At 60.1% G+C, this 112,760-nt stretch carries 102 protein-coding genes, 4 tRNA genes, 2 pseudogenes and 1 riboswitch (2 of these 109 only partly in view); of the genes and pseudogenes, 65 read left to right on the top strand and 43 right to left on the bottom strand.

What is annotated here, in order from left to right:
• From ACXX83_RS16605 to phnN, 4 genes are all read left to right on the top strand, one after another.
• Positions 1-242: the 3' portion of a cytochrome c-type biogenesis protein gene (locus ACXX83_RS16605; RefSeq protein WP_458549108.1), read on the top strand. It extends 232 nt beyond the left edge of the window; the window shows 242 of its 474 coding nt (coding positions 233-474); its start codon lies off the left edge, out of view; it ends in the stop codon at positions 240-242.
• Positions 235-1,437 (top strand): c-type cytochrome biogenesis protein CcmI, encoded by a 1,203-nt coding sequence (gene ccmI, locus ACXX83_RS16600; RefSeq protein WP_458549107.1) that lies wholly within the window; start codon positions 235-237, stop codon positions 1,435-1,437. Before ACXX83_RS16605 ends, ccmI begins: the two co-directional genes overlap by 8 nt.
• A gap of 14 nt (positions 1,438-1,451) precedes the next feature.
• Positions 1,452-1,859 (top strand): hypothetical protein, encoded by a 408-nt coding sequence (locus ACXX83_RS16595; RefSeq protein WP_458549106.1) that lies wholly within the window; start codon positions 1,452-1,454, stop codon positions 1,857-1,859.
• 796 nt (positions 1,860-2,655) lie between these two features.
• Positions 2,656-3,207 carry a phosphonate metabolism protein/1,5-bisphosphokinase (PRPP-forming) PhnN gene (phnN, locus tag ACXX83_RS16590; RefSeq protein WP_458550209.1) on the top strand — a complete coding sequence of 184 codons (552 nt, stop codon included), beginning with the start codon at positions 2,656-2,658 and terminating at the stop codon, positions 3,205-3,207.
• Positions 3,208-3,318: 111 nt separating this feature from the next.
• On the opposite strand, the gene ACXX83_RS16585 is transcribed toward phnN, so the two are convergent.
• The 10 genes from ACXX83_RS16585 to gcl form a co-directional block, all read right to left on the bottom strand.
• Positions 3,319-4,206 (bottom strand): LysR family transcriptional regulator, encoded by an 888-nt coding sequence (locus ACXX83_RS16585; RefSeq protein WP_458549105.1) that lies wholly within the window; start codon positions 4,204-4,206, stop codon positions 3,319-3,321.
• A 46-nt stretch (positions 4,207-4,252) separates the two neighbouring features.
• Positions 4,253-5,458 (bottom strand): MFS transporter, encoded by a 1,206-nt coding sequence (locus tag ACXX83_RS16580; protein WP_458549104.1) that lies wholly within the window; start codon positions 5,456-5,458, stop codon positions 4,253-4,255.
• 245 nt (positions 5,459-5,703) lie between these two features.
• Positions 5,704-6,699 carry a sulfate ABC transporter substrate-binding protein gene (locus ACXX83_RS16575; protein ID WP_458549103.1) on the bottom strand — a complete coding sequence of 332 codons (996 nt, stop codon included), beginning with the start codon at positions 6,697-6,699 and terminating at the stop codon, positions 5,704-5,706.
• Between the two features lie 180 nt (positions 6,700-6,879).
• The gene (locus tag ACXX83_RS16570) at positions 6,880-7,704 is read right to left on the bottom strand and encodes an ion transporter (protein ID WP_126046723.1); all 825 of its coding nucleotides are present in this window, start codon (positions 7,702-7,704) and stop codon (positions 6,880-6,882) included.
• 21 nt (positions 7,705-7,725) lie between these two features.
• On the bottom strand, positions 7,726-8,640 hold the full coding sequence (locus ACXX83_RS16565) for an urea transporter (protein ID WP_458549102.1): 915 nt from the start codon (positions 8,638-8,640) through the stop codon (positions 7,726-7,728).
• A gap of 146 nt (positions 8,641-8,786) precedes the next feature.
• Entirely contained in the window at positions 8,787-10,202 is a 1,416-nt protein-coding gene (gene pyk, locus ACXX83_RS16560; RefSeq protein ID WP_007971417.1) for a pyruvate kinase, read from the bottom strand.
• A complete protein-coding gene (locus ACXX83_RS16555) occupies positions 10,192-11,472 on the bottom strand; it encodes a glycerate kinase type-2 family protein (RefSeq protein ID WP_458549101.1) in 1,281 nt (426 codons plus the stop codon). Before ACXX83_RS16555 ends, pyk begins: the two co-directional genes overlap by 11 nt.
• A 153-nt stretch (positions 11,473-11,625) precedes the next feature.
• The gene (locus ACXX83_RS16550) at positions 11,626-12,519 is read right to left on the bottom strand and encodes a 2-hydroxy-3-oxopropionate reductase (protein WP_015096204.1); all 894 of its coding nucleotides are present in this window, start codon (positions 12,517-12,519) and stop codon (positions 11,626-11,628) included.
• A 137-nt stretch (positions 12,520-12,656) separates the two neighbouring features.
• Positions 12,657-13,439 (bottom strand): hydroxypyruvate isomerase, encoded by a 783-nt coding sequence (gene hyi / locus ACXX83_RS16545; protein WP_458549100.1) that lies wholly within the window; start codon positions 13,437-13,439, stop codon positions 12,657-12,659.
• Between the two features lie 137 nt (positions 13,440-13,576).
• Complete coding sequence (gcl, locus tag ACXX83_RS16540) at positions 13,577-15,352, bottom strand: glyoxylate carboligase (protein WP_015096202.1); 1,776 nt, start codon at positions 15,350-15,352, stop codon at positions 13,577-13,579.
• Positions 15,353-15,620: 268 nt separating this feature from the next.
• On the opposite strand from gcl, the gene ACXX83_RS16535 reads away from it, so the two are divergent.
• On the top strand, positions 15,621-16,061 hold the full coding sequence (locus tag ACXX83_RS16535; RefSeq protein WP_015096201.1) for a GlcG/HbpS family heme-binding protein: 441 nt from the start codon (positions 15,621-15,623) through the stop codon (positions 16,059-16,061).
• Between the two features lie 213 nt (positions 16,062-16,274).
• Entirely contained in the window at positions 16,275-16,733 is a 459-nt protein-coding gene (locus tag ACXX83_RS16530; RefSeq protein ID WP_458549099.1) for an REP-associated tyrosine transposase, read from the top strand.
• 109 nt (positions 16,734-16,842) lie between these two features.
• Here the strand turns inward: ACXX83_RS16530 and ACXX83_RS16525 are convergent, their stop codons facing one another.
• On the bottom strand, positions 16,843-17,451 hold the full coding sequence (locus ACXX83_RS16525; RefSeq protein WP_015096199.1) for a TetR/AcrR family transcriptional regulator: 609 nt from the start codon (positions 17,449-17,451) through the stop codon (positions 16,843-16,845).
• A 134-nt stretch (positions 17,452-17,585) separates the two neighbouring features.
• Between ACXX83_RS16525 and ACXX83_RS16520 the strand changes: the two genes are divergently transcribed.
• Positions 17,586-18,500 (top strand): DUF808 domain-containing protein, encoded by a 915-nt coding sequence (locus tag ACXX83_RS16520; protein ID WP_217835961.1) that lies wholly within the window; start codon positions 17,586-17,588, stop codon positions 18,498-18,500.
• A gap of 127 nt (positions 18,501-18,627) precedes the next feature.
• Here the strand turns inward: ACXX83_RS16520 and ACXX83_RS16515 are convergent, their stop codons facing one another.
• Positions 18,628-19,416, bottom strand: coding sequence for an MlaA family lipoprotein (locus ACXX83_RS16515; protein ID WP_458549098.1), 789 nt, complete (start codon positions 19,414-19,416; stop codon positions 18,628-18,630).
• Positions 19,409-20,707: a lipid asymmetry maintenance lipase MlaY gene (locus tag ACXX83_RS16510; protein WP_015096196.1), complete on the bottom strand. Its 1,299-nt coding sequence runs from the start codon at positions 20,705-20,707 to the stop codon at positions 19,409-19,411. Before ACXX83_RS16510 ends, ACXX83_RS16515 begins: the two co-directional genes overlap by 8 nt.
• Before the next feature lie 225 nt (positions 20,708-20,932).
• On the opposite strand from ACXX83_RS16510, the gene ACXX83_RS16505 reads away from it, so the two are divergent.
• A complete protein-coding gene (locus ACXX83_RS16505; RefSeq protein ID WP_015096195.1) occupies positions 20,933-21,301 on the top strand; it encodes a hypothetical protein in 369 nt (122 codons plus the stop codon).
• 126 nt (positions 21,302-21,427) lie between these two features.
• Here ACXX83_RS16505 and ACXX83_RS16500 read toward each other — a convergent pair whose 3' ends face one another.
• Positions 21,428-23,023: a glycoside hydrolase family 17 protein gene (locus ACXX83_RS16500; protein ID WP_458549097.1), complete on the bottom strand. Its 1,596-nt coding sequence runs from the start codon at positions 23,021-23,023 to the stop codon at positions 21,428-21,430.
• Positions 23,024-23,311: 288 nt separating this feature from the next.
• Between ACXX83_RS16500 and ACXX83_RS16495 the strand changes: the two genes are divergently transcribed.
• The 4 genes from ACXX83_RS16495 to ACXX83_RS16480 all read left to right on the top strand — a co-directional run bounded on the left by ACXX83_RS16495 (position 23,312) and on the right by ACXX83_RS16480 (position 28,338).
• Positions 23,312-24,163: a glycine betaine ABC transporter substrate-binding protein gene (locus tag ACXX83_RS16495; RefSeq protein ID WP_015096193.1), complete on the top strand. Its 852-nt coding sequence runs from the start codon at positions 23,312-23,314 to the stop codon at positions 24,161-24,163.
• Between the two features lie 240 nt (positions 24,164-24,403).
• A complete protein-coding gene (locus tag ACXX83_RS16490) occupies positions 24,404-24,715 on the top strand; it encodes a DUF485 domain-containing protein (protein ID WP_007971395.1) in 312 nt (103 codons plus the stop codon).
• The gene (locus ACXX83_RS16485; protein ID WP_015096192.1) at positions 24,712-26,370 is read left to right on the top strand and encodes a cation acetate symporter; all 1,659 of its coding nucleotides are present in this window, start codon (positions 24,712-24,714) and stop codon (positions 26,368-26,370) included. The genes ACXX83_RS16490 and ACXX83_RS16485 overlap by 4 nt, the downstream gene beginning before the upstream one ends.
• Positions 26,371-27,069: 699 nt before the next feature.
• A complete protein-coding gene (locus ACXX83_RS16480) occupies positions 27,070-28,338 on the top strand; it encodes an IS110 family RNA-guided transposase (protein WP_458547629.1) in 1,269 nt (422 codons plus the stop codon).
• 530 nt (positions 28,339-28,868) lie between these two features.
• Here ACXX83_RS16480 and gltA read toward each other — a convergent pair.
• Entirely contained in the window at positions 28,869-30,158 is a 1,290-nt protein-coding gene (gltA, locus tag ACXX83_RS16475) for a citrate synthase (protein ID WP_007977501.1), read from the bottom strand.
• 363 nt (positions 30,159-30,521) lie between these two features.
• Between gltA and sdhC the strand changes: the two genes are divergently transcribed.
• From sdhC to ACXX83_RS16415, 12 genes are all read left to right on the top strand, one after another.
• Positions 30,522-30,896: a succinate dehydrogenase, cytochrome b556 subunit gene (sdhC, locus tag ACXX83_RS16470; protein WP_015096190.1), complete on the top strand. Its 375-nt coding sequence runs from the start codon at positions 30,522-30,524 to the stop codon at positions 30,894-30,896.
• Positions 30,890-31,258 carry a succinate dehydrogenase, hydrophobic membrane anchor protein gene (gene sdhD / locus ACXX83_RS16465; protein WP_007977503.1) on the top strand — a complete coding sequence of 123 codons (369 nt, stop codon included), beginning with the start codon at positions 30,890-30,892 and terminating at the stop codon, positions 31,256-31,258. Before sdhC ends, sdhD begins: the two co-directional genes overlap by 7 nt.
• A gap of 3 nt (positions 31,259-31,261) precedes the next feature.
• Entirely contained in the window at positions 31,262-33,034 is a 1,773-nt protein-coding gene (gene sdhA / locus ACXX83_RS16460) for a succinate dehydrogenase flavoprotein subunit (RefSeq protein WP_015096189.1), read from the top strand.
• A gap of 11 nt (positions 33,035-33,045) precedes the next feature.
• Entirely contained in the window at positions 33,046-33,750 is a 705-nt protein-coding gene (locus ACXX83_RS16455) for a succinate dehydrogenase iron-sulfur subunit (RefSeq protein ID WP_003223007.1), read from the top strand.
• Between the two features lie 253 nt (positions 33,751-34,003).
• Positions 34,004-36,835 carry a 2-oxoglutarate dehydrogenase E1 component gene (locus ACXX83_RS16450; RefSeq protein ID WP_015096188.1) on the top strand — a complete coding sequence of 944 codons (2,832 nt, stop codon included), beginning with the start codon at positions 34,004-34,006 and terminating at the stop codon, positions 36,833-36,835.
• A 42-nt stretch (positions 36,836-36,877) separates the two neighbouring features.
• Positions 36,878-38,098, top strand: coding sequence for a 2-oxoglutarate dehydrogenase complex dihydrolipoyllysine-residue succinyltransferase (gene odhB / locus ACXX83_RS16445; protein ID WP_458549096.1), 1,221 nt, complete (start codon positions 36,878-36,880; stop codon positions 38,096-38,098).
• A 98-nt stretch (positions 38,099-38,196) separates the two neighbouring features.
• Positions 38,197-39,633, top strand: coding sequence for a dihydrolipoyl dehydrogenase (lpdA, locus tag ACXX83_RS16440; protein ID WP_007977515.1), 1,437 nt, complete (start codon positions 38,197-38,199; stop codon positions 39,631-39,633).
• A 181-nt stretch (positions 39,634-39,814) separates the two neighbouring features.
• Positions 39,815-40,981 carry an ADP-forming succinate--CoA ligase subunit beta gene (gene sucC / locus ACXX83_RS16435; protein WP_003223015.1) on the top strand — a complete coding sequence of 389 codons (1,167 nt, stop codon included), beginning with the start codon at positions 39,815-39,817 and terminating at the stop codon, positions 40,979-40,981.
• Positions 40,981-41,862 (top strand): succinate--CoA ligase subunit alpha, encoded by an 882-nt coding sequence (sucD, locus tag ACXX83_RS16430; protein WP_003223019.1) that lies wholly within the window; start codon positions 40,981-40,983, stop codon positions 41,860-41,862. The genes sucC and sucD overlap by 1 nt, the downstream gene beginning before the upstream one ends.
• 401 nt (positions 41,863-42,263) lie before the next feature.
• Positions 42,264-43,577, top strand: coding sequence for a branched-chain amino acid transport system II carrier protein (gene brnQ, locus ACXX83_RS16425; protein WP_407799468.1), 1,314 nt, complete (start codon positions 42,264-42,266; stop codon positions 43,575-43,577).
• A 246-nt stretch (positions 43,578-43,823) separates the two neighbouring features.
• Positions 43,824-44,561, top strand: a complete 738-nt coding sequence (locus tag ACXX83_RS16420; protein WP_015096184.1) for a DUF599 domain-containing protein — start codon at positions 43,824-43,826, stop codon at positions 44,559-44,561.
• Entirely contained in the window at positions 44,561-44,962 is a 402-nt protein-coding gene (locus ACXX83_RS16415; RefSeq protein ID WP_458549095.1) for an MAPEG family protein, read from the top strand. Before ACXX83_RS16420 ends, ACXX83_RS16415 begins: the two co-directional genes overlap by 1 nt.
• A gap of 66 nt (positions 44,963-45,028) precedes the next feature.
• On the opposite strand, the gene ACXX83_RS16410 is transcribed toward ACXX83_RS16415, so the two are convergent.
• Complete coding sequence (locus ACXX83_RS16410) at positions 45,029-45,292, bottom strand: hypothetical protein (RefSeq protein ID WP_104449973.1); 264 nt, start codon at positions 45,290-45,292, stop codon at positions 45,029-45,031.
• A gap of 159 nt (positions 45,293-45,451) precedes the next feature.
• Between ACXX83_RS16410 and ACXX83_RS16405 the strand changes: the two genes are divergently transcribed.
• The 4 genes from ACXX83_RS16405 to ACXX83_RS16390 all read left to right on the top strand — a co-directional run bounded on the left by ACXX83_RS16405 (position 45,452) and on the right by ACXX83_RS16390 (position 49,159).
• Positions 45,452-45,928: a PaaI family thioesterase gene (locus ACXX83_RS16405; protein ID WP_217835956.1), complete on the top strand. Its 477-nt coding sequence runs from the start codon at positions 45,452-45,454 to the stop codon at positions 45,926-45,928.
• Complete coding sequence (locus ACXX83_RS16400; protein WP_217835955.1) at positions 45,925-46,377, top strand: PaaI family thioesterase; 453 nt, start codon at positions 45,925-45,927, stop codon at positions 46,375-46,377. The genes ACXX83_RS16405 and ACXX83_RS16400 overlap by 4 nt, the downstream gene beginning before the upstream one ends.
• A gap of 81 nt (positions 46,378-46,458) precedes the next feature.
• Positions 46,459-48,363, top strand: a complete 1,905-nt coding sequence (htpG, locus tag ACXX83_RS16395; protein WP_458549094.1) for a molecular chaperone HtpG — start codon at positions 46,459-46,461, stop codon at positions 48,361-48,363.
• Positions 48,364-48,430: 67 nt separating this feature from the next.
• The gene (locus tag ACXX83_RS16390) at positions 48,431-49,159 is read left to right on the top strand and encodes a dienelactone hydrolase family protein (RefSeq protein WP_458549093.1); all 729 of its coding nucleotides are present in this window, start codon (positions 48,431-48,433) and stop codon (positions 49,157-49,159) included.
• Between the two features lie 146 nt (positions 49,160-49,305).
• Here ACXX83_RS16390 and ACXX83_RS16385 read toward each other — a convergent pair whose 3' ends face one another.
• Positions 49,306-50,166, bottom strand: coding sequence for a pirin family protein (locus tag ACXX83_RS16385; RefSeq protein ID WP_458549092.1), 861 nt, complete (start codon positions 50,164-50,166; stop codon positions 49,306-49,308).
• A gap of 62 nt (positions 50,167-50,228) precedes the next feature.
• The gene (locus tag ACXX83_RS16380; protein WP_458549091.1) at positions 50,229-50,645 is read right to left on the bottom strand and encodes an OsmC family protein; all 417 of its coding nucleotides are present in this window, start codon (positions 50,643-50,645) and stop codon (positions 50,229-50,231) included.
• Positions 50,646-50,880: 235 nt separating this feature from the next.
• On the opposite strand from ACXX83_RS16380, the gene ACXX83_RS16375 reads away from it, so the two are divergent.
• Positions 50,881-52,506: a methyl-accepting chemotaxis protein gene (locus ACXX83_RS16375; RefSeq protein WP_458549090.1), complete on the top strand. Its 1,626-nt coding sequence runs from the start codon at positions 50,881-50,883 to the stop codon at positions 52,504-52,506.
• A gap of 131 nt (positions 52,507-52,637) precedes the next feature.
• Here ACXX83_RS16375 and ACXX83_RS16370 read toward each other — a convergent pair whose 3' ends face one another.
• The 3 genes from ACXX83_RS16370 to purM are packed head-to-tail and all read right to left on the bottom strand — an operon-like array spanning position 52,638 to position 55,068.
• Positions 52,638-53,351, bottom strand: coding sequence for a DUF3108 domain-containing protein (locus ACXX83_RS16370; protein WP_217835950.1), 714 nt, complete (start codon positions 53,349-53,351; stop codon positions 52,638-52,640).
• 8 nt (positions 53,352-53,359) lie between these two features.
• Complete coding sequence (purN, locus tag ACXX83_RS16365) at positions 53,360-54,010, bottom strand: phosphoribosylglycinamide formyltransferase (protein ID WP_007977542.1); 651 nt, start codon at positions 54,008-54,010, stop codon at positions 53,360-53,362.
• Positions 54,010-55,068 carry a phosphoribosylformylglycinamidine cyclo-ligase gene (purM, locus tag ACXX83_RS16360; protein WP_217835949.1) on the bottom strand — a complete coding sequence of 353 codons (1,059 nt, stop codon included), beginning with the start codon at positions 55,066-55,068 and terminating at the stop codon, positions 54,010-54,012. The genes purN and purM overlap by 1 nt, the downstream gene beginning before the upstream one ends.
• A gap of 386 nt (positions 55,069-55,454) precedes the next feature.
• Between purM and ACXX83_RS16355 the strand changes: the two are divergent.
• The 6 genes and pseudogenes from ACXX83_RS16355 (at position 55,455) to ACXX83_RS16330 (ending at position 60,808) form a co-directional block, all read left to right on the top strand.
• Positions 55,455-56,514 (top strand): annotated as a pseudogene (locus ACXX83_RS16355) (DUF2066 domain-containing protein).
• A 36-nt stretch (positions 56,515-56,550) separates the two neighbouring features.
• On the top strand, positions 56,551-57,624 hold the full coding sequence (locus tag ACXX83_RS16350; protein WP_102701791.1) for an AI-2E family transporter: 1,074 nt from the start codon (positions 56,551-56,553) through the stop codon (positions 57,622-57,624).
• A gap of 230 nt (positions 57,625-57,854) precedes the next feature.
• Positions 57,855-58,559 carry a DnaA regulatory inactivator Hda gene (gene hda / locus ACXX83_RS16345; protein WP_007898944.1) on the top strand — a complete coding sequence of 235 codons (705 nt, stop codon included), beginning with the start codon at positions 57,855-57,857 and terminating at the stop codon, positions 58,557-58,559.
• Between the two features lie 221 nt (positions 58,560-58,780).
• On the top strand, positions 58,781-59,425 hold the full coding sequence (locus ACXX83_RS16340) for a C40 family peptidase (protein ID WP_217835947.1): 645 nt from the start codon (positions 58,781-58,783) through the stop codon (positions 59,423-59,425).
• 165 nt (positions 59,426-59,590) lie between these two features.
• On the top strand, positions 59,591-60,127 hold the full coding sequence (locus ACXX83_RS16335) for a C40 family peptidase (RefSeq protein ID WP_102701790.1): 537 nt from the start codon (positions 59,591-59,593) through the stop codon (positions 60,125-60,127).
• A gap of 18 nt (positions 60,128-60,145) precedes the next feature.
• On the top strand, positions 60,146-60,808 hold the full coding sequence (locus ACXX83_RS16330) for an O-methyltransferase (RefSeq protein WP_458549089.1): 663 nt from the start codon (positions 60,146-60,148) through the stop codon (positions 60,806-60,808).
• A gap of 126 nt (positions 60,809-60,934) precedes the next feature.
• On the opposite strand, the gene ACXX83_RS16325 is transcribed toward ACXX83_RS16330, so the two are convergent.
• Both ACXX83_RS16325 and ACXX83_RS16320 read right to left on the bottom strand, forming a co-directional pair.
• The gene (locus tag ACXX83_RS16325) at positions 60,935-62,248 is read right to left on the bottom strand and encodes a PQQ-dependent sugar dehydrogenase (RefSeq protein WP_458549088.1); all 1,314 of its coding nucleotides are present in this window, start codon (positions 62,246-62,248) and stop codon (positions 60,935-60,937) included.
• Between the two features lie 66 nt (positions 62,249-62,314).
• Positions 62,315-62,899, bottom strand: a complete 585-nt coding sequence (locus ACXX83_RS16320) for a hypothetical protein (protein ID WP_429385871.1) — start codon at positions 62,897-62,899, stop codon at positions 62,315-62,317.
• Positions 62,900-63,052: 153 nt separating this feature from the next.
• Positions 63,053-63,285: riboswitch (cobalamin riboswitch) on the top strand.
• A gap of 82 nt (positions 63,286-63,367) precedes the next feature.
• Between ACXX83_RS16320 and cobO the strand changes: the two genes are divergently transcribed.
• The 14 genes and pseudogenes from cobO (at position 63,368) to ACXX83_RS16250 (ending at position 74,994) form a co-directional block, all read left to right on the top strand.
• Positions 63,368-63,979, top strand: a complete 612-nt coding sequence (gene cobO / locus ACXX83_RS16315) for a cob(I)yrinic acid a,c-diamide adenosyltransferase (protein WP_007984541.1) — start codon at positions 63,368-63,370, stop codon at positions 63,977-63,979.
• Positions 63,976-65,376 (top strand): cobyrinic acid a,c-diamide synthase CobB, encoded by a 1,401-nt coding sequence (locus ACXX83_RS16310; protein WP_458549087.1) that lies wholly within the window; start codon positions 63,976-63,978, stop codon positions 65,374-65,376. The genes cobO and ACXX83_RS16310 overlap by 4 nt, the downstream gene beginning before the upstream one ends.
• Positions 65,373-66,023, top strand: coding sequence for a 5,6-dimethylbenzimidazole synthase (gene bluB, locus ACXX83_RS16305; protein WP_458549086.1), 651 nt, complete (start codon positions 65,373-65,375; stop codon positions 66,021-66,023). The genes ACXX83_RS16310 and bluB overlap by 4 nt, the downstream gene beginning before the upstream one ends.
• Entirely contained in the window at positions 66,020-66,928 is a 909-nt protein-coding gene (gene cbiB / locus ACXX83_RS16300; protein ID WP_458549085.1) for an adenosylcobinamide-phosphate synthase CbiB, read from the top strand. Before bluB ends, cbiB begins: the two co-directional genes overlap by 4 nt.
• Positions 66,921-67,911: pseudogene (cobD, locus tag ACXX83_RS16295) on the top strand (threonine-phosphate decarboxylase CobD). Before cbiB ends, cobD begins: the two are co-directional and overlap by 8 nt.
• Positions 67,908-69,359 (top strand): cobyric acid synthase, encoded by a 1,452-nt coding sequence (locus ACXX83_RS16290; RefSeq protein WP_458549084.1) that lies wholly within the window; start codon positions 67,908-67,910, stop codon positions 69,357-69,359. The pseudogene cobD and the gene ACXX83_RS16290 overlap by 4 nt, the downstream one beginning before the upstream one ends.
• A 149-nt stretch (positions 69,360-69,508) precedes the next feature.
• Positions 69,509-70,030 (top strand): bifunctional adenosylcobinamide kinase/adenosylcobinamide-phosphate guanylyltransferase, encoded by a 522-nt coding sequence (gene cobU / locus ACXX83_RS16285; RefSeq protein ID WP_015096160.1) that lies wholly within the window; start codon positions 69,509-69,511, stop codon positions 70,028-70,030.
• Complete coding sequence (gene cobT / locus ACXX83_RS16280) at positions 70,027-71,082, top strand: nicotinate-nucleotide--dimethylbenzimidazole phosphoribosyltransferase (RefSeq protein ID WP_458549083.1); 1,056 nt, start codon at positions 70,027-70,029, stop codon at positions 71,080-71,082. Before cobU ends, cobT begins: the two co-directional genes overlap by 4 nt.
• Positions 71,079-71,654 (top strand): alpha-ribazole phosphatase family protein, encoded by a 576-nt coding sequence (cobC, locus tag ACXX83_RS16275; RefSeq protein WP_458549082.1) that lies wholly within the window; start codon positions 71,079-71,081, stop codon positions 71,652-71,654. The genes cobT and cobC overlap by 4 nt, the downstream gene beginning before the upstream one ends.
• Before the next feature lie 2 nt (positions 71,655-71,656).
• Positions 71,657-72,388 (top strand): adenosylcobinamide-GDP ribazoletransferase, encoded by a 732-nt coding sequence (locus tag ACXX83_RS16270; RefSeq protein ID WP_458549081.1) that lies wholly within the window; start codon positions 71,657-71,659, stop codon positions 72,386-72,388.
• Between the two features lie 200 nt (positions 72,389-72,588).
• Positions 72,589-72,993: a MarR family winged helix-turn-helix transcriptional regulator gene (locus ACXX83_RS16265; protein WP_007984513.1), complete on the top strand. Its 405-nt coding sequence runs from the start codon at positions 72,589-72,591 to the stop codon at positions 72,991-72,993.
• A 52-nt stretch (positions 72,994-73,045) separates the two neighbouring features.
• Positions 73,046-74,254 carry an MFS transporter gene (locus tag ACXX83_RS16260; protein ID WP_015096156.1) on the top strand — a complete coding sequence of 403 codons (1,209 nt, stop codon included), beginning with the start codon at positions 73,046-73,048 and terminating at the stop codon, positions 74,252-74,254.
• Entirely contained in the window at positions 74,251-74,373 is a 123-nt protein-coding gene (locus ACXX83_RS16255; RefSeq protein ID WP_263288213.1) for a hypothetical protein, read from the top strand. The genes ACXX83_RS16260 and ACXX83_RS16255 overlap by 4 nt, the downstream gene beginning before the upstream one ends.
• 54 nt (positions 74,374-74,427) lie before the next feature.
• Positions 74,428-74,994, top strand: a complete 567-nt coding sequence (locus ACXX83_RS16250; protein ID WP_407799495.1) for a glutathione peroxidase — start codon at positions 74,428-74,430, stop codon at positions 74,992-74,994.
• Between the two features lie 89 nt (positions 74,995-75,083).
• Here ACXX83_RS16250 and ACXX83_RS16245 read toward each other — a convergent pair whose 3' ends face one another.
• The 3 genes from ACXX83_RS16245 to ACXX83_RS16235 all read right to left on the bottom strand — a co-directional run bounded on the left by ACXX83_RS16245 (position 75,084) and on the right by ACXX83_RS16235 (position 77,486).
• Positions 75,084-76,355, bottom strand: coding sequence for an OmpP1/FadL family transporter (locus tag ACXX83_RS16245; RefSeq protein WP_458549080.1), 1,272 nt, complete (start codon positions 76,353-76,355; stop codon positions 75,084-75,086).
• 146 nt (positions 76,356-76,501) lie between these two features.
• The gene (locus tag ACXX83_RS16240) at positions 76,502-76,984 is read right to left on the bottom strand and encodes a hypothetical protein (RefSeq protein WP_217835932.1); all 483 of its coding nucleotides are present in this window, start codon (positions 76,982-76,984) and stop codon (positions 76,502-76,504) included.
• Between the two features lie 277 nt (positions 76,985-77,261).
• Positions 77,262-77,486, bottom strand: coding sequence for a hypothetical protein (locus ACXX83_RS16235; protein ID WP_007898912.1), 225 nt, complete (start codon positions 77,484-77,486; stop codon positions 77,262-77,264).
• A 997-nt stretch (positions 77,487-78,483) separates the two neighbouring features.
• On the opposite strand from ACXX83_RS16235, the gene ACXX83_RS16230 reads away from it, so the two are divergent.
• Positions 78,484-78,807, top strand: coding sequence for an SEL1-like repeat protein (locus ACXX83_RS16230; RefSeq protein ID WP_367617146.1), 324 nt, complete (start codon positions 78,484-78,486; stop codon positions 78,805-78,807).
• A 175-nt stretch (positions 78,808-78,982) separates the two neighbouring features.
• The gene (locus tag ACXX83_RS16225; RefSeq protein ID WP_217838453.1) at positions 78,983-80,347 is read left to right on the top strand and encodes a DNA recombination protein RmuC; all 1,365 of its coding nucleotides are present in this window, start codon (positions 78,983-78,985) and stop codon (positions 80,345-80,347) included.
• A gap of 147 nt (positions 80,348-80,494) precedes the next feature.
• Here the strand turns inward: ACXX83_RS16225 and ACXX83_RS16220 are convergent, their stop codons facing one another.
• Entirely contained in the window at positions 80,495-83,965 is a 3,471-nt protein-coding gene (locus tag ACXX83_RS16220; RefSeq protein WP_458549079.1) for a hybrid sensor histidine kinase/response regulator, read from the bottom strand.
• Positions 83,966-84,172: 207 nt separating this feature from the next.
• Here ACXX83_RS16220 and ACXX83_RS16215 point away from each other — a divergent pair, with 207 nt between their 5' ends.
• The 3 genes from ACXX83_RS16215 to ACXX83_RS16205 all read left to right on the top strand — a co-directional run bounded on the left by ACXX83_RS16215 (position 84,173) and on the right by ACXX83_RS16205 (position 87,712).
• Positions 84,173-84,484, top strand: coding sequence for a cupin domain-containing protein (locus ACXX83_RS16215; protein ID WP_126046640.1), 312 nt, complete (start codon positions 84,173-84,175; stop codon positions 84,482-84,484).
• A 105-nt stretch (positions 84,485-84,589) separates the two neighbouring features.
• The gene (locus tag ACXX83_RS16210; RefSeq protein ID WP_015096147.1) at positions 84,590-85,741 is read left to right on the top strand and encodes a TDT family transporter; all 1,152 of its coding nucleotides are present in this window, start codon (positions 84,590-84,592) and stop codon (positions 85,739-85,741) included.
• A gap of 96 nt (positions 85,742-85,837) precedes the next feature.
• Positions 85,838-87,712 carry an MFS transporter gene (locus tag ACXX83_RS16205; protein WP_458549078.1) on the top strand — a complete coding sequence of 625 codons (1,875 nt, stop codon included), beginning with the start codon at positions 85,838-85,840 and terminating at the stop codon, positions 87,710-87,712.
• A gap of 110 nt (positions 87,713-87,822) precedes the next feature.
• Here ACXX83_RS16205 and sugE read toward each other — a convergent pair whose 3' ends face one another.
• The 3 genes from sugE to rdgC form a co-directional block, all read right to left on the bottom strand.
• Positions 87,823-88,137 carry a quaternary ammonium compound efflux SMR transporter SugE gene (sugE, locus tag ACXX83_RS16200; protein ID WP_007977599.1) on the bottom strand — a complete coding sequence of 105 codons (315 nt, stop codon included), beginning with the start codon at positions 88,135-88,137 and terminating at the stop codon, positions 87,823-87,825.
• A 118-nt stretch (positions 88,138-88,255) separates the two neighbouring features.
• A complete protein-coding gene (locus ACXX83_RS16195; RefSeq protein ID WP_126046634.1) occupies positions 88,256-89,221 on the bottom strand; it encodes a bile acid:sodium symporter family protein in 966 nt (321 codons plus the stop codon).
• Positions 89,222-89,368: 147 nt separating this feature from the next.
• A complete protein-coding gene (rdgC, locus tag ACXX83_RS16190) occupies positions 89,369-90,289 on the bottom strand; it encodes a recombination-associated protein RdgC (protein ID WP_007969735.1) in 921 nt (306 codons plus the stop codon).
• A gap of 159 nt (positions 90,290-90,448) precedes the next feature.
• Here rdgC and ACXX83_RS16185 point away from each other — a divergent pair.
• The 4 genes from ACXX83_RS16185 to ACXX83_RS16170 all read left to right on the top strand — a co-directional run bounded on the left by ACXX83_RS16185 (position 90,449) and on the right by ACXX83_RS16170 (position 90,991).
• A tRNA-Val gene (locus tag ACXX83_RS16185) sits at positions 90,449-90,524 on the top strand.
• 19 nt (positions 90,525-90,543) lie between these two features.
• Positions 90,544-90,620, top strand: a tRNA-Asp gene (locus tag ACXX83_RS16180).
• 199 nt (positions 90,621-90,819) lie between these two features.
• Positions 90,820-90,895, top strand: a tRNA-Val gene (locus ACXX83_RS16175).
• 19 nt (positions 90,896-90,914) lie between these two features.
• Positions 90,915-90,991 (top strand) — tRNA-Asp (locus tag ACXX83_RS16170).
• A 128-nt stretch (positions 90,992-91,119) separates the two neighbouring features.
• Here the strand turns inward: ACXX83_RS16170 and ACXX83_RS16165 are convergent.
• Together ACXX83_RS16165 and ACXX83_RS16160 are read right to left on the bottom strand one after the other, a co-directional pair.
• The gene (locus ACXX83_RS16165; protein WP_458549077.1) at positions 91,120-92,256 is read right to left on the bottom strand and encodes a catalase family protein; all 1,137 of its coding nucleotides are present in this window, start codon (positions 92,254-92,256) and stop codon (positions 91,120-91,122) included.
• Between the two features lie 28 nt (positions 92,257-92,284).
• On the bottom strand, positions 92,285-94,087 hold the full coding sequence (locus tag ACXX83_RS16160) for a di-heme-cytochrome C peroxidase (protein WP_217835924.1): 1,803 nt from the start codon (positions 94,085-94,087) through the stop codon (positions 92,285-92,287).
• 267 nt (positions 94,088-94,354) lie between these two features.
• On the opposite strand from ACXX83_RS16160, the gene bamJ reads away from it, so the two are divergent.
• The 5 genes from bamJ to ACXX83_RS16135 all read left to right on the top strand — a co-directional run bounded on the left by bamJ (position 94,355) and on the right by ACXX83_RS16135 (position 97,051).
• Positions 94,355-95,071, top strand: a complete 717-nt coding sequence (gene bamJ / locus ACXX83_RS16155; protein WP_015096142.1) for a BamJ family beta-barrel-assembly machinery protein — start codon at positions 94,355-94,357, stop codon at positions 95,069-95,071.
• 292 nt (positions 95,072-95,363) lie between these two features.
• Entirely contained in the window at positions 95,364-95,819 is a 456-nt protein-coding gene (locus ACXX83_RS16150) for a YkvA family protein (RefSeq protein ID WP_217835923.1), read from the top strand.
• A 114-nt stretch (positions 95,820-95,933) separates the two neighbouring features.
• The gene (locus ACXX83_RS16145; RefSeq protein WP_015096140.1) at positions 95,934-96,275 is read left to right on the top strand and encodes a helix-turn-helix domain-containing protein; all 342 of its coding nucleotides are present in this window, start codon (positions 95,934-95,936) and stop codon (positions 96,273-96,275) included.
• On the top strand, positions 96,272-96,643 hold the full coding sequence (locus ACXX83_RS16140) for a hypothetical protein (protein ID WP_003223109.1): 372 nt from the start codon (positions 96,272-96,274) through the stop codon (positions 96,641-96,643). The genes ACXX83_RS16145 and ACXX83_RS16140 overlap by 4 nt, the downstream gene beginning before the upstream one ends.
• A complete protein-coding gene (locus ACXX83_RS16135) occupies positions 96,644-97,051 on the top strand; it encodes a sel1 repeat family protein (RefSeq protein WP_217835922.1) in 408 nt (135 codons plus the stop codon).
• A 100-nt stretch (positions 97,052-97,151) separates the two neighbouring features.
• Here ACXX83_RS16135 and ACXX83_RS16130 read toward each other — a convergent pair whose 3' ends face one another.
• Positions 97,152-98,942 carry a bifunctional diguanylate cyclase/phosphodiesterase gene (locus ACXX83_RS16130; RefSeq protein ID WP_458549076.1) on the bottom strand — a complete coding sequence of 597 codons (1,791 nt, stop codon included), beginning with the start codon at positions 98,940-98,942 and terminating at the stop codon, positions 97,152-97,154.
• A 142-nt stretch (positions 98,943-99,084) separates the two neighbouring features.
• Positions 99,085-101,166: a carboxy terminal-processing peptidase gene (locus ACXX83_RS16125; RefSeq protein ID WP_217835920.1), complete on the bottom strand. Its 2,082-nt coding sequence runs from the start codon at positions 101,164-101,166 to the stop codon at positions 99,085-99,087.
• A gap of 138 nt (positions 101,167-101,304) precedes the next feature.
• Between ACXX83_RS16125 and ACXX83_RS16120 the strand changes: the two genes are divergently transcribed.
• Complete coding sequence (locus ACXX83_RS16120) at positions 101,305-102,267, top strand: zinc-binding dehydrogenase (protein ID WP_458549075.1); 963 nt, start codon at positions 101,305-101,307, stop codon at positions 102,265-102,267.
• Positions 102,268-102,380: 113 nt separating this feature from the next.
• On the opposite strand, the gene ACXX83_RS16115 is transcribed toward ACXX83_RS16120, so the two are convergent.
• The 6 genes from ACXX83_RS16115 to ACXX83_RS16090 all read right to left on the bottom strand — a co-directional run bounded on the left by ACXX83_RS16115 (position 102,381) and on the right by ACXX83_RS16090 (position 107,733).
• On the bottom strand, positions 102,381-103,034 hold the full coding sequence (locus ACXX83_RS16115) for an HAD family hydrolase (RefSeq protein WP_217835918.1): 654 nt from the start codon (positions 103,032-103,034) through the stop codon (positions 102,381-102,383).
• Positions 103,035-103,068: 34 nt separating this feature from the next.
• Complete coding sequence (locus ACXX83_RS16110) at positions 103,069-104,058, bottom strand: ABC transporter ATP-binding protein (RefSeq protein WP_095964001.1); 990 nt, start codon at positions 104,056-104,058, stop codon at positions 103,069-103,071.
• Positions 104,055-104,855, bottom strand: a complete 801-nt coding sequence (locus tag ACXX83_RS16105; protein WP_258684992.1) for an ABC transporter permease — start codon at positions 104,853-104,855, stop codon at positions 104,055-104,057. Before ACXX83_RS16105 ends, ACXX83_RS16110 begins: the two co-directional genes overlap by 4 nt.
• Entirely contained in the window at positions 104,842-105,678 is an 837-nt protein-coding gene (locus tag ACXX83_RS16100; protein ID WP_458549074.1) for an ABC transporter permease, read from the bottom strand. Before ACXX83_RS16100 ends, ACXX83_RS16105 begins: the two co-directional genes overlap by 14 nt.
• A gap of 5 nt (positions 105,679-105,683) precedes the next feature.
• A complete protein-coding gene (locus tag ACXX83_RS16095) occupies positions 105,684-106,490 on the bottom strand; it encodes an alkaline phosphatase family protein (RefSeq protein WP_218475196.1) in 807 nt (268 codons plus the stop codon).
• 178 nt (positions 106,491-106,668) lie between these two features.
• Entirely contained in the window at positions 106,669-107,733 is a 1,065-nt protein-coding gene (locus tag ACXX83_RS16090) for an ABC transporter substrate-binding protein (RefSeq protein WP_458549073.1), read from the bottom strand.
• A gap of 363 nt (positions 107,734-108,096) precedes the next feature.
• Between ACXX83_RS16090 and ACXX83_RS16085 the strand changes: the two genes are divergently transcribed.
• Positions 108,097-108,810, top strand: a complete 714-nt coding sequence (locus tag ACXX83_RS16085) for a UTRA domain-containing protein (RefSeq protein ID WP_015096130.1) — start codon at positions 108,097-108,099, stop codon at positions 108,808-108,810.
• A 65-nt stretch (positions 108,811-108,875) separates the two neighbouring features.
• Here ACXX83_RS16085 and ACXX83_RS16080 read toward each other — a convergent pair whose 3' ends face one another.
• The 3 genes from ACXX83_RS16080 to ACXX83_RS16070 form a co-directional block, all read right to left on the bottom strand.
• Positions 108,876-110,978 (bottom strand): mechanosensitive ion channel family protein, encoded by a 2,103-nt coding sequence (locus ACXX83_RS16080; protein WP_458549072.1) that lies wholly within the window; start codon positions 110,976-110,978, stop codon positions 108,876-108,878.
• Between the two features lie 126 nt (positions 110,979-111,104).
• Entirely contained in the window at positions 111,105-111,281 is a 177-nt protein-coding gene (locus ACXX83_RS16075) for a hypothetical protein (protein ID WP_015096128.1), read from the bottom strand.
• A gap of 251 nt (positions 111,282-111,532) precedes the next feature.
• On the bottom strand, positions 111,533-112,760 hold the 3' portion of the coding sequence (locus ACXX83_RS16070; protein WP_007974949.1) for a M18 family aminopeptidase. It continues 62 nt past the right edge of the window; only the last 1,228 of its 1,290 coding nucleotides appear in the window; its start codon lies beyond the right edge, outside the window; it ends in the stop codon at positions 111,533-111,535.

Genomic DNA, 112,760 nt, shown 5'->3' with positions numbered 1-112,760 from the left:
ACCAGCAGATCATCGACTTCATGGTCGACCGCTACGGTGACTTCGTCCGCTACAAACCTGCGTTGAACGCCAAGACTGCCTTGCTCTGGTTCGGCCCCGCCGGCCTGTTGCTGGGTGGTGTCGTGATCATCGCGGTGATCGTCCGCCGTCGTCGCGTGCAACGCGCCGGCACCCCGGGCTCGCTGTCTGCCGAGGAGCGCTCGCGCCTCGACCACCTGTTGGATAAAACCAAGAATGATTGATTTCTGGCTCGCTGCAGGTCTGCTGCTTCTGGTTGCCCTGAGTTTTCTGTTGATCCCGGTTTTGCGCAGCCGTCGTGCCCAGCGTGAAGAGGATCGTACCGCCTTGAACGTCGCGCTTTATCAGGAGCGCGTGGCTGAGTTGCAGACTCAGCAGGAAGAGGGCGTGCTCGATGCGGCGCAAATGGACGCCGGTCGCGCCGAAGCCGCCCGTGAGTTGCTGGCCGATACCGAAGGCGTCGAAGCGCCGCGGGCGTCGCGACTGGGCAAACCCCTGCCGTTGCTGGCGGCCGTTCTGGTGCCGGTGCTGGGCCTGGGGCTTTACATGCATTACGGTGCCAGCGACAAGGTCGAACTGACCCGCGAATTCTCCCAGGCACCCAAGTCGATGGAAGAAATGACCCAACGCTTGGAGCGTGTGGTCGCCGCTCAACCGGATTCCGCCGAAGGCATGTACTTCCTCGGTCGCACCTACATGGCTCAGGATCGCCCGGCGGACGCGGCGAAGATGTTTGAGCGCACGGCGAACCTGGCCGGTCGTCAGCCCGAGCTGCTCGGTCAATGGGCCCAGGCCCAGTACTTCGCCGATGGCAAGAAGTGGTCGGACAAGGTCCAGGCCCTGACCGACGAAGCGCTCAAGGCCGATCCGAAAGAAGTCACCAGCCTCGGCCTGCTCGGCATTGCCGCGTTTGAAGGCGAGCGTTATCAGGACGCCATCGATTACTGGAATCGCCTGTTGGCGCAGTTGCCGCCGAACGACCCGTCCCGGGAGGCGCTGCAAGGCGGGATCACCCGGGCCACGGAGAAACTGGTGGCCAGTGGTGGCAAGGTTGCGCAAGCACCGGCGGCCAAGACCGCGGCGTTGCTCAAGGTCAGCGTCGATCTGGCTGCCGAGCTCAAAACCAAGGTCCAGCCTGGCGACAGCGTGTTCATCTTCGCCCGTGCTGTCTCCGGTCCGCCGGCCCCGCTGGCGGTCAAGCGCATGACCGTGGCCGACCTGCCGGTGACCGTCGAGCTGAGCGATGCCGACGCGATGATGCCGCAATTGAAACTGTCGAACTTCCCTGAAGTCCAACTGGTTGCGCGTATTTCCCGTGCCGGCAAACCGACCGCCGGCGAGTGGATCGGTCGCAGCCAGCCTTTGGCCAGCAGCACCACCGCGCCGCAAACACTGACCATCGACAGTCCGGACAAATAACAGGAAACGCTACCATGACCGCCATCGCTCGTATTGCCCTGCTCAGCGTCGTTTTGGGGTTAAACGCTTGTGCGGTCCAGCGACCACCGGAGCAAACGGCTCCGCCGCCGATTCCGCGGTCGCAGCCCAGCCCCACGCCATCGACGTCGCCGGTACCGAGCAAGCCGTCTGTTCCGGTAAAACCCTCCAAGCCGCTCCCGCGCACGTCCGCCAGCTTTGCGCCACCACCGGGGGGCAATAGTCATTGGGATCCGAAGCTTGGGGTTTATGTGCTTGATGATCAGCCCAATACCTTTTATCGCCAGCGTACCTATTACCGCTGGGATAACGGCTGGAGCCGGTCGATCAGTCCGAAAGGGCCGTGGGAGGAAACTGACATTCACGGTGTTCCGGGTGGGCTTGGGCGGCAATTCGGGCAGTGAGGCACTAAGGCGACTTTCGGGTCGCCTTTTTTGTGCCTGCTGAAATGTGATCGTTGGGCTAGTGCTGAACCCCTGTGGGAGCGGGCTTGCTCGCGAAGGCGGCCTGACAGCCGACCTGTCTTTTGTTGACCGTGTACATATCCGTTTCTTCGGTAACGGCGACTTACGGTTCCGCTCTTACAGCGGGTCACTTTGGCAAACGCCCCAAAGTAACCAAAGGTCTCGCCCCTTACGTACGGCCCCTCGCTGAGGCTCGGGGTTCCTTCGCTCCGGTGTCCATCCGGGGGCATTGCCCTCCGGTCGGCTTCGCTTCGACCTACATGCAATGAGTTCGACTGCGTCGAACGGCGCTGCGCGCCCATCCCCGGATGAACACCTGCGCTCAGCCTGCCGAGGGGGCGGGTGGATCAAGATCAAGAGCGGCAGGCGAGCTAACGCTCGGCCTGTTGAGTGGTGGGGTTGTAGGCATTCCCCCCTGTAGGAGCTGCCGAAGGCTGCGATCTTTTGATCTTGATCTTCCGCCCCTTCGACATTGTCAAAAATCAAATTCAAAAGATCGCAGGGTATGACTCACCCACATAGGTAACAAAACAGTTCAAGCACATAGGTAACAGTTTTTAACCGGCACTGGTCGAACACCCTGGGCCTATACCGTGATCGGGTGGAAAACCTGCTGGTGCAACGGGTGCAGGTGATGGATCATTCGCCGGGCCAGCGGGCTGATCGGGTGCAAGCGCAGTCAGGATGGTTTGCCGGTGGTCCAGCAAGCATGGCGACAAATGAAGAGGGTGTTTTGATGGCGGGCAGGTTGATCTATCTCATCGGGCCTTCAGGTTCGGGCAAGGACAGCCTGCTGGATGCCGCGCGAACGCGGTTGGCCGAACGCGGCTGTCGTATCGTGAGGCGGGTCATTACCCGCTCGGCCGAAGCCGTGGGCGAGGCGGCGCTGGGTGTCAGTGCGCAGCAGTTTGCGGATATGGAAGCTCAGGGCGCGTTTGCCCTGAGCTGGCACGCCAATGGGTTGTCCTATGGCATCCCGCGGGAAATCGACGATTGGCTGGCCGCCGGCCAGGACGTGCTGGTCAATGGCTCTCGGGGGCATTTGCAGAGCACGCGCCTGCGCTATCCAGACGTGTTGGTGCTGTTGTTGACTGTGGATCAAGCGGTACTGCGCCATCGCTTGCTGGAGCGCGGGCGAGAATCGTTGATCGAGATCGATCAGCGTCTGGCGCGCAATGCGCGATTCAGCGAGCAACTTCTGGTGGACGACCCGACCGTACAGGTGCTCGACAACTCCGGGCCGCTTGAGCAAACGGTCGAGCGTTTGTTGGTCTGCATTGACGAGTGACACCGATTTACCTGACATTGCCGGGAACGGACGACGAGCAATTACCTTTGTACGCGGCCAATGCAGGCAATGGCGCAGCCTGTGAATTTTTGATCTTGATTGAGCTGCCTGTCAGGCCTTCCTGCCCAACAACCCCTGCACATACTCCACAAACGCCCGAGCCTTGGCGCTGGCCATCCTGCCTGTAGGGAACACCGCCCACAGGTCCTGGTTCGGCAATGCCCAGTCCTTCATCACTTCCCGGACCGAACCGTCGGCCAGTTCTGGCGCAAACATCCATTGCGAGGCCATGGTCAGTCCTTGATGGGCCAGCACGGCTTCACGCAGGCCTTCGGCGGCGTTGACTCGGATCCGGCCGCTGACGATCACCGATTGCTTCTCGCCGGCCTTGTTGAATTGCCAATTGGCGCCGTCACCGAGGGTGTAGACGATTGCCTGATGCTTGCACAGGTCGGCGGGGCAGGTGGGGGCGCCGTGTTTTTCGAAGTACGCCGGTGTACCCAGTACCATGCGCCGGCATTCGGCGATCTTGCGCGCAGTCAGGCCCGAGTCGCTCAACGCGCCCATGCGCAGGGCGATATCGACGCCTTCTTCCACCAGATTGACATTGCGATCGTCGAGCATCAGGTCGATGTTCAGCTCCGGGTGTTGCTCCAGGAAGGGGCCCAGGTGCGGAACGATGTGCAGCCGGCCGAAGGTGACCGCCGCGCAGATACGCAGTTTGCCACTCAGCCCGCTGGCGCAACCCCGTGCGGCGTTGTCGGCCTCGTCGGCTTCTTCGATGGCACGCTTGGCCCGCTCGAAAAAGGCCAGCCCGGCTTCGGTGGGCGTCAGGCCGCGGGGCGAGCGCAGCAACAATCGCACCGCCAGACGCGATTCGAGTTGCGCGATGGTTTTCGACACGGCCGGCTGGCCGATTTTCAGGCGTCGTGCCGCGGAGGAAAACGAGCCGGTTTCCACCACGTAGACGAAGGTTTCCATTGCGCCGAGGCGGTCCATTGAGGGTCCTTGTGCAAAATCTTGAGGATGTCGCAAGTCAAAGGTTTTAAGCCGTCGCCAACGATGCCTTTGGCGAAACACTCAGGAACCGCAACAACGCCAGCAGCGGAAATGCACTGCCGACGATCACGATCCACAACCAGCCGCCCTGTTCGTACACTGCGCTGGCCACCGAAGAACCGAAGGCGCCGCCGATGAAGATGCTGGTCATGTACAGCGCATTCAGGCGGCTGCGGCTTTTGCCGTCGAGGGCGTACACCGCACGCTGGCCGAGGACCATGTTCATCTGCACGCAGAAGTCCAGCACCACGCCGGTCACGGCCAGGCCGATGACGCTGTAGGCCGGATGGATGAACGCCGGCATAAAACTCAGGCTGGCGAACAGCAGGGCCAGCAACGACGCGATGCGGGTGTGCCCGGCATCGGCCAGGCGTCCGGCGATCGGGGCGGCGATGGCGCCGATGGCCCCGACCAGGGCGAAAATCGCGATCTCGCTTTGCGACAAACCGTGATTGCGCGCCAACTCCAGCGGTACGGCGGTCCAGAACAGGCTGAAAGTGGCAAACATGCAGCCCTGGTAAAACGCCCGCTGACGCAGCACCGGTTGCTTGCGCAGCAGCGTCCACAGCGAGCCCAGTAACTGGCCATAGGAGGCGCTGTGATCAGGCTCACGCTTGGGAATGGTCACGGCCAGCACGATGCTGATGGCCGCCATCAACACGGCGGCAATTACAAACATCGCGCGCCAGCCGAAGTGGTCGGCCACCACGCTGGACACCGGCCGGGCCAGTAGAATGCCGAGCAGCAAACCGCCCATGATCCCGCCCACCACACGGCCACGGGTTTCCTCCGGCGCCAGGTGTGCGGCCAGTGGAATCAGGATCTGCACCGAAACCGAGCTGAACCCCACCAACAGCGAAATCAGCAAGAACACGTTCGGCTGATCGGTGAACGCCGCACCCAGCAGGCTGGCAATCGCCACCAGGGTGGTGATGATCATCAACCGGCGGTTCTCCAGCAGATCCCCCAGCGGCACCAGGAAAAACAGCCCCAGTGCATAGCCGATCTGGGTCAGGGAAACGATCAGGCTGGCCATGGTGTTGCTCAGGCCGATGTCCGGGGCGATCAGGCCGATGATCGGCTGGGCGTAGTAGATGTTGGCGACAATGGCGCCGCAGCAGAAAGCGAACAGCAGCACCATGCCTCGGGTCATTGTCGCGGTGCGGTGGGGCGCCTGGGTCGCTGGGTTCATAACGGGTCTCGCTGTACGGAAAGGAATGCGCGCAGGCTAATGGGCTGACTGAAACGGCGGAAGCGGGATTGGAGTGATAGCTATCATTCCATTGCGGAATGACTGGCGGACGCGTGTGTCGTCCGCCGAATGGCCTTGCCTGTAGGAGCGAGCCTGCTCGCGATGGAGTCACGGTCAACGCGTTCATTTAGAAAAAACGCATTATCGTTGACGTCCATCGCGAGCAAGCTCGCTCCTACAGGTGTTTATTGCGCATAAATCTGGTCGAAAATCCCGCCATCGTTGAAGTGGGTCTTCTGCACGGTACGCCAGTCACCGAAGGTCTTCTCGACGGACAGGAAGTCCACTTTCGGGAAACGGTCGGTGTACTTGGCCAGCACGGCCGGGTCACGCGGACGCAGGTAATTGGCGGCAGCGATCTCCTGGCCTTGCGGCGACCACAGGTACTTCAGGTATTCCTCGGCGGCGGCGCGGGTGCCTTTCTTGTCGACGGTTTTGTCGACCACCGACACCGGTGGCTCGGCTTCGGCGGAAACGCTTGGGTAGATGACTTCGAACTGATCACGGCCGAACTCGCGGGCGATCATTTCCGCTTCGTTCTCGAAGGTCACCAGCACGTCGCCGATCTGGTTGGTCATGAAGGTGGTGGTGGCGGCGCGGCCACCGGTATCGAGTACCGGCGCTTGCTTGAACAGCTTGCCGACGAAGTCTTTGGCCTTGTTCTCGTCACCGCCGTTTTTCAGCACGTAACCCCAGGCCGACAGGTAGGTGTAGCGACCGTTCCCCGAAGTCTTCGGGTTCGGCACGATGACTTGCACGCCATCCTTGAGCAGGTCCGGCCAGTCTTTCAGGGCTTTCGGGTTGCCCTTGCGCACGATGAACACGGTGGCCGAGGTGAACGGCGCACTATTGTTCGGCAGGCGCGTGACCCAGTTGTCCGGGACCAGTTTGCCGTTGTCCGCCAGGGCATTGATGTCGGTGGCCATGTTCATGGTGATGACATCCGCCGGCAGACCGTCGATCACCGAGCGTGCCTGTTTGCTGGAGCCGCCAAAGGACATCTGCAGGGTGATGTTTTCGTTGTGCTCGGCTTGCCAGTGTTTCTGGAACGCAGTGTTGTAGTCCTTGTAGAAGTCGCGCATCACGTCGTAGGAAACGTTGAGCAGCGTCGGTGCAGCCTGGGCGATGTTGCCCAGGGCCAGGCCAGCGGCGAGAAGTGAGGCGCCAAAGAGTTTTTTCACTGCGAATTCCTTGTTCTATGTAGGAGCTGCCGAAGGCTGCGATCTTTTGATCTTGCTTCTAAAAAACGAAAAATCAAAAGATCGCAGCCTGCGGCAGCTCCTACAGGTTATTTGTTGGTTTCAGAGCACGCGACTATAGCCGGGCGCGTTTAGTCCTTTAAAGATTAAAAAGCTCTTTGCTTATTCCAGTTTTTTGAACAGTGCATTACCGCAACGGGAGCAGAATGCAGCACCCTGTTCGTGGCTGTTTTTCTTGCACACCGGGCAGTCGTGTTGAAGTTGATCGCCGCGCATGGCGTTGGCCAGTTCAGCGGTGAAAATCCCGGTTGGCACCGCGATGATCGAATAGCCGGTGATCATCACCAGCGACGAAACAACCTGGCCCAGCGGCGTCTTCGGCACGATGTCGCCGAAGCCCACGGTGGTCAGTGTCACGATAGCCCAATAGATGCCTTTGGGAATGCTGGTGAAGCCATGTTCCGGGCCTTCGATCACATACATCAGCGTGCCGAATACCGTCACCAGCGTGCAGACGCTGACCAGGAACACCACGATTTTCTGCTTGCTGCCGCGCAGCGCCGACATCAGGTAGTTGGCTTGCTTGAGATAAGGGCTGAGCTTGAGCACGCGGAAAATCCGCAGCATGCGGATGATCCGGATAATCAGCAGATACTGCGCATCGGCGTAATACAGCGCGAGGATGCCGGGCACGATGGCCAGCAGGTCCACCAGTCCGTAAAAGCTGAAGGCGTAGCGCAGGGGTTTGGGCGAGCAGTACAGGCGCAGGATGTATTCGCCGAGGAAGATCACCGTGAAGCCCCACTCGATATAGGCGAGTACATCGGCGTAGTTGCGGTGAATGCTGTCGATGCTGTCGAGCATCACGATCACCAGGCTGGCGAGGATGATCAACAGCAGGATGCCGTCGAAGCGCCGGCCCGCCTGGGTGTCGGTCTGGAAAATCATGACGTAAAGGTCTTCACGCCAGTGTTTGTTGCTGTCCATGGATAACGCCTGACTCGATGATCAGCGCAGCCTAGGTTGATTCTCCCCGGTAGCGCAAGGCGCGCTTTCGACTGTGGCTTTGCCGAGCATCTGCACAATCGTGCGGATCAGCCAGCAGGCAAGAATGAACGGCGCGGTCAGCGTGGGCAGACCGATGGCGGCAAACACCGGCGTCAGCAACAGCGCCAGGCCGATGCCGACCAGCGGCAGCCACGGTTGGCGACGTTGCGAGCTGAAGGCGAGGGTGGCGAGTACGGCGTTGTAGCCGCCGAGGCCGAGCAGTGCGGTGTAGAAATCGTGCTGCAGCAGGCTCCAGCCCATGCCCGCGGCAGATGCCAATAATGCCCAGCAGAAGGCGCGGCGATCAGCGATCAGCAAACCGGCGGCAATCATCGCACCGGCCAGCGGATGACCGAGGAACATCACCTGACCGATGCCTTTGAAAGGGGCAGCGAGCATGTTCAGGGTGCTGACTTCGATCAAATGCGCCTCTGTCGAGGGAGTGGCGAAGCACAGCAGCACCCAGCTCAGCAGCACGAATGGTGTGGTGTAGGCGGGGAGGTATTGGCTGAGCCGGACGCGCTTGAGCCACTGCTGGGTGAGCATCGCGCTCAGGCCGCCGGCGGCCAGAATCAGCGGCGGCATCATCGCCGACCAGGGGAAGTACAGGCTCAGCAACAGACCGAGCAGAACGCCGTTGTAGCTGAACAACCCGGCCTGACGGTCAGCCTTGGCGTAGTTGCGACGTTGTGCGGTGAACAACCCGGCGACACCGCCGAGTAAGGCGCCGCCCAGCAAGGCGGGCGCAGTGAACAAAATGGCCAACAGACACAGCAGGCCGCACAGCGGATTACGCTGGAGAAAGATCTGGCTGAAGCCGTTGAGCAAGGCCTCGGCCCAGTCGGGGCAGTGGGTGTTGAAGTGATTGGCAGGCATGGCAGTTCTGAAAGTCAATGAAACCGAGTTGCCTGCATCGCGAGCAAGCTCGCTCCCACATTGAGTCTTTGCTCAGTCATTGTATTTGTGCCGTACACAAATCAATTGTGGGAGCGAGCTTGCTCGCGATGAGGCCGGTATGGGCGCTAGATCAATGTCTCGATACGCAGAGAGTTAGTCGATCCCGGCTGCCCAAAGGGCACACCGGCGGTGATCAATAAGGTGTCGCCACGCTGCGCCATGCCTTGGGCCTGGGCGATCTCCAGCGCTGTGGAGCAGACTTCATCGACCTGGCGCAGGCGATCGTTGACCACCGAGTGCACACCCCAGGCCACGCTCAGGCGACGGGCGGTCTGCAGGTTCGGCGTCAGGTTGAGGATCGGCACGGTCGGCCGCTCCCGCGCCGCACGCAGGCTCGACGCGCCGGATTCGCTGTAATTGACCAGCACCGCCACCGGCAGCACGTTGCTGATACGGCGAATGGCGCAGCTGATCGCGTCGGAAACGGTGGCTTCGGCTTTCGGTCGGCTGACGTCGAGTTGAGTCTGGTAGTCCGGACCGTTTTCCACCTGGCGGATGATCTTGCTCATCATCTGCACGGCTTCGAGCGGGTATTCGCCGGATGCGGTTTCCGCCGACAGCATCACCGCGTCCGCACCTTCGGCCACGGCGTTGGCGACGTCTGTGACTTCGGCGCGGGTGGGCGCCGGCGAGAAGCGCATCGACTCCAGCATCTGCGTGGCCACCACCACCGGTTTGCCGAGCTGGCGGCAGGTGCTGATGATGTTCTTCTGGATCTGCGGGACGCTTTCGGCCGGCACTTCCACACCCAGGTCACCGCGGGCGACCATGATCGCATCGCTCAATTCGGCGATCTCGCGCAGTTGTTCGACAGCCGAGGGCTTCTCGATCTTGGCCATCAGGAAGGCCTTGTCGCCGATCAGGCTGCGGGCTTCGCGGATGTCGTCGGGACGCTGCACGAACGACAGCGCCACCCAGTCCACGCCCAGCTCCAGACCGAAGGTCAAGTCGCGGCGATCCTTGGCGGTCAGCGGGCTCAGGTCGAGCACCGCTTGCGGCACGTTCACACCTTTGCGGTCCGACAGTTCGCCGCCATTGAGTACGGTGGTGTCGATGGCGTCGGCGTATTTGGTCACGACCCGCAGGCGCAACTTGCCGTCGTCCAGCAGCAGGTCCATACCCGGCTCCAGCGCGGCGATGATTTCCGGGTGGGGCAGGTTGACCCGGCGCTCATCGCCCGGCGTGGCATCAAGGTCCAGGCGCAGGGCCTGGCCACGTACCAGTTGCACCTTGCCTTCGGCGAACTTGCCGACCCGCAGTTTCGGGCCTTGCAGATCCATCAGGATGCCCAATGGATAATTCAGTTGGCGCTCGACTTCACGAATCCACTGGAAACGCTGGGCGTGGTCGGCGTGATCGCCATGGCTGAAGTTCAGGCGGAAGATGTTGACCCCGGCCAGCACCAGCTCACGGATGTCGTCGATGCCATCGATGGCCGGGCCGAGCGTAGCGAGGATTTTGACCTTTTTGTCAGGCGTCATGTTTAGTGCTCTCAAGGATCAGAATGGCGCGGAAGTCGTTGACGTTGGTTCGGGTCGGCTCTGTGACGATCAGGGCGTCGAGTGCCTCGAAGTAGCCGTAGCCATTGTTGTTGTCCAACTCGTCGCTGGCGCTCAGGCCCTTCGCGGCGGCGCGGGCGTAGCTGTCCGGGGTCATGATTGCCCCGGCGTTGTCTTCCGAACCGTCGATGCCGTCGGTGTCACCGGCCAGTGCGTAGACGCCGGGCAGGCCTTTGAGGCTGTCGGTCAGGCTCAGCAGGAACTCGGCGTTGCGCCCGCCGCGGCCATTGCCGCGCACGGTGACGGTGGTTTCGCCGCCCGAGAGAATCACGCAGGGCGCCGCCAGCGGCTGACCGTGCAGGACGATCTGTCGCGCGATGCCGGCGTGGACCTTCGCCACCTCGCGGGATTCGCCTTCGAGGTCGCCGAGGATCAGCGGGCTGAACCCGGCCTGACGGCATTTCACTGCTGCCGCTTCAAGGGATTGCTGCGGACGGGCGATCAATTGGAAGTGACTGCGTGCCAGGCTCGGGTCGCCGGGTTTGACGGTTTCCGACTCGGGGCTTTGCAGCCAGGTGCGCACCGAGGCCGGAACCTCGATGGCGTAGCGCTTGAGGATCGCCAGGGCTTCGGCCGAGGTGCTCGGGTCGGCCACGGTAGGGCCAGAGGCGATGACCGTGGCGAGATCGCCCGGTACATCGGAAATCGCATAGGTGTAGACAGTGGCCGGCCAGCAGGCTTTGCCCAGGCGGCCGCCCTTGATCGCCGAGAGGTGCTTGCGCACGCAGTTCATCTCGCCGATGGTCGCGCCGGACTTGAGCAGGGCTTTGTTGATCGACTGCTTGTCGGCCAGGGTGATGTCTTCGGCCGGCAGTGCCAGCAGGGCAGAGCCACCACCGGAGAGCAGGAAGATCACGCGGTCGGATTCGTTGAGGTCGCTGACCAGTTCCAGCACACGCTTGGCCACGGCCAGGCCGGCGGCGTCCGGTACCGGGTGCGCGGCTTCGACCACTTCGATTTTTTCGCAAGGTGCGCCGTGACCGTAACGGGTCACCACCAGGCCTGACACTTCGCCCTGCCAGCAACGCTCGACCACCTGGGCCATGGCAGCTGCGGCTTTGCCGGCGCCGATGACAATGACGCGACCGCTGCGGTCGGCAGGCAGATGGGCTTCGAGGACTTGTTGCGGATGCGCCGCGTCGATGGCTGTGGCAAACAGCTCACGCAGCAATTGTTGCGGATCGACCGACATGGCGGGCTCCCGGAATTCTTGTTATTTGAAGGGCAACTCGGTCCAGTGTGGGAGCGGGCTTGCTCGCGAAGGCGGCTTCACATTCAACAGAGATGTTGACTGACATGGCGCCTTCGCGAGCAAGCCCGCTCCCACATGGGGATGGGGCAGGACTTACTTCTTGTCGCGGATCGAGAAGTTCGCCATGTGTTCCAGGCCCTTGATCAGCGCCGAGTGATCCCAGTTGCTGCCACCGATCGCCGCGCAGGTGCTGAACACTTGCTGGGTGTTGGCGGTGTTCGGCAGGTTGATGTTCAGCTCCTTGGCGCCTTGCAGGGCCAGGTTCAGGTCCTTCTGGTGCAGGCTGATGCGGAAGCCAGGGTCGAAGGTGCCCTTGATCATGCGCTCGCCGTGCACTTCGAGGATCTTCGAGGAAGCGAAACCGCCCATCAGTGCTTCACGCACCTTGGCTGGATCGGCACCGTTTTTCGAAGCGAACAGCAGGGCTTCGGCCACCGCCTGGATGTTCAGGGCCACGATGATCTGGTTGGCCACCTTGGCGGTTTGACCGTCGCCGTTGCCACCGACCAGGGTGATGTTCTTGCCCATGGCCTGGAACAGCGGCAGGGCGCGTTCGAAGGCGTTGGCATCGCCGCCGACCATGATGCTCAGGGTCGCCGCCTTGGCGCCGACTTCACCGCCGGAGACCGGGGCGTCGAGGTATTGCGCGCCTTTTTCGTTGATCTTCGCGGCGAAAGCCTTGGTGGCGGTCGGCGAGATCGAACTCATGTCGATCACTACTTTGCCTTTGCCAACACCGGCGGCAATGCCATCGGCGCGGAACAGCACGTCGTCGACCTGCGGGGTATCCGGCACCATGACGATGATGAATTCAGCTTCCTGGGCGACTTCTTTCGGGTTCGCCAGAGCAACGGCGCCAGCGGCGACCAGGTCGGCAGGGGCGGCGTCGTGGTGCGCCGACAGGAACAGGCTGTGACCGGCTTTCTGCAGGTTCAACGCCATTGGGTGGCCCATGATGCCGGTGCCGATAAATCCGATTTTAGCCATGAGAAAATCCTCTTGTTTTGTGCTTTCTGTAGGAGCGAGCCAGCTCGCGATGAACCCCGAAGCAACGCGGGCATCCAGACAGCCCGCGTAATCGTTGACGACCATCGCGAGCAGGCTCGCTCCTACAGGGATATGTGTCAGATTGCGTTATGGGTTTTCAGCCAGCTCAGGCCTGCTTCGGTGGTGGTCAGCGGCTTGTATTCGCAACCGACCCAGCCCTGGTAACCGATGCGGTCCAGGTGTTCGAACAGGAAGCGGTAGTTGATTTCACCGGTGCCTGGTTCGTTGCGCCCCGGGTTGTCCGCGAGCTGCACGTGGTTGATCTCGCCCAGGTGCGATTGCAGGGTGCGGGCCAGGTCGCCTTCCATTATTTGCATGTGGTAGATGTCGTATTGCAGGAACAGGTTGGCGCTGCCGACCTGCTCGCGAATCGACAGGGCTTGCGCCGTGTTGTTCAGGTAGAAACCTGGAATGTCACGGGTGTTGATCGCTTCCATCACCAGCTTGATGCCCGCCGCTTGCAGCTTGTCGGCTGCGTACTTGAGGTTGGCGACGAAGGTTTTCTCCACGGTGGCATCGTCAAAGCCCTGCGGCCGAATACCGGCCAGGCAGTTGATCTGGGTGTTGCCCAGCACTTGCGCGTAGGCGATGGCCAGATCGACACCGGCACGGAACTCCTCAACCCGGTCCGGCAGGCACGCGATACCGCGCTCGCCCTTGGCCCAGTCACCGGCCGGCAGGTTGAACAGCACTTGGGTCAGACCGTTGGCGTCGAGCTTGGCCTTGATTTCGGCGGAGCTGAAGTCGTACGGGAACAGGTACTCGACACCACTGAAGCCGGCTTTGGCGGCCGCTTCGAAACGGGCAAGAAAGTCCTGTTCGGTGAACAGCATGGACAGGTTGGCTGCGAAACGCGGCATGGTGGTCTCCTGTATATGTATGAAGTCCCTTGTGGGAGCGGGCTTGCTCGCGAAGGCGCAGTGTCAGTCGACATAAATGGTGAATGTCAGACTGCCTTCGCGAGCAAGCCCGCTCCCACAGGGAGAGCGGTCAGCAGTTAGTCCAGCAGCGAAATCGCGGTTGGTGCGTCGTTGCCGACCAGCGCCAGGTCTTCGAATTCGTTGACGGCGTTGATCTCGGTGCCCATGGAAATGTTGGTCACGCGCTCCAGGATGATCTCGACGATCACCGGCACCTTGAACTCTTCGATCAGTTCCTGAGCCTTGCGCAGGGCAGGCTGGATCTGAGCCGGTTCGAACACACGCAGCGCCTTGCAACCCAGGCCTTCGGCCACTGCAACGTGGTCGACACCGTAGCCGTTGAGTTCCGGCGCGTTCAGGTTGTCGAAGGACAACTGCACGCAGTAGTCCATGTCGAAACCGCGTTGCGCCTGGCGGATCAGGCCCAGGTACGAGTTGTTCACCACGACATGGATGTACGGCAGCTTGAACTGCGCGCCCACCGCCAATTCCTCGATCATGAACTGGAAGTCATAGTCCCCCGACAGGGCCACGACTTTACGGTTCGGATCAGCCTTGACCACGCCCAGCGCTGCCGGAATGGTCCAGCCCAGAGGGCCTGCCTGACCGCAGTTGATCCAGTGGCGCGGCTTGTAGACGTGCAGGAACTGCGCGCCGGCAATCTGCGACAGACCGATGGTGCTGACGTAGCAGGTGTCCTTGCCGAACACCTGGTTCATCTCTTCGTAAACGCGCTGCGGCTTGACCGGCACGTTGTCGAAGTGAGTCTTGCGCTGCAGGCTGGCTTTACGCTGCTGGCAGTCTTGCAGCCAGGCGCTGCGGTTTTTCAGCTTGCCGGCGGCTTGCCATTCGCGAGCGACTTCGATGAACACGGTCAGCGCGGCAGCGGCGTCGGACACGATGCCCAGGTCCGGGGTGAACACGCGGCCGATCTGAGTGCCTTCGATGTCGACGTGGATGAACTTGCGGCCTTCGGTGTAGACGTCAACCGAACCGGTGTGACGGTTGGCCCAACGGTTACCGATGCCCAGTACCACGTCCGACTTGAGCATGGTCGCGTTGCCGTAGCGGTGCGAGGTCTGCAAGCCAACCATGCCCACCATCAGTGGGTGATCGTCCGGGATGGTGCCCCAGCCCATCAGGGTCGGGATCACCGGAATACCGGTCAGCTCGGCGAACTCCACCAGCAGGTCGCTGGCGTCGGCGTTGATGATGCCGCCACCGGCCACCAGCAATGGACGCTCGGCCTGATCCAGCAAGGCCAAGGCCTTCTCGACCTGAACCCGGCTAGCGGTCGGCTTGGCCAGTGGCAGTGGCTGGTAAGCGTCGATGTCGAATTCGATTTCCGCCATTTGAACGTCGAACGGCAGGTCGATCAGCACCGGGCCTGGACGGCCGGAGCGCATTTCATAGAAGGCTTTCTGGAACGCGTAAGGCACCTGGCCCGGTTCCAGAACAGTGGTCGCCCACTTGGTGACTGGCTTGACGATGCTGGTGATGTCGACAGCCTGGAAGTCTTCCTTGTGCATACGGGCGCGGGGTGCTTGCCCTGTGATGCAGAGGATTGGAATCGAGTCGGCCGAGGCGCTGTAGAGCCCGGTGACCATGTCGGTGCCGGCAGGGCCGGAAGTACCGATGCACACGCCGATGTTGCCGGCCTTGGTGCGGGTGTAGCCCTCGGCCATGTGCGAGGCGCCTTCAACGTGGCGAGCGAGTACGTGATCGATGCCGCCGACCTTTTGCAGGGCGGAGTACAGCGGGTTGATGGCGGCACCCGGGATGCCAAAAGCGGTATCGACCCCTTCACGGCGCATCACCAGAACGGCGGCTTCGATTGCTCTCATTTTGCTCATGGTTTTGTGCCTCTTTACGTTTTGTAATTGTATACAAGTGGCTTTGCGCAGAGTGTATTCACGGCGGACGGCGCAGGTCAATCCATTTTCTCAAGCGCTTGTTTCATTCGTCGGAAGCCCTTTCCACTGTGGCTTTTCGTCGCATGTGGCGCCTTTCGAGAATTATTGTATACAAAAAAATAATTCATTGTGTTCTATTTGTTGCATCGGGCTGCGGCACAAACGCGCAGCCCCACGACTTTCCCTATAACAAAATGAGGGCGGCACCATGAGCGCTTTAACCTTGAAAGTCGCAGTCAACCTGGTCAACGAGGCCATCACCGCCGGGCGAGCAATCGCCGCGGCACCCTTGACCATTGCGGTACTGGATGCCGGCGGGCATCTGATCACCTTGCAACGCGAAGACGGCGCCAGCCTGCTGCGCCCGCACGTCGCCATCGGCAAAGCCTGGGGCGCCATCGCCCTGGGCAAGGGCTCACGCCTGCTGGCGCTGGACGCCCAGCAACGCCCGGCGTTTATCGCCGCGTTGAATAGCCTGGGGCAGGGCAGCGTCGTGCCGGCACCGGGTGGTGTGCTGGTGCGGGATCAGGACGGGAACGTGCTGGGGGCGGTGGGGATCAGCGGCGATCTGTCGGATGTTGACGAGCAGTGCGCGATCAATGCCATCGAGGCGTTGGGGTTGGTGGCGGATGCGGGGGTGGCGGCTTGATCTGTAGCGCCTGATCAATCGCCTTCGCGAGCAAGCCCGCTCCCACATTGGATTTTTTGCGTACACAAATTTTGTGAACGTCAGCGATCAAGTGTGGGAGCGGGCTTGCTCGCGAAGGCGATCTCCCAGACACATCCAGCTAAGGGTCTACCCCCATAGTCCCGTAGCGGCTGAACTAGCCTTTCATGACTTCAACATGAGAGAGGGCAAGGAATGCCTGAGCTGTCAGCATCACACCGCCTGCGCATCGGCCGCTACGCCGAGCAAAATCGCATTTACCTACTGACTGCCAATACCCTGAAGCGGGAACCTGTTTTCAGGGATTACACCCTTGGCAGACTGGTTGTTCAGCAATTCAGGCAAGCGCAGGATGACGGCTTTGTCGACACACTGGCCTGGGTGGTCATGCCCGATCATTTTCATTGGCTGATTCAGTTGCAAAAGGGGACGTTGGCGCAATTGATGTGTCAGGCGAAATCCCTGAGCACTCGTGCAGTCAATTCGGCGCTCGGCAGAACAGGTAGCCTTTGGCAGCAAGGCTTTCATGATCATGCGCTACGAAAAGAGGAAGACCTGGTAAAGCTGGCTCGATATGTCGTGGCTAACCCATTGCGGGCAGGGCTGGTCGGGAAGCTGGGTGACTATCCGTTGTGGGATGCGATCTGGGTTTGATCTAAAACCGGGTTGCCGCCATTCGCGAGCAAGCCCGCTCCCACATTGGATCTATGGTGTTGCAAATCCCCTGTGGGAGCGGGCTTGCTCGCGAAGGTCGCGACTCGGTCTACCGCTCCGGCTCACACCCCTTGAGCACCAACCGGATAATCGTCTGCGCCGCCGCTTCGTAATCTTCTTCATCCAGCCTGGCCTTGCCGGTGATGGCGGTGATCTGCCAGTCGAAGTCGGCGTAGGTCTGGGTAGCGGCCCAGATGCTGAACATCAGGTGGTTGGGGTCGATGGGGGCGATTTGTCCGCGGTCGATCCAGGTCTGGATGCACTCGATGTTGTGTTTGGCCTGGCCATTGAGTTGTTCGACCAGGTCGCTGCTCAGGTGGGGCGCGCCGTGCATGATTTCGCTGGCGAACACCTTGGAGGCGAAAGGCAGGTCGCGGGAGATGCGGATTTTCGAGCGAATGTAGCCGCTGAGCACTTCACCGGGTTCGCCGTCCGGATTGAACGGTGTCGAAGCCTGCAGGATCGGTTCGATGATGCTTTCCAGGACCTCGCGGTAGAGGTTTTCCTTGGATTTGAAGTAGTAGTAGACGTTGGGCTTGGGCAATCCCGCCTTGGCTGCGATGTCGCTGGTTTTGGTCGCAGCGAAGCCTTTGTCGGCGAACTCCTCACTGGCGGCACGCAGGATCAATTGTTTGTTGCGCTCGCGGATAGTGCTCATAAACCCGGTGATTCCTTGCCTGTTCTGGCGGTTGCGCATGGTATCACCGGCCTCGCGCGGCGCTCAAGAATGCACCGTAGGCTCTTATGTCGCGCTATGCTGCTGCGCATTCATTGCAGAAGGAAACCCGATTCATGGCAGGAAGCAGTTTGCTGTTGCTGATCGACGATATCGCGGCCGTGCTGGACGACGTGTCGGTAATGACCCAAATGGCCGCCAAGAAAACGGCCGGCGTACTCGGTGACGACCTGGCACTCAATGCCCAGCAAGTCAGTGGTGTGCGGGCCGAGCGGGAAATCCCGGTGGTCTGGGCGGTTGCCAAGGGTTCGTTCATCAATAAATTGATCCTGGTGCCGTCGGCATTGGCGATCAGTGCGTTCATTCCGTGGCTGGTCACGCCGTTGTTGATGGTCGGCGGCGCTTATCTGTGCTTCGAAGGCTTTGAAAAGCTCGCCCACAAGTTCCTGCACAGCAAGGCTGAAGACGCCGCCGAGCATGCGCAACTGGTCGAGGCGGTGGCCGATCCTGCCATTGACCTGGTGGCGTTCGAGAAGGACAAGATCAAAGGCGCGATCCGCACCGACTTCATTCTTTCGGCGGAGATCATCGCCATCACCCTCGGCACCGTGGCCGGAGCTCCGTTGACCCAGCAGATCATCGTGCTTTCGGGCATTGCCATTGTCATGACGGTCGGCGTGTACGGATTGGTGGCGGGTATCGTCAAGCTCGACGACCTTGGCCTGTGGTTGACCCAGAAACCCGGGCAGATGGCGAAAAGCATCGGCGGCGCGATTCTGCGTGCGGCACCGTACATGATGAAGAGCCTGTCGGTGATCGGCACCGCGGCGATGTTCCTGGTGGGCGGCGGGATTCTCACGCACGGTGTGCCGGTGGTGCATCACTGGATCGAAAGTGTCGGTGCGGCGGCGGGTGGCGGCGGATTTATCGTGCCGGTGTTGCTCAATGGCGTGGCGGGGATTGTGGCGGGTGCGGTGGTGTTGGTTGGCGTGATGGCCGTCAGCAAAATCTGGAAAGCCCTGAAAGGCTGAAGGCAACACATAACAAATGTGGGAGCGGGCTTGCTCGCGAAGAGGGTGTGTCAGTCACCTAAAAGGTTGTCTGACACACCCTATTCGCGAGCAAGCCCGCTCCCACAGTGTTTTTCGGCTACCGGGTTTACTCGGCAATCTGCAACTTGCGCGCCTCGGTGTACACGTAACGCACTTTTTCGTACTCGAACGGCGAATTCATCTGGCCATAACGGAAGCTGGTCTGGTTGCGCTTGTCGATGCCACGCAGGATCAAGACTTCCGGATGGTTGGAGCTGACCTCGGCCACGTTGAGGTAGTTGATCGCATTCTCGGCCGTGTAATCCACCAGCAGGCCGCCGGTATCACGCAGGTTCGACGGACCGAGGACGGGCAGCACGAAGTAAGCGCCGCCCGGCACGCCGTAGAAGCCCAGCGTCTGGCCGAAGTCCTCGCTCTGGCGCGGCAGGCCCATGGCGGTGGCGGGGTCCCACAGGCCGGCGATGCCGATGGTGGTGTTGAGCAGCAGTCGCCCGGTGGTTTCCAGTGAGCGCTGGCCCTTGAGTTGCAGCAGGCTGTTCAACAGGTTCGGCACGTCGCCGAGGTTGTTGAAGAAGTTGCTGACGCCGGTGCGCAGGAAGCTCGGGGTGACGTAGCGGTAACCATTGACCACCGGCAGGAACACCCATTGGTCAAAGCGGTAGTTGAAGTGATAGACGCGACGGTTCCACTCTTCCAGCGGATCGTAGACGGCCAGTGCACCGAGCGTCGAACGCTCGAACTCGCGCTGATCCAGGCCCGGGTTGAATTTGAGTTTGCTCAATGGTTCCTTGAAGCCGTCACTGTCGACGACTACGGGGGCGTTGGCTTTGCTGTTGTCTGCATGGGCGACGCCTGCACAGAGTAACGCTGCGAAAAGCAGGAGAAATTTAGCCACGGAAGAACTCCAGCATGGCGTCACTGTTGACGCGGTAGTTAATGTTGCCGCAGTGGCCCCCGTACGGATAAACGGTCAGGCGATCACCGAAGGTCTTGCGCAGGAAGCCCAGGTCGCCTGGACCGAGGATCACGTCGTCGGCGTTGTGCATGACGGCGATTTTCGGGCTTTCGTGCAGATAGTCCTTCAGCGCATACAGGCTGACCTGATCAATCAGTTGCAGCAGGCTGCCGCCATCGGTGCGGGCGCGCCACATAGGGATGACTTGTTCGGTGATGTAGCAGTCGAAGTCGCATTGCAACGCACGCTTGAGGAATGGCGTGAGGCTGGTGCCTTCGGTGATCGGGAACTTGGGCGGGGTAATCAGGCCGCGACGGTTGACCAGGTCCGAAGTGAAGGCGATGTCCGCCGCCGAAAAGCGGAACGAGGTGCCGATCAGCATGGCCATCTGTTCGTTGGTCAGGTGCTGTTTGGACTGCTGGAAGTCGTAGAGCAGGGCATCGTTGAGGTCGATGTAGCCCTTCTGCTGGAAGTAGCGGGTCAGTTTGTTCAGAACCAGTTCATAGAACGTGGTGCTGTTGTTGATGCCCTTGACCTCGGTCTGGACCAGCTTGTCGAGGTTGGTGATCGAGGTGTAGAGGTTGACCGGCGGGTTGAGCAGCAGGACTTTCTTGAAGTTGAAGCTGCGGCGGGTTTCGTCCAGGTGCGCGACGAAGGCGGCATCCAGTGCCCCCAGGCTGTACCCGGTCAAGTAGTAGTCGGTGACTGGTACTTTCGGGTTCTGTGCCCGCACGGCCTGCATCACCCGGTACAGATCTTCGGCATCTTCCTTGGAAACGCCCGGCGTGGCGAAGCGCGAGGCGGCGCTCATGAAGTCATAGCTGGTGGGCGATGACAACTGCACCACATGGTAGCCGGCTTTGTAATAGAGCTTCTTCAGGTATTCGTTCAGGGTACTGTCATAGCGCGCACCGGTGCCGGCGATCAGGAAAATCAGCGGCGCGGCGTGATCCTGCGTGGCAATGCGGTAGTCGAGTTTCTTGACCGCCCAGAAATTGTCCGGCAATTCGAACGCCCGTTCCGGACGCAAGGTGACGCTGCGCACTGCCTGATCGATGTCATCGTCCAGGGGGAGCTCCGGACGCAGGTCCGGCGGCGTGGTCGCGATGGTCGCCTCGAACGGGTTGGTCAGGGGGTAGCCATAACTGGCGGCGTCAATGTCGACTGCCAGTGCGGACGCACTCAAAATAAGGCCGCCAAACAGGGCGGCGAAGCGCAAGGAACGGAGCATGACTAAATCCCTTAGAAGAAGGTGTCAAATGAATTTCGCAGGCTATGACCACCGGATATACGCCAAAGTGCCAACCCTCGGCACCAAACAGGCCTGATTTCGAAGTTATAGTAGCTGGACGATACACTTTGCAGCGATTGAATGCCCAGTTAACAGTTGTTATCGCTTGCGAAACGCTTAAGGGCGATTAAGCTGGCCGCCGTTTTTCGCCAATTGGAGTGTTTCATGTCCCGCCACCTGCCCGTGATCCTGCTGCTTGTTTTGTTGCCTGTTTGGCTGGCCGCCAGTTATGGCGCGCGTTATGGCTTCATGGAGGATGCGCAGTGGGTCGGCATTTGCGTGGATGAGGCGAGCCGCTGGGAATGCCAGGTGCGTTCGAACCTGGGTCTGATGATTCACTTCGCAGTCCTGGGATGGGTTGCGTTGGCGGCTGCGATCGTCGGCTTCGTTGTTCCGGGGCGGGCAGGGTGGTGGCTGGCGGTGCTGGCGCTGGTGTTCGGGTTTCCGGCATTGGCGTTGTACAACACGACGCTGGCGGTGTTTGCGGTGGTGATTGCGGGGTTGCGGTTGGTCAGGGCTTCCCGCAGCGCCTGATAGTTCGCTATCGCGAGCAAGCTCGCTCCCACAGTGGATCTTCAGTGAACACAAAATCCGTGTGCGACAAAGATCAATTGTGGGAGCGAGCTTGCTCGCGATGAGGCCAGTCGGGTCAATGCAACATCAAGCTGTGCGAACCCGCAAGCAGCGCCACAACGCCGCCACCATCAACACACTCACCAGCGCCCAGCCCCAGGCCTGCTGGTTCAGTAAACCTTCACGAAACAGCTGCGGTGCGATGCCGGCGCCAATGATGAAGGTCAGCAGGGCGATTTCCCGGCGCGGCACGCTCACCGGACGGCACAGATACACCAGCGCCGGCACGATGAACGCCACGCTCGGGAAGCTGCGATAGCGCGGGTCGAATACCAGTTCCAGCATCATCACGGCCGCCGCGAAACCTGCCGTTGCAACCAGCCAGCCAGCACGGCGCTCCAGTAAATCGAAAGCCTGCCCGCGCCACCCGTCACGTGGACTCAGTGTCAGTGCTGCATGGGTCAGCACCAGCAGATTCAGCACGGTCAGCAGTCCGACCCACAGCCATTCACTGGTGAAGCGAGTGGTGACGCGTGCCAGGTCGCCCCAGGCGCCAATCGAGCAAGCGGCCAATGCGCCGAGCAGTGGCAGTACCAGCGCCGCGCGCGTCGTGCGAACCCGGCCGCCAAGCAGCAGGGTGCCGATAAAGATCAGGCCGCCCACCGCCAGCCATTGCGACCAGTACGGGACGTTTGTCACTGGCCCGGCCAGTACGCCCTTGTCCTGGCGATCGGCATCGAACAGTCCCCAGTAGCCGCCGACCGCGCCTTCACTGGCGCGCTTCCATGGCTGGTCGAAGGCTTCGATCAGGTTGTAATGCCAGCCTTGCTGCTCGGCTATGGCGACAAAACCACGAATGAATTTGGCTTCATTGACCCGGCTCGGCAGGGCGGTTTCGCGCTGGCGGCCTTCGCTCGGCCAGCCGGTTTCGCCGATCAGTACGTCCTTGGGCGCGAATTTGTTGCCGAACACCTGACGCACTTCGGCCACATGTTGCAGGGCGGCGTCGATGTTCGATGGATCGTCCTCCCAGTAAGGCAGCAAATGGATGGTCAGGAAGTCCACGGCAGGGGCAATTTCAGGGTGCTTGAGCCAGAACTCCCAGACGTCGGCATAGGTGACGGGCTGTTTGACCTGGCTCTTGACCTTGTTGATCAGCTTGGCCAATTGCGCACCGGTGACTTCCTTGCGCAGCAGGGTTTCGTTGCCGACGATCACTGCGCTCACCACATCCGGGTTGGCGTTGGCCGAAGCGATCAGCAGGTCGACTTCTTTTTCCGTGTCCACCGGGTTGCTGTTGACCCAGGCGCCGATCATCAACTTCAGACCGTGTTTGCGCGCAAGGTCCGGCAGGGCTTCAAGGCCGGTCATGGAATAGGTGCGGATGCACTCGAAACGGGTCGCCAGCAACGCGAGGTCGGCGTCCATGCGCTCGGGGCGCAGCTTGAAGGGTTGGTCGAACGGCGATTGGTCCTTGTCGAACGGCGTATAGGACGCGCATTGCAGCTTGTGCGTGGCGCTGGTCGCGTCCGGCAGGACCACCGGTTTGCCGAGGCCGTACCAGAAGCCGCCAAGGGCGAACAGCCCGAGCAGGCAAGCGAATAGATAAGCAGCAAGAGGGAAGCGGTATGTCGCGGACATGGTCAGGCCGTGTGGGAGCAAAGCGGCGCATGTTACCTGCATTTACCGCGTGCTTGGTGGCCTGCATGATTTTGACATGCAAAGTTCGGGCGGTTTGGCAGGCGCGTTTTCCGTGGTCAGGATTAATGGCTTTCTGATGTCGTTTCTCGATGCCTTGAGGTCGCTGGCAGAGCAGGTCGCGATGAGCGTCAGGTTGATCATCGAAGGCGTCAGTACTCCGCTGATGTCGGGACGAGTTTGCTGTGAGGCGTGATGGGGGCGCTGTGCACCATAACTATACGTTTAAGCGACTCGGCATCCGTCGAGCGCAGCACTTTCGGGGAAGTAACGATGAAGATGCGACGACTCTTGGGCGCAGGTGCCGCTTTGGTGCTGGCGATCAGCTCTACCGTGGCCAGTGCCGCCGGAAAGGAAGTGACGATCGGTTACGTTGACGGCTGGTCGGACAGCGTTGCCACGACCAACGTGGCCGCCGAAGTGATCAGGCAGAAACTCGGTTATGACGTGAAGTTGCAAGCCGTTGCCACCGGGATCATGTGGCAGGGCGTGGCGACCGGTAAACTCGACGCCATGCTTTCGGCCTGGCTGCCGGTGACCCACGGCGAATACTGGACGAAGAACAAGGATCAGGTCGTCGATTACGGCCCGAACTTCAAGGACGCAAAAATCGGATTGATCGTGCCGGAGTACGTCAAAGCCAAGTCGATCGAGGACCTGAAAACCGACGACACCTTCAAGAATCGCATCGTCGGCATCGACGCCGGTTCAGGCGTGATGCTCAAGACCGACCAGGCAATCAAGGACTACGACCTGACCGGTTATCAACTCAAGGCCAGTTCCGGTGCCGGCATGATTGCCGAGCTGACCCGTGCCGAGAAGAAAAACGAATCCATCGCCGTCACCGGCTGGGTACCGCACTGGATGTTCGCCAAGTGGAAACTGCGCTTCCTCGAAGATCCGAAAGGCGTGTATGGCGCGGCAGAAACCGTGAACAGCATCGGCAGCAAAGGGCTTGAGGCCAAGGCACCGGAAGTGGCCAAGTTCCTGAAGAACTTCCAGTGGGAATCCAAGGATGAAATCGGCCAGGTGATGCTGGCTATTCAGGATGGTGCCAAACCTGAAGCCGCGGCGAAGGACTGGATCGCCAAGCACCCTGAGCGCGTGGCTGACTGGACCAAATAACAGTCGCGTCGCTTTAAATTGTGGGAGCGGGCTTGCTCGCGAAAGCGGTCTGACAGTCAACTTTGATAGTGACTGATACGGCCTCTTCGCGAGCAAGCCCGCTCCCACATTGATTTGTGGTGTGCTGATAATTGGCGAAAACGTCATGTCGTTCTAAGACTAAGGTCGTCTGGAACCTGCCCCGCAGCCGCATAGAGTGGATACCGTTCCAACTCAATCTGTGCTGCGAGGATAAAAACAATGAACGACAGCATTTACCTCTCGATTCAAAACAGCCCGCGCTTCAAGGAGCTGGTTAGCAAGAGGGAACGATTCGCCTGGATTCTTTCGGCGATCATGCTAGGGCTTTACTCCGGATTCATTCTTCTGATTGCCTATGGGCCGCAGGTGCTTGGGGCGAAAATCAACCCTGAGTCCTCGATTACCTGGGGCATACCGATTGGCGTCGGGCTGATTGTTTCGGCGTTCGTCCTGACCGGTATCTACGTACGACGCGCCAATGGCGAGTTTGACGACCTGAACAATGCGATTCTCAAGGAGGCTCAGCAATGATCCGCCGTCTAATGGCTCTTTTGAGCATCGCAGCCTTCGCGCCTGGTGCCTGGGCGGCTGAAGCCCTGACCGGTGCCGTACAGAAGCAACCGCTTAACGTGTCCGCGATCGTGATGTTTGTCGCCTTCGTCGGTGCCACCCTGTGCATCACCTACTGGGCCTCCAAGCGTAACAAGTCGGCTGCCGACTACTACGCCGCTGGCGGCAAGATCACCGGGTTCCAGAACGGCCTGGCGATTGCTGGCGACTACATGTCGGCGGCGTCTTTCCTGGGTATTTCCGCGCTGGTGTTCGCTTCAGGCTACGACGGGCTGATCTATTCGATCGGTTTCCTGGTGGGCTGGCCGATCATTCTGTTCCTGATTGCCGAGCGCCTGCGTAACCTGGGCAAGTACACCTTTGCCGACGTGGCGTCCTACCGCCTGGGGCAAACCCAGATCCGTTCGCTGTCCGCCTGCGGTTCGCTGGTGGTGGTGGCGTTCTACCTGATCGCCCAGATGGTGGGTGCCGGCAAGCTGATCCAGCTGTTGTTCGGCCTCGACTACCACGTCGCGGTGATTCTGGTGGGCGTGCTGATGTGCCTTTATGTGTTGTTCGGCGGCATGCTGGCGACAACCTGGGTGCAAATCATCAAGGCTGTTCTGCTGCTGTCCGGCGCTTCCTTCATGGCGCTGATGGTGATGAAGCACGTCAACTTCGACTTCAATATGCTGTTTTCCGAGGCGATCAAGGTTCACCCTAAAGGTGAAGCGATCATGAGCCCGGGCGGTCTGGTGAAAGATCCGGTATCGGCGTTCTCCCTCGGGCTGGCATTGATGTTCGGTACCGCGGGTCTGCCGCACATCCTGATGCGCTTCTTCACCGTGAGTGATGCAAAGGAAGCTCGCAAGAGTGTGCTGTACGCAACCGGCTTCATTGGCTACTTCTACATCCTGACCTTCATCATCGGTTTCGGCGCGATCCTGCTGGTCAGCACCAATCCGGCCTTCAAAGACGCGGCCGGCGCGTTGCTCGGCGGTAACAACATGGCGGCGGTGCACCTGGCCAATGCGGTTGGTGGCAGTATCTTCCTGGGCTTCATCTCGGCCGTGGCGTTCGCGACCATTCTGGCGGTAGTCGCTGGCCTGACCCTGGCGGGTGCTTCGGCGGTGTCCCACGATCTGTATGCCAGTGTGATCAAGAAGGGCAAGGCCAACGAGAAGGATGAGATTCGCATTTCGAAGATCACCACCGTTGCCTTGGCTGTGCTGGCCATCGTTCTGGGCATTCTGTTCGAAAGCCAGAACATCGCGTTCATGGTGGGCCTGGCGTTCTCCATCGCGGCGAGTTGCAACTTCCCGGTACTGCTGCTTTCCATGTACTGGAAAAAGCTGACCACTCGCGGCGCGATGATCGGCGGCTGGATGGGGCTGATCAGTGCGGTAGGCCTGATGGTCCTTGGTCCGACCATCTGGGTGCAGATCCTGCATCACGAGAAGGCTATCTTCCCGTATGAGTACCCGGCGTTGTTCTCGATGATGATTGCCTTTGTCGGGATCTGGTTCTTCTCGGTCACTGACAAGTCGACTGCGGCTGACAATGAGCGGGCGCTGTTCTTCCCGCAGTTTGTTCGTTCGCAGACTGGCCTTGGGGCGAGCGGGGCGGTATCGCACTAAGTCTTGATGCTTTGATATAGCTGGCGATGCTTTATGAAGTGCTCCGGTCGAGAGATCGGGGCACTTTTTTATTGTGCGTTAATCGACCTGAATTTTGCGGATGTACCAATTTACTGTGGGGGCGGGCTTGCTCGCGAAGGCGGCCTGCCAGCCGACCTGTCTTTCGCTGATCGTGTACATATCCATTGCTGCGGTAACGGCGGCTTATGGTTTCGCCCTTACGGCGACTCCCTTTTTTACAAGCGCCTAAAAAAGGAAGCAAAAAACGCTCGCCCCGAACGTACGGCCCCTCGCTGAGGCTCGGGGTACCTTCGCTCCGGTATTCATCCGGGGGCATTGCCCTCCGGTCGGCTTCGCTTCGACCTACATGCAATGAGTTCGACTGCGTCGAACGGCGCTGCGCGCCCATCCCCGGATGAACACCTGCGCTCAGCCTGCCGATATAGGTTGTCCGTTCCTTTCCTCTTCCATACTTCAACGTCTGGAAGTCAGCTTTGATCCAGGAAGGAACATGCACCTGTGGGCTACGAATATGCCTCTCAAGCACGTGATGATTACCCCCTCACTTTCGAGCCCACAGGTGCGCTTGCGCCCTCTAACGAATACTCAGGGAAAGCCCGACACGGCTCTCTATATCGCTTTCGCTGGACGCAAGCATGCATGTCCCTGCATGTACTTTAGCGCCAGTGGAGGTTGTTGATGCAAACGCTCCTGTCTCAGAGATTCACTGCTTATGTCGGAATAGATTGGGCAGATACCAAGCACGACGTGTGTTTGCAGGTCGCAGGTGAAACCCGGCGGCACTTCTCTATCATCGACCACACGCCCCAATCGATTGATCGATGGGCGAAATCGTTGTTTGAGCGCTATGGCGCGCCGATTGCAATTGCTCTTGAGCTCAACAAGGGCCCGTTGGTGGCGGCCCTGCAAAAGTACGAGTTCTTTTGCCTGTTTCCCATCAATCCGAGCACCTTGGCCAAACACCGCAAAGCCTTTGTCGGCAGCGGTGCCAAGGATGATCCGACCGATGCGCAATGGGCGCTTGAGTTGTTGCTCACCTATCCCCAACGGTTTGCGCAGCTGATGCCGCAAAGCCCGGCGATGCGTATTTTGGCCAGCCTGACAGAACATCGACGGGCACTGGTTGATGAGCGAGTGAAAGTCAGCAACCGCCTGATCTGTACGCTCAAACAGTATTATCCAGCGGCCCTTGAGCTATTTAGCAATCATGACAGCGTGGTGTTCTGTGACTTTTTGATGCGCTGGCCCACACTTGAGCAGCTCAAGCGTTCTCGCCAGAGTACTTTTCTCAAGTTCTTTAACGAGCACAACGCTCGTCACGCTCAACTCAATCAAACACGCTGGGAAATCATCACCCAAGCGATGCCTTTGACGCAGGATCCGGGGGTGATACGTCCTGCGCAGTTGTACACGACAGCCTTGGCGTCACAACTCAAAGGGCTCATTTGCACCCTCAAGGATTTTGATCGCGAGATCGAAGAAACGGCCAACACCTTGAGCGATTACCCGATCTTCAAAGCGCTCCCTGGCGCCGGCCAACATCTTGCACCACGCCTGATGGTGGCTTTTGGTGAACAGCGTGATCGATTTAGCGACGCCAATGCGATGCAGCAATATGCCGGAATCGCACCCGTGACTCAGCGTAGCGGCAAGAAGAAAGTCGTGTATTGGCGCTACCGATGCTCAACCTTCTTGCGTCAGACCTTTGTCGAATGGGCTGCTCACAGCATCACTCAATCAACGTGGGCCGAGGCTTACTATCGGCAGCAACGGGCTAAGGGCTGCTCATACCAAGCGGCCCTGAGAGCGCTGGCTTTCAAGTGGATCAGAATCGTCTATCGGTGCTGGAAAACCAGCACCATCTATGACGAAAAGGCTTACTTGCAGGCTTTGACGCGGCACGGATCAACGTTGGTAGAAGCGCCGATGGAGGTCGTCACAGGTTGACGGACAGGCTCAGGGCGTGAGGGGGCGGGTGGATCAAGAGCTGCAGGCGAGCTAACGCTCGGGCTGATGAGTGGTGAAGAGCGTGGGGGTGCACCGATCGTCCTTTGCTCTTCTGTGGGAGCGAGCCTGCTCGCGAAGGCGGCCTGACAGGCGCAGGTACATCACAGACGAACGGACAACCTATATCGTGAGGCCGAGCGCAGGTTCTGAGCAGTGGGCAACCCGGCATGGATGCCGGGTTAGCCGCCCCCGGCCATGGATGGCCGATGGCGGCGGGCCCACGGAGCAGGACCGGAGCGAGGGCATGCCGAGCCACGGCGAGGCACCGAACGTCAGGGGCAGAGCGCTTTGGTTACTTTCGCGCTTTTCGAAAGTGACCCGCCGTAAGGGCGGAACCATAAGCCGCCGTTACCCAGGCAACGGATATGTACACAACCAAAAGCCGCACAAACAAAAACGGCCTCCTGCTCTTTATATAAAAAGCAGAGGCCGTTCCCGGTACAACTCAACTCGCTACAGCAAGACAGCGCTTACTTGCGGTCTTCCAGCTTGGTGATGTCACGCGACTCGTAGCCGGTGTACAGCTGGCGCGGACGGCCGATCTTGTACGGGCTGGAGAGCATTTCCTTCCAGTGGGAGATCCAGCCGACGGTCCGCGCCAGGGCGAAGATCACGGTGAACATGCTGGTTGGAATGCCGATCGCCTTGAGGATGATCCCCGAGTAGAAGTCGACGTTCGGGTACAGCGAGCGCTCGATGAAGTACGGGTCGGTCAGGGCGATCTCTTCCAGGCGCATGGCCAGTTCGAGTTGCGGATCGTTCTGGATGCCCAGTTCCTTCAATACTTCGTCGCAGGTCTGCTTCATGACGGTGGCGCGCGGGTCGCGGTTTTTGTAAACGCGGTGACCGAAGCCCATCAGTTTGAACGGATCGTTCTTGTCCTTGGCCTTGGCGATGAACTTGTCGATGTTCGAAACATCGCCGATTTCATCGAGCATGGTCAGTACGGCTTCGTTTGCACCGCCGTGGGCAGGGCCCCACAGTGCGGCGATGCCGGCAGCGATACAGGCGAACGGGTTGGCGCCCGAGGAACCCGCCAGGCGCACGGTGGACGTCGAGGCGTTCTGCTCGTGGTCGGCATGGAGGATGAAGATCCGGTCCATGGCCTTGGCGAGTACCGGGCTGATCGGTTTGATCTCGCACGGGGTGTTGAACATCATGTGCAGGAAGTTTTCCGCGTACGACAGGTCGTTGCGCGGGTACATCATGGGTTGGCCCATGGAGTACTTGTAAACCATCGCTGCCAGGGTCGGCATCTTGGCAACCAGGCGGATCGCGGAGATTTCGCGATGCTGCGGGTTATTGATGTCCAGGGAGTCGTGGTAGAAGGCCGAGAGGGCGCCGACTACGCCACACATGACGGCCATCGGGTGGGCGTCGCGACGGAAACCGTTGAAGAAGGTCTTCAACTGCTCGTGAACCATGGTGTGGTTTTTCACGGTGCTGACGAACTGGGCCTTCTGTTCTGCGGTCGGCAGTTCGCCGTTGAGCAGCAGATAGCAGGTTTCCAGGTAGTCCGACTTTTCAGCCAGCTGTTCGATCGGGTAGCCGCGGTGCAGCAGGATGCCGTTGTCGCCGTCGATATAGGTGATCTTCGATTCGCACGAGGCGGTCGACATGAAACCTGGGTCAAAAGTGAAACGGCCCGTGGCCGTCAGGCCCCGAACATCGATAACATCGGGACCAACGGTGCCGGTTAAAATGGGCAGCTCGACGGGGGCTGCGCCCTCGATGATCAACTGCGCTTTTTTGTCAGCCATGTGGCCTCCTATTTATGCTTGAAATCATCAGACAGACCCCCCACGCAGGGCCCGCACCACTATAGTGAGATAAATTCGAATGTCAATTTGCCTAAAGTCTTGCTCCAGAAGGCTTTAACCGGACTTTTTTCTCGAAATTGGCTGCCATTTACGCCTTTTATGTCGGTTGCGCAATCAGCTGTTTGGGTTAGGTCTTTGCGTTGTCATTAGTAGCCTAACTGTCTATACTCGGCCACCGACCGCCAGGGGCTTTTGGGCCTGCTTTATTGGGGGTCGCATCCCTGGGTGGTGGTTACCTGACCAGTGCACTCCCCAACAACTTTGCCCTGATTGTTAGGGGCTCTTCAGTGTGAAAAAAAAGCCGTGAAAAGCCAACGACCTGTAAACCTAGACCTAAGGACCATCAAACTCCCCATCACCGGCGTTACGTCGTTTCTTCACCGTGTTTCCGGCATCATCCTCTTCCTGGGCCTTGGCTTCATGCTTTATGCATTGGGCAAATCCCTGGGTTCCGAGGAAGGTTTTGCCGAGGTGAAGGCATGCTTGACCAGCCCGCTGGCCAAGTTCGTAGCATGGGGCCTCCTGTCCGCTCTTCTGTATCATCTGGTAGCCGGTGTGCGCCACTTGATCATGGATATGGGCATCGGTGAGACGCTGGAAGGCGGCCGCCTGGGCTCGAAAATTATCATCGCCGTTTCCGTGGTGTTGATCGTTCTGGCAGGAGTTTGGATATGGTAACCAGCGTTACGAACCTTTCGCGTTCCGGTCTTTATGACTGGATGGCGCAACGTGTGTCTGCGGTCGTTCTCGCGGCTTATTTCATCTTCCTGATCGGATACCTCGCAGCGAACCCGGGCATTGGCTACGACCAATGGCACGGCCTGTTCGCCCACAACGGGATGCGTATCTTCAGTCTGCTGGCCCTCGTTGCCCTGGGCGCTCACGCCTGGGTCGGCATGTGGACCATCGCGACCGACTACCTGACGCCAATGGCGCTGGGCAAGTCCGCGACTGCAGTACGTTTCCTTTTCCAGGCAGTATGCGGCGTTGCGATGTTCGCTTACTTCGTCTGGGGTGTGCAGATTCTCTGGGGTATCTGATTCATGGCTAACATTCCAACGATTTCTTTCGACGCCATCATTATTGGTGGTGGCGGTGCCGGCATGCGCGCAGCGCTGCAACTGGCACAAGGTGGTCACAAGACTGCCGTGATCACCAAAGTGTTCCCGACCCGTTCGCACACTGTATCCGCCCAGGGCGGCATCACCTGCGCGATCGCGTCTGCGGATCCGAACGATGACTGGCGCTGGCACATGTACGATACCGTCAAGGGTTCCGACTACATCGGTGACCAGGACGCTATCGAATACATGTGTCAGGAAGGTCCGGCCGCCGTTTTCGAACTGGACCACATGGGTCTGCCGTTCTCGCGTACCGAACAAGGTCGTATCTATCAGCGTCCGTTCGGTGGCCAGTCCAAGGACTACGGCAAGGGCGGCCAGGCTGCGCGTACTTGCGCTGCCTCCGACCGTACCGGTCACGCACTGTTGCACACCCTCTATCAGGGCAACCTGAAAGCCGGTACCACGTTCCTGAACGAGTACTACGCTGTCGATCTGGTGAAGAACGGCGAAGGCGAGTTCGTCGGTGTGATCGCGATCTGCATCGAAACCGGTGAAACCACCTACATCCGCGCCAAAGCCACCGTGCTGGCGACCGGCGGTGCAGGCCGTATCTACGCGTCGACCACCAACGCCCTGATCAACACCGGTGACGGCGTTGGCATGGCGCTGCGTGCCGGTGTACCGGTACAAGACATTGAAATGTGGCAGTTCCACCCGACCGGTATCGCCGGCGCCGGTGTACTGGTTACAGAAGGCTGCCGTGGTGAAGGTGGATACCTGATCAACAAGCACGGCGAGCGTTTCATGGAGCGTTACGCTCCGAACGCCAAGGACCTTGCCGGTCGTGACGTTGTTGCCCGTTCGATGGTTAAAGAGATCATCGCCGGCAACGGTTGCGGTCCGAATGGCGACCACGTAATGCTCAAGCTCGACCACCTGGGCGAGGAAGTGCTGCACAGCCGTCTGCCAGGCATCTGCGAACTGTCGAAGACTTTCGCACACGTTGACCCGGTTGTTGCTCCGGTTCCGGTTGTTCCGACCTGCCACTACATGATGGGCGGCGTTGCCACCAACATTCATGGCCAGGCGATCACCCAGAACGCCGAAGGCGTCGACCAGATCATCCCTGGTCTGTTTGCCGTGGGCGAAGTGGCTTGCGTATCGGTTCACGGTGCCAACCGTCTGGGCGGCAATTCGCTGCTCGACCTGGTGGTATTCGGCCGTGCTGCCGGCCTGCACCTGGAAAAGGCGCTGACCGACGGTATCGAGTACGACGACGCTACCGAAGCCGACATCGAAGCTGCCCTGTCGCGCCTGAACGCACTGAACAACCGTACTGATGGTGAAGACGTGGCTACCCTGCGTCGCGAGCTGCAAAGCTGCATGCAGAACTACTTCGGTGTATTCCGTACCGGCGAATACATGCAGAAAGGTATTGCCCAGCTGGCTGAGCTGCGCAAGCGCATTGCCAACGTGAAGATCAACGACAAGTCGCAGGCGTTCAACACTGCCCGTATCGAAGCGCTGGAACTGCAAAACCTGCTGGAAGTGGCCGAAGCTACCGCTATCGCTGCTGAAGTTCGCAAAGAGTCCCGCGGCGCTCACGCCCGTGAAGACTTCGAAGATCGTGACGACGAAAACTGGCTGTGCCACACCCTGTACTTCCCGGGTGACAAGCGCGTCACCAAGCGTGCCGTGAACTTCTCGCCGAAGACTGTTCCGACTTTCGAACCTAAAGTCCGGACTTATTAAGGGTGACCGCCATGTTGCAAGTCAGTGTATATCGTTACAACCCTGATCAGGACGCTGCGCCGTTCATGCAGGAATTCCAGGTCGATACCGGTGGTAAAGACCTGATGGTGCTGGACGTGCTGGCCCTGATCAAAGAGCAGGACGAAGGTTTCTCCTATCGTCGCTCTTGCCGTGAAGGTGTTTGCGGTTCCGACGGCATGAACATCAACGGCAAAAACGGCCTGGCGTGCATCACGCCGCTGTCTGCCGTCGTAAAAGGTAACAAGTTGATCGTTCGTCCTCTGCCAGGTTTGCCGGTTATCCGTGACCTGGTCGTCGATATGAGCATCTTCTACAAGCAATACGAGAAGGTTAAGCCATACCTGCAGAACGACACGCCGGCTCCGGCCATCGAGCGTCTGCAGTCCCCTGAAGAGCGTGAAAAGCTGGACGGTCTGTACGAGTGCATCCTGTGCGCTTGCTGCTCGACTTCATGCCCGTCCTTCTGGTGGAACCCGGACAAGTTCCTGGGCCCGGCTGCCCTGCTGCAAGCGTACCGCTTCCTGGCAGACAGCCGTGATACCAAGACGTCCGAGCGTCTGGCTTCGCTGGATGACCCGTTCAGCGTATTCCGCTGCCGCGGGATCATGAACTGCGTCAACGTATGTCCGAAAGGCCTGAACCCGACTAAGGCCATCGGTCACATCCGTAACATGTTGCTCTCGAGCGGCGTGTGATTCAGCTGCTGTACCCGCTGTACCCGTAGATGCTGCGGCGCAGGCTTCAACCGGCGCCGTAGTTTTAACCTGAGCAGCAGCTTAAAAGGCTGCGGCTCTTATTTTGAAGAAATGAGACAAGCAGGGGCATCCGGGCTGGTACCCGGACTATCAGTGTGATCCTAGTGGCTTGTTTTGGTCGCTGCATTCGGACTTCTGCAAGTTTGCTCGGTGTCGACACCGGTGGTGTTCCCCTAACCGAGGGTGACCAAGCATGCAAGAAAGCGTGATGCAGCGCATGTGGAACAGTGCCTACCTATCCGGTAGTAACGCTGCCTATGTGGAAGAGCTTTATGAGCTCTACCTGCACGACCCTAACGCTGTGCCAGAAGAGTGGCGCACCTACTTCCAGAAGTTGCCTGCTGACGGCAACTCTGCCACCGATGTTTCGCACTCCACAATTCGCGATCATTTCGTCTTGCTGGCAAAGAACCAGCGCCGCGCCCAACCGGTTTCCGCCGGCAGCGTGAGCAGTGAGCACGAGAAGAAGCAAGTTGAAGTGCTGCGATTGATCCAGGCCTACCGTATGCGTGGCCACCAGGCAGCCCAGCTTGACCCGCTGGGACTGTGGCAGCGTCGTGCACCTACAGACCTGTCGATCAATCATTACGGCTTGACCAATGCCGATCTTGATACGACCTTCCGTGCCGGCGACCTGTTCATCGGCAAAGAGGAAGCGAGCCTACGCGAAATTCACGAAGCGTTGCAGCAGACATATTGCCGCACCATCGGCGCCGAGTTCACGCATATCACCGATTCCGAGCAGCGCCAGTGGTTCCAGCAGCGTCTGGAAAGCGTGCGCGGCCGTCCGACGTACTCCGCCGACATCAAGAGCCACCTGCTCGAGCGCGTGACCGCCGGTGAGGGCCTGGAAAAATACCTGGGCACCAAATACCCGGGTACCAAGCGTTTCGGTCTGGAAGGCGGCGAAAGCCTGATTCCGATGCTCGACGAGCTGATCCAGCGTTCCGGTTCCTACGGCACCAAGGAAATCGTCATCGGCATGGCCCACCGTGGCCGTCTGAACGTGCTGGTCAATACCTTCGGCAAGAACCCGCGCGAGCTGTTCGACGAGTTCGAAGGCAAGAAGAAGGTCGAGCTCGGTTCCGGTGACGTGAAATATCACCAGGGCTTCTCGTCCAACGTGATGACCACCGGCGGTGAAGTTCACCTGGCGATGGCGTTCAACCCGTCCCACCTGGAAATCGTTTCCCCGGTGGTCGAAGGTTCGGTTCGCGCCCGTCAGGATCGTCGCAACGACCCGACCGGCGAGAAGGTTCTGCCGATCTCCATCCATGGTGACGCTGCTTTCGCAGGTCAGGGCGTGGTCATGGAAACCTTCCAGATGTCGCAGACCCGCGGTTTCAAGACCGGCGGTACCGTGCACATCGTGATCAACAACCAGGTCGGTTTCACCATCAGCAACCCGCTGGACTCGCGTTCCACCGAGTACGCGACCGACGTTGCGAAAATGATCCAGGCGCCGATCCTCCATGTGAATGGTGATGATCCGGAAGCCGTATTGTTCGTGACCCAGCTGGCCATCGACTACCGCATGCAGTTCAAGCGTGACGTGGTGATCGACCTGGTCTGCTACCGTCGTCGCGGCCACAACGAGGCCGACGAGCCAAGCGGCACCCAGCCTCTGATGTATCAGCAGATCACCAAGCAGCGCACCACCCGTGAGCTGTATGCCGATCGCCTGACTCAGGCCGGTGTGCTGGATGCAGAGCGTGTTCAGGCGAAAGTCGACGAATACCGCAACGCGCTGGACAACGGTCTGCACGTTGTGAAGAGCCTGGTCAAAGAGCCGAACAAGGAACTGTTCGTAGACTGGCGTCCGTACCTGGGTCACACCTGGACCGCACGTCACGACACTCGCTTCGATCTGAAGACCTTGCAGGAACTGTCCGCCAAGCTGCTGGAAATCCCGGAAGGCTTCGTGGTTCAGCGCCAGGTTGCCAAGATCTACGAAGACCGCCAGAAGATGCAAGCCGGTGGCCTGCCGATCAACTGGGGTTACGCCGAAACCATGGCGTACGCGACCCTGGCGTTCGAAGGTCACCCGATTCGCATGACTGGCCAGGACATCGGCCGCGGTACGTTCTCGCACCGTCACGCTGTCCTGCACAACCAGAAAGACGCGGGTACCTACATCCCGCTGCAGAACCTGTACGACGGTCAGCCGCGTTTTGACCTCTACGACTCGTTCCTGTCCGAAGAAGCGGTATTGGCGTTCGAGTACGGTTACTCGACCACCACGCCGAATGCCCTGGTTATCTGGGAAGCCCAGTTCGGCGACTTCGCCAACGGCGCCCAGGTTGTAATCGACCAGTTCATCACCAGTGGCGAGCACAAGTGGGGCCGTCTGTGCGGTCTGACCATGCTGCTGCCGCACGGTTATGAAGGTCAGGGTCCGGAGCACTCCTCGGCTCGTCTGGAGCGTTACCTGCAGCTGTGCGCCGAGCACAACATTCAGGTGTGCATGCCGACGACGCCGGCTCAGATCTACCACTTGCTGCGCCGTCAGGTGATTCGCCCGCTGCGCAAACCACTGGTAGTCCTGACTCCGAAGTCGCTGTTGCGCCACAAGCTGGCCATCTCGACGCTGGAAGATCTGGCCGAAGGTTCGTTCCAGACCGTCATCCCGGAAATCGATGCCCAAGACCCGAAAAAGGTCGAGCGCGTTGTTCTGTGTAGCGGCAAGGTCTACTACGACCTGCTGGAAAAACGCCGTGCCGAAGGTCGTGACGACATCGCCATCGTGCGTATCGAGCAGCTGTACCCATTCCCTGAGGACGACTTGAAAGAAGTCCTGGCTCCTTATACCAACGCCAAACATGCCGTCTGGTGTCAGGAAGAGCCGATGAACCAGGGTGCGTGGTACTGCAGCCAACACCACATGCGTCGCAGCATCAGCAACCTCAACAAGTCTCTCGTACTCGAGTACGCGGGCCGTGAGGCTTCTGCTGCACCAGCATGCGGTTACGCATCGATGCACGCCGAACAGCAGGAAAAACTGCTGCAAGACGCCTTTACTGTTTAACGCCTTCGCGCACCTGAAACCGAATTTAAGGAACCACAGACAATGGCTATCGAGATCAAAGCCCCCACTTTCCCGGAATCGGTTGCCGATGGCACCGTTGCCACCTGGCACAAACAACCGGGCGATGCGGTCAAGCGCGACGAACTGATCGTCGACATCGAAACCGACAAAGTCGTGCTGGAAGTGCTGGCTACTGCTGACGGCGTGCTGGGCGCTATCGTCAAGAACGAAGGCGACACCGTTCTGTCCGACGAAGTCCTGGGCTCCATCGTTGAAGGCGGCGCTGCTGCTGCCGCTCCGGCTGCCGCTGCTGCTCCGGCCGCTGCTGCCGCAGCTCCGGCTGCCGGCGCTGACGAAGACGCTATCGCCGCTCCAGCCGCTCGCAAGCTGGCCGAAGAGAACGGCATCAACCTGGCTTCCGTCAAAGGTACCGGCAAAGATGGCCGTGTCACCAAGGAAGACGTGGTTGCCGCTGTCGAAGCCAAGAAAACCGCTCCTGCTGCCGCACCTGCCAAGGCTGCTGCTCCTGCTGCCGCTGCTCCTGTGTTCGCTGCTGGCGACCGCATCGAGAAGCGCGTGCCGATGACCCGCGTTCGTGCCACCGTGGCCAAGCGTCTGGTTGAAGCCCAGTCGAACATGGCGATGCTGACCACTTTCAACGAAGTCGACATGACCGAAGTCATGGCGCTGCGTTCGAAGTACAAGGACCTGTTCGAGAAGTCCCACAACGGTGTGCGCCTGGGCTTCATGTCCTTCTTCGTGAAAGCGGCTACCGAAGCACTGAAGCGCTTCCCGGCTGTCAACGCCTCGATCGACGGCGGTGACATCGTTTACCACGGCTACGCTGACGTCGGCGTTGCAGTTTCCAGCGATCGCGGCCTGGTTGTACCGGTTCTGCGTAACGCCGAACTGATGAGCCTGGCTGAAATCGAAGGCGGCATCGCCACCTTCGGCAAGAAAGCCCGCGACGGCAAACTGTCGATGGACGAAATGACCGGTGGTACTTTCACCATCACCAACGGCGGTACTTTCGGTTCGATGATGTCGACCCCGATCGTCAACCCGCCACAAGCCGCCATCCTGGGCATGCACAACATCATCCAGCGTCCTATGGCCATCAACGGTCAGGTCGTTATCCGTCCGATGATGTACCTGGCACTGTCCTACGATCACCGCCTGATCGATGGCAAAGAAGCTGTGACCTTCCTGGTGACCATCAAGAACCTGCTGGAAGATCCGGCTCGTCTGTTGCTGGATATCTGATAGAAGCAGCCATGAGCTGCAAGCCCGTGCTGTCGGAAAACCCGCAGCCTGGCTTGCCGCTCGCGGCTTGAAGCTTTTCGCTAAAGAGGATTTTTTGAATGTCGCAGAAATTTGACGTAGTAGTGATCGGCGCTGGCCCTGGCGGCTATGTGGCTGCCATCAAGGCCGCCCAGCTTGGTCTTTCGACGGCCTGCATCGAGAAGTACACCGACAAGGAAGGCAAACTGGCTCTGGGCGGTACTTGCCTGAACGTCGGCTGCATTCCATCCAAGGCCCTGCTGGACAGCTCGTGGAAATTCCACGAAGCCCAGGACGGTTTCGCGATCCACGGTATCAATCACGCTGGCGTGACCATGGACGTGCCAGCGATGGTCGGCCGTAAAGCCAACATCGTCAAAGGCCTGACCTCCGGCGTTGCGACCCTGTTCAAAGCCAACGGTGTGACCTCCATCCAGGGTCACGGCAAGCTGCTGGCCGGCAAGAAAGTCGAAGTCACCAAGCCTGATGGCTCGGTAGAAATCATCGAAGCCGAAAACGTCATCCTGGCACCAGGTTCGCGTCCGATCGACATTCCGCCAGCTCCGGTTGACCAGAATGTGATCGTCGACTCCACCGGCGCCCTGGAATTCCAATCCGTTCCAAAACGTCTGGGCGTGATCGGCGCTGGCGTGATCGGTCTGGAACTGGGTTCGGTCTGGTCGCGTCTTGGTGCAGAAGTGACTGTCCTGGAAGCCCTGGACACCTTCCTGATGGCAGCTGACACCGCTGTTTCCAAGGAAGCGCTGAAAACCCTGACCAAGCAAGGTCTGGACATCAAGCTGGGCGCTCGCGTCACCGGTTCCAAAGTGAACGGCGACGAAGTCGTGGTGAACTACACCGATGCCAACGGCGAACAGAACATCACTTTCGACAAGCTGATCGTAGCCGTTGGTCGCCGTCCGGTGACCACTGATCTGTTGGCTGCCGACTGCGGCGTGACCCTGGACGAGCGTGGTTTCGTGCACGTTGACGATCACTGCGCCACCACCGTACCGGGCGTTTACGCCATCGGCGACGTGGTTCGCGGCATGATGCTGGCGCACAAGGCGTCCGAAGAAGGCATCATGGTTGTCGAGCGCATCAAGGGCCACAAGGCCCAGATGAACTATGATTTGATCCCGTCGGTTATTTATACTCACCCGGAAATCGCGTGGGTTGGTAAAACCGAGCAGGCCTTGAAAGCTGAAGGCGTTGAAGTTAACGTCGGCACCTTCCCGTTCGCAGCCTCCGGCCGTGCCATGGCTGCCAACGACACCGGTGGTTTCGTCAAGGTCATCGCAGATGCCAAGACAGACCGCGTACTGGGCGTCCACGTGATTGGCCCAAGCGCTGCCGAACTGGTTCAGCAGGGCGCGATCGGTATGGAATTCGGCACCAGCGCTGAAGACCTGGGCATGATGGTTTTCTCCCATCCGACCCTGTCTGAAGCCTTGCACGAAGCTGCTTTGGCAGTGAATGGCGGCGCCATCCACATCGCCAACCGCAAGAAGCGTTAAGAGATAATAAGAAACCACGGCGGTTTGGCCCGTCGTGAGCCTTGCATGCAAGACTCACCGCGGAATATCCGCTGGACGCAGTCTTGCATAGCTCAGCTATGCAAGCAGCAGTCACAGGTGGTGCGGCACTTGAATAAGTGCAGCACCGAATGCGCAGTACCTAACGAAGACGGTAATAAGCATGAATCTTCACGAGTATCAGGGTAAGCAGCTGTTCGCTGAGTACGGCCTGCCAGTATCCACCGGTTACGCGGTAGACACCCCGGAAGCAGCAGCAGAAGCTTGCGACAAAATCGGCGGCAGCGAGTGGGTTGTCAAAGCCCAGGTCCACGCCGGTGGTCGCGGTAAAGCGGGCGGCGTCAAGCTGGTTCGCAACAAAGAAGACGCCAAAGCCTTCGCACAGCAGTGGCTGGGCAAGCGTCTGGTGACTTACCAGACTGACGCCAATGGTCAGCCAGTCACCAAGATCCTGGTTGAATCGTGCACTGATATCGCTAAAGAGCTGTACCTGGGCGCTGTCGTTGACCGTTCGAGCCGTCGCATCGTGTTCATGGCTTCCACCGAAGGTGGCGTGGACATCGAGAAAATCGCTCACGACACTCCAGAAAAAATTCTGAAAGCCACTATCGATCCACTGGTTGGCGCTCAGCCATTCCAGGGTCGTGAGCTGGCTTTCCAGCTGGGTCTGGAAGGCAAGCAAGTTGCCCAGTTCGCCAAGATCTTCGTAGGTCTGGCCAAACTGTTCCAGGATCACGATCTGGCCCTGCTGGAAGTGAACCCGCTGGTGATCAAGGCTGACGGCGATCTGCACTGCCTGGACGCCAAGATCAACATCGACGCTAACGCCATGTACCGTCAGCCTAAGCTGAAGACTTTCCACGATCCGTCGCAAGACGATCCGCGCGAAGCGCACGCTGCCAAGTTCGAACTGAACTACGTAGCGCTGGAAGGCAACATCGGTTGCATGGTCAACGGTGCTGGCCTGGCCATGGGTACCATGGACATCGTCAACCTGCATGGCGGCAAGCCAGCCAACTTCCTCGACGTGGGCGGCGGTGCTACCAAGGAACGCGTTACCGAAGCGTTCAAGATCATCCTGTCCGACACTAACGTCGCAGCAGTACTGGTCAACATCTTCGGCGGCATCGTTCGTTGCGACATGATTGCCGAAGGCATCATCGGCGCGGTGAAAGAAGTCGGCGTGAAAATCCCGGTTGTTGTTCGCCTTGAAGGCAACAACGCTGAGCTGGGCGCTAAAGTACTGGCAGAAAGCGGTTTGAACATCATCGCTGCTACCAGCCTGACCGACGCTGCTCAACAAGTCGTTAAAGCTGCGGAGGGCAAATAATGAGCGTCCTGATCAATAAAGACACCAAAGTTATCTGCCAGGGTATTACCGGTTCGCAAGGTAGTTTCCACACCCAGCAAGCCATCGAGTACGGCACCAAGATGGTTGGTGGTGTAACTCCAGGCAAAGGCGGCACCGAGCACCTGGGTCTGCCAGTGTTCAACACCGTTAAAGACGCAGTCGCTGCCACTGGCGCTACCGCCAGCGTGATCTACGTTCCGGCTCCTTTCTGCAAGGACTCGATCCTGGAAGCTGCTTTCGGCGGCATCAAGCTGATCGTCTGCATCACCGAAGGCATTCCTACCCTGGACATGCTGGACGCTAAAGTTAAGTGCGACGAGCTGGGTGTTACCCTGATCGGCCCTAACTGCCCAGGCGTGATCACTCCAGGCGAATGCAAGATCGGCATCATGCCAGGTCACATTCACTTGCCAGGCAAGGTCGGTATCGTTTCCCGTTCCGGCACCCTGACCTACGAAGCTGTGAAGCAGACTACTGACGCCGGTTTCGGTCAGTCGACTTGCGTCGGCATCGGTGGTGACCCGATCCCGGGTTCGAACTTCATCGACATCCTGAAGCTGTTCCAGGAAGACCCGAAGACCGAAGCGATCGTGATGATCGGTGAGATCGGCGGTTCGGCTGAAGAAGAAGCGGCTGCCTACATCAAGGCACACGTGACCAAGCCGGTTGTTTCCTACATCGCTGGTGTGACTGCTCCTCCGGGCAAGCGCATGGGCCATGCTGGCGCAATCATCTCTGGCGGCAAAGGCACTGCAGACGAGAAATTCGCTGCTCTGCAAGACGCAGGCGTTAAAACCGTGCGTTCGCTGGCAGACATCGGCAAGGCCCTGGCCGAGCTGACTGGTTGGGCTGTCAAGTAAGCCTCGCGCTTGGCTGACGCTTTACCAGACAAAGGCCACCTTCGGGTGGCCTTTGTCGTTTCCGGGATATGTGTTGATCGAACTGACGCCTTCGCGAGCAGGCTCGCTCCCACATCGGAATGCGTCCACCTGTGGGAGCGAGCCTGCTCGCGAAGACGGACTTACAGTCGACAATCATTAACATGTAAAAACGCGACACAAAGATGTCGTATATCGGATAGTTCGCCCTCTAACAGTGCGTTTCTGATCCAAATTCGTTAGGCTACGCGCCATTTTTGCGTCTGCGGCCCACAAGGCACCAACGCGCTAAAAGGGTCGGTCTTATACGGACTGACAGCATTTCCCTCACCCATAGGGAAATCCCTCTCTAAATTCCGATTCAGTAGTGTGGTATTTCCTTAATGAAAGTGTTGAAAGGCCAGGACATCCTGGCACTTGGTTTTATGACGTTTGCCCTGTTCGTCGGGGCTGGCAACATCATCTTCCCGCCTATCGTCGGTTTACAGTCCGGGCCTAATGTCTGGATGGCGGCGCTGGGTTTCCTGGTCACGGCCGTTGGTCTGCCGGTGATCACCGTTGTGGCGCTGGCGAAGGTCGGCGGCGCAATGGATGCCTTGAGCAGCCCGATCGGTAAAGTCGCCGGTGGCCTGTTGGCAGCGGCCTGCTACCTCGCTGTTGGCCCGCTGTTCGCGACGCCACGTACCGCGACGGTATCCTTCGAAGTGGGCCTGGCACCGCTGACCGGCGAGAGCCCGCTGGCATTGTTCCTGTACAGCTCGGTTTACTTCCTGCTGGTGTTCTTTATCTCGCTGTACCCAGGCCGTTTGCTGGATACCGTAGGGCGCTTCCTCGCTCCGCTGAAGATCATTGCCCTGGCCGTGCTGGGCATTGCAGCATTCGCCCTGCCGGCCGGAGACATTGGCCAGGCCACGCCTGAATACGTGGCGGCGCCGTTTTCCCAAGGTTTCATCAATGGTTACCTGACCATGGATACCCTGGGCGCCCTGGTGTTCGGCATCGTCATCGTCAACGCCATTCGCTCCCGCGGCGTCGAGTCGCCGGCACTGATCACCCGTTATGCGATCATCGCCGGCCTGATCGCCGGCGTCGGCCTGGCGCTGGTTTACGTCAGCCTGTTCCGTCTTGGTTCGGGCAGCCATGAAGTGGCCGCTGGCGCTACCAATGGCGCGGCGGTGCTGCACGCTTACGTGCAGCACACCTTCGGTTCGCTGGGCAGTGGTTTCCTGGCCGTGCTGATTTCCCTGGCGTGCCTGGTGACCGCGGTCGGCCTGACCTGTGCCTGCGCCGAGTACTTCAGCCGAGTGCTGCCGCTGTCCTACAAGACACTGGTGGTCATCCTCGCGGTGTTCTCGCTGCTGGTGTCCAACCTGGGCCTGACCAAGCTGATTGCGTTCTCGATCCCGGTGCTCACCGCGATCTACCCACCGTGCATCGTTCTGGTGGCGTTGAGCTTCTGCAAGGACTTCTGGCATGAGCAGGGTCGTATCCTCGGCCCGGTCATGCTGGTGTCGTTCCTCTTCGGCCTGATCGACGCCCTCAAGGGTGCAGGCCTGGCGGACTGGATGCCGACGCAAATGGCCCACCTGCCGCTGAGCGAGCAGGGCCTGGCCTGGCTGGTGCCTTCGGTGATGACGCTGGTGGTTGCCGTTGTCTGCGACCGTCTGCTGGGCAAGCGCGAAGAAGCGCTGGCTTAAGCTTTACCGGCTCGTCACAAAACAGAAATGCCCCGTATCAATCGATACGGGGCATTTTTTTTGTGAGGGATGCGGTGTCTTTTGCGTTGAGCTAACGTCGAAGCATTGCAAATCCTGATGTGGGAGCGGGCTTGCTCGCGAAGACGGTGGGTCAGTCAACATCAATGTTGAATGATAAGCCGCCTTCGCTAGCAAGCCCGCTCCCACGGGGATTCGGTACTCCTCTTGCACATCACAAGGACCTGCATGTCGTTCATCCAAGCCAACCTGATCCACATACTTGCCGCCATCTGGTTCGTCATCTGCTGGGGCGGGTACACCCGTTATGCCACCTGGAAAGGCCGTGACACCGCGTGCCTGGCCAGTGTGCTGCACCTCTATCGTGAAGACTGGATGCGCCGCATGCTGCTGCGCGACAACCGCATCGCCGATGCCAGCGTGATCGGCAACCTGGAACGCAACGCTTCGTTCTTCGCTTCCAGTACGTTGATTATCCTGGCCGGTATTCTCACGGTGCTGGGGGCTTCGGAAAGGGCGGTATCGTTGCTGGCGGATATCCCGATGGTGCAACAGGCGTCCCAGGGCATGTCGGAAATCAAGTTACTGTGTCTGGCGCTGGTGTTTGTCTATGCGTTCTTCACGTTCAGCTGGTGCATGCGCCAGTACAACTTTGCGGCGGTACTGGTGGGGTCGGCGCCAATGGTCGGCGAGCGTCTTGTGTCGGAGCAAGAGCGCAAGGCGTTTGCTTCCCGTGCGGCCCGCGTCATCTCCATGGCCGCCAACCAGTTCAACTTCGGGCTGCGTTCCTACTATTTCGGCATGACCATGCTGGCCTGGTTTGTCAGCCCCTGGTTGTTCATGTTGATGAGTGCCGGCGTGGTATTTGTGTTGTACCGTCGCGAGTTTCATTCCGACGTTCTCGACGTGATGGTCTATACCCCTACAGAGGCGCCATCGCCCGAGGTCATCAAAGAGGCTGCTTGATGAGTATTCCGTTCTGGTGCGTGTTTATCAGTGCCGTACTGATTTACGTGGCGCGTATGCCCGTGACCAAGGCCATGAAAGAGCAGGGTGGTTACAACAATCACCTGCCGCGCCAGCAGCAAGGCCAGCTCACCGGTTTCGGTGCCCGTGCGCTGGCGGCGCACCAGAATAGTTTTGAAGCCTTCATATTGTTTGCGGTGGGTGTGTTGATGGCGCATACAACGCAGACGGCAGGCTGGCTCATCGATTTGCTCGCGATCATCTTTGTGATCGCTCGGGTTATTTATCTGGTGTGTTACTGGAAGGACCTGGCCTGGCAACGCAGTCTGGTCTGGCTGGTGGGATTAATCTGCTCGCTGTTGCTTATGATTAGTCCGACTTTTCGAACGATTTTGCTCTAAGAATTTTTTGCAGGCAAAAGAAAACCCGCACTTGGCGGGTTTTCTTTTGTCACGCTAAAAACCGGATTAGTTCTTAGGCGCTTCCGGAGCGGCTGGAGTGGCCGGAGCAGCCTCTTTTGCCGCTTCCGCGTTCGATTCAGCCTGAGCTTTGGCAGCTTCGGCGTTTTCTTTCGCCGCGTCGTTCACTTTATCCTGAGCTTTGCTCATGTCTTGCTGAGCTTGCTCAGCATGTTTGTTAGCTTCTTGAGCTTTGTCCTCGGATTTTTTATCGCAGGCAGCGAGACCGAGGGAAGCGGTCAACATCAAGGCAATAGCTAAAGTCTTACGCATGGGGTGTTTCTCCTGATGAAAAGCATGTACTGGCATTAAGAGCTCACACATCAGGGTTAAGTTCCTTAATTCTTTCAGATATATAAGTTTTGTTCTAATGCGGAACTTTTACCCCGACTGCCACCGCATTGCACGAACGTAAACAAGAGTGTTTATCAAATGGCTGAGAACCCCGTTTTTGAGCAAGCGAAGCGCTTTTTGTCGGCGCTGCGACATTGTCAGGTACTTGGACTAAGCGTTCACAGCGCCAGCAACGAAGGACTGACGATCGTGCTGCCGTACAGCCCACAGATCGTTGGCAATCCCGAAACCGGCGTGATTCATGGCGGGGCACTGACCTCGCTGATGGACACGGCCTGTGGCATGGCGACGCTCTGTGTGCTCCCGGAGTTCGAAGTCTGTCCGACCCTCGACCTGCGCATCGACTACATGCACGCCGCCGAACCGCACAAGGACGTCTACGGCTTCGCCCAGTGCTACCGGGTCACCACCGACGTGATTTTTGCCCGTGGCTTCGCCTATCAGGATGATCCCGGGCAACCCATTGCCCATGTGATGGGCACATTCATGCGCATGGGCAAGAACATTAAAGGCACCAAGGGCTTTGGTGGCGCGGTTGCCGGAGGTGCGCAATGAGCGAGTCGCTGAAGGATCAATTGCAAAAGGCCCATGAGCAGGGTGATTACGCCTCGCTGCTGGGTTTGATTCCCTATGCCCGGCTGATCGGCGTCGAATGTTCACGGGTGGGCGATGAGCTGCTGTTCAAGCTGCCGGCGAGCAAGGACAACATCGGTAACCCATTGCTGCCGGCGATTCATGGCGGTGTGATCGCCGGGTTCATGGAATTGGCAGCGGCGCTGCACCTGCTGGTGTTTACCGGATCGCCCGGGGTGCCGAAGATCATCGACTTCTCCCTGGATTACCTGCGAGCCGGGCAGTTTCGCGACACCTGGGCCCGATGCCAGGTTTGCCGCCAGGGGCGGCGGGTTGCCAACGTGGCGATTACCGCCTGGCAAAGCACTGAGGCCGAACCCATCGCCACGGCCCGTGCACATTTCAAACTCGAGGAGCCCTTGAAATCCTGAACTCAGCCCCAAACTCTGATGACAACCCGCCGCTGACCCTCAAGGTCGCGGCTTATGCCATCTGATTGGAGTTTGATGACCATGAGTGTGGAAACTCAAAAGGAAACCCTGGGCTTCCAGACCGAGGTGAAGCAGCTGCTGCATCTCATGATCCATTCGCTGTATTCCAACAAGGAAATTTTCCTTCGCGAATTGATCTCGAACGCCTCTGACGCTGTCGACAAATTACGTTTCGAAGCCCTGGCCAAGCCAGAGCTGCTGGAAGGCGGCGCCGAACTGAAAATCCGCGTGAGCTTCGACAAGGACGCTAAAACCGTCACCCTCGAAGACAACGGTATCGGCATGAGCCGCGAAGATGCGATCACCCACCTGGGTACCATCGCCAAGTCCGGCACCGCCGATTTCATGAAGCACCTGACCGGCGACCAGAAGAAAGACTCGCACCTGATCGGCCAGTTCGGTGTCGGTTTCTACTCCGCCTTCATCGTCGCCGACAAGGTCGATGTGTACAGCCGTCGTGCCGGCAGCGCTGCCAGCGAAGGCGTGCACTGGTCGTCCAAGGGCGAAGGCGACTTCGAAGTCGCGACAATCGACAAGGCCGAGCGCGGCACTCGCATCGTCCTGCACCTGAAATCCGGTGAAGACGAGTTCGCCGATGGCTGGCGCCTGCGCAACATCATCAAGAAATACTCCGACCACATCGCCTTGCCGATCGAGTTGCCCAAAGAAGTGGCAGCCGCCGAAGGCGAAGAGAAGCCTGCCGTTGAATGGGAAACCGTCAACCGCGCCAGCGCTCTGTGGACCCGTCCGCGTACCGAGATCAAGGACGAGGAATACCAGGAGTTCTACAAGCACATCGCTCACGATTTCGAAAACCCGCTGAGCTGGAGCCACAACAAGGTCGAAGGCAAGCTGGAATACAGCTCGCTGCTGTACGTGCCGACCCGTGCTCCGTTCGACCTGTACCAGCGTGAAGCGCCAAAAGGCCTGAAGCTGTACGTGCAGCGCGTATTTGTCATGGATCAGGCCGAATCCTTCCTGCCGCTGTACCTGCGCTTCATCAAGGGTGTGGTCGACTCCAACGACCTGTCGCTGAACGTGTCGCGGGAAATCCTGCAGAAAGACCCGATCATCGACTCCATGAAGTCGGCGCTGACCAAGCGCGTGCTGGACATGCTGGAGAAACTGGCGAAAAACGAGCCTGAGCAATACAAGGGCTTCTGGAAAAACTTTGGTCAGGTCATGAAGGAAGGCCCGGCAGAAGATTTCGCCAACAAGGAAAAAATCGCCGGTCTGCTGCGTTTCGCATCGACCCAAGGCGACGATGGCGAGCAGGTTGTCGGCCTGGCCGAGTACCTGGCGCGCGCCAAGGAAGGTCAGGACAAGATCTACTACCTGACCGGCGAAACCTACGCGCAGGTCAAGGACAGCCCGCACCTGGAAGTCTTCCGCAAGAAAGGCATCGAAGTGCTGCTGTTGACCGACCGCATCGACGAGTGGCTGATGAGCTACCTCAGCGACTTCGACGGCAAGAGCTTCGTCGACGTGGCGCGCGGTGACCTGGACCTCGGCAACCTGGACTCGGAAGAAGACAAGAAGGCCGCGGAAGAAGTCGCGAAGTCCAAGGAAGGTCTGGTTGAGCGTCTGAAAACTGCACTGGGCGAATCCGTTGCGCAAGTTCGGGTGTCCCATCGCCTGACCGATTCGCCGGCGATCCTGGCCATCGGCGAGCAGGACCTGGGCCTGCAGATGCGCCAGATCCTCGAAGCCAGCGGGCAGAAGGTTCCGGATTCGAAGCCGATCTTCGAGTTCAACCCGGCTCACCCGCTGATCGAGAAGCTCGACAACGAGCAGAGCGATGAGCGCTTCGGCGATCTGTCGCACATCCTCTTCGATCAGGCGGCCCTGGCGGCCGGCGACAGCTTGAAAGATCCGGCGGCCTATGTGCGCCGTCTGAACAAACTGTTGGTCGAGCTATCAGCTTAACTGTGTTGTAGAAAAACCCGCTTCGGCGGGTTTTTTCATTCTGGTGTTCAACAATCAGGAGTCAGAAATGAGCCAAATCACTGTACGTTCCGTTGCCTATCAGATTGATGGCCAGGCCTACGAAAGCCGTCTGGCCTTCGATGCCGACCATAAAGGCCCGCGTCCGGGCTTGTTGATGGCACCGAACTGGATGGGCGTCAGCGCCGGTGCCGAGGAGATCGCCAGGTCCGTGGCGGCCAAGGGCTACGTGGTGCTGATCGCCGACCTTTACGGGCAATCACTTCGTCCGTCGAACAATGACGAGGCCGGGGCGGCAATGATGCCGTTGAAGAATGACCGTGGGTTACTGCGCAAGCGCATGCAGGTGGCGTTTGAACAGTTGCAGAGCCAGGGCGAGGCGGCAGTCGATACGTCGAAGCTGGCGACCTACGGTTTCTGTTTCGGCGGCTGCTGTGCCCTGGAATTTGCCCGTACCGGTGCGCCGGTGAAGGCCGCGGTATCCTTCCACGGCACGCTGGACACACCGAATCCGGCCGACGCGAAAAACATCAAGGGTAAGGTCCTGGTCCTGCACGGTGCCTCCGATCCACTGGTGCCGAAGGAGCAGTTGCCGGCGTTCGAAGATGAAATGAACGCGGCCGGTGTGGACTGGCAGTTGCTGAGCTACGGCGGTGCGTTTCACTCGTTCACCGACCCGCACGCCAAGGTGCCGGGCATGATGATGTATGACGCCAAGGTGGCTGCCCGGGCGTTCACGTCGATGCATAACTTGCTGGATGAAGTGTTCAGGGGCTGACCATGACTTGGTCGGTGTGAGTGCCGGCTCCTTCGCGGGCAAGCCCGCTCCCACAGGGATTTGGTCCATGCGCAATTTTTGCGGACAACATGGAAACTGTGGGAGCGGGCTTGCCCGCGAAGGCGGCCTGACTAACGATAGAAAAACTAAGGCAATTCGATCCTCTCACTTTCTCCCGGCACCGTCGGCCAGTCCCCGACCGCCCAGCGCCGGCGCGCTTCATCAATCGCCGCCGGATCGCTCGCGACAAAATTCCAGTTGATCCGCCGTGGCCCGTCCAGCGGCGCGCCGCCAAACAGCACGGCGTGACTGTCGCTTTCAGCAAACAGGGTCAACTCTTCTCCGGCAGGCAGTACCACCAGCGAAAGCGGTTCTATCAGCTCGCCATCCAGTTGCACCTCGCCGCTCAACACATACAGCGCACGTTCTTCATGCTCGGTGGGAATCAGTAATGTCGTCGCCGTTTGCAGGTGCAGTTCCGCGTACAACGTAGGAGAAAGCACCGGCACCGGTGACTCCAGGCAAAAGCCCGACCCGGCAATCATGCGGATCTTCACCCCCAGGTTTTCGCTGACTGGCAAGGTGGACGCCGGATGGTGGCTGTAATGCCCCGGCCCCTGTTCTTTTTCCTTGGGCGATGCCAGCCATATCTGCAAACCGTGCATCGTGAAGCCGCTCTCCTTGAGAGCCTCGGGCGTGCGTTCGACGTGGGCAATGGCGCTGCCGGCCGTCATCCAGCTGACATCGCCGGTATCAACAACCTGATCGGAACCCAGGCTGTCCTTGTGCTGGATTTGCCCCTGGAACAAATAGGTCAGGGTGGACAGGCCGATGTGTGGGTGCTGGCGGATATTCATGCCTTTTCCCGGCGGATAACGGGTTTCCAGCATGTGATCGAAAAACACGAATGGCCCGACGCTGCGGCACTTGGCGGATGGCAGTGGACGCAGGATCGGCTGACCTTCGACGTCTTCGGTGCGGGGGCGGATCACGAGCGGAGTGTTCATGGTGCGTTCCAGGCTGAGCGGGCGATGCGTTCGAGCATAACCCGCTCGCGCAGCCCTTGCCGCTATTGGCTGAAGGCGCCTTCGGACAAATGCGTTTCGATGCTGACTTCAGACGTGGTCATCAGCTTGTGGATCGGGCAGCGATCGGCCACGCGGTGCAGCTCGTCGCGCTGGGCGTCGGTGAGTACACCCTTGAGGGTCAGTTTGACGTGCAGCGTGTATTGGCCTTTCTGTTCCAGGCTGTTGTCGCGCTTGACCTCGACGCCGACACCGGTCAATGGGATGTCCTTCTTCTTTGCATAGAGCTTGAGGGTCAGGGCTTTGCAGGCGCCGAGTGCGGCATCGAAATAGTCGTGCGGTTCCGGTGCGCTGCCTTCACCGCCCGCTGTGACGGGAACGTCGGCGAAGAGTTCATGGTCATCGATTTGTACGCTGTGGCGAAAGCCTTCGGCAGAAACGGTGTTGACGGTAACGGTCATGGGAAACCTCGCAAGCGACAGATATTTGTTCGATCAAAAAGACCTTGAAGGTATAGAGCATGGTGCCGGATGTGCGTTCCGGTTTTCTTGTACGGGTGAGTCTTTTCGCTGAATCGTTACCGTAGCAGTAATGTTGTTTTGATATCACTTTTTCGTCTTACGCAAATTTTCAACAGTCCGATACCGTCTAAAGAACCAGCTGCCTGACGCAGCGCTTTTGGAAGGAACCAGGGGAATGAGTATCAGAAGTCTCAATATTGCGCCGCGCGCGAGTCTCGGTTTTGGCCTGTTGGCGTTGATGGTTTTTGGCTTGGGCGCGTTCGCTCTGCTGCAAATGTCCAACATGCGGGCACAGTCCGATCAGGTCGATGACAACTGGCTGCCCAGTGTCATGGCGGTCGGTGATATGAGTCAGGACATGTTGCGGCTGCGAGCATTGACCATGCGTCTGTTGATCAATCGCGACCCGCAGGTACAGGCGCAGAACGTCAACAAGATCAACGAACTCAAAAGCGTTCTCGAAGAGGCTCAGCAACGTTATGACAAGTTGATCGTGCTGCCTGAAGAGCGCGTATTGTTCGACCGCTTCAAGGCCGCCGAGGCCAGGTACATGCAGTTTCAGAGTCAGGTGATGGCCGAAGCTACCCAGGGGCAGGTGGAAGAGGCGGCGGCCATTCTCAATGGCGAGATGAATCCTCTGGCCGATGAAATCACGGTTGCGCTCAGGGAACTGGTCGAGCTCAATCGGCACAACGCCAATATGGCAACCGAAGCGGGTCGCCTGGTGTTCAGCCAGTCGCGGGTCTGGGTCGGGGTAATGATCGGTGTGACCGCGTTGATCACCATTGGCCTGGCACTGCTGTTGACGCGCAGCATCGTGTTGCCGCTGTCACAGTCATTGAAAGTGGCCGAGGTGGTCGCCGGCGGCGACCTGACTGCAGCCATCACCATTTCCGGCAAGGATGAACCCGCGCGTCTGCTGCACGCGCTCAAGAGCATGCAACAGAGTTTGCGCGAAACCATCCGGCGTATATCCGATTCATCCAGTCAATTGGCTTCGGCTTCGGAAGAGCTCAGTTGCGTCACGCAAGACGCTACCCGAGGCCTGCATCAGCAGAGCCTGGAGATCGAGCAGGCGGCCACGGCGGTCAACCAGATGACCGCCGCCGTGGAGGAAGTGGCGAGCAATGCCGCAGCAACGTCGCAAGCTTCGCGCGAGTCCGACCGCATTGCCCAACACGGCCGCGAACAAGTGCATCAGACGGTGCTGTCGATCGAGTCGCTGGCTGAAGATGTCACCACCAACGTCGCTCAGGTCGAAGATCTGGCGCAGAAGGTGTATGGCATCACTACCGTGCTGGACGTGATTCGCGCGATTGCCGAACAGACCAACCTGCTGGCCTTGAACGCGGCGATCGAAGCCGCGCGAGCCGGGGAGGCCGGGCGCGGGTTTGCGGTAGTGGCTGATGAGGTGCGGGCCCTGGCGCACCGGACCCAGCAGTCGACCAGGGAAATCGAGCAGATGATCACCGGTATCCAGCAGGGTACCGATCTGGCTGTCAGCTCGATGCAGCAGAGCAACACCCGGGCGCGTTCGACGCTGGAGGCGGCAAAAGCAGCGGGCGTTGCCCTGGAAGACATCGCCTCGGCATTCACCGTGATCAATGAGCGCAACATCGTGATTGCCAGTGCCTCGGAGGAGCAGGCGGCGGTGGCGCGGGAGGTCGATCGCAACTTGATGAACATCCGTGACCTGGCGCAACAGAGCTCGACCGGAGCGAATCAGACGAGTGCGGCGAGTCAGGAGTTGTCGCGGTTGGCGGTGGACCTGAACACGCTGGTGGCGCGGTTTTCGGTCTGATTGAAGATCAACAGATCGCAGCCTTCGGCAGCTCCTACAGGTTTATGCGATCCATGTAGGAGCTGCCGAAGGCTGCGATCTGTTGATTAAAAAAAGCCCCGCGATGGCGGGGCTTTTCGTGTCGATCCGGATCAGCTGCCTTTGACAGTCTTGCCGTTGACCTTACCGTCCAGGAGCATGATGTTGTACTCCTTTCCGTCGGTTTCGACCTGTTGCAGGCGGACCAGCAGGTGATCCCAGTCCTTGGCGAACCACATTACGGTGATGCGTTTGCTCTGCGTCGGGTCGCGCACGCGCTCAACCTTGATCGCATCGATCTGACCGGCCTTGGTGTCGACTTTTTCCGGGCCCAGCACGCGGAAGTCATAGGTGTCGACTTCACCGCCATCGACCACTTGATAGCTCATGGTCTTTTTGCCGGCAGCGACATCATGTTGCAAAGCCAACTGGTAGGTGGACTTGTCGAGCATGCCGCGGTTGAGGGGGAGCTTGACGGCGTCACCGCGGTCGGTGCCGGTGATCATCTTGGTGTTCCAGTCGAAATCCAGGTCCGATTTCTTGGCCTTGCCCAGGCCGCCACGTTCAAAGTGGTAGGACTCCGGAAGAAGCGTGTCCTTGTCCAGGGTCAGGGTGCTTTCCTCGGACAGGCTGGCAATCATCATCGATGCCTTGAAACTCAGTTTCCATTTGCCGTCGCTGGTTTTTTCGAGGCTGCGCTCGGCAGTGCCGCTCATGGGGAGCTGTTTCCAGTCGGCGGTGTAGCTGGCGGAGAAGGGTTGAAGTTCTGCCGCCTGAGCGAAGGGCAAAGCGAGCAGAGCGCAAGCGAAGAGCAGGGCGCGACGCATAAAATCTCCTAGTTACGAATCAAGTGGCCGCTGGCCGCAAGTAGCTGTCCATCCAGTAAAGCACCTTGCTCGCCGAGGGCCAGACGACCTTCGGCAAACCAGCGTACGGCCATCGGGTAGATCAGGTGTTCCTGAACATGGACCCGCTGCGCCAGACTCTGCGGCGAATCCTGTAACTCTACCGGTATTACAGCTTGTACGACCAGTGGTCCGCCATCGAGTTCCTCGGTGACGAAGTGCACGGAGCAGCCGTGCTCGGCGTCGCCAGCCTCCAGCGCGCGCTGATGAGTGTGTAACCCTTTGTATTTGGGTAGCAGCGAGGGATGGATATTGAGCAGGCGACCCTGATAGTGGCGTACGAAACCCGCGCTGAGAATGCGCATGAATCCGGCCAGTACCACGAGTTTGGGATTGAAGGCGTCGATCAGTTCGATCAGCGCGGCATCGAAGGCCTCGCGACCTTCGAAAGCCTTGTGATCCAGGGTGCGGGTGTCGATACCCGCGTCCCTGGCGCGTTGCAGGCCGTAGGCGTCGGCGCGGTTGGAAATCACCGCAGCGATGCGGACCGGGCTGTCGCCGGTCCGCGTGCTGTCGATCAGGGCCTGCAAGTTACTGCCGGTGCCGGACAACAGCACCACCACATCACAGGTCTGAGACATCAATGAGCCTTGAGGTTCTTCAGTTCTACCTGAGCCGCGCCTTCGGCAGCGGTGGAGATCTGGCCGATGACCCAAGGCTGCTCGCCCGCTTCACGCAGAACGTTCAGCGCGGTTTCAACGTGCTCTTGAGCGACGCAGATAACCATGCCGACGCCGCAGTTCAGCACGCGGTGCATTTCGTTCTCTTCGACGTTGCCTTTCTCTTGCAGCCAGTCGAACACGGCCGGACGGGTCCAGCTCGCCACGTCAACCACGGCTTGAGCGCCTTTTGGCAGAACGCGCGGGATGTTGTCCAGCAGGCCGCCACCGGTGATGTGGGCCATGGCTTTGACCGCGCCGGTTTCCTTGATCAGCTTGAGCAGCGGCTTCACGTAGATGCGGGTCGGGGCCATCAGCAGGTCGGTCAGCGGCTTGCCGTCGAGCTGGGTGTTTTCGATGTCGGCGCCGGACACTTCGATGATCTTGCGGATCAGCGAGTAGCCGTTGGAGTGCGGGCCGGAAGACGGGAGGGCGAGCAGGGCGTCGCCGGCAGCAACCTTGGAGCCGTCGATGATTTCGGATTTTTCCACGACGCCGACGCAGAAGCCGGCCAGGTCGTAGTCTTCGCCTTCGTACATGCCCGGCATTTCAGCGGTTTCACCGCCAACCAGCGAGCATCCCGACAGTTCGCAGCCAGCGCCGATGCCGGTAACAACCTGGGCAGCGGTGTCGACGTTCAGTTTGCCGGTGGCGTAGTAGTCGAGGAAGAACAGTGGTTCTGCGCCGCACACCACCAGGTCGTTGACGCACATGGCAACCAGGTCGATGCCGATGCTGTCGTGCTTGTTCAGGTTCAGTGCCAGGCGCAGCTTGGTGCCGACGCCGTCAGTACCGGAAACCAGCACAGGCTGCTTGTAGCCGGCCGGGATTTCGCAGAGGGCGCCGAAACCGCCCAGGCCGCCCATGACTTCCGGGCGCGCAGTGCGCTTGGCGACGCTCTTGATGCGTTCGACCAATGCTTCACCGGCGTCGATGTCTACACCGGCGTCCTTGTAGCTCAGGGAGGGTTGCTTGCTCATGATCCAGGCCTTTAGGGGGGGATTTCTGGGTAACGACCGAGTCCGTCGGGAGCGCCGAAGCTGCGTAGGCGAGAACCATGCGCGCTATTCGGACACTGCCCGGCTGTTGCCGGTCTGCGAAGGCGCGCGATTTTATCAGGCTTGAGCCGCAGCGGCCATCCTCAGGCCGACAGCAGGGCCATATCCGTTAAAAAAAAACCGTTGATGCGCGGTGTCGGTGGCATCCTGCCTGGCTGTATAAGGTGTCGCGATTAACCGTCTATCGTTATGACAGTGCGAAAACTTACCCGGAACGTGTGAATGTTTTGCATCGGGCAATGGTCACAGCCTTGCTCGATCGTCTTCATGCGGTCTGTTCCAGCCGCTCTTGTCGTCAGGAATCTTCCATGCGTTTTTGTAAATTCTTGCTTGTGAGTTGTTTGTCAGTGGTCAGCCTGGTCAGTCAAGCCGAAACCGTCAAAGGCCTTTATCAGGTGCGCGAGCCGGTGAATGGCCAGTCGCCCGAGGAGCGTGAGCAGGCGACTCAACGTGCATTGGACACTTTGGTGCTGCGCCTGACCGGCGACCCCAAGGCCGCTCAAAGTCCGGGGCTGGCGGCCATTCGTAAAGAACCGCAACAGATCATCAGCCAATACGGCTTTGAAGCCGGTCCGCCGGAGGTCCTTAAAGTCGATTTCGACCCGGGTACCACCGAACAGGCCTTGCGCCGCGCCGGCCTGGCCATGTGGGGGGGCCAATCGGCCGTCGATCCTCGGCTGGTGGCTCAACGATTCCACCGAGGGTTCAAGCCTGGTGGGCGACGGCCAGGCCAGCGCGGCTCCGCTGCGTCGGGCTGCCCAGCACCGGGGCTTGCCATTGCGCTTGCCATTGGCGGACCTGAACGAACAGATCGTCGCGACCGCACCGAATCTGGAAGGCGCAGATTCCGGCCCTTTGCTTGCGGCATCGGAACGCTACAACGCCGACGCCCTGCTCGCGGTACACGCCAAAGAGGAGGGCGGGCAGTGGCAAGCCAAGTGGCAATTGTGGCTGGGAGATAAAAAAGAGGCAGGCAGCGTGCAGGGTGCCGATCAGGCCGCCGTGGCCGATGCGGTGATGCTGGCGGTCAATGAGCGGCTGGCGCCGCGGTTTGTCGCCAAGCCCGGTGCTTCAAGCGCGCAATTGCTGGAAGTGCAAGGCATGAATCTTGAACACTACGCGTCCCTTGGGCGCTTGCTGGAGCCATTTGGCGGGCGCGTGCAAAGCGTTGACGGCGACCGGATCGTCTACCGGGTCAATGGCAGCGTCGAGCAGTTGCGTGCTCAACTGTCGCTGGCAAGGTTGCAGGAAGCGCCGGCGGCTCAGGCACCGACTCCGGCAGTGCCGGTTCAGCCTGCCGTCGGTGGTGCGGTGCCTACCCCGGCGCCTGCGCCTGCCCCGACACCGCAACTGCGGTTTCGCTGGTAGTTTTTCTCTCTTTATATAGAAGCAATGGAGTGGTTCATGGCCGATACGCGGCGTTGGTTCTGGCTCGGCGGGGTGGTCCTGCTTTGTGTTTTTGTCTGGTTGTTGCATCCGATCCTGACGCCGTTCCTGGTGGCCCTGCTGTTGGCCTATCTGTTCGACCCGCTGGTGGATCGACTGGAGAAGGCGGGACTGTCTCGCACCTGGGGTGTAGTGGCGGTGTTTGCCCTGTTTACATTGATCCTCACCGCGCTGCTGTTGGTCCTGGTGCCGTTGCTCGCCCGGCAGCTGTTTCGTTTGTATGAGCTGGCCCCGCAGATGCTTGACTGGCTGCAGCACACGGCGCTGCCCTGGGCGCAATCGAAGTTCGGCCTGTCGGAGGGCTTCTGGAAGTTCGACCGGCTCAAGGCAGCCATCGGCGAGCATATGAGTCAGACCTCCGATGTTGTCGGCGTGGTACTGAGTCATGCCACTGCCTCCGGGCTGGCGTTGATTGGCTGGCTGGCGAATCTGGTGTTGATCCCGGTGGTGAGCTTCTATCTGTTGCGCGATTGGGACCTGATGATGGCCAAGGTCCGCAACCTGCTGCCCCGTGATCGTGAGGAGCGCGCGGTATCGCTGGCGGGTGAATGCCATGAAGTACTCGGTGCGTTCATTCGTGGCCAGTTGCTGGTCATGGTGGCCCTGGGGGTGATCTACGCAGCAGGCCTGATGCTGGTCGGGCTGGAGCTGGGCTTGCTGATTGGCCTGATTGCCGGTCTGGCAGCGATCGTGCCGTACATGGGATTTATCATCGGCATCGGTGCGGCGCTGATTGCAGGGCTGTTCCAGTTCGGTGGTGATCTTTACCCGATGCTCGGCATTGTCGCGGTGTTCATGGTCGGTCAGGCGCTGGAGGGTATGGTGCTGACGCCGTTGCTGGTCGGTGACCGGATTGGTCTGCACCCGGTGGCGGTGATTTTCTCGATTCTGGCCGGGGGTGAGCTGTTTGGCTTTACCGGTGTGCTGCTGGCATTGCCGGTCGCCGCGGTGATCATGGTGTTGGTGCGCCATGTGCAAGATTTGTATAAGGATTCGGATATCTACGGGGGCGTCGACGAACCGCAGGGGTAAAAGGTGTCGATGGGCGATGGCGGGCTGCCCGGGTTCGTGCCGGGCCAGCCTGATTACACAGCGCGACTGTTACATGCACCGCCAAAGAAACTGTCATAAAACCGATGCGTTAACGCAAACCTTTGATTTTGCTTGTGGTCTATCGCATTGTGCGGCCCGCTTCACGGGTATAAACTTCGCAAACTTTACACAGAGGCCACTAACGGTTCCTTTGGAACTGTTCAGTCAGCATGAAACCGATTCAGCTGCCCCTAGGTGTGCGTCTGCGTGACGACGCCACCTTTATCAACTACTACCCAGGCGCCAATGCCGCTGCACTCGGCTATGTCGAGCGGCTATGCGAAGCCGACGCCGGCTGGACCGAAAGCCTGATCTATCTTTGGGGCAAGGATGGGGTAGGGCGTACGCACCTGTTGCAGGCGGCCTGCCTGCGCTTCGAGCAATTGGGAGAGCCTGCGGTGTATCTGCCGCTGGCCGAGCTGCTCGATCGCGGTATCGAGATTCTCGATAACCTTGAGCAGTACGAACTGGTTTGCCTCGATGACCTGCAGGCGGTTGCCGGCAAGGCGGACTGGGAAGAGGCGCTGTTCCATCTGTTCAATCGCCTGCGCGACAGTGGCCGGCGCCTGCTGATTGCCGCGTCGACATCCCCGCGCGAATTGCCAGTGAAGCTGGCGGACCTCAAGTCACGCCTGACCCTGGCCTTGATTTTCCAGATGCGCCCACTGTCCGACGAAGACAAATTGCGTGCCCTGCAATTGCGCGCATCCCGTCGCGGACTGCACCTGACCGATGAGGTCGGGCATTTCATCCTGACTCGCGGCACCCGCAGCATGAGTGCACTGTTCGAGCTGCTTGAGCGCCTCGATCAGGCCTCCCTCCAGGCTCAGCGCAAGCTGACAATCCCGTTTTTGAAAGAAACCCTCGGCTGGTAGACCCGCTGAAACCGGGGCTTATAGCCAGTTCGGCATATTTCAGGCGCCAGAAAATCCGCTTTCCTGCAAGGTTGCAGGCCGCGTGTATGTTTAAAATGGGCTTAAGCGCTTAGATGTAAACGAGAAACCAATAAGTCACAAAAAGATTGATTGAATTTGCAAATGAGGTCGATAGCGGGCATAGTCTCGACTTCTTTACAACTTCAGCCACGGTCGTGCCCATGCTAAATCGCTTCGCACCCCTCGTGCCTCTCGCACTCGTCACCCTGTTGTTCGGTTGCGCTGCCCACACTCCAGTGGTCCAGCAGCAGCAACAGCAGGTTCAAAACCCGGCCACTGCCCAGTCTTCCGCTCTCTTTCAGGAAGCTCTTTACCAAGAAGAGAAGGCTACCGAAAAAGAACTCGCAGACTTCGCTGGCGGCAAGTCCTACCAGCTTCCAGTCCTGGCCGACAGCATCCTCGAACGCGGCATGTCCCTGATCGGTACCCGTTACCGTTTCGGCGGCACTTCTGAAGCCGGCTTCGATTGCAGCGGTTTCATCGGCTACCTGTTCCGCGAAGAAGCGGGCATGAACCTGCCGCGCTCCACCCGCGAAATGATCAACGTGGACGCTCCGCTGGTCTCGCGCAGCAAGCTTGAGCCGGGCGATCTGCTGTTCTTCGCAACCAACGGTCGTCGTGGTCGCGTCAGTCACGCCGGGATCTACCTGGGCGACAATCAGTTCATCCACTCCAGCAGCCGCCGCAGCGGTGGTGTGCGCATCGATAGCCTGGGCGACAGCTACTGGAGCAAGACCTTCATCGAGGCCAAGCGCGCCCTGGCGATGGCACCTAACACGTCGCCAATTGTCACTGCACGTAAATAAGCGGACATTTTGTAAGGCGAACTTAAAGTCTTACTTGAAGTTTGTCGTGTAGCCGCTAGAATCTTGATCTACAAATGATGGCAAACCGCCTGCGTCCTACGCAGGCGGTTTTCTTTTCTGCGCTCCCCGCAGAAAAAGCCGCAGCCAGATCAGGATGTTCTGCTTATGACGACGTCGGCCCGCCTCGCAATCATGTTCTTCGCAGCGCTGCTCAGTGCCTGCGCCAGCCGCACACCGCCTCCTGCGCCGGTGGTTCGCGCGCCCATCGTGTTTGGTTCCCCACAAGCGTTTTCGCCCGAAGCGGAGGACGTGCTGTTTCGCGCGCTCGGCCTGGTGGGTACGCCTTATCGCTGGGGTGGCAACACGCCGGATTCCGGATTTGATTGCAGCGGCCTGATCGCGTACGTGTACCGCGATGTAGCCGGTATTGCCTTGCCGCGCACCACGCGCGAGATGATCTCCATGCAAGCGGCGAGTGTTGGCAAGGAAGGCCTGCAGACTGGCGACCTGCTTTTCTTCGCTACCAATGGCGGTTCCCAGGTCAGTCATGCCGGCATCTACGTGGGAGAAGGGCGTTTCGTCCACGCGCCGGCCACTGGCGGCACCGTGAAGCTCGACAGTCTGTCCAAGGCGTATTGGCAAAAGGCTTACCTGAGCGCCAAGCGTGTTCTGCAGCCTGAACATCTGGCGCGCAACCCGTAACGTCCGGAGCTGCTGCTCATGACTGCTCGTACGCTGAATCTCGACGACGCCCTGTATCAATACCTGCTCGATGTTTCCCTGCGCGAAACACCACTGCTCAAGCGCTTGCGCGATGAGACCCAGGCGCTGCCGATGGCGCGCTGGCAGGTGGCGCCGGAGCAGGGACAGTTTCTCGCCTTGCTGGTAAAGCTGACAGGCGCCAGGCGCTTGCTCGAAGTCGGTACTTTCACCGGATACAGCGCGCTGTGCATGGCGGCGGCATTGCCGGCTGAAGGTTCGCTGATTTGCTGTGATATCCCCGGCGACTACAACGCCATCGCACGGCGCTACTGGCAGGAAGCGGGACTCACCGGGCGGATCGACCTGCGCCTGGCCCCCGCACTGGAAACCCTCGGCGATCTTGAGCGGCAAGGTGGGGGCGAGCAGTTCGACCTGGTGTTCATCGATGCCGACAAGGCCTACTATCCGAGTTATCTGGAGCATGCCCTGCGTTTGCTGCGGGTCGGTGGGCTGGTGCTGTTCGACAACACCCTGTGGAGCGGGCGCGTGCTTGAGACCAGCCCCGAGAGCGCGGACACCCGGGCTATCCAGGCGCTCAACCTGGCGTTGAAGGATGATGTGCGGGTGGATCTGTCGTTGTTGCCGTTGGGTGACGGGCTCACACTTTGTCGCAAGCGTTGAGCTGGAAATCATGTGGGAGCGAGCTTGCTCGCGATGGCGGCATGTCAGTCAACCAGGATGTTGAGTGTGTTGGCCTCATCGTGAGCAAGCTCGCTCCCACAGGTTTTTTATGTTTCAGTGATAACGTTATCTAGCAGCCGACACCCGCCACACCTTGTTCCCCACATCATCGGCCACCAGCAGATCGCCCTGCCGGTCGATCACCACGCCCACCGGGCGGCCCATGGCTTCTTCCTTTTCGTTGAGAAAACCGCTGAGCACTTCAATCGGTTGTCCCGCAGGTTTGCCTGCGCTGAACGGCACGAAAATCACTTTGTAGCCACTGTGGGGGTTACGGTTCCAGGAGCCGTGCTGGCCGATGAAGGCCCCTTGGGTGAACGGCGGCGGCAGCTTGCTGTTTTCAGCGAAGGTCAGGCCCAGTGATGCCGTGTGCGGGCCGACGGCATAGTCCGGAGCGATGGCCTTGGCCACCAGACCGGGGTTTTGCGGCTCGACGCGGCTATCGACATGCTGGCCGTAATAGCTGTAAGGCCAGCCATAGAATGCGCCGTCCTTGACCGAGGTGATGTAGTCCGGGACCAGGTCGCTGCCGATTTCATCCCGCTCGTTGACCGCGGTCCACAGCGCGCCACTGCGCGGCTCCCAAGCCATGCCGTTGGGGTTGCGCAGGCCGGAGGCGAAGATCCGCTGCTGGCCGGTGGCACGGTCCACTTCCCAGATCGCTGCGCGACCTTCTTCCTTGTCCATGCCGTTTTCCGCGACGTTGCTGTTGGAGCCCACGGTGACGTAGAGCTTGCGACCGTCCTTGCTGGCGATGACGTTTTTGGTCCAGTGGTGGTTCAGCGGGCCACCCGGCAGGTCGACCACTTTGACCGGTGGCGACTTGATCTGCGTATCGCCACTTTCATAGTGAAAGCGCAGCAGGCGATCAGTGTCGGCCACATACAGGTCCTTGCCGACCAGGGTCATGCCGAAGGGCGAGTTGAGGTTTTGCAGAAACACCGTGCGGGTTTCCGCGACGCCATCGTGGTCCTTGTCGCGCAGCAAGGTGATGCGGTTCGCGCTGGGCACCCTGGCCCCGGCGCGTCCCATGACTTGCTTCATGACCCAGCCGCGAATGCCTTTGCCGTCTTCGGGTTTGGGTGGCGCGTTGGTTTCCGCCACCAGTACGTCGCCGTTGGGCAGTACATAAAGCCAGCGGGGGTGATCCAGGTTTTCGGCAAAAGCGGCCACTTGAGTGCCCGCGGCGGCGACGGGTTTCGCGCCCTGTGGCCAGCCGATGGCCGGGGCGATGTTCACAGTCGGGATCAGGGTTTTGTTGGGGGGCGGCAGTTGGGGTGAAGGGCCGGTGCCGTCGGAGACTTGCAGGCCGGCGGTCTCACTACAACCGGCGAGCCCTCCGCAGATCGCGATAACGAGAACGAGCGGGGGCGTGCGCATACGGGTGTTCCCTATGAATGCCTTGTTCTAATCATAGAGACGCGTTGTCGTCCAATGGTTCAACCCCTAGCCACGAGCTTCCTTGAACAGCACCGCAATGCCGGGGTGATAGTTGCCGGCTTCATTGCGCAACTTGCGGTAGGCATACGGGAAATACCAGGCGACCGCGCAGGTGTGTTCCTTTTGCAGGTCGTCGACCATGTCCTGGAGTTCTTCCGGTGTCGCGCCTTGCTGGGCTTTTTGCGGGGCGACGAACAGGCAGCCGAGTTTCAGGTCGCTGGCGTGGCTCAGGCGCTTTGCATCGCTGGCGATGTCGAGCAGGGCCTGGGTCAGATTGAGGCTGTTGACCCGTGGCCAGCGCTGGCTGGTCTGGATGTAGGCGCGGGTTTCGGGCGAGGCGAGGAACAGGTCGGCGCGGCTGTTGCGTTCGCCTTCTTCGGTCTGCTTGCGGGTAGGCGTCTGTTGCAGTGTGACCATCTCGGCCATCCAGGCGGCGGCAGACAACAGTCCGAGATTGGCTTTTTCGTCGTGCCAGTAGGGTGTGTCGCCATCACCGCGCACGGCGTTATAGCGGTCGATGCATTCGAACCAGCGCTCGAGCACAGGGCGCAGGAATTCCAGCTTTGGATTGCTGATGATCATGCCTTGCATGGGCTCACCCTTGTTATTGTGTTGTGAGGTTGTGGCTCTTTGATATCACTGCTGAGAGTGAGGCACAAGATTGACGTCAGTTTTTTGATTGACGACAGTTATTCGGCAGCTGGCCTCCCGGCTTTAATTGACGCTCCACCCCCAACCCTCTAACCTTCGCGGCTTGTTTCAGGTGCTCTGTGACTTGGGTCGACAGAGTGAAACAGGGAAGCCGGTGAGCGAGTTCTTCTGTTGGTCGAGGAACCGCAATTCCGGCGCTGCCCCCGCAACGGTAAATGAGTGAAAACTGTGTCTGATGCCACTGTGTCGATTCGATGCGGGAAGGCGCACAGTCTGGCTTTGCGCCACTCATGAGCCCGGAGACCGGCCTGATTCATCCAGCGGCATCACGGTGGGCGATGCCAGGCTTGTTGCCTTCTATTGCTGTGCCTGCCCGCCGTTATTCCTGCCTCAACGGAGAGCTCCCCCATGACTGATACCCCCGATCGTGACGAACGCCACCTGGCGCGCATGCAGCGCAAAAAAGCCGTGATCGACGAGCGCATCGCCAATTCCCCGAACGAGTGTGGTCTGTTGCTGGTGCTGACCGGCAACGGTAAAGGCAAGAGCAGTTCGGCCTTCGGCATGCTCGCCCGCGCCATGGGGCACGGCATGCAATGCGGTGTGGTGCAGTTCATCAAGGGCCGCAACAGTACCGGCGAAGAGTTGTTTTTCCGGCGCTTTCCCGAGCAGGTGCGTTTTCATGTGATGGGCGAAGGGTTTACCTGGGAAACCCAGGACCGTCAGCGCGACATCGCTGCCGCCGAAGCGGCGTGGGCGGTGTCCCGGGAACTGCTGCGCGATCCGTCCATCGGCCTGGTGGTGCTCGATGAGCTGAACATCGCCCTCAAGCACGGTTACCTCGATCTGGATCAGGTGCTCAGCGACTTGCAGGCCCGGCCGCCGATGCAACACGTGGTGGTCACCGGGCGTGCCGCCAAGCCGGAAATGATCGAGATGGCCGACACGGTCACCGAAATGGGCATGATCAAACACGCCTTTCAGGCCGGGATCAAAGCGCAGAAAGGCGTCGAGCTGTGAACCAGCCTCGTCATTGCCCGGCGGTTCTGATTGCCGCGCCGGCCTCCGGCCAGGGCAAGACCACCGTTACTGCGGCGCTGGCCCGCTTGCATCGCAATCAGGGGCGCAAAGTTCGCGTGTTCAAGTGCGGCCCCGACTTTCTCGATCCGATGATCCTCGAGCGCGCCAGCGGTGCGCCGGTGTATCAACTGGACATGTGGATGGTCGGCGAGCAGGAGAGTCGCCGGTTGCTGTGGGAAGCCGCCGCTGACGCCGACCTGATCCTGATCGAAGGCGTCATGGGGCTGTTCGACGGTACGCCGTCGAGCGCCGATCTGGCACGGCATTTCGGTGTGCCAGTACTGGGTGTGATCGACGGTACCGCCATGGCCCAGACCTTCGGCGCACTGGCCCTGGGGCTGGCGCGTTATCAGCCGGACTTGCCGTTCGCCGGCGTGCTGGCCAACCGCGTCGGCACGCTGCGCCACGCGCAACTGCTCGAAGGCAGCCTGACTGAAGGCTTGCGCTGGTACGGCGCGCTGTCCCGGGAAACCGGGATTAAACTGCCGAGCCGACACCTGGGGCTGGTTCAAGCCAGTGAACTGAATGATCTCGACCTGCGCCTCGATGCGGCAGCCGATGCCCTGGCCAGCAGTTGCGAGGTCGCGCTGCCACCGGCAGTCGAGTTCGCCGCCCCCGATGTCATCGTCGCCGAACCGCTGTTGGCCGGTGTGCGCATTGCGGTGGCCCGTGATGAAGCCTTTGCGTTCACCTACGGTGCGAGCCTGGATTTGCTGCGGGCGATGGGCGCCGAGCTGTCGTTTTTCTCGCCGATCCGCGACCGTGCGTTGCCGCAAGCGGACAGCCTGTATCTGCCGGGTGGTTACCCGGAACTGCACCATGTTGCGCTGGCACAAAATACCGCGATGCTCGACGCGATCCGCGCGCACCACGCCGCTGGCAAACCCTTGCTCGCCGAGTGTGGTGGCATGCTGTATCTGCTCGACTCCCTGACCGATGTCGAGGGCACTCGTGCCGAACTGGTTGGTTTGCTGACCGGTGATGCGGTCATGCAAAAGCGTCTGGCAGCGTTGGCGTTGCAAGCGGTGGAGTTGCCGGAAGGTTCGCTGCGCGGGCACACCTATCACCATTCACTGACCAGCACTGAATTGGCGCCGATTGCCCGGGGCGTGAGCCCGAACGGCGGGCGCGGTGCGGAAGCGGTTTACCGTGACGGGCGGATGACCGCCTCTTATGTGCACTTTTATTTTCCGTCGAACCCCTCGGCGATTGCCGCGCTGTTTGCGCCGGACCTTGAAGCCGCCTTCGCGAGCAAGCCCGCTCCCACAGAGGAATGCATTTCTTCAGGCAGCTCACTTCTAAATGTGGGAGCGAGCCTGCTCGCGAAGAGGCCATGACAGACAACGCATTCACCGAAGCCGAACGCGCAGCGGTCTATCGCGCCATCGGCGAGCGCCGCGACATGCGCCACTTCAGTGGCGGCACGGTCGAGCCCGAGTTGCTCCAGCGCCTGCTCCAAGCCGCACATCAGGCGCCGAGCGTCGGCCTGATGCAGCCCTGGCGCTTCATCCGCATCAGTGATCGCGCCTTGCGCGGGCAAATCCAGGCCCTGGTGGAAGAGGAGCGCGTGCGCACCGCCGAAGCCCTCGGCGAGCGCAGCGACGAGTTCATGAAGCTCAAGGTGGAAGGCATCAACGATTGCGCCGAGGTACTGGTCGCCGCACTGATGGACGACCGCGAGCAGCATATCTTCGGCCGTCGCACCTTGCCGGAAATGGACATGGCCTCGCTGTCCTGTGCCATCCAGAACCTGTGGCTCGCGTCTCGCGCCGAAGGGCTGGGCATGGGCTGGGTGTCGCTGTTCGAACCCCAGGCACTGGCGGACCTGCTGAGGCTGCCGCCGGGAGCCAAACCGCTGGCGGTGTTGTGCCTGGGGCCGGTAAAGGCGTTCTACCCGGCGCCGATGCTGGTGCTCGAAGGCTGGGCGCAGGCGCGTGCGCTGCATGAATTGCTGTATGAAAATTATTGGGGAGTGAGTCAATGAGTGTGGCGTTGTTGAGTGTCGCCGCGGTTGCGCTGGATGCGCTGCTGGGCGAACCCAAACGCTGGCATCCGCTGGTGGCGTTCGGCCGTTTTGCCGATCGCATCGAGCAACGTTTCAACGGCGGCGGTCGCGGTTGGCGCAGCCATGGCGTCACCGCGTGGGTGATCGCCGTGCTGCCGCTGGTGCTGTTGGTCACGGCATTTTCCTGGGCGCCTTACGTCGGCTGGATCGTCGAGATTCTCGCGCTCTATTGCGCCCTCGGCATGCGCAGCCTCGGTGAGCACGTCACGCCGGTGGCCAAGGCCTTGCGCGGCGATGATCTGGATGAAGCGCGCAAGCGTGTGAGTTATCTGGTCAGCCGTAAAACCAGTGACCTGGATAAAACCGAAGTCGCCCGTGCCGCCACCGAGTCGGTGCTGGAAAACGGTAGCGACGCGGTGTTCGCCGCGTTGTTCTGGTTTGTCGTGGCCGGTGCGCCGGGCGTGGTGCTCTATCGCCTGAGCAATACGCTGGATGCGATGTGGGGCTATCGCAATGAGCGCTTCGAACGGTTCGGCTGGGCGGCGGCGAAGATCGACGACGTGCTCAATTACATTCCTGCGCGTCTGGTGGCACTGACTTACGCGCTGCTGGGCAAAACCCGGCTGGCGTTGAAATGCTGGCGCACCCAGGGCCCGACCTGGGACAGCCCGAACGCCGGCCCGGTAATGGCGGCAGGGGCAGGGGCCCTTGGCGTTGAACTGGGCGGCGCGGCGATTTATCACGGTGAACTGCACCAGCGTCCGCAACTGGGCGAAGGCGTGCCGGCGGACGCCGACTCCATTGACCAAGGCTGGCAACTGGTCCAGCGCGGGGTATGGTTATGGCTGCTGATTCTCTGCCTGGGGGCTGAATTTTATGCTTGAGCACGGTGGCCGATTGCGCAAGGCGGCGCTCGAATACGGCATAGATGAAGCCGACTGGCTGGACCTGTCGACGGGCCTTGCACCCTGGCCGTTCCCGGTGCCGGAGATTCCGCTACGGGCCTGGGCCCGTTTGCCGGAGGCGGACGATGGTCTGGAACAGGCCGCCTGTGATTACTACGGCACCTTGCAGGCATTACCGGTGGCCGGTTCGCAAATGGCGATCCAGCTGCTGCCGCGATTGCGGCGGGCAGGCAAGGTGGGTGTGTTGTCGCCGTGCTACGCCGAGCACGCCGAAGCCTGGCGTCGCAACGGCTACATCGTGCGCGAAGTGCTGGAGCAGGAAGTCGACTTCTTTATCGACAGTTTCGACGTGCTGGTGGTGGTCAATCCGAATAATCCCACGGGCCTGAGCCTCCCCCAGTCGCCTGCTCGACTGGCACACGCGACTGGCCCAGCGCGGTGGCTGGCTGGTGGTGGACGAAGCGTTCATGGATAACACGCCGCAACTGAGCCTGGCGCCGTTTGCCCATCAGGTCGGGCTGATCGTCTTGCGCTCCTTCGGCAAGTTTTTCGGCCTGGCCGGTGTGCGCCTGGGGTTTGTGCTGGCCGAGCGCAAGTTGCTCAAGTTGCTGGCAGAACAAGTGGGACCCTGGGCCGTGAGCGGGGCAACCCGGGTAGTGGGGCAGGCCTGTCTGCGCGATACGCAGGGGCAAACGCGGCAACGGCTGCGCACCGAAGAGGCCAGCGAGCGCCTGGCGTCGTTACTGCAGCAACACGGCTTCGAGCCCAAGGGCGGCTGTGCGCTGTTCCAGTGGCTGATCACCGAGCGCGCCGAAGCACTGCATGAATTCATGGCCCGGCGCGGCATTCTCCTGCGGTTGTTCACGCACAACAGCAGCCTGCGATTCGGCCTGCCCGGTGACGAAGCCGCCTGGGTGCGACTGGCGCAAGCCTTCGAAGATTTCGCCAAGGAAAACCAATGACCACGTTGATGGTGCAGGGCACCACGTCGGATGCCGGGAAAAGCACGCTGGTGACTGCGTTGTGCCGTTGGGCCACGCGTCAGGGCGTCAGGGTGGTGCCGTTCAAGCCGCAGAACATGGCACTCAACAGTGCGGTGACCGCCGACGGCGGCGAGATTGGCCGTGCCCAGGCGGTTCAGGCCCAGGCCGCGCACCTTGAACCGCACACCGACATGAATCCGGTATTGCTCAAGCCCAACAGTGACACCGGTGCCCAGGTGATCATCCATGGCCGCGCCGTCACGACCATGAACGCCGTCGCCTATCACGACTACAAAAGCATCGCCATGCAAGCGGTACTGGCCTCCCACGAGCGCTTGAGCGCGGCGTATCCGCTGGTGATGGTCGAAGGCGCAGGCTCGCCGGCGGAAATTAATTTGCGCGCCGGCGACATCGCCAACATGGGCTTCGCCGAAGCGGTGGATTGTCCGGTGCTGCTGATTGCCGATATCAATCGCGGCGGGGTTTTCGCCCATCTGGTGGGTACCCTCGAACTGCTGTCGCCGAGCGAACAGGCGCGGGTCAAAGGCTTCATCATCAATCGTTTTCGCGGTGACATCGCGTTGCTGCAACCCGGTCTCGACTGGCTTGAAGAACGCACCGGCAAACCGGTGATGGGTGTGCTGCCGTACGTGATGGACCTGCACCTGGAGGCTGAAGACGGCATCGATCAGCGCCAGACCGATAAAGCCGAACGGGTGCTGAAAGTCGTGGTGCCGGTGCTGCCGCGCATCAGCAATCACACCGATTTCGATCCGCTGCGCCTGCATCCGCAGGTAGACCTGCAATTCATCGGGCCCGGCCAGGCGGTTCCACCTGCCGACCTGATCATTCTTCCTGGTTCGAAAAGTGTCCGCAGCGACCTCGCGTACCTGCGGGCCAACGGCTGGGAAACCGCGATTGCCCGGCATCTGCGTTACGGCGGGAAACTGCTGGGGATCTGTGGCGGCCTGCAGATGCTCGGTGAGCAGGTGCATGACCCGCTGGGCCTCGAGGGCGCGCCGGGTTCCAGTGCCGGTTTGGGGCTGCTGGCGTTCCAGACCCGGCTCGAACAAGAGAAACAGCTGCGCAATGTGTGCGGTCGCCTGGCGCTGGAAGATGCGCCGGTATCAGGCTATGAAATCCATGCCGGCGTGACCACCGGACCCGCTCTGGAAAATGCCGCCGTGCATCTGGATGACGGCCGCTGCGATGGTGCGCAAAGTGCTGACGGGCAGATTTTCGGCACCTACCTGCACGGGCTGTTCGAATCGCCGGCGGCGTGCAGTGCGCTGTTGCGCTGGGCCGGTCTGGAGGAGGTGCAGGACGTGGATTATCACGGCTTGCGCGAGCGCGATATCGAGCGGCTGGCGGATCTGGTGGAGAAGCATCTGGATACCGGGCTGTTGCGGCAGCTCTGTGGAATCTGAGGTGAAAGCTCTGGCCTCTTCGCGGGCAAGCCCGCTCCCACAGAGATTTGGGTTGATCGTGAAATTTGAGTACACCTCGTAATCCTGTGGGAGCGGGCTTGCCCGCGATGAGGCCAGTCGCCTCAGCGAAAATTTCAAGGAAAACAACCATGCTCCAACTGATCCTCGGCGGCGCCCGCTCCGGCAAGAGTCGTCTGGCTGAAAAACTCGCCATCGACAGCGCTCTGACCGTGACCTACATCGCCACCAGCCAGCCACTGGATGGCGAAATGAGCGAGCGGGTGGCTCATCACCGCGCCCGTCGTCCTGCCGAATGGGCACTGATTGAAGAACCGCTGGAACTGGCCCGGGTACTGCGTGAAAGCGCCCGTGCCGACCACTGTCTGCTGGTGGATTGCCTGACCCTGTGGCTGACCAACCTGCTGATGCTCGACGATGCCGGGCGCTTGCAAGCCGAGCGTGATGCCCTGCTGGACTGCCTGGCAGCGTTGCCGGGTGAAATCATTTTTGTCAGCAACGAGACCGGAATGGGTGTCGTGCCGCTGGGCGAATTGACTCGCCGCTATGTCGATGAAGCCGGTTGGCTGCATCAAGCTCTGGCTGAGCGCTGTCAGCGTGTCGTCCTGACCGTCGCCGGCCTGCCCCTGACTCTGAAAGGAACTGCGTTATGACTCAATCCTGGTGGCTGAACCCGTGCAGGCCGGTCGATACCCAAGCGCTCGAACAGGCCCAGGCGCGGCAACAGCAACTGACCAAGCCGGCCGGCTCCCTCGGCCAGCTGGAGTCGGTGGCGGTGCAACTGGCGGGATTGCAGGGACGGGTCAAGCCGAGTCTGGAACAGGTGTGGATCGCGATATTTGCCGGCGACCATGGCGTGGTCGCCGAGGGCGTGTCGGCGTTTCCCCAGGAAGTCACCGGGCAGATGCTGCTCAACTTCGTCAGCGGTGGTGCGGCGATCAGCGTCCTGGCGCGACAACTGGGCGCTTCCCTTGAGGTGGTTGACCTTGGCACGGTGAAGTCGTCGCTGAACCTGCCCGGTGTGCGCCACCTGAACGTCGGCCCGGGCACGGCGAATTTTGTACAGGGGCCGGCCATGACCGCAGCCCAGGGACAACTCGCTTTGCAGGCCGGCCGTGACAGCGTGCAGCGGGCGATGGCCAGCGGTGCGCAGTTGTTCATCGGTGGCGAAATGGGCATTGGCAACACCACCGCCGCCAGCGCCCTGGCCTGTGCCTTGCTCGATTGCCCGGTGGGCCATTTGACCGGGCCTGGCACCGGGCTCAACGCCGAAGGTGTCAGCCACAAAGCCCGGGTGATCGAGCGTGCCCTGGTATTGCATGGCCCGCAGCGTGGCGATGCCTTGCAGACCCTGTTCAACCTTGGTGGCTTCGAGATTGCCGCGTTGGTCGGTGCCTATCTCGCCTGTGCTCAAGAAGGTGTCGCGGTGCTGGTGGACGGCTTCATCTGCAGTGTCGCTGCGCTGGTCGCGGTGCGCTTGAATCCTGAATGCCGTCAGTGGCTGTTGTTCGGTCATCGTGGCGCCGAGCCGGGTCACCGTCATGTGCTGGAAACCCTGGATGCGCAACCCTTGCTTGATCTTGGTCTGCGGCTCGGTGAAGGCAGTGGCGCGGCATTGGCTGTGCCGCTGTTGCGTCTGGCGTGCGACCTGCACGGGCAGATGGCGACCTTCGCCGAAGCCGCCGTGGCAGATCGTCCGGCATGACCCTGCGCGTGGATCTGTTGCGTCACGGTGAAACCGAATTCGGCGGTGGCCTGCGCGGCAGCATCGATGATGCCTTGACCGACACGGGCTGGGCGCAGATGCGCGCCGCCGTGGTCGGGCAGGGGCCATGGGATCGGTTGGTCAGTTCGCCGTTGCAGCGTTGTGCGCGGTTTGCCGAGGAGCTCGGTGCACAACTGGGTGTACCGGTGCAGTTGGATAAAGACCTGCAAGAGTTGCATTTCGGCGCCTGGGAAGGGCAGAGCGCGGCGGCGTTGATGGAAACCGACGCGCAGGCGCTCGGCTTGTTCTGGGCCAATCCTTACTCGTTCACGCCGCCTCAGGGTGAGCCGGTTGCAGGCTTTTCGACACGGGTATTGGCAGCGCTGGAGCGTTTGCACGCGACCTGTGCCGGTGAGCGCATTCTGCTGATCAGCCACGGCGGGGTGATGCGCCTGTTGCTGGCACAAGCGCGCGGGCTGCCGCGAGAGCAGCTGCTCAACGTTGAGGTCGGGCATGGCGCACTGTTTTCGCTGACGATGGAGTCCGATGGTTTGTTGAAGGAAGTGCTTTGACCATGTTGCCATTCTGGATCGCCCTGCAATTTCTCAGCAGCCTGCCGATTCGCCTGCCCGGCATGCCTGAGCCTGGGGAACTGGGGCGGTCACTGCTGTTTTATCCGCTGGTGGGATTGCTCTTTGGCGCAATTCTGTGGGCAGTGAGCTGGCTGTTGCAGGGGACGCCGGCGTTGTTGCACGCGGCGTTATTGCTGAGCGTCTGGGTACTGCTCAGCGGCGGGTTGCATCTCGATGGTCTGGCGGACAGCGCCGACGCCTGGCTCGGCGGTTTTGGCGACCGTGAGCGTACGCTGACCATCATGAAAGACCCGCGCAGCGGGCCGATCGCCGTGGTGACGCTGGTGCTGGTGTTGTTGCTCAAGTTCACTGCGCTGCTGGCGTTGATCGGGCAACCGAATTCGCTGGCATTGATCATCGTGCCGTTGATCGGTCGCAGCGCGTTGCTCGGCTTGTTCCTGACCACACCCTATGTGCGTGCCGGTGGCCTGGGGCAGGCATTGGCCGATCATCTTCCGCGCTCGGCGGGCAGGCAGGTGTTGGCGGTCAGTGCACTGGCCTGTGTGCTGATTGCCGGTTTGAGTGGTGTGCTGGCGGTGGTGTTGGCGGTTCTCGGGTTTGTCTGGTTGCGCCAGGTGATGCTGCGGCGGCTCGGTGGAACGACTGGCGATACGGCAGGGGCAATGCTGGAGTTGCTGGAAGTTGCAGTGCTGGTAGGCTTGGCGCTGTTCTGATGGGGTTGTATTGAATGTTCTGGCCCCTTCGCGGGCAAGCCCGCTCCCACAGGGTTTCTGTTTTGTTGGCAAAATAGTGGGCACACCGAAAATCTCTGTGGGAGCGGGCTTGCCCGCGATGGCGATCTAGCAGGCGCCGCTCAGTCACTGAAAAAACCATGTAACTTGATTTAACACGCTCGCGGGTATATACACGCACCATGCTCGATTCCCAATGTTTATGCATCAACCTGCGTCGCGCCGCCCGTGGCGTCAGCAGGCATTACGACGGCGCTCTCGACGGCTTCGGGATCAACGTTGCGCAGTATTCTTTGCTGTGCAATCTGCAGCGTCTGGATCAGCCGAGCATTTCAACCCTGGCCGAGGCCATGGGCCTGGACCGCAGCACCTTGGGGCGCAATTTGCGGGTGCTGGAGGGGGAGGGCCTGGTGACACTGGTCGAGGGCGAAGACATGCGTAACCGTATCGTCCTGCTGACCGAGGCCGGGGCGGAGCGTCTCAAGGCTGCCTTGCCGGCCTGGGAAGCCGCACAGCAGCGCTTGATCGATCGCCTGGGGGCCGAGAAGCGCGAAATCTTATTGAAGCTGCTGGACGAACTGGCGTGACGCCAGTTTTTCCGAACATAAGCGGGTATATACCCGCTACCGGAGAACAACAATGACATCGATGTGGCGTACGTGCGGTTGGGTCCTGTTGGGGAGTGCGCTGATCCTTGCGTTGTCTCTGGGGGTTCGACATGGCTTCGGGCTGTTCCTGGCGCCGATGAGTGCCGAGTTCGGCTGGGGTCGTGAAGTCTTTGCCTTCGCCATCGCCTTGCAGAACCTGATCTGGGGCCTCGCCCAGCCATTCACCGGCGCGCTGGCCGACCGCTTCGGTGCGGCGAAAGTGGTGTTGATCGGTGGCGTCCTTTACGCAGCCGGGCTGATTTGCATGGGGCTCTCCGACTCGGCAGTGACCCTGTCCCTGAGCGCCGGCCTGCTGATCGGTATCGGTCTGTCCGGCACGTCGTTCTCGGTGATTCTGGGTGTGGTCGGCCGCGCAGTACCACCGGAAAAGCGCAGCATGGGCATGGGGATCGCCAGTGCTGCCGGCTCGTTCGGCCAGTTCGCGATGTTGCCCGGCACGCTCGGTTTGATCGGCTGGCTTGGCTGGTCCGCGGCTTTGCTCGCGCTGGGCTTGCTGGTGGCGTTGATCGTACCGCTGGTGAGCATGCTCAAGGACAAGCCATTACCCGTCCTGGGCCATGAACAAACCCTTGGCGAAGCACTGCGCGAAGCCTGCTCGCATTCCGGATTCTGGCTGCTGGCGTTCGGCTTTTTTGTCTGCGGATTCCAGGTGGTGTTCATCGGTGTGCACTTGCCGGCCTACCTGGTGGACCAGCATCTACCGGCCACGGTCGGCACCACGGTGCTGGCGCTGATCGGCCTGTTCAACATTTTCGGCACCTATACCGCCGGGTGGCTCGGCGGGCGCATGTCCAAACCGCGTTTGCTCACCGGTCTGTACTTGTTGCGGGCGGTGGTCATTGCGTTGTTCCTGTGGGCACCGGTGACCACCACCACGGCCTACCTGTTCGGCATGGCCATGGGCTTCCTGTGGCTGTCGACGGTGCCATTGACCAACGGTACGGTGGCGACCTTGTTTGGCGTGCGAAACCTGTCCATGCTCGGCGGGATTGTTTTCCTGTTTCACCAGCTCGGTTCGTTCCTGGGCGGCTGGTTGGGCGGGGTGGTGTATGACCGAACCGGGAGTTATGACTTGATCTGGCAAGTGGCAATTCTCTTGAGCCTGTTGGCCGCGGCCCTCAACTGGCCGGTGCGTGAACGGCCGGTGGCGCGCCTGCAAACACAGATGAGTGCGACATGAACAGACTTTGGCCCCGGATCGCTGTAGCCGCCGTCTGCGCCTTGTTGCTGGCGTTGTCGTGGTGGGGCTGGCATCAGGGCGGGCTGGCGTTGATGCAGTTGGGCATGGGGGCTTGCTAGTGAGCGGCGAGGGCGAGTAACGTCGCTTTTGACGAATTATCAAGGAGGCTCGAGATGCTCAAGCGCTGGTGTGCTGTTCCCGCGTTGCTGATGGCGTTGTCCGGGCCGGCTTGGGCCGCTGACTGTCCGGAGGTGCTGCAGGGCTCGCTGCCGAAGTTGCGGGCCAAGGAGTCCATCGACCTGTGCCAGCGTTACGCCGACAAACCGCTGGTGGTGGTCAATACCGCCAGTTTCTGCGGCTTCGCACCGCAGTTCGAGGGCCTTGAGGCACTCAATCAGCGCTACAAGGGGCAAGGGCTGGAAATACTCGGCGTGCCGTCAAACGACTTCAAGCAGGAGTCCAAAGACAGCGCCGAGACTGCGAAAGTCTGCTATGCCAACTACGGCGTGACCTTCACCATGACTGAGCCACAGAAGGTTCGCGGCGAAGACGCAACGCACTTGTTCAAAGTCCTCGCCAGTCAGGCCAGTGCGCCGAAGTGGAATTTCTACAAGTATGTGGTCGATCGCCAGGGCAAGGTGATCGCCAGTTTCTCCAGCCTGACCAAGCCGGATGATCCCGAGTTCATCGCCGCGGTAGAAAAAGCCCTGGCTTCGCCTCCGCTCGCTTCGACCCCCTGATCGATGCCCACTGAAAAGCCCCGCCTCTATAAAGAGAGCGGGGCTTTTTTTGATTCCGATGGCGAGCGGTTCAGGCTCGCCGGGAATCATCAGAAGCGGTAGGTTGCACCGAGTCCGAAACCGTTCGCGTAGTTTTCATACTTGGCGTTGTAGCTCTGGCCACGGTCGTTGCTGTTGTTGACCTTGACCGATTCTTCGCGCAGGTACGAATACGCCAGGTCGATGGTCAGGTCGTCGGTCGGGCTCCAGCCGGCGCCCACGCTGAAAATCTTGCGATCGCCCGTCGGGATGCGAGGGGAACGGTCAACGTTGTTGGTCGGTGCCTGGTCAACGGACAGGCCGGTACGCAGTACCCATTGCTTGTTCAGCTGGTAGGACGCGCCGATGGCATGAGCCCAGGTGTCGTGCCAGTTCTGTTCTTCGGTGATGGTACCGAACTGGCCATTCAGAGCGGCTGGAACACCTGTGTTTTCAACGGTGATTTCTTTCAGGCGGCTCCAGCGGGTCCAGGTGCTGCCTGCGTACAGAGTCCACTTGTCGTCGAGCTGGTGAGTGACCGAGAAGTCCACCGATTCAGGTGTGGTCAGGTCCAGCGAAGCGTCGTACTTCTGATTCGGGTTCTGGCCGATCAGGCCCAGCAAGCCGTAGTTGACCTTGGTGTTGCCTTCGAGCTTGTACTTCACTTTCGAGTGGTAGGTCAGGCCGACACGCGTGCTGTCGGTGGCTTGAACCAGAACGCCGATGTTGTAGCCCAGCGCAGTGTCGTCACCTTCGATCTTGACCTTGCCGTCTGGCGCGGCCTGGGTGATCGACAGGTTCGATTCCAGGGTGCCGTCGATGCGGTTGATGGTCGGGCCGAAACCGATGGAAACCTTGTCGTTGAAGGCGTAGCTGACAGTCGGTTGCAGGGTGACGATTCTAACTTCGCTCTTGCTGCCGAAGTAGCGGCCGGCAAAGTTGTTTTCGTAGTCGGTGACCAGACCGAATGGTGCGTAGACGCCGATACCGAATGCCCAGTGGTCGTCGATTGGTTTGACGTAGTAACCCATCGGCACGCCCATGAAAGGGACCATGTCACCTTTGTTGGTACCGCCGTTCGGACGGGAGTTGGCGTCACTGATGTCAGTGTGCGCGTCGATGAATGCAACACCGCCGGTCACTTGTTCGCGCTTGATGCGGGACATGCCGGCAGGGTTGCCAGCAATGGTGGATGCGTCGTCGGCAGAGGAAGATCGCCCGGCAAAACCTGTCCCCATCCCGCTGATGCTTTGTTCGTTCAGGGCAAAGCCACTTGCGAAAATCTGGGTGGATGCCATGGCAACGGCGAGACTAATGGTGGTTTTGAGCATTACTTTTTTCATTATTAGGACTCCTGGTGATCAGCGGGGCGAAAATTACCAACATTTTCGTCCCGGCGCCATAGGCTGTATGCCTTGATTTAGAGCGGTTTTGTAGGACAATCCGACCAAAATCACCACATGTTTCGCGATGTTTGGATCCAGAGGTGTCAGCAGGCTACCTGATTCAGGGGTGAAACACAGGTTTGCCAGGCGCTGGTGAAATCACGCAGACGCCCCTGGGGATGAAATGTCTGGCGCCAGATCCTGGCCATGCCCAACAAATCATCAGGGGAGGGGAGGGGGGTATTCTGTTCTTCCACCAGCAGCCAGGCGATGGCTGTGGCGTAACGCAGGTTGACAGTCAACTCGAGGTGCGGCCCGCTCAGAAACGCATGTTGGCTGGCCAGGCCGCGGACCAGGCTTGCACGCTCCGGATCAAGGGCCAGGTAATGGTCCCAAAGGGCCTGGTGGCGGGGTTCGGCGATGCGGTACAGGCCGTGCCCACGGCGGTCATGCAGGGCGGAACCAAGGGCTGACTGGCTGGCGGCAATGCCCAGCAGCAGGGATTCGGCAGTAGCGCTTTGGCGTCCGAGGTAGATCAATGTCGGACGAATCACATAGCGGCACAGTTCGCTGGCAGCGATACCCATAAAACCCTCGAAACCTGAATTGGACGGCGATGCCTGAAGGGGGGGCTTGGCAGCTGTGAATCGGTTCAGGCTCGCCGCAAGCGGGTCAAGCCGCTTGAGTTGAAGTGTAGTGTCATATTCGCGCTGTAAAGGACTGTTTTTAAAATATTTCCAGCGACCAGTTATAACCCTTATATCGGATCGTGCTTAGTCGTGGTTCGAGTGCGGGGAAACATCGGGCAATAAAAAGCCCTGCTTTTCGGGCAGGGCTTTCGGGTTTTTCAGCCTTTCTGGCGTTTCAGGCAACCAGGGCCTGACGGGTACGCTCGATCACGGCCTGCAGCGGCTCGGCGCTGGAGTATTGATCGGGGTACAGGCGTTCGCTGTGACGAGCGATGCCGTGTTCGTTGACCAGGGTGAAGCTGAAGCAGCCTTTGCGAGCGGCCATGATCAGGCAGTTCATTGGTGCAAAAGCGTTGGTTAGGGTGCGAATGGCATCCTGAGTGTGGATTTGAGTAGACATTATTGGGTGTTCCTACAAATGACACGGATAAGAACCGTGCAACGTTAAAACGTTCCAGTAACGTCGATCACCATTGATCGAACGAAGAACCCGACTGGAACAAAGCAGCCAGTTTGAAGCGCTGATAAGTTGGCGCGCTTGGGCTGGCAGGTAGGTACTTAGGAGGGCAGGCAACACATCGAGGGCAAAGGTTCTGGGCCCGGGGTGAAGATCCTGATCAATTTGCAGGTTGGTTCGAGCAGAGTAGGCAGGCGGAGCAACACCCTTTGCTTTCGATTCAAAGGTTGTGTCGGCGCAAGATTTACCTGGAAACCATCGAGGTGGTCGATCCCGCTTGTTCGGTGGAGGCTTCCTTCAGGAAGGCTGACCGGGGGGATTTGTTCGACCAGAATTGACTTTCAGCTTGGTACTAACGCCGCGGATACTAACGGATTGAACTGCCCAAGGGAAGTGTGATAGCAAAAAGAATTTCCGTGCGGGTGCTGTTTTGCCTTGTAGATAAGCGTATGAAGCGGCACTGCCTCCAATTGATACGCCCTGTAGCAGAGCAAAATCCGACCATCGGTCATCGATGTTGCTAGCAACGCAGCTGTCTAAATACTGGGTTTGCCAGGGCTTATCCCCAGGCATGACCAAAAAACGCGCCGAAAAAGTGCATTGATATAACCGTCGCAAAGGCACTTGTGCACATTAGTTGCAGAGTCTGTCACCCCGCTGTCATCTCACGTTCAAGCGCAATCGCTGCCTGTAACCAAAATTTAAGTCAATGAAAAACATCGCCTTTTTTTACTGGTGAAAAAATCGTCAGTTTGACTGCGAACCCCATTCCACAGGGCTTTGAGCGGGTTCAAGGACGGTTGTCCACTGAGTTATCCACAGCTTCTGTGGATTGTCCCGAGCGCTTGCTCTAGGACGGGCGTGCCGGGACATTTTCAGCTTTACCTGTAAGAAAAAGAGAGTAAAGTTGCGCGCCTTCCGATCTGCCCCACAGTGCTTTATGAAGTTTCGCTCAGCCCCTGTTTCCTCTACCTCCACACCACCCTCTGTTGCCCCTACCAAGCGCTTTTCCATGCGCGTGGCAGAGTGGCTGTTGGACAGTCCGCACCTGGGCGAAAACCCTGGCGTCAAACACATTGCCGGACGTCTGCTCAAGCAACCGGCCCGTGAGGGCGTGGTGGCTGCGCAAAGTCGCCTTGGCCAGTTGATGTGCCGCGAATGCGGGAATGCCCGGGACCGCCGTATCGGTCAGGACCTGTTGCGTCAGGCCGCCCGCGCAGGCGATCGCCGCGCTCAACAGGAACTGGGGCTGATCGAAGACTGAGCTGTCCAAGACCGGACGCCTTGGTTAACCTTCAGGCTTTACCCGAATGGCAGGAGTGGCTATGGCAATGGACTTGACCAGCGTATTGCTGGGTCTGGCAGCGGCAGGGTTGCCGTTGCTGGTATTGGCCTGGCAACTTCAGCGGCGGGCCAGCACCACGCAGGCAGACGTTGCACTGCTGCAGGAGCGCCTGGCCATGGCGCAACTGGCACAGGACGGCTTGAATGCACAACTCGAGTCCAGCCGCGATGAAATCGCTGATCTGACCCAAGCCAACTCCGCCAAGCAGGCTGATCTGGCTGCACTGCGTCGTGAAGTCGAACTGCTGCAGATTGAGCGCGACGACGCCCGGGACGCCGCCCATGCGTGGAATATCGAACGCGCTGGCAAGGAAGCCGAACTGCGCCGTCTGGATGCCCAGGCCGCGTCGCTCAACGCCGAATTGCGCGAGCAACAGGACAGCCATCAGCAACGCCTTGACGACCTGCAAGGTTCGCGGGACGAATTGCGCGCGCAGTTTGCCGAGCTGGCGGGGAAGATTTTCGATGAGCGCGAGCAGCGTTTTGCCGAAACCAGCCAGCAGCGCCTGGGACAGTTGCTCGATCCGCTCAAGGAGCGCATCCAGTCCTTCGAAAAGCGCGTCGAGGAAAGCTATCAGAACGAAGCTCGTGAGCGTTTCTCCCTGGCCAAGGAACTGGAGCGCCTGCAACAGCTGAATTTGCGCTTGAGCGACGAAGCCACCAACCTGACCCGCGCCTTGAAAGGGCAGAAGACCCAAGGCAATTGGGGCGAACTGATCCTTGAGCGCGTGCTCGAGCATGCCGGGCTGGAGAAGGGCCGCGAGTACCAGACTCAGGTCAATCTCAAGGGACCGGACGGTGAACGCTTCCAGCCGGACGTGATCATTTACCTGCCGGGCGACAAGCAGGTGGTGGTCGACTCCAAGGTCAGCCTGACGGCCTATCAGCAATACGTGGCGGCTGAGGACGAGGCCATCGGCCAGATCGCCATCAAGCAGCACGTGCTTTCATTGCGCAATCACGTCAAAGGCCTGGCCGGCAAGGATTACAAGCGCCTCGATGGCTTGCACAGCCTGGATTTCGTGCTGCTCTTCGTGCCGATCGAGGCGGCGTTTTCTGCTGCGTTGCAGGCTGAGCCGACGCTGTTTCAGGAGGCATTCGACCGCAACATCGTGATCGTCAGCCCCACCACGTTGTTGGCGACCCTGCGTGTCATCGACAGCCTGTGGAAACAGGAGCGCCAGAGCCAGAACGCCCGGGAAATCGCCGAGCGGGCCGGGTGGCTGTACGACAAGTTCGTGCTGTTCATTCAGGATCTGGACGAGGTCGGCAATCGCCTGCAGCAACTGGACAAGGCTTACAGTTCGGCACGCAACAAGCTGACAGAGGGGCGTGGCAACCTGGTCAGTCGCAGTGAACAACTCAAGCTTCTGGGGGCACGGGCGAGCAAGAGCCTGCCGGCGGATTTGCTGGAGCGGGCGATGACCGATGTCGATGGGTTGGTCGAGTTGCCGGAGTAGCCCTAGGTCGAGCGTGGACCCTGTGGCGAGGGGGCTTGCCCCCGTTGGGCCGCGCAGCGGCCCCCATACCATTTGGATTGTCTGACGACTGCTACGCAGCCGAACGGGGGCAAGCCCCCTCGCCACAGGGTTTTGAGTCAGCCCGGGCTACAACGGCAAATACCGACTCAACAACGCCCGCAACGCCGCCGGTTTCACCGGTTTGGCCAGGTAATCCAGCCCTGCTGCATGGACCTTGTCGACCGTCTCCGGCCGGCCATCGGCGCTGATCACCACACCAGGAACCGGCTCGCCCATTTGCGTGCGCAACCAGGCCATCAGATCGGTTCCGGTTTCGCCATGATCGAGGTGGTAATCCACCAGCGCCAATTGCGGGCGCATGCCTTCGCCCAGCAGCGTTGCGCACTCCTCGCGATTGCGTGCGGTCCAGACCTGGCATCCCCAGCGGCTGAGCAAGCTGTTCATGCCGATCAGGATGCTGTCCTCGTTATCGATGCACAGCACCTGCGCGCCATTGAGCAATTTGCCATTGAGCTCGGCGACTTTGACCGGCGCTGCGGTTTGCGCCCGGGCCAGCGGCACGCTGACGCTGAACACGCTGCCACGTCCCGGCCAGGAGCGCACGCGCAAGGTATGACCGAGCACGCGACATAGCCCGTCGGCAATCGCCAGCCCCAGGCCGAGGCCTTTTTCGGCCCGTGTCTGGTGGCTGTCGAGGCGCTTGAACTCTTCGAAAATCACCTGTTGTTTATCTTCCGGAATACCCGGCCCGCGGTCCCAGACTTCCAGGCTCAATGTTTCCTTGTGCCGGCGAACGCCCAGTAGTACCGGCCCTTTGCCGTAGCGAAACGCATTGGTCAGGAAGTTCTGCAAAATTCGCCGCAGCAGTTTGATGTCGCTGTCGACTCGCAGCGTGCTGCCACGAACGCGGAACTCCAGGTCTTGTTCCTGCGCCAGCACCTTGAACTCTGCACCGAGGGTGTCGAACAGTTCGTTGAGCGCGAACGGCTGGCGATTCGGGTTGATCTTGCCGTTCTCCAGGCGGGAAATGTCCAACAGGTCGCTGATCAGGTCCTCGGCCGAGCGCAGCGAGCTGTCCAGGTGTCCGACCAGTTTCTGCGCTTCGCCGGAGAGTCCATCGTGCTGATGGGAGAGCGCGGCGGAGAACAGGCGTGCCGCATTCAACGGTTGCATCAAGTCATGGCTGACGGCCGCGAGGAAACGGGTCTTGGACTGGTTGGCCGCCTCGGCGGTGCCCTTGGCTTCGGTCAGGGCGACGTTGAGCTGCGACAGTTCGTGGGTCCGTTCGGTGACCCGTTGCTCCAGGCCTTCGTTGGCTTCGGTCAGCGCCTGCTCGGCTTCGCGGAATGCGGTGATGTCGGTGAAACTCATGACGAAGCCACCGCCCGGCATCGGGTTGCCGATCAACTCGATGACCCGGCCGTTGGGGAACAGGCGCTCGGAGGTATGCGCGCGGCCCTGGCGCATCCAGTGCAGGCGACGTGCGACGTGAACTTCGGCTTCGCCAGGGCCGCACAGGCCGCGCTCGGCATTGTGGCGAATGATGTCGGCGATCGGCCGACCGACACTGATCAAGCCGTCCGGGTAGTTGAACAACTCCAGGTAGCGACGGTTCCAGGCCACCAGTTTCAGCGACTGGTCGACCACGCTGATGCCCTGGGTGATGTTTTCGATGGCGCCTTGCAGCAAGGCGCGGTTGAATTGCAGCACCTCAGAGGCTTCGTCGGCGATGCGCACGACGTCTTCCAGTTGCATCTCCCGGCCTTCAATGGCGGCTTTTACCACCGCGCGGGTCGAAGAAGCGCCCAGCACACCGGCCAGCAGGCGCTCAGTGTGGGCGATCCATTCACCGTCGGCGTTCTGGTTCGGGTTGAAGCCTTTGCCCTGGCGATAGGCAAAGCGGATGAAGCTTTGACGGGCGCGTTCTTCGCCGACGAAGCGCGCCGCCAGTTGCAGCAGGTCGTTGATCTGCACCGCCAGCATCGAGCGTGCGCTGGGGCGGGCACTGATTTCCTGGCCGATGAAGCGGCCTGCTTGCCAGTGCTCGGAAACCCGGGTACGCGACAATACCGAGACCCAGGCGAACAGCGTGAAGTTGCCTGCCAGCGACAGCACCACGCCTTGGGTCAGCGGGGTGATCGGCAGGTTCAGTGGATTGCTGTGCAACCAGGCCAGCCCCGGGAATGTGCTCAAGGAAAGGCCGAGGCTGAGGGCGGCAATCGGCAGGATCAGGGTGTAGAACCACAGGAAGGTGCCTGCGGCGAGGCCGGCGAAAACGCCGCGGCGGTTGGCCTGTTTCCAGTACAGCGCACCGAGCATGGCAGGGGCCAGTTGGGTCACGGCAGCGAAGGCGATCTGGCCGATGGTCGCCAGGCTGGCGGTCGAGCCCAGCAGGCGGTAACTGACGTAGGCCAGCAACAGAATGACCACGATGCTGACGCGGCGCACCGACAACATCCACTGGCGGAACACTTCGAACGGGCGCTCGGCGTTGTTGCGACGCAGCAGCCAGGGCAACAGCATGTCATTGGATACCATGGTCGACAGCGCCACGCTGGCCACGATCACCATGCCGGTGGCCGCCGATGCGCCACCGATAAACGCCAGCAGGGCCAGCGCCGGATGCGCCTGCGCCAGGGGCAGGCTGATGACGAACGAGTCCGGCAACACCGAGCTGGGCAGCAGCATCTGGCCGGCCAGGGCGATCGGCACGACAAACAATGCAGCAAGGGCGAGGTAGGCCGGGAATACCCACTTGGCCAGGCGCAGATCCTGGGGATCGATGTTCTCGACAACGGTCACGTGGAACTGCCGCGGCAAGCAAATGATCGCCATCATCGCCACACCGGTCTGCACCACCATCGACGGCCAGTTGATGGTTTCCTTCCAGTACTGTTCGAGACGCGGCGCCAGCATGGCCTGGTCGAACAGGTCGTCGAAACCGTCGTACAGGCCGTAGGTCACGAACGCGCCGACGGCAAGAAACGCGAACAGCTTGACCAGTGATTCGAAGGCAATGGCCAGCACCATGCCCCGGTGGTGCTCCGTGGCGTCGAGGTTGCGGGTACCGAAGACGATGGTGAACAGCGCCAGCACCAGCGACACGATCAGCGCCGTGTCCTGGGCCCGGGTGCCCATGGCATCGGCGCCAGCACCGATCAGCAGGTTCACGCCGAGCACAATGCCTTTGAGCTGCAACGCGATATAGGGCAGCACGCCGACCAGGCAAATCAGTGCCACCACCACCGCCAGCGACTGGGATTTGCCATAGCGCGCGGCGATGAAGTCGGCGATCGAGGTGATGTTCTCCTGTTTGCTGATCATCACCATTTTCTGCAGGACCCACGGCGCGCCGACGAGCAACAGGATCGGCCCGAGGTAGATCGGCAGGAACGACCAGAGCTGTTCGGCGGCCTGGCCCACGGCGCCGAAGAACGTCCAGCTGGTGCAATAGACCGCCAGCGACAGGCTGTACACCCAGGCACGCACACGCGGCGGCAAGGGCGCGCTGCGACGGTCGCCATAGAAGGCGATGGCGAACATGATGGCCATATAGGCCAGGGCGACGACGGCAATCAGCCCGGTGGACAGCGGCATGGGGACTCCAGACAAAGACACCCGGGCCTCTCGCCCGGACAGACAGTCTCGCACGACCGCCAGCGTTAGTCAGTGTCGACCAAGGTCGCGGCGTGGCGGGGTGTCGCAGGTTGATTTTCAGTGTCTGGACTGGCCTTGCCACATTCCACCAGCGCTTGGATCCGGGTTAGCCTTGGCCTCCTCTGAGCTCACTCGAAGGATCGGACCATGAAGATCATCCGCAGCAAATCGTTCACTGGCGAGCGTGCCTGGGCCGCGCTGGACATCGCCAGCATGAACGGCATCACCACGCGGCTGCATTGGACCGATCAACCCTACAAATGGCACGTCAACGACGGCGAGGAAGTGTTCGTGGTGCTCGATGGCCAGGTGCGGATGCGTTATCGCGAAGAGGGGGTGGAGCGGGAAGCGTTGCTGGAAGTCGGTGACATTTTTCATGCCTCGGTCGGTACTGAGCATGTGGCGCATCCGGTAGGGCCGGCTCGGATATTGGTGGTCGAATCGGAGGGGAGTGTCTGACCATATATAAGTAATATCGATAAGATATAGAGATATTACCCGTTATATAGATATTCTATTCGGATCTAACATGGGCTCCACCTCACAAGAGGACAGGAGTTCGCCATGACATGCGCCAATAGCATCAAGCCCGGAATCAAACCTTTCAGTCACTTGCAGCATCCGCGCGAAGTGATCCGCCAGTTCACCCCCAACTGGTTCGCGGCCACCATGGGTACCGGCGTACTGGCGTTGGCACTGGCGCAATTGCCGGTCGCCATGCCCGCCTTGCGCGCCTTTGCCGAAGCCCTGTGGCTGTTCAACATCGCGTTGTTCCTGCTGTTTACAGCGCTGTACGCCGCGCGTTGGCTGCTGTTTTTCGACGAAGCACGACGGATCTTCGGCCATTCCACGGTCTCGATGTTTTTCGGCACCATCCCGATGGGCCTGGCGACCATCATCAACGGCTTCCTGGTGTTCGGCCTGCCGCGCTGGGGCGACGGTGTGATTCACCTCGCCGAGGTGCTGTGGTGGCTGGATGTGGCGATGTCGCTGGCCTGCGGTGTGCTGATTCCCTACATGATGTTCACGCGTCAGGAGCACAGCATCGACCAGATGACCGCCGTCTGGTTGTTGCCGGTGGTCGCTGCAGAAGTGGCGGCCGCCAGTGGTGGCCTGTTGGCGCCGCATTTGGCCGACGCTCACTCACAACTGGTGGTGCTGGTGACCAGCTACGTGCTCTGGGCATTTTCCTTGCCTGTGGCCTTCAGCATCCTGACCATTCTGTTGCTGCGCATGGCCCTGCATAAATTGCCCCATGAAAACATGGCCGCCTCGAGCTGGTTGGCCCTTGGCCCGATCGGCACCGGCGCGTTGGGCATGCTGGTACTGGGCGGCGATGCACCGCTGATTTTCGCGGCCAACGGTTTGCCGGGCGTCGGTGAGATTGCTGCGGGATTGGGCCTGGTGGCCGGCATCACCCTGTGGGGCTTGGGCCTGTGGTGGATGCTGATGGCGTTGCTGATCACTGTGCGCTACCTGCGGGCCGGCATTCCCTTCAATCTGGGCTGGTGGGGCTTCACCTTCCCGTTGGGCGTCTATTCTCTGGCGACGTTGAAGCTGGCCAGTACCTTGAACCTGACCTTTTTCAGTGTGTCTGGCTGTGTGCTGGTGGCGTTGTTGGCGGTGATGTGGCTGATCGTCGGCAAGCGCACGGTGCTGGGCGCCTGGCGTGGTGAACTGTTTGTCTCGCCATGCATTGCCGGATTGAAGAAATAACCGGCAAAGATTAGGTAAGGTGTGGCCTGGATCGAGTTTCGATACTCCAATTACAGTATCCAGGCCACTCTCTACATAATCAGGGACACATGGAAGATGAGTCACCCCTCACAGTTCACCTTGTTGCGTACCCGGCGCTTCCTGCCGTTCTTCATTACCCAGTCCCTTGGGGCATTCAACGACAATGTGTTCAAGCAGTCGTTGATCCTGGCGATTTTGTACAAGCTGACCATCGAGGGTGACCGCTCTGTCTGGGTCAACCTGTGTGCGCTGCTGTTTATCCTGCCGTTTTTCCTGTTCTCGGCCCTGGCCGGGCAATTCGGGGAAAAGTTCGCCAAGGATGCGTTGATCCGCCTGATCAAGCTTGGGGAAATTGCCATCATGGCGGTCGGCGCCGTCGGTTTTCTGTTCGATCACCTGTCGTTGATGCTGCTGGCGCTGTTCGCCATGGGCACCCATTCGGCGCTGTTCGGGCCGGTGAAGTACTCGATCCTGCCGCAGGCCCTGCGTGAGGAAGAACTGGTCGGCGGCAACGGCCTGGTGGAAATGGGCACCTTCCTGGCGATCCTCGCCGGCACCATTGGCGCCGGAATCATGATGTCTTCAGCGCATTACGCACCGGTGGTGTCCACGGCGATCATCGGCATTGCCGTGCTCGGCTACCTGGCCAGCCGCAGCATTCCCCGGGCGGCGGCCGCCACACCGCAAATGCGCCTGAACTGGAACATCTTCAGCCAGTCCTGGGCCACATTGAAACTGGGCCTGGGGCAAACACCGGCGGTGTCACGCTCGATTGTCGGCAACTCATGGTTCTGGTTTGTCGGGGCGATCTATCTGACGCAGATCCCGGCCTATGCCAAGGAATGGATGCACGGCGACGAAACCGTGGTGACGCTGATTCTGACGGTGTTCTCGGTCGGCATCGCATTGGGTTCGATGCTGTGCGAGAAGCTTTCCGGGCGCAAAGTCGAGATTGGCCTGGTGCCGTTCGGATCGTTCGGCCTGACCGTCTTCGGTCTGCTGCTGTGGTGGCATTCCGGTGGAATTCCGGACAGCGCCGCCGGCCATGGCTGGATCGACATCCTCGGTTTCGGCCACACCTGGCTGGTGTTGCTCGACATCCTGGGCCTGGGCGTCTTCGGCGGTTTCTACATTGTCCCGCTGTACGCGCTGATCCAGTCGCGCACGGCGGAGAACGAGCGGGCGCGGGTGATTGCCGCCAACAACATCCTCAACGCGCTGTTCATGGTGGTGTCGGCGATTGTCTCGATCGTCCTGTTGAGCGTGGCCAAGCTGTCGATCCCGCAGTTGTTCCTGGTCGTGTCGTTGCTGAACATCGGGGTCAACGCCTACATCTTCAGGATTGTCCCGGAGTTCACCATGCGTTTCATGATCTGGCTGCTCAGCCATTCCATGTATCGCGTGGAGCACCGCAATCTGGACCTGATCCCCGACGAAGGCGCAGCGCTGCTGGTGTGCAACCACGTGTCGTTCGTCGACGCCTTGCTGATTGGCGGCGCGGTACGTCGGCCGATTCGCTTTGTGATGTATTACAAGATCTACAACCTGCCGGTACTGAACTTCATCTTCCGTACCGCGGGGACGATTCCTATTGCCGGCCGCCAGGAAGACATCCAGATATATGAACAAGCCTTCACGCGCATTGCCCGGTATCTGAAGGACGGTGAGCTGGTGTGCATCTTCCCCGAGGGTAAATTGACCGCCGATGGTGAGATCAACGAGTTCAAGGGCGGGCTGACGCGGATTCTCGAGGAGACACCGGTGCCGGTGATTCCGTTGGCCTTGCAGGGGTTGTGGGGGAGTTTCTTCAGTCGCGATCCGAATAAAGGGCTGTTTCGCCGGTTGTGGTCGCGGGTGACGTTGGTGGCCGGGCCGGCGGTAGCGGTTGAGGTGGCGGAGCCGGTGAAGTTGCAGGCGTTGGTGGGTGAGTTGCGCGGGGCAGTCAGATAGTCGGTGACAGTTCGGCCTCTTCGCGAGCAAGTCGAATCGTCGCACCGCCGCTCCCACATTGGAATGCGATCAATTGTGGGAGCGGGCTTGCTCGCGAAAGCGGTAGTGGCCTAAGCGCTGACCTTAAGCCCAACGAGCCCGCTAATGATCAACGCCACACTCGCCAACCTCACCAGCGCCATCGACTCGCCAAACAGAATGATCCCGGCGATCACTGTGCCAACGGCGCCGACACCGGTCCAGATCGCATAGGCTGTGCCCAGCGGCAATTCCTTCATTGCAAGGCCGAGCAAGCCAAGGCTGATAGCCATGGCCGCAACGGTCAATACGGTGGGGAGCGGGCGGGTGAAACCGTCGGTGTACTTGAGGCCGACGGCCCAGCCCACTTCGAAAAGGCCGGCGAAAAACAGAATGATCCAGGACATGAAGACCTCCATCGTCTGACGGGGTCGTCCCCTGATTAATGACTCGATCGAGCCGCGAGGTCGTCCTCGCGTTGCGCAATATAGTGCCCAGCATTAACCCAGGGATCAAGTTTTCCAGTCAGTCGCTGACCCGTTGCGCCGTTATTTCCCGATCCTGTTTCTCACTCATGCGACGGAAGTACGTCGAGAGCAATGCCCCGGAAATGTTGTGCCAGACACTGAACAATGCGCTGGGCACTGCCGCCAGCGGCGAGAAGTGTGCACTGGCCAACGCGGCTCCCAAGCCGGAGTTCTGCATGCCGACTTCCAGGGCCAGGGACTTGCGCTGGGCCAGAGGCAACTTGAACAGGCGCCCTGTGAAGTAACCCAGGAGGTAGCCAAAGCTGTTGTGCAGCATGACCACGACCATGATCAACAGGCCCGACTCGGCAATCTTCGCCTGGCTGGCGGCCACCACTGCCGTGACAATGATCACTATGCTGACCACCGACACCAGCGGCAATACGTCCACAGCGTGGCGAACCTTGTCGCCGAGCACCCGTTGGGCAACCACGCCCAGCACGATAGGCAACAGCACCACTTGCAGGATCGACCAGAACAACTCCATGAACGACACCGGCAACCATGCCGAGGCCAGCAACCAGATCAGCGCCGGCGTCAGCAGGGGGGCGAGGAGGGTGGTGACGGCGGCGATGGCCACCGACAGCGCCAGGTCGCCACGGGCCAGCCAGGTCATCACGTTCGACGAGGTGCCGCTTGGGCAGCAGCCGACCAGAATCACACCGACGGCGATTTCCGGCGGCAAGTGGAACGCCTGGCAGAGCAACCACGCCACACCCGGCATGATCACGAAATGGGCAACCACGCCCAGGGCCACGCGCCAGGGATGGCGGGCGACTTCGGCGAAGTCTTCGAGCTTGAGGGTCAGGCCCATGCCGAACATCACCAGCCCCAGCAGCGGCACGATGGCGCCTTTGAGACCGAGGAACCATGCCGGCTGCAGGAACGCCACGACAGCGAAAATCAGTACCCAGTAAGCGAAGGTGTTGCCGACAAAACGACTCAATGCAGCCAGTGCGCGCATGGCCATATCCTTTTTATTGAGTAGCACCACAAAACCAAATGTGGGAGCGGGCTTGCTCGCGAAAGCGGAGTGTCAGTCGACATAAGTTCTGACTGATACTCCGCTTTCGCGAGCAAGCCCGCTCCCACAGTTTGAGATCACAAGGCTTTAGATACCCTGAGGCGTCTCTTCTCCACCCAACGCTTCAACCAGCGCCGGCAGGAAGTCGCCGAAGGTCAGCATCATCAGGGTGAAGCTGGCGTCCAGTTGGCCCAGGGCTTCGTCGCCGCCGTCCTGTTCCGCCTGGTCTTGCAGCAGGTCTTCGAACTTCAGGCGCTTGACCACCATCTTGTCGTCGAGGACGAACGACAGCTTGTCCTGCCAGGCCAGGGACAGTTGAGTGACCACTTTGCCGGTGCTCAGGTGCAGCTGGATTTCTTCGCTGGTCAGGTCCTGGCGCTTGCAACGCACAATGCCGCCGTCTTCGTGGGTGTCGCGCAGTTCGCACTCGTCCAGCACAAAGAAATCGTCGGCGGCTTTCTGCGTGGTGACCCACTCGGTCATGGTCGCGGTCGGCGACATTTTCACGGTCAGCGGACGCACCGGCAGGGTGCCGATCACTTCACGCAAGGTCGACAGCAAGTCTTCGGCGCGTTTCGGGCTGGCCGAGTTGACCAGGATCAGGCCCTGTTTCGGCGCGATGGCGGCGAAGGTCGACGAGCGGCGGATAAAGGCGCGGGGCAGGAAGGCCTGGATGATTTCATCCTTGATCTGATCGCGTTCCTTCTTATAGACCTTGCGCATTTGCTCGGCTTCGATCTCTTCGACCTTTTCCTTGACCGCGTCACGCACGACGCTGCCCGGCAAAATACGTTCTTCCTTGCGCGCGGAAACCAGCAGGAAGTCACCGCTGACGTGCACCAGTGGCGCATCTTCGCCTTTGCCGAACGGCGCGACGAAACCGTAGGTGGTCAACTCCTGGCTTGCACATGGGCGCGCCAGTTTGGTGGCCAGTGCAGTTTCCAACGCCTCGGCATCAACAGGCAGATCTTGGGTCAGGCGATAGATAAGCAGGTTTTTGAACCACATGGGGTGAGTCTCTCCTTTATACAAAGGGGGGCATTATTGTCTTCGCCGTGCCATAGGCCAACCTTTCTCTAAGCCTTTGGAAGGCCTGAGAAAATTATTTAAAAAAGTGCTTGCCAGAGGTTGGGTCGCTCCGTAGAATGCGCGCCACACCGAAGCGAAGGGTGATTAGCTCAGCTGGGAGAGCGTCTGCCTTACAAGCAGAATGTCGGCGGTTCGATCCCGTCATCACCCACCATTCGTTTCATGTGTTTAGCGCAGCGGTAGTTCAGTCGGTTAGAATACCGGCCTGTCACGCCGGGGGTCGCGGGTTCGAGTCCCGTCCGCTGCGCCATATTCGGTAACCTGGAACACTGAACGCCAGGTCACCACGGAAAAACCCGCTATAGCGGGTTTTTTTCTGCCTCAAGTTTGTACGTTGTACCCGCGGGATGTGTCGTTTTATTGGTTTTCGGATTTATTTGAAAAAAAACTTCAATTAAATCAACACTTTACGAAAACTTGTGGCATAATGCGTCCCGTAACGAAGCGAAGGGTGATTAGCTCAGCTGGGAGAGCGTCTGCCTTACAAGCAGAATGTCGGCGGTTCGATCCCGTCATCACCCACCATTAGTTTCAAGCGTTTCGCGCAGCGGTAGTTCAGTCGGTTAGAATACCGGCCTGTCACGCCGGGGGTCGCGGGTTCGAGTCCCGTCCGCTGCGCCATATTCGGTAACCTGGAACACTGAACGCCAGGTCACCACAGAAAGCCCGCCTTGTGCGGGCTTTTTGCTGTCTGGCATTTGGCCGGTCTTCAAAGCGATCCCAGGATCGCTTTTTTTGTGTCTGCGCGGTTATTGCTCGGCGTTGCGGCTGTGCCGGTAGTCGCTGACAGCTTCATAGACGGCTTTGCGCAGGCGATTGATTCCGCCGATGGGGCGGTGTGCCTCGATACCGAACCAGGGATTGAATGACTGGTTGTCGCATTGCAGGTTCAGCGCCGGTGTATCGAAGTCCTGCGCCGGCACCTTGATCTGCGCCACCGTCTCGAAGGGCGCATCGCTTTCGCGCCATTCAATGCTGGTGTCTTCAATCGGCATGTACTTGTTGGCGTCCTGTCGCTGGATTTGCAAGACGAAACACGCGGGTACCCGGTCGGTCGACAACTGTTGATTGAGCGCATTGCGCAGGAAGTTCGGCAACTTGCGGTTTTGTTCCGGCAGGTTGTAGGCCGGGTAACTGCCCGGATCGGGCATGACCCGGAACTTCGCATTGGCCTCACCGAATTTGTAGGGTGAAACCGAAAAGTACGTTGTCCGGGTTGGGCTCGATGGAGCAGGGGACAACGTCGCCAGGGCAATAAACAGGTGGCGAACCTGCCACGAACGCGGATCCCACCCCGGAAAGAACGCCATCATTTTTTTACCCTCGGCCTGGGCAGCGACGTTCTGACGGTATTCGGCCACGTCACTTACAAAGAAGTTCGGATGGCTGAACATCACAAAGTCCTGTTCGCTTCGCCCCGGCTGATCGCTCAATAGTTGTTTGCCCGGAACATCGAACAGCTTGATCGCCATGCCCCGGGCATCGCGGATGCTGTCGAACTGCGGGTAGGCATTGCCATTGGACAGGCGCATCGTCGCTTGCCAGATTTTGCCCGGCTCGCTGAACACCCCCTGGCGCAATTCGCTGGCCAGTTCCGGTAACACCTGGACTTCGGCTTTGACGCAACCGTGGGCCTTGGCGTGGGCATCGCGCAGGTAGCGGGTGCTTTCGCGGTGCTGATCGACGACGCGCACGGCGGTCTGGATGATATCCTGGGTCATTGCGGCTTCACCGTCCGCAATCGACTCTTGCGCCGAGACCGGTCCGCGCTGCTGCCAGGCAAACCAGGCGGTGGCCAATGCCCAGCCAAACACGCCGAGAACCAGCAGCCACAGCAACAGCTTGCCGAGGAAGGCGCCCAGGCGCAGCCAGAGTGTAATCAGCATGAGAGCGTCCTTTTGGCCGAGTTCATGGTCATGGCAATTGCGCTTCCAGCGGGCCGCCCAGCACTTTCAGATACTCCAGCAGTGCCCAACGCTCCTGCGGCTGCAACCAGCGGCCGATCACGCCATTGCCGAGTTTGCCGGCACGGAATTCATGACCACTGTTGTGGTTGCCGGTGATTCGCGTGTCGAACAGAAAACCATTGGTAAAGGCTTCGGTGCGGTAACCCAGGTGTCTCGGGTCATATTCGAAAGTGCCTTTGTAGAACGTGGTTGCTCGCTCATCCTGAGGCGACAGCAATTGATAAAGGCTCGGTACCGAGCCGTTGTGCAGAAACGGCGCTGTCGCCCATACACCCGCCAACGGTCTGGCCTTGTACGAACGCAATTCGCGTACGCCGATTGGCAGGCCGAAACCGTCCATTTCCGGGTGCTCGGCGGGGGGGACATTGGCGTCCTGATAGGCACGGTTGCGGACAAATGCAGTGACATAGGCCAGCCCCGAGGCCACGGACATCTTGCTCAGGTCCAGTGGCTCGTCGGGTTTTGGCTCTACATCAAGTTTTTCCAGTTCCGCCTGCTTCCATTGCAGCGCCGTCAGGTCAAAGCGATGGTCGGCGATGTTGTTGGCCGCACCCGGGTCTGTGCCGATGGCATCCACCGGGAGCATTTTCAGGTGCTGAACGTATCGTCCCTCGCCCTGGGTGGTTCGCGGTACATGACAGCCCGCGCAGTTTTCCGCGAACAGGGTACGTCCCTTGGCGGCCAGCGGTTTGTCGATCGCGCCCAGCAGGTCTTCCGGCCAGGCCGGAGGCGAGAGTCGTTGCAGGGTTTCTTCGATCAGGTGCAGGTCGCGCACACGGACACTGGAGGGATAGCGGGCATCGCCCATCAGCGGCTGGCCGTTCTGGTCGAAGAAGTTCAGCGTGGCACCGACGCCCAACGCCTCGCCGATGTTGCGGGCCATCGGTTGTTTCGCCGAGCCGTTCCACTGCACCCATTCGAACGTCCACATGTCCCACAGTTGCGGATAATCGACCGGAGCGTTGGCCACGCGATAGTTGTCGGGGGAAATCGCGTCACCGAAGCTGGCGTTGGCAATGCGCCCGAAGGCATCGGTGCGGCCCGGGCCTTCCTCGGTTGGATAGAGCCCGCGATGGGTGTCGTTCCAGGCCACTTTGAGGAATGTATCGAGTGAAGCCTTGAATTCTTTGCGCAGTTGCTTGTGGTGCGTCTCGTAGTCCTGGCCCAGTACGTTGCGTGCGAAACGTTCGAATTTCCACGGGTTGTAGTAGGTCGAGACCAGGCTGGCGACCAGGGCTTGTCCGAAACTGCCTCCTTTGAGCGTAGGAACACTGGACGGCAGGACATGCTGCGCCGAACCACCGTCTATACGCACGGCTTGCCCCTTGAAGCGCAGTTCACCGGTGTGGCAGGCCGCACAGGTGATATCCAGAAACACATCCGGGCTGCCGGCATTCTGATGCCGGGTAAAGCCTGCGGGGAGGTTGCCGGGGTTGTTCGGTGTCGGTTTCTGGCCGGGGTCCACCAGAAAACCGAAGCGCGCGAGGTACTCGGGGGCGGCGAAGCGTTGCTGCGAGAAGGGCAGTTCGAGGGCGGTGAACCAGTCATAGCGCAAGCCTTTGACCTGGGTGCCCTGGGGTGTGAAGTAATAAGTCTCTCGGTCGACGGCGCTCCATTGCTCCAGGTAATGCACCTGTTGGGCAGGCGACCAGGCCGGCAATTTCGGGTTGGCGACGTAATAGAGAACCACGGCCAGGGCCAGCCCGAGCAGGACTGCGATGAGAACCAGCAAGCGTAGGAAGAGGCGCAAGATAAACATCCTTGTCGAATTATCATGCTGTTATGCCCGAGCGCCCAAGGTGCGGCAAGAGGCCATTACGCCAGATTGCAGGTTCAGCAATCAGCCTCTGTCGGAGCAAGATGAAAGAAGCTTCATCACTCCAATTATGAAAAGCGTTTAAACACCTGAACTTATCAATTGATTCCGGCTCTCATGCCGGTAGCCATTGGTCGTGGCGGCCTGATAAGCTCGCGGCTTTACTCGATTGCCCTTTAGGCGCATGAACAAGGAAATAGCATGAAACAGCATCGGTTGGCGGCGGCGGTGGCCCTGGTTGGCCTGGTACTCGCGGGTTGTGATTCGCAGACCAGCGTAGAGCTGAAAACTCCGGCGCAAAAAGCTTCCTACGGCATTGGCCTGAACATGGGCAAGAGCCTGGCTCAGGAAGGCATGGATGACCTGGATTCCAAGGCTGTAGCCCAGGGCATCGAAGACGCCGTCGGCAAGAAAGAGCAGAAGCTCAAGGACGAAGAACTGGTCGAGGCGTTCGCCGCACTGCAAAAACGTGCCGAAGAACGCATGGCCAAGATGAGCGAAGAGTCGGCCGCTGCCGGCAAGAAATTCCTCGAGGAAAACGGCAAGAAAGCCGGCGTGACAACCACTGCTTCGGGCTTGCAGTACGAAGTCGTGCAGAAAGCCGATGGCCCTCAGCCAAAGCCGACTGACGTAGTGACTGTTCACTACACCGGCAAGCTGACCAACGGCACCGTATTCGACAGCTCCGTCGAGCGCGGCAGCCCGATCGATCTGCCGGTCAGCGGTGTGATTCCGGGTTGGGTCGAAGGCCTGCAGCTGATGCACGTTGGCGAGAAGTACAAGCTGTACATCCCTGCTGACCTGGCTTACGGCGCCCAGAGCCCGAGCCCGGCGATTCCGGCCAACTCGGTGCTGGTGTTCGACCTGGAACTGATGGCCATCAAGGACCCGGCAAAAGAAGACGCCGCTGCCAAGTAAGCAGCGTCTGCTTCGATAACAACGCCTCGCTCATGCGGGGCGTTGTTGCATCTGGCGTTCGGCAGGGGTAAACAAAACGAACAGACGCTCTAGGCTGGAGTCTTAGGCATAGTAGTGTCGGCAGTAGACGCACAAGGCCGCCAAGTCAATGAAATTATGGGTTTTTTTTGATGAGTAAAAAACGCCCGATCTGAACGCAGGCCTTGTAAAACGGGGCTTGCAGCGATGAAAAGCAGCTCTGTTCACAAGGTTATCCACAATTTGTGTGGATAACATTTCAACGGGAGGAATGATGAAAGCACCCTGGAGTTTCGCTCGTTTCCTGCCACTGGCCGGACGTCTGCTGGCACGCGGTCGATTGCCGACCCTGTTGTTCGCGGTCGCCAGTAAAGGCGTAAGCCAGGGCAATCGACTAGGCAAGATCAAGGACGACCTGAAGCTGTTGCAGGCACTCTGCCTGGCCTACTGGCGTGGCGAGTATCGCGCCATCAGCCCCAAGGCGCTGGTTTCGGTTGTCGCGGGCCTGATGTACTTCCTCAGCCCGTTGGATGCGGTCCCGGACTTCATTCCGCTGTTCGGCATGTTCGACGACATCGCAGTCCTGGCGTGGTTGATGAAAGTGCTCGACGACGAGCTCAATGCCTTCCGCGCCTGGCGCAAACGGCAGGTCCCGGAGAAGCTCGCGGTGGTTGAGCGTCTACCCGATACCCCCGAGCAACTTCAACTGCAAGGCCCGAGAAAACGCTGAGTCGATTTCGACGACTTCATAGATTGATGCCCCCCGCGACCTTGGCCGCTGTTAGGATTACACTTCTAGGGAAAAGTGCCGACTCGCTAAGTGTTGTTGTCCTACGGGGTAGTGATGGATATTCAGATAATTACACGCGAAGGCGAGCCCGAGTATGCGGTTCTGCCATGGGCTCAGTATCAGGCGTTATTGAACGCAGCGGGCATCAAGGAGCAAGCGTCGCCTCAAGCCACGAAGCCTCAGGCGGCGACACCAGACGCGATTCTTCCGGGTCTGGATCAACTACGCAGTTTGCGCGAGGGGAAGGGCATCGCCATCGAGGCGCTGGCCCGCACGGTAGGCATCAGCCCGTCTTACCTGGCCATGATCGAAAGTGGCGAGCGTCTGCCCGACGCCGCGATTCGCCGCAGCCTGGCTTGGGAATTGACGGTGCCAGGATGGAGGGATGAATCGTGAGTGTACGCATCAGCCGTCAACACTGGGACGGATTGCTGGGCGAACTGGATCAGGCGCGGCGCCAGCGCCATCTGTTGACGTATCGGGCATTGCTGGAGCGTTTGCAGTTGCCGACCCCGGCCATGCAGACCCTGACGGCGGCCCTTGAGCATCTGGCGGCTCTGGACGCCAAGGCGGAGCAGCCACTGCGCAGTTCACTGGTGATCAGCCAGGGCGCCAGCCGTTTGCCGCGCACCGGATTCTTTGAGTGTGTCGAGCGTCTCGGGCGTTTTTCCGGGCCGTCGGACGGCGTTGCCGCCGCGTCCTGGCACGCTTCGGAAGTGGTGCGGGTGTTCGAGTACGAATACCCGGAATCGGCCGAGGCCTGAATGTTTTTGCAACTCAAGGCGCGAGCCGGGTACTGGCTCGCGCGCCGGTTGTTTCACTGGTCGTGGTTTGTTCGCCAGCCGCAGGGCTGGCGCTGGCTCGAAGGCCAGTTTGCACGCATGGCCAACCTGGGCGACGTCGGCGCCCAGAGCTTCTATGGGCACATCCTGACGTTTCGCGGTGTCGGCCTCGGCGCTCGTGAAGAGGGCCTACGTTTGTTGCGCCTGGCGGCATTGGCGGGCGATGGCAAGGCGGCGTATCAAGTGGGCGTGATCAGTCTGGCCGGGACGGCGAGCAAGGCGCCGGATCCGCTTGAAGCGGCTCGGTTTTGGGAGATCGCGGCGAAGGCCGGGCATCCGTTGGCGCCGATCAAGTTGCAAGAGCTGGCGTCTCGCGAGTCTGAGCTATAACCCTGGGCTGGCGGGGATGAAGGGGGTAGTCGAGGATCAATTCAAGTTTCGGGTTGTTTGATCGGACGCCTTCGACTTGCCCGCGAAAGCGTCCTGTCAATCACCGCTGCCCCATCAGGCAAGCACCTTCACGTCCCTGCACCACCCGGCTATCAATCACATGCACGCTATACCCCTGCACATTCTTCGCATGGTGCTTGGCTTGTGACGCCATTTCCGCCAGCTGGCTCGCATCGAGTTGTCCACAGGCCTGTGGATGAAGATGCACCACGCCGATCGACAGCGACAACAGCGCAAACTCCTGCCGCATGCCCTGGCGGTTCGGTGCGATGAAGCAGCCGGCTTCCAGGTGCTCGCTGCGGTAGAAGCGCCGGCACTGGCTCTGGAAGTCGTCGAGCAACTGGTTCAATCGTTTGCGCCAGTCTTCCGGGCCGAGCACCAGCAGGAAATCATCACCGCCGATGTGGCCGACAAAGTCGCGGGACGGGTCGATGCGGTCGTTCAGGCACTGCGCCAGACACAGCAGGACTTCGTCGCCGCGGCCATAGCCGTAGATGTCGTTGAAAGGTTTGAAGCTGTCGATGTCCACGTAGCAGATCACCGATTCCCGTTGCTGTTGCAGCAACCGCGTCAGGCATTGCCGGATCGGCACGTTGCCTGGGAGCAAGGTCAGCGGGTTGGCGTAGCGGGCTTGCTGGATCTTCAGTTCGGTAATCAGTTTGAGTACGTCTATCACGCGGCCCAGCCCAAGATAGCCGCCATTGAGGGTGATGATGAAATCTTCTTCGATGCGCTGGCGGGCACGGCCTGTGATCAGGCGGCTGACTTGTTGCAGCGACTGACTCAGCTCGACGGCGAGGAAGTCATCGTTCATCAGGCGGCTGATGGGTTTGCGGGCGAACAGATCGGTGGCAAAGGGCTTGAGCAGGGCATCGGAGAGCGAATGCCGATGGACGATACCGCAAGGCTGACCCTGTGCATCCAGGACCGCCAGCGAGTTCAGGTTGGCCTGGCGGCGAAAGGCTTCGAGCACCGTGGCGGTCGGGGTGTCCCGATTCACGGCGGGTTGCTCGTTGAGCAGTGCGCTGAGGTCGCTGCCGTCTTCGCTCAGTACAACGCTGGTGCTGTCCTGGCGGGGCATCATTGCCCGAGCATCCCGTGGTGGGTGTTCCTGAGGGCGGCAGAGCAGATAGCCCTGGACCAGATCGACGCCCATCTCGGTCAGTACCGTGAGCTCTTCCGGTAACTCGATACCTTCGGCTATGACTTGCGCCCGCGAGGCCTTGGCGATTTGCAGGATCGAGCCGACGAACTCGCGCTTGAGCGCATCCTGATGAATGCCATCAATGAAATGCCGGTCGATTTTCACGTAATCCGGCCGCAGTTCGGACCACAAACGCAAACTCGAATAACCCGCCCCCAGATCGTCCAGCGCAATCGAAAATCCCATCGCCCGATAGTGATGCAGGGCGGTTTGCAGCAGCTGGAAATCATCCGTCGGCGTCTGTTCCGTGAGCTCGATGACCACCTGACCCGGCGCAATGCCGAAGTCCTGCAGCAATTGCAGGGTGCGTCCCGGTTGATGGGCCGCTTCGAGCAGGGATTCCGGGGATACGTTGAGGAACAACAGGCCGGGCAGTTGTTGTTCATTGAAGCGTCGGCAAGCGCTTTGGCGGCAGGCAATTTCCAGCTCGCTCAAACGACCGGCCTGGCGGGCGACGGCGAACAGGGCGACAGGGGAGTGTAAAGGGCTGTTGGACGGCCCGCGACTGAGGGCTTCGTAGCCGAGAATGCGCCGCTCAGAGAGGCTGATGATCGGTTGGAACAAACTGTGCAAACCGCCTTGAGTCAGGATCGAGCTCAATGCACTCAGCTGTTCGGTTGTGGTCATGGCAATCTCTGGCGATAAAAAAGGACTGGCGTGGTCCCTTTCTACAAGGAGCACGCCAGTCCCGTATTTCACGACAGAATGATGACTGTTTGATGACGCCCCGGAGGGCATTAGCATTAAATTGCCATCAGCTGCTTAACACTCAGTGCTTCGCCACTGCCGTATTGAGTTTCAGGTAGTCCAGCAGAATCCGCCCGGTTTCGCTCAGGTAGGCGTCGTCTTCCGGTTTGGTCTTGTCGTCCTCGGCCGCTAGGGCGTCCTCGTCTTCTTTCTTCAGCTCTTTGAGCGGTTCTTCGCCCTTGGCCTTGCGACGGATGTTCTCCATGGCCAGCTGTTTGGCTTCGATGTCGGCGTGCTGGGCACGACGCTCGACTTCATTGAGGCTGACGGTTTTCTCGGCCATCAGTTTCTGCGCCAGGGCCAGCTTGTCGCGGATGAATACGAACTCCGCATCTTTGGCCGTACGCACGTCATGCTCGGACTGGAGTTGCGTAATGTACGGCTTGAATGGGTCGACCGCCGGCTTGATCGCTGCCTTGATGGTGTCCCACGGCATGGCTTCGGGCAGGGCGCTTTCGCCGATTTCCTTGGTGTCGATGATCGACGGGTAATCGATGTCCGGCAAGACGCCCTGATGCTGGGTGCTCTGTCCGGAAACCCGGTAGAACTTGGCCAGGGTCAGTTTCAGCTCGCCATGGTTGAGTGGCTGAATGGTCTGCACGGTACCTTTGCCGAAGGTCTGGCCGCCGATGATCAGTGCGCGGTGGTAGTCCTGCATGGCGCCGGCAAAAATCTCCGAAGCCGAGGCGGACAGGCGGTTGACCAGCAACGCCATCGGGCCTTTGTAGAACGCGCCCGGGTTTTCATCTTCCAGCACGTCAACACGGCCATCGGCGTTACGCACGAGCACGGTCGGGCCTTTGTCGATGAACAGGCTGGTCAGCTCGGTGGCTTCCTGCAAGGAGCCGCCGCCGTTGTTGCGCAGGTCGATGACCACGCCGTCGACTTTGTCTTTCTGCAGTTCAGTCAGCAGTTTCTTGACGTCGCGGGTGGTGCTCTTGTAGTCCGGGTCGCCGGCACGGAAGGCCTTGAAGTCCAGATAGAACGCCGGGATCTCGATGACGCCGAGCTTGTAGTCCTTGCCATCCTGCTTGAGGTTCAAGACCGATTTCTTCACGGCCTGGTCTTCGAGCTTCACCGCTTCGCGGGTGATCGGCACGATCTTGGTAGTCTGGTCGTTCGGCGCATTGCTGGCCGGGATCACTTCCAGGCGTACCACGGTGCCTTTCGGACCACGGATCAGCTTGACCACTTCGTCCAGGCGCCAGCCCACCACGTCGACCATTTCCTTGTTGCCCTGGGCAACGCCGATGATCTTGTCGGCCGGTGCCACCTGCTTGGTCTTGTCCGCCGGACCTGCCGGCACCAGACGCACGACTTTCACCTGGTCGTTATCGCTCTGCAACACGGCGCCGATGCCCTCGAGGGAAAGGCTCATGTTGATGTCGAAGTTCTCCGCGTTATCCGGCGACAGATAGTTGGTATGCGGGTCGTAGGACATGGCGAAGGTATTGATGTACGCCTGGAAGATGTCTTCCGCGCGGGTCTGGTCCAGGCGCGCCAACTGGTTCTTGTAGCGCTTGGTCAGGGTTTCCTGGATCTGCTTGGAATCCTTGCCGGCGATCTTCTGGCGCAGGACCTCGTCCTTGACGCGTTTGCGCCACAGGTCGTCGAGTTCCGCGGTGGATTTGAGCCAAGGGGCGTCCTTGCGGTCGATCAGCAAGGTTTCCTTGGCGGTGAAGTCGATCTTGTCGACGCCCTTGTTCAGCTCGGCAAGGGCAAAGTCCAGACGCGCCTTTACGCGGTCCAGATAGCGCTTGTAGATGGTGAACCCGGCGTTCAGGTCGCCGCTCTTGAGGAAGTCGTCGAACTGCGTCTTCCACTTGTCGAATTCGGCAATGTCGCTGGCCATGAAATAGCTGCGCGATGGATCCAGCAGCTTGAGGTAGCTGTCGTAGATGATCACCGAGCGCGCGTCATCGAGTGGCGGCTTGCTGTAGTGGTGGCGTTTGAGCAATTCCACGACGTTCAGACTGGCGATCACTTCGTCACGATCGGGTTGAAGCTTGTCCCAGCTATTGGCTGCGAATGTATTGCTCGACAGCGGCAGCAAGCCGATACCGATGAATAAGGCGAGGGCAGTGCTGGGGAACAGATGCTTCATGCTGATTCGACGCGGGGACAATTGATAACGCATATTAGGCCGTCTTTGAAGTCGCCGGCTCTTTGGGAACCGGTCGCATAATGCAAAAAGCCCGGCGATATAGCTTCGGGCTCAGTCCAGACTCACTATGGAGGCACTGTGAAAGCATTGCAAGGCGTTGACGGTCAAGTGGTATGGGTTGATGAGCCCGGTCCTGCATGCGATGTAGGGCAAGTTCGTATTCGAGTGGCGGCAGCGGGCCTCAATCGCGCCGATTTGTTGCAGAAAGCCGGTCTTTATCCGCCGCCACCAGGGGCCAGCAAGGTGCTCGGTCTAGAGTGCTCGGGGGTCATCAGCGAGGTTGGCGCCGGCTCCTCCTGGCAGGTGGGCGATCGGGTTTGCGCCTTGCTGGCCGGGGGCGGGATGGCCGAAGAGGTGGTTGTCGACGGGCGGCATGTACTGCCGGTTCCCGACGGAATGTCACTGGTCGAAGCGGCGGCATTGCCTGAAGTTTATGCAACAGTCTGGCTGAATTTGTTTCAACTGGCTGCGCTCAAGCCGGGACAGAAAGTTTTGCTGCACGCCGGAGCAAGTGGCATTGGTTCAGCGGCCATTCAGCTGTGCAAGGCCTTCGGTAACCCGTGCTGGGTCAGCGTCGGCTCTGCCGAACGACTGGCGTACTGCGAAGGGCTGGGTGCCCAGGGTGGCGTGGTGCGTAACGGTGATCTGGAGGGCTTGCGGGATCTGGGGCCGTTCGACGTGATTCTCGACCCGGTGGGTGGCAATTACGCGGCATTGAACCTGAAGTTGCTGGCTCAGGATGGTCGCTGGGTGTTGATCGGTCTGATGGGCGGGCGCGAGGCCAAGCTGGATCTGGCCCAGGTACTGGCCAAGCGCGTGCAGTTGCTGGGCTCGACCCTGCGCAGCCGGGATGATCAGTGCAAGGCAGATCTGTTCAGCGATCTTGGCCTGCACGTGTGGCCGTTGTTCGCCGAGGGGCGCTTGAGTGCGCAACTGGCCAGGACATTCCCGATCAAGGATGCCGAGGCAGCGTTTGCCGAGCTGGCGAGTAATAACGTGGCGGGGAAGGTGGTGCTGGTGATTGATGAGAGTCTGAGCTGACAACGAGAAACCTGTGGGAGCGAGCTTGCTCGCGATTAGCGGAGTGTCAGTTGATATTAATGCAACTGACTCGCCGCCATCGCGAGCAAGCTCGCTCCCACAGGGGGGCCGGGTTATTTCCAGTCGTGGATCGGCCACCCGGCCTTTTCGGCCTGCTCGCGCAACACGGGGTCAGGATTGACCACATGCGGGTAGTCCACCTTCAGCAATAGCGGCAGGTCATTGCGAGAGTCGGAATAGAAACTCGCGCCTTCGAGGTTTTCCTCTTCCGCATCCAGCCACTCCAGCAAGCGGGTGATCTTGCCTTCGCGGTAGGTCAGGGTGCCCACGGTATGGCCGGTGTAAGCGCCGTGGGCCACTTCCAGTTCGATGCCCAGAATTTCGTCGATGCCCAGGCGCTCGGCGATGGGGCCGACCAGGTGGGTGCCCGAGGCCGAGATCACCAGAATCCGGTCGCCGGCCTTGCGATGCGCCGCGATGGTCTTGGTGGCGTCACTGAAAATGATTGGCTCGATGTAGTCCTCTACCCACGGACCAATCAAGTGCGCGACTTCTTCAGGCGTACGACCAATCAACGGTTCCAGGCTGAAGGCCATGTAGTCTTCCATGGCCAGATGGCCCCTGCCGTAGGCATCCATCAATTCCTTGTCGCGACGCAGGAACGATTCGCCGTCGACCCAGCCGAGGCGGACCATTTGCTCGCTCCACAGTGAGGCGCAGTCGCCGTGGATCAGGGTTTCGTCCAGATCAAAAATTGCCAGGGCCATCAGTGCAGTTCTCTCTTCAGCATAAGCAAAGGCATCAGGCTACCTCACACAGGGCCGTCGGATCGATGGAAAGCGCCAGGCGCTGACCATCGGGATGCAGGTCGGCCGCCGAGCGGTTCAGCACATCCACCACCAGTTCCACGCCCCGGGCTTCGACCCGGTAGCGGATTACGTTGCCCAACAGGCTGTGGCTGCGCACCTGCGCGTCCAGTTCGCCGTTGAGGCTCAGTTCGATGGCTTCCGGGCGAATGGCGATGCGCTTGTTGATTGGCCGCTGCAGCAGCTTCGAGGCGCTGTCGGCGTCCAGCAGGTTGTAGTTGCCGATGAAACCGGCAGCGAACACATCCACCGGCGCAGTGTAGAGGGTTTCGGCGTCGCCGCTTTGTACGATTTTTCCCTGATTCATCAGAAAAATCCGGTCAGACATGGTCAGGGCTTCTTCCTGATCGTGTGTGACGAAAATCGTGGTCAGGCCCAGTTCGCGCTGGATCTGACGGATCTGTTCGCGCAGGTGCTTGCGAATGCGCGCATCCAGCGCCGACAGCGGTTCGTCCAGCAGCAACAGGCGTGGCCGGGTCACCAGCGAGCGGGCGAGGGCGACGCGCTGGCATTGGCCACCGGACAGCTGATGTGGATAGCGCGCGGCGAAGTCCTGCAACTCCACCAGTTTCAGTACTTCGGCGACGCGTTTTTGGCTGTCATCGGCATTGACCTTTTGCATGCGCAGACCAAAGGCGACGTTTTGCTCCACGGTCATGTTGGGGAACAGCGCATAGCTCTGGAACACCATGCCGATCCCGCGTTTCTGCGGGCTCACCGGCACGATATCGGCACCATCGAGCAGGATTTTGCCGCCATCCACCGAAGTCAGGCCGGCGATGCAGCGCAGCAGGGTGGATTTGCCGCAGCCGGAGGGGCCAAGCAGGGTGACGAACTCACCTTTCTGGATTTCGCAATTGATGTCGCTGAACACTGTGGTGCCGGCGAAGCTTTTCTGAAGATGTTGGACGCTGACATAGCTCATTCGCTTTTGTCCCTGTTCAAGATATTGGCAATCCAGGTCAGAACCAGCACAAAGAAGAAGTAGGAAATCACCAGCGCACTGGTGAAATGACCGCTGCTGTTGCGCATGTTGTTGAGGTAGACCTGCAGGGTTTCGTAGCGGGTGCCGACGAGGATGTTGGCGAACACGAACTCACCGAACAGGAACGAGAACGACAGCAGCAGCGCCACCATCAGGCCCTTGCGCAGGTTCGGCAGCACCACCAGGAGGGCGGCTTGCCAGGTGCTGGCGCCGAGCAACTGGGCGGCGTCCATCAGGTCGCGCAGGTTGATCGCTTGCAGGTTGTTGGTGATCGCCCGGTACATGAACGGCAGCGCCACGGTGAAGTAGCAACCGATCAGGATCCAGGGTGTACCGACCATGGCGAACGGTCCGGAACCATAGAGCTGCAGCAGCCCCACCGACGACACCACCGGTGGCACGGCGAAGGGCAGCAGGATCAGGATGTTCATCAGCGCATCGAGTTTCGGGAAGTGGTAATGCACCACGAACAGCAACGGCAGGATCAGCACCACGGAAAGAATCAGTGAGCCGACGCAGACCAGCAGCGATTGCCCGAACGCATGCAGGAAGCGCGGATCGCTCCACAGCTGGATGTACCACTTGAGGGTGAAGCCGCTGGGCAGAATGGTGGCCGACCAACTGCTGGCGATCGAATAGACCAGTGTGCCGGCCAGCGGCAACAGCAGGATGGCAAACAACAGGTAAACCACGACGCGGTGGTAGACACCGGCGGGCCCCAGTTCAGCGCGAGACATGGTAGCTCCTCTTCAACAGCAACTGATGCACGATGGTCACCAAGGTCATCAAGGCCACCAGCACCACGGCCAGGGCGCTGGCCAGGTTCGGGTCCAGGGAAATGTCACCGGACACCATCGCCGCAATGCGGATCGGCAGCACGTTGAAGTTGCCGGTGGTCAGGGCGTACACCGTGGCGTAGGCACCGAGGGCGTTGGCCAGCAGGATCACGAAGGTGCCCAGCAGTGCCGGCGTCAACACCGGCAATCCGATGTGCCGCCAGTACTGCCAACTGTCGGCGCCGAGTAACGCAGCGGACTCACGCCAGTCTTCGCGCAGCGCATCGAAGGCCGGGTACAGCAGCAGCACGCCGAGGGGAATCTGGAAGTAGGTGTAGAGAATGATCAGCCCGGTTTTCGAGTACAGGTTGAAATCCTGAATGATGCCGGCCTGCTTGAGTATGATGGTGAAGCTGCCGTTGAAGCCGAGCAAAATGATGAACGCAAAGGCCAGGGGCACGCCGGCGAAGTTGCTGGTCATGTTGGCGAAGGCGTTGACGAAGTTGCGCAGTTTCGAATCGACCCGGCGCAGGGAGTAGGCGCCCAGTATCGCGATGATGATCCCGAACACGCTGGACCAGAAGCTGATCTCAAGGCTGTACTGGATCGCCTGCAGGTAAAACTTCGAACTGAAGATCTTGCTGAAGTTGGCCAGTCCCCAGCCGAATTCTTCCGATTGCAGGCTGTTGATCATCACCCAGGTCAGCGGTGCGATCTCGAACACGATGAAGAACAGTGCGAACGGGACCAGGCATAAGGCTGCCAGCCATTTACTGCGGGTCATGGCATTCACTTGAGAAGCTCCCGGCAGACCGGTTTGTCGTGGGGCGCACCCAGCAACTCGCAGACGGTGCCGCAGATCTCGGTCTGTTTCGGCGCTGCGCCGGCGTCGAAGCTGAATGCGTCACCGAGAACGAACAACGGCACCTCACGTTCTTCCGGCAGCAGGCCGTTGTGGGAGCGGTCGTTGTTCATGCCGTGGTCAGCAGTGACCAGCACCTGATAACCGGCATCGAGCCAGCCTTGCAGGTAGTCGGCCAGGATGATGTCGGCCGAGCGGGCGCTGTTGCGGTACTGCGGGGTGTCGAGGCCGTGCTTGTGCCCGGCGTCGTCGATGTTCATCGGGTGTATCAGCAGGAAGTGCGGCGCATGGCGCTGGCGCAGGTTTTCGGCGTCGGCGAACAGGTGCGAATCGGGGTAGTGATCGTTCCAGTAGAAATGCCCATGCTGGATCGGCAGTTGCGGGTCATCGGTGTGGCGGTCCCGTGCCGCCACGAAGGGCGAACGGTTGTACAGTTCACTGACCCAGTGATAGGCCGCCGCGGCGGTGACTAGACCTGCGTCGGTGGCGTAGTGATAGATGCTGCGCTGGTTGGACAGGCGCGAAACGTTGTTGTGGACGATACCGCTGTCGATGGGCGCAACGCCGGTCAGGATGCATTCGTACAGCGGGCGGGACAGGGCCGGCAACTCGCACTCCAGTTTGTAGAGTGCCGCACGTCCTGCTCCGACGTACGCCTGCAGGTGCCCCATGGCGTGACGGGCGACCTCGTAGTTGAGGCCGTCGAGCACCACAAGGATGACGTTGTGCTTCATAGGGGGCAAAACTCCGTGAAACAGATATTCGAAGCTCACTCGATCCACTGTGGGAGCGGGCTTGCTCGCGAAAACGGACTGACATCCTGCATCGATGTCGACTGACACACCGCTTTCGCGAGCAAGCCCGCTCCCACATTTGGATCGCCATCAGATCCCGAAATGGGGATCTTCCCGGTTATTGCATATTGATAATGACTTCTTCTTGCCACTTCTGAGGAAGGGCCTTGGAGGTCTTTTCCCACGCATCCGCGTCTTTGATCGGCGTCACTTTCTTGTACTGCTCGTTAGGCAGCAGCTTGGCCTTCACCTCGGCCGGCAGTGTGATGTGCTCGGCACGGATCGGACGGGCGTTGCCCTTGGCCAGGTTGATCTGGCCGGCGTCGCTGAAGATGTATTCGCGGGTCAGCTTGGCGGCGTTCGGGTTTTTCGCGTACTTGTTGATGATGGTGGTGTAACCGGAAATCACCGAGCCGTCGGACGGGATCAGCACCACGTAGTCATCCGGGTTGGCCATCTTGGCCTTGTAGCTCAGGCCGTTGAAGTCCCAGACCACGCCGACTTCGATTTCGCCTTTTTCCATGGTGGCAATCGTCGGGTTGGACATCGACAGGCGACCTTGCTTGGCGATGTCGGCGAACAGATCCAGGGCGGGCTTGAGGTTTTTCTCGTCGCCACCGTTGGCCAGTGCCGCGGCCAGTACGCCGTTGGCTGCCTGGGCCGCGGTGCTCACGTCACCGATGGACACCTTGTATTTGCCGTTCTTGAGGTCAGCCCATTTGGTCGGGGCTTCGGAGCCGTGCAGCAACTTCTTGTTGACGATGAAGGCGATGGTGCCGGTGTAGGCCAGTGCCCAGTTGCCGTCCTTGTCCTTGGCCCAGGCTGGCACCTGATCCCAGGTGGAAGGCTTGTAGGGCTGGACCACGCCTTGCTTGACCGCGATCGGGCCGAACGCTGCACCGACGTCGCCGATGTCGGCGCTGGCGTTGTCTTTCTCCGCGGCGAACTTGGCGATCTCCTGGGCCGAGCTCATGTCGGTGTCGATGTGTTTGAGGCCGTACTTGTCGCTCAGGTCTTTCCAGGTGCCGGCCCAGTTGGCCCAGTCATCGGGCATGCCGACGCTGTTGACGGCGCCTTCCGCTTTCGCAGCGGCTTCCAGGGTTTTCAAATCATCGGCCGCCATGGCGGCAGTGCACATTGCGATGGTCGAGCCTAACAGTGATGCCAGGAAAAGCTTTTTCATTCCGAAGCTCCTTGGGTCGTGTTCAACGCTGCGATTGCGGTTTGTGTTGGTCTAGGTCAGCAATACCTGAGCCAATTTAAGGGGGCTGGATGACACTTTGATGTCGCTCGTCGCCCTGGAGGACTTTTTGTTCAGCGGTATCGCGACTGGCCTGATAAGCGTAGACCATGGTCAAGGCCTCGGCTGGCAAGGGACTTGGCCGATGAATTGCAGGTTTTTGAGCTCGCAGAATGGCGACCGTTGGGCAGCTTTGTCACATCTCGGTCATCTACGCTGCCTACGCTTGCAGACTATTGAATGAGCCGGTTTGCGTGGCGGTTCTGCCCTGAATTGGTGCTGGTCTAGTCCAGATAGGAAACATTGATGCGTGACGAGGCAACAAAAGCGGTAACAGCCATCGGCCAGGTGCTTCAGGAGCAGATCGACCACGGACTGTTGACCCCCGGCAGCAAATTGCCGGCCGAGCGCAAGCTCAGTGAATTGTTCGGCACCACGCGGATCACTTTGCGTGAGGCGTTGTTGCAGCTGGAGTCGCAGGGGCAAATCTACCGCGAGGAGCGTCGTGGCTGGTTCGTCTCGCCGCCACGCCTGGCGTACAACCTGATGCAGCGCAGCCACTTTCACGCGATGGTCAGTGCCCAGGGGCGGGTGCCGTCCACCGAGGTGATTTCGGCGCGATTGCAACCGGCGTCGGCGGCCGTTTGTGCCTGGCTGCAATTGCCGGCGCTGTCGAGCGTGATCCAGATCTGCCGCTCACGGCGGATCGACGGGCGGCTGGTGCTGTATGTTGAGCACTATCTGAACCCGCAGTATTTTCCGGGAATTCTCGATTTCGATTTGAATCAGTCGATCACCGAGTTGTATGCGCGGCATTACGACTTGCACTACGGACGGGTGCGCTTCGAGATTGTGCCCACCGCGTTGTCGGTGGATGCGGCGGCGGCGCTGAAGGTGTCGGCGGGTAGCCCGGGCTTACGGATTGCCCGCGTCAACTATGACCAGCATGAACGCTTGATCGACTGCGACCTGGAGTTCTGGCGACATGATGCAATTCATGTCGGCGTTGACGTGGTTTGACTTTGTAGGAGCTGCCGCAGGCTGCGATCTTTTGATTTTTAAAAGATCGCAGCCTGCGGCAGCTCCTACGAGGGTTGTTCCGGGGAGCCGGCGGTGACCTGAATACTCATCCGCGGTGTCGCCAGATCCAGTCCGGCTTCATCCATGTGCCGCTTGAGTGACAGGTTGAACGCTCGCGACACTTCCCACTGCTTGATGGGCGCGGTCTTGAACCGGGCGCGCAGGATCGCGTTGCCCGACTCGAAACTTTCCACTCCCTGGAACTCCAGCGGCGACCAGATATTGCGCCGCTGCAACGGATCGGTGCGCATTTTCTGGCCGACTTCGCGCATCAGTTTGATGGCGTTGTCGATGTCCATGTTGGCCGGCACCGCTACCCGGAAGATTGCGTAGCCGAATTCCCGGGAGTAGTTCTTGATGCTTTTGATTTCACTGAACGGAATGGTGTGGACGATGCCGTCGATGTCCCGCAGGCGCACGGTGCGGATGGTCAGGCCTTCGACCGTACCGAGGTGACCGCCGACATCCACGTAGTCGTCGATGGCCAGTGAGTCTTCGATGATGATGAACAGCCCGGTAATCAGGTCGGCTACCAGCGATTGCGCACCAAAGCCGATGGCCAGACCGATCACCCCGGCACCGGCCAGCAGCGGCGTGACGTTCATGCCCATGTTCGCCAGGGCAACGATCAGCGCGACAATGAAAATGGCCACGAACAGCACGTTGCGAATCAGCGGCATCATCGTCTGCGCGCGGGCACTGGCCAGGCCTTTGCGTGAGCGGGTCAGTGCGTGGTGCACGGCGGTGTCGCTGAGAATCCAGATCAACCAGGCGAACAGCAGGGTGCCGGCGAGGCTGAACAACTTGACGCTGACTTCGTGGCCGTCGCCTTCGGTAAAGCGGATCAACGACATGCCCCAGACCCGCAGGCCGAGTTCGATAAAGGCCAGCCACACCAACAGGTGGAGGATTGTGTAGAAGAAATTCTTCAACCGTTCCGAATACACGACGTAACGCCGGATGCCGCGCTGAGGCTTGAGGGCGTGGCGGCGTACCAGGCCGTTGATGACCATGCACAACACCAGCAACACGGTGCAGATCAGCGACTGGCGCAGGGCCGTGCTGGTGTCGCCGGCGGAAATGAAGGTCGCGAACAGGGAAATGGCCACCAGCACCAGCGCCGGCACGTACCAGAAGGTGCCGAGAATCGACAGGGTGTCGTTGAGGGCGCGGCGGGTCAGGCGTCGGGACAGCGGCTGGTTGCGGATCAGGTGGGCGATCGGGCGGCGGAAACGCAAGATGAACCGGGCGGTGGACAAGGCTGCCAGGACGTTGGCAATCGTGGCTGCCGTATGGGCCAGATGGCTGCCGAGGCTGTCGACCAGTTTTGGGTCGCTCAGCGCTTCGCCAAACGCGGCGAAGCTGCCGATCAGCCACAGCGGTCGAAACGCCTGGTGCCGCAGAATGTACAAGGCGCGGTGGCGGTGTGGGCCATCGAGCAGGGAAAAGGCAATCACGCAGATGGCCGAGAAACAGGTGCCGACCACCAATGCATAGGCCAGCACCATGGCCAGGCTTTTGCCCAGGGACGAGGGCAGGGCATAGCTCATGTAGATCGTGATCACCAGGGCGATCAGCCATGGCCCGAGCTTGCGCAAGGCAAAGCGCAACATGTCCAGAGCACGGGGGTGTTGCGGCAGTTCTTCAGTCAGGCCGAAACGCATGCGTACGCGGTGGCTGATCCAGATCAGCGCGGCGGCCAGCAGGCTCCAGACCATCAGGATCATGGCGAACGCAAAGAGCATCGGCAGCCATTCATTGGCCGGCAGCGCCAGGGCCATCAACTCTTCCTGGGCCTGGTCGAACTCGCTGGACCAGCGCGTGAGCGGACTGTCGTCGCCGGAAAATTTCTTTTCGATCGTGGCCAGGGTTCCGCCAATCAGGCCCAGCACGCCTTCTTCGGTAATCGGCTGGGCCTGTTTGGTGGTGTCACGCAGCCTTTTCAGATCGGCCAGCAGCTTGGTGCGCTGCTGATCGTTTTCCAGTGACTTGATCACTTCGTCCAGGGACTGTCCCAGCGGTTCCTGTGCTTCGGGCTGTGCCTTGGCCTGGCCGCCGAGCAGGCTTGGCAGGCCGGCCGCCTGGGCAGGTGCCACTGGCAGCAGCATCAGGCAGACAAGGAAAAAATACGGAAGGGCAAAAAGACGAGCGAACACTAGGCGGTCAACCTCGCAAGGAGCGGATCGACCGAGTGTACGAGCCCGTCAAAATCAATGCGAGCCAAGGGCGATGAATTATTCGTTGAGTTTGGCGAGGATCTTGATCACCACGGTCGCGAGGATGGTCAGCATGCCGATCCACATGGCGAACACACCGGCATTTTTGTCGCGAAAGTTGAAGCCGACGGCCAGCAGGAGCATCCCGGCAAGAATCGGGATCAGCATGGCGTGGAAGGAGGACATCGAAATCATGGAGACAGCCTTGTCGAAGGGATACTTGAAGTCTAGGCCGCTTTTTACGCGGCCGGCGTGATGTGTGTCAGAAGTGAGTCATGAACGCCCTATGGTCAGCGAGCTTTGTGGCGAGGGGGTTTACCCCCGTTCGACCGCGAAGCGGTCGCAAATTCTGCCAATACAGTGTGTCTGACAGAAATGCTTGGGGCTGCTGTGCAGCCCAACGGGGGCAAGCCCCCTCGCCACATGAGTCCCTCGTTGTACCTGATTTACGGCAATTCGCGGCAGGCGTAGAACGCGCTCAGTACCTTGACCAGGTGTGCCAGGTCGTGGCTGCCGCACAGTTCGCGGATCGAGTGCATGGCGAACGTCGGCAGGCCGATGTCCACGGTGCGCACGCCCAGGTGGCTGGCGGTGATCGGGCCGATGGTCGAGCCACAACCCATGTCACTGCGCACCACGAAGCTTTGCACCGGCACTTCTTCAGCCATGCACAGATGGCGGAAGAACCCGGCGGTTTCGCTGTTGGTGGCGTAGCGCTGGTTGCTGTTGACCTTGATCACGGGGCCGGCGTTGAGTTTCGGGCCGTGGTTGGCATCGTGCTTGTCGGCGTAGTTGGGGTGCACGCCGTGGGCGTTGTCAGCCGAAACCAGCAGGGATTTCTGAATGGTGCGTACGAATTCATCACCTTCAGGCAGCAGGCGACGCAGGGTTTGCTCAAGCATCGGGCCGTCGGCACCGCAGGCCGAGCAGGAACCGACTTCTTCGTGGTCGTTGCAGACCAGCACGCAGGTTTCGTCGGTGTCGGCCGTCAGCAGCGCTTGCAGGCCGGCGTAGCACGACAGCAGGTTGTCCAGGCGCGCACCGGCGATGAAATCGCCATGCAGGCCAATGACCGCAGCGCTTTGGGTGTCGTAGAAACTCAGCTCGTAATCGAGCACCACATCAGCGTTCAGGCCATGTTCGCGGGCGAGTTGATCGGTGAGCACTGCGCGAAAGTCCACGCGCTCGTCACCGGCGAATTGCGCGAGGATCGGCGGCAGTTCGGTCTGGGCGTTGATGGCCCAGCCCATGTTGGCTTCGCGGTTGAGGTGAATCGCCAGGTTCGGAATGATCGCGACCGGGGCCTTGAAGTCGATCAACTGGCTCTCGACCTTGCCGTCACGCCGGAAGGTCACGCGGCCGGCCAGGGACAGGTCGCGGTCGAACCACGGTGCCAGCAGTGCGCCGCCATAGACTTCGACACCCAGCTGCCAGAAACCCTGGCGCTGCAGCTCCGGTTGCGGCTTGACGCGCAGGCACGGGCTGTCGGTGTGGGCGCCGACCAGGCGAATGCCGCCGTGCAGCGGCGAATGGCGGCCCATTTTGATCGCGACAATCGAAGAGTCATTGCGGGTGACGTAGTAGCGACCGTTGGCTTCGGTATTCCACGGCTCGCGCTCGTCGAGGCGTTGATAACCCGCCGCTTCCAGGCGCTGAACAAGGCTGGCGGTGGCG

It is taken from the genome of Pseudomonas sp. GNP012, assembly GCF_054343835.1.
Note: the sequence above shows the minus strand (reverse complement) of the source record. Positions and strands in the feature narration are given on the sequence as shown.

Coding starts and splice junctions, on each gene's coding strand:
- ACXX83_RS16455 (WP_003223007.1), top strand. CDS start 33,046: ATGTTGCAAGTCAGTGTATATCGTTACAACCCTGATCAGGACGCTGCG.
- ACXX83_RS16085 (WP_015096130.1), top strand. CDS start 108,097: ATGCGTGACGAGGCAACAAAAGCGGTAACAGCCATCGGCCAGGTGCTT.
- ACXX83_RS16525 (WP_015096199.1), bottom strand. CDS start 17,451: ATGAGCACTATCCGCGAGCGCAACAAACAATTGATCCTGCGTGCCGCC.
- ACXX83_RS16450 (WP_015096188.1), top strand. CDS start 34,004: ATGCAAGAAAGCGTGATGCAGCGCATGTGGAACAGTGCCTACCTATCC.
- ACXX83_RS16535 (WP_015096201.1), top strand. CDS start 15,621: ATGAGCGCTTTAACCTTGAAAGTCGCAGTCAACCTGGTCAACGAGGCC.
- ACXX83_RS16500 (WP_458549097.1), bottom strand. CDS start 23,023: ATGCAGGTAACATGCGCCGCTTTGCTCCCACACGGCCTGACCATGTCC.
- ACXX83_RS16350 (WP_102701791.1), top strand. CDS start 56,551: ATGGCCGATACGCGGCGTTGGTTCTGGCTCGGCGGGGTGGTCCTGCTT.
- ACXX83_RS16100 (WP_458549074.1), bottom strand. CDS start 105,678: ATGACCCGCAGTAAATGGCTGGCAGCCTTATGCCTGGTCCCGTTCGCA.
- gltA (WP_007977501.1), bottom strand. CDS start 30,158: ATGGCTGACAAAAAAGCGCAGTTGATCATCGAGGGCGCAGCCCCCGTC.
- ACXX83_RS16145 (WP_015096140.1), top strand. CDS start 95,934: ATGGATATTCAGATAATTACACGCGAAGGCGAGCCCGAGTATGCGGTT.
- ACXX83_RS16230 (WP_367617146.1), top strand. CDS start 78,484: ATGAAGTTTCGCTCAGCCCCTGTTTCCTCTACCTCCACACCACCCTCT.
- sucC (WP_003223015.1), top strand. CDS start 39,815: ATGAATCTTCACGAGTATCAGGGTAAGCAGCTGTTCGCTGAGTACGGC.
- ACXX83_RS16420 (WP_015096184.1), top strand. CDS start 43,824: ATGTCGTTCATCCAAGCCAACCTGATCCACATACTTGCCGCCATCTGG.
- ACXX83_RS16520 (WP_217835961.1), top strand. CDS start 17,586: ATGGCAGGAAGCAGTTTGCTGTTGCTGATCGACGATATCGCGGCCGTG.
- ACXX83_RS16490 (WP_007971395.1), top strand. CDS start 24,404: ATGAACGACAGCATTTACCTCTCGATTCAAAACAGCCCGCGCTTCAAG.
- purM (WP_217835949.1), bottom strand. CDS start 55,068: ATGAGCAAGCAACCCTCCCTGAGCTACAAGGACGCCGGTGTAGACATC.
- hyi (WP_458549100.1), bottom strand. CDS start 13,439: ATGCCGCGTTTCGCAGCCAACCTGTCCATGCTGTTCACCGAACAGGAC.
- ACXX83_RS16550 (WP_015096204.1), bottom strand. CDS start 12,519: ATGGCTAAAATCGGATTTATCGGCACCGGCATCATGGGCCACCCAATG.
- ACXX83_RS16405 (WP_217835956.1), top strand. CDS start 45,452: ATGGCTGAGAACCCCGTTTTTGAGCAAGCGAAGCGCTTTTTGTCGGCG.
- lpdA (WP_007977515.1), top strand. CDS start 38,197: ATGTCGCAGAAATTTGACGTAGTAGTGATCGGCGCTGGCCCTGGCGGC.
- ACXX83_RS16325 (WP_458549088.1), bottom strand. CDS start 62,248: ATGCGCACGCCCCCGCTCGTTCTCGTTATCGCGATCTGCGGAGGGCTC.
- ACXX83_RS16380 (WP_458549091.1), bottom strand. CDS start 50,645: ATGACCGTTACCGTCAACACCGTTTCTGCCGAAGGCTTTCGCCACAGC.
- ACXX83_RS16260 (WP_015096156.1), top strand. CDS start 73,046: ATGACATCGATGTGGCGTACGTGCGGTTGGGTCCTGTTGGGGAGTGCG.
- cbiB (WP_458549085.1), top strand. CDS start 66,020: ATGAGTGTGGCGTTGTTGAGTGTCGCCGCGGTTGCGCTGGATGCGCTG.
- ACXX83_RS16375 (WP_458549090.1), top strand. CDS start 50,881: ATGAGTATCAGAAGTCTCAATATTGCGCCGCGCGCGAGTCTCGGTTTT.
- cobT (WP_458549083.1), top strand. CDS start 70,027: ATGACTCAATCCTGGTGGCTGAACCCGTGCAGGCCGGTCGATACCCAA.
- ACXX83_RS16090 (WP_458549073.1), bottom strand. CDS start 107,733: ATGAAAAAGCTTTTCCTGGCATCACTGTTAGGCTCGACCATCGCAATG.
- brnQ (WP_407799468.1), top strand. CDS start 42,264: ATGAAAGTGTTGAAAGGCCAGGACATCCTGGCACTTGGTTTTATGACG.
- ACXX83_RS16240 (WP_217835932.1), bottom strand. CDS start 76,984: ATGGGTATCGCTGCCAGCGAACTGTGCCGCTATGTGATTCGTCCGACA.
- sucD (WP_003223019.1), top strand. CDS start 40,981: ATGAGCGTCCTGATCAATAAAGACACCAAAGTTATCTGCCAGGGTATT.
- ACXX83_RS16290 (WP_458549084.1), top strand. CDS start 67,908: ATGACCACGTTGATGGTGCAGGGCACCACGTCGGATGCCGGGAAAAGC.
- ACXX83_RS16410 (WP_104449973.1), bottom strand. CDS start 45,292: ATGCGTAAGACTTTAGCTATTGCCTTGATGTTGACCGCTTCCCTCGGT.
- ACXX83_RS16265 (WP_007984513.1), top strand. CDS start 72,589: ATGCTCGATTCCCAATGTTTATGCATCAACCTGCGTCGCGCCGCCCGT.
- ACXX83_RS16565 (WP_458549102.1), bottom strand. CDS start 8,640: ATGCCTGCCAATCACTTCAACACCCACTGCCCCGACTGGGCCGAGGCC.
- bluB (WP_458549086.1), top strand. CDS start 65,373: ATGACAGACAACGCATTCACCGAAGCCGAACGCGCAGCGGTCTATCGC.
- ACXX83_RS16555 (WP_458549101.1), bottom strand. CDS start 11,472: ATGTCGGTCGATCCGCAACAATTGCTGCGTGAGCTGTTTGCCACAGCC.
- ACXX83_RS16505 (WP_015096195.1), top strand. CDS start 20,933: ATGTCCCGCCACCTGCCCGTGATCCTGCTGCTTGTTTTGTTGCCTGTT.
- ACXX83_RS16080 (WP_458549072.1), bottom strand. CDS start 110,978: ATGCTGCTGCCAGTGGCACCTGCCCAGGCGGCCGGCCTGCCAAGCCTG.
- ACXX83_RS16330 (WP_458549089.1), top strand. CDS start 60,146: ATGACTGCTCGTACGCTGAATCTCGACGACGCCCTGTATCAATACCTG.
- ACXX83_RS16495 (WP_015096193.1), top strand. CDS start 23,312: ATGAAGATGCGACGACTCTTGGGCGCAGGTGCCGCTTTGGTGCTGGCG.
- rdgC (WP_007969735.1), bottom strand. CDS start 90,289: ATGTGGTTCAAAAACCTGCTTATCTATCGCCTGACCCAAGATCTGCCT.
- ACXX83_RS16335 (WP_102701790.1), top strand. CDS start 59,591: ATGACGACGTCGGCCCGCCTCGCAATCATGTTCTTCGCAGCGCTGCTC.
- ACXX83_RS16270 (WP_458549081.1), top strand. CDS start 71,657: ATGTTGCCATTCTGGATCGCCCTGCAATTTCTCAGCAGCCTGCCGATT.
- ACXX83_RS16510 (WP_015096196.1), bottom strand. CDS start 20,707: ATGCTCCGTTCCTTGCGCTTCGCCGCCCTGTTTGGCGGCCTTATTTTG.
- ACXX83_RS16195 (WP_126046634.1), bottom strand. CDS start 89,221: ATGCGCGCACTGGCTGCATTGAGTCGTTTTGTCGGCAACACCTTCGCT.
- ACXX83_RS16165 (WP_458549077.1), bottom strand. CDS start 92,256: ATGCTGATTACACTCTGGCTGCGCCTGGGCGCCTTCCTCGGCAAGCTG.
- ACXX83_RS16255 (WP_263288213.1), top strand. CDS start 74,251: ATGAACAGACTTTGGCCCCGGATCGCTGTAGCCGCCGTCTGCGCCTTG.
- ACXX83_RS16385 (WP_458549092.1), bottom strand. CDS start 50,166: ATGAACACTCCGCTCGTGATCCGCCCCCGCACCGAAGACGTCGAAGGT.
- ACXX83_RS16340 (WP_217835947.1), top strand. CDS start 58,781: ATGCTAAATCGCTTCGCACCCCTCGTGCCTCTCGCACTCGTCACCCTG.
- sdhD (WP_007977503.1), top strand. CDS start 30,890: ATGGTAACCAGCGTTACGAACCTTTCGCGTTCCGGTCTTTATGACTGG.
- bamJ (WP_015096142.1), top strand. CDS start 94,355: ATGAAACAGCATCGGTTGGCGGCGGCGGTGGCCCTGGTTGGCCTGGTA.
- ACXX83_RS16135 (WP_217835922.1), top strand. CDS start 96,644: ATGTTTTTGCAACTCAAGGCGCGAGCCGGGTACTGGCTCGCGCGCCGG.
- ACXX83_RS16415 (WP_458549095.1), top strand. CDS start 44,561: ATGAGTATTCCGTTCTGGTGCGTGTTTATCAGTGCCGTACTGATTTAC.
- cobC (WP_458549082.1), top strand. CDS start 71,079: ATGACCCTGCGCGTGGATCTGTTGCGTCACGGTGAAACCGAATTCGGC.
- ACXX83_RS16485 (WP_015096192.1), top strand. CDS start 24,712: ATGATCCGCCGTCTAATGGCTCTTTTGAGCATCGCAGCCTTCGCGCCT.
- ACXX83_RS16115 (WP_217835918.1), bottom strand. CDS start 103,034: ATGGCCCTGGCAATTTTTGATCTGGACGAAACCCTGATCCACGGCGAC.
- phnN (WP_458550209.1), top strand. CDS start 2,656: ATGGCGGGCAGGTTGATCTATCTCATCGGGCCTTCAGGTTCGGGCAAG.
- ACXX83_RS16245 (WP_458549080.1), bottom strand. CDS start 76,355: ATGAAAAAAGTAATGCTCAAAACCACCATTAGTCTCGCCGTTGCCATG.
- odhB (WP_458549096.1), top strand. CDS start 36,878: ATGGCTATCGAGATCAAAGCCCCCACTTTCCCGGAATCGGTTGCCGAT.
- ACXX83_RS16250 (WP_407799495.1), top strand. CDS start 74,428: ATGCTCAAGCGCTGGTGTGCTGTTCCCGCGTTGCTGATGGCGTTGTCC.
- ACXX83_RS16105 (WP_258684992.1), bottom strand. CDS start 104,855: ATGTCTCGCGCTGAACTGGGGCCCGCCGGTGTCTACCACCGCGTCGTG.
- ACXX83_RS16095 (WP_218475196.1), bottom strand. CDS start 106,490: ATGAAGCACAACGTCATCCTTGTGGTGCTCGACGGCCTCAACTACGAG.
- purN (WP_007977542.1), bottom strand. CDS start 54,010: ATGTCTCAGACCTGTGATGTGGTGGTGCTGTTGTCCGGCACCGGCAGT.
- sdhA (WP_015096189.1), top strand. CDS start 31,262: ATGGCTAACATTCCAACGATTTCTTTCGACGCCATCATTATTGGTGGT.
- ACXX83_RS16585 (WP_458549105.1), bottom strand. CDS start 4,206: ATGGACCGCCTCGGCGCAATGGAAACCTTCGTCTACGTGGTGGAAACC.
- ACXX83_RS16320 (WP_429385871.1), bottom strand. CDS start 62,899: ATGCAAGGCATGATCATCAGCAATCCAAAGCTGGAATTCCTGCGCCCT.
- ACXX83_RS16235 (WP_007898912.1), bottom strand. CDS start 77,486: ATGTCTACTCAAATCCACACTCAGGATGCCATTCGCACCCTAACCAAC.
- ACXX83_RS16205 (WP_458549078.1), top strand. CDS start 85,838: ATGAGTCACCCCTCACAGTTCACCTTGTTGCGTACCCGGCGCTTCCTG.
- pyk (WP_007971417.1), bottom strand. CDS start 10,202: ATGACGCCTGACAAAAAGGTCAAAATCCTCGCTACGCTCGGCCCGGCC.
- ACXX83_RS16215 (WP_126046640.1), top strand. CDS start 84,173: ATGAAGATCATCCGCAGCAAATCGTTCACTGGCGAGCGTGCCTGGGCC.
- ACXX83_RS16130 (WP_458549076.1), bottom strand. CDS start 98,942: ATGACCACAACCGAACAGCTGAGTGCATTGAGCTCGATCCTGACTCAA.
- gcl (WP_015096202.1), bottom strand. CDS start 15,352: ATGAGCAAAATGAGAGCAATCGAAGCCGCCGTTCTGGTGATGCGCCGT.
- ACXX83_RS16400 (WP_217835955.1), top strand. CDS start 45,925: ATGAGCGAGTCGCTGAAGGATCAATTGCAAAAGGCCCATGAGCAGGGT.
- ACXX83_RS16580 (WP_458549104.1), bottom strand. CDS start 5,458: ATGAACCCAGCGACCCAGGCGCCCCACCGCACCGCGACAATGACCCGA.
- ACXX83_RS16125 (WP_217835920.1), bottom strand. CDS start 101,166: ATGAAGCATCTGTTCCCCAGCACTGCCCTCGCCTTATTCATCGGTATC.
- ACXX83_RS16530 (WP_458549099.1), top strand. CDS start 16,275: ATGCCTGAGCTGTCAGCATCACACCGCCTGCGCATCGGCCGCTACGCC.
- cobU (WP_015096160.1), top strand. CDS start 69,509: ATGCTCCAACTGATCCTCGGCGGCGCCCGCTCCGGCAAGAGTCGTCTG.
- cobO (WP_007984541.1), top strand. CDS start 63,368: ATGACTGATACCCCCGATCGTGACGAACGCCACCTGGCGCGCATGCAG.
- ACXX83_RS16150 (WP_217835923.1), top strand. CDS start 95,364: ATGAAAGCACCCTGGAGTTTCGCTCGTTTCCTGCCACTGGCCGGACGT.
- hda (WP_007898944.1), top strand. CDS start 57,855: ATGAAACCGATTCAGCTGCCCCTAGGTGTGCGTCTGCGTGACGACGCC.
- htpG (WP_458549094.1), top strand. CDS start 46,459: ATGAGTGTGGAAACTCAAAAGGAAACCCTGGGCTTCCAGACCGAGGTG.
- ccmI (WP_458549107.1), top strand. CDS start 235: ATGATTGATTTCTGGCTCGCTGCAGGTCTGCTGCTTCTGGTTGCCCTG.
- ACXX83_RS16220 (WP_458549079.1), bottom strand. CDS start 83,965: ATGCCGCTGTCCACCGGGCTGATTGCCGTCGTCGCCCTGGCCTATATG.
- sugE (WP_007977599.1), bottom strand. CDS start 88,137: ATGTCCTGGATCATTCTGTTTTTCGCCGGCCTTTTCGAAGTGGGCTGG.
- ACXX83_RS16210 (WP_015096147.1), top strand. CDS start 84,590: ATGACATGCGCCAATAGCATCAAGCCCGGAATCAAACCTTTCAGTCAC.
- ACXX83_RS16570 (WP_126046723.1), bottom strand. CDS start 7,704: ATGGACAGCAACAAACACTGGCGTGAAGACCTTTACGTCATGATTTTC.
- ACXX83_RS16390 (WP_458549093.1), top strand. CDS start 48,431: ATGAGCCAAATCACTGTACGTTCCGTTGCCTATCAGATTGATGGCCAG.
- ACXX83_RS16110 (WP_095964001.1), bottom strand. CDS start 104,058: ATGAGCTATGTCAGCGTCCAACATCTTCAGAAAAGCTTCGCCGGCACC.
- ACXX83_RS16370 (WP_217835950.1), bottom strand. CDS start 53,351: ATGCGTCGCGCCCTGCTCTTCGCTTGCGCTCTGCTCGCTTTGCCCTTC.
- ACXX83_RS16075 (WP_015096128.1), bottom strand. CDS start 111,281: ATGATTTCGATGTCCTCCTTCCACGCCATGCTGATCCCGATTCTTGCC.
- ACXX83_RS16595 (WP_458549106.1), top strand. CDS start 1,452: ATGACCGCCATCGCTCGTATTGCCCTGCTCAGCGTCGTTTTGGGGTTA.
- ACXX83_RS16480 (WP_458547629.1), top strand. CDS start 27,070: ATGCAAACGCTCCTGTCTCAGAGATTCACTGCTTATGTCGGAATAGAT.